Below are 114484 nucleotides of genomic sequence, written 5' to 3'. Positions count from 1 at the left end.
GCCAATCTGCGCTTTCTAACCGTGGAACTGCATCGACGGTTGGGGCGATTTGAGCAGGCGGCGGCCTTGCTGCAACAGCATCGGGACCAGATCGCCACTGTCATTCCACCTGCTTATATGGATCTTGAAGCGCTGTTGATCAGGCAGCAGAAATCAGCGCCCGCCGCCCCAGGAATGCCGGACAGCAAAGTCCCCTGAAACAAAAGGCCCCCCGTCCGCATGGCGAACGGGGGGCCTTTCCTCTGGCCGTTCGGGCCGGAAATGCCGTCAGGCGCGGGCCAGACGGTCCATCTCCTCCTTCACGCGCAATTTCTCCATTTTCAGGCGGGTCAGGGTCGTTGTGTCGGGCATGGGGCGGCGCGATTCCATACGCACCTCCCGGTCCAGGTTCTCGTGCTTCACACGCAGCGATTCAACACGCTCGGGGAACAACATACGGCCTCTCCTTCTTGAACGATGGAACAACGGACCTGTCTGGTTGTTGGTACCTGAAACGCGGCTTGACCTTTCCTGATGGACAAAACGTGGGTCACAATCCTGACATGGAATCGTAACCTGTGGCTCTATGCATATGGATAGGGTGGTTGGGTTTTTCGAGAGGGGGATTGCCCACCCTGGACGAAAACCATCGGGGGCGCTACATCACCTCCATGGCAGATATCCTCCCACAGCCGGCCGGTTCATCCGGTCCTGACCAGCGCCCGACATCGACGCCGCCCCGACGAATGATTGTCGGGATCAGCGGGGCGTCAGGCATCGTTTACGGCATACGCCTGCTTGAAACGTTACGCCGGCTGGGCATCGAATCCCACCTCGTAATGAGCAGGTCTGCCGAGGTGACCTCTGCGCACGAGTCGGGGCTGAAGGTCGCCGAGATCCGGGCCCTGGCCGATGTGACTTATGCGGCTGTTGATATTGGCGCGGCGATTTCGTCGGGCAGTTTCCGCACCATGGGCATGATCGTGGCTCCCTGTTCGGTGCGGTCCCTATCGGAAATCGCCTCGGGTGTGACGAGTTCGCTGCTGACCCGTGCCGCCGATGTGGTGCTGAAGGAACGCCGCCGCCTGGTGCTGATGCTGCGCGAAACGCCGCTGCATCTGGGCCATATCCGCAGCATGGCGGCGGTGACAGAGATGGGGGCGATTGTTTATCCGCCGGTCCCCGCCTTCTATGCCAACCCGCAAAGCCTGGACGATATGGTCGATCACACGATCGGCCGGGTGCTGGATCTGTTCGATATTGAGACGGGTCGTGTCCGGCGCTGGGGGGAGGAGGGGTAACCCTGCTTTCCTTCCGCAGTCAGCCTGCCTACATTGGCATTGTGTTTGCCGAAGGCCTATCCAATGTCCAGCCATAGCCACCACCCTCACGACCATGCTGTTCGCCATGACCATGGGTCTTGCGTCAAGGAGGCGCTGGCGCGTGCCGATGCCATCTGTACCGAACGAGGCGTGCGCCTAACAGCGCAGCGGGCGCGTGTGCTGGAACTGGTCTGGTCTAGCCATAAGCCGCGCGGCGCCTATGCCATCCTGGAAGACCTGTCAGCCGATGGGAAGCGCGTGGCCCCCCTGACCGTCTATCGCGCGCTGGATTTCCTGTTGGAACAGGGGCTGATCCACCGGATCGAAAGCCAGAACGCCTTTGTCGGCTGCCCCGACCCTGGCACCGCCCATACCGGACAGTTCCTGGTCTGCTCCTGCTGCGGCAATGCCACCGAACTGACCGACCGCAGCATTGCGGCAGCCATCGCTGACAGTGCGGCGGCGCAGGGCTTTACCGTGCAGCGGCAGACCGTAGAGGTAACGGGCATCTGCCCCGACTGCCGCGACCATTGACGCGGGTGGCCTTGCGCCCCCATTTGTCCGCCAAACAAACTGCCTTTTCTCTGCCCGAGGAATACTCTCTTGTCCACGCAACAGACCCCGCCCAGCCCGCCGCCCCGCCTGCCCATTTCGGTCCTGACCGGGTTTTTGGGCAGCGGCAAGACCACGTTGCTGTCGCGCCTGATCCGCGATCCGGCCATGGTACGCACCGCCGTCGTCATTAATGAATTTGGTGAGGTCGGGCTGGACCATCTGCTGGTCGAACAGTCGGACGAAAATATGGTGCTGATGGATAGCGGTTGCCTGTGCTGCACGATCCGCTCCGACCTGGCCGAGACCTTGCGCGACCTCTACATGAAGCGCATGCGTGGCGACATTCCCGAATTCGACCGTGTGGTGATCGAGACCACGGGCCTGGCCGATCCGGCCCCCATCCTGCATACGCTGATGACCGATCCGTTGATCGCCTCGCGTTTCCGTCTGGACGGGGTGGTCACCACCATCGACACGGTCCATGGCATGGGCCAGTTGGACGAGCATGAGGAAAGCCTGAAGCAGGCTGCGGTTGCCGACCGCGTGGTCCTGACCAAGACCGATTTGGCCGAACCGGCCAAGGTGGAGGCGCTGCGCCGCCGCCTGCATGACCTGAACCCCGGTGCCGTGCATGTCGATGCGCAGAAGGATCAGGGCCTGCCTGTCCTGCTGTTCGATGCGGGCCTGTACAACCCGGCCACCAAGTCGCTGGACGTTCAGCGCTGGCTGAAGGCCGAGGCCTATGAAGGTGGGGATGATCATCACCATGATCACGACCATGGCCATTGCGACCATGATCATGGGCATTGCACCCATGATCATCATGATCACGGGCATGAGCACCACGCCCATGACCATGGGCATGACCACCATGACCACAGCCATTGCGACCACGATCATGGCCATTGTGACCATGACCATGATCACGTGCATGGCCATGACCATCACCACCATGACGTCAATCGTCACAATGACAAGATCTCGTCCTTCGTTATCCGGTCGGAAAAGCCGCTGCCCTGGGACGGGCTGGTCACTTTCTTCGAGACAGTGGCTAAGGCGCAAGGCGACAACATCCTGCGCGTGAAGGGCCTGCTGAATGTCGAGGAGGCGGAACGGCCCATCGTTATCCACGGCGTCCAGCACCTGTTCCACCCGCCGGTGCAACTGGACACTTGGCCCACGGCGGACCAGAGCACCCGCATCGTCTTCATCGTCAAGGATTTGAAGCGCGAAACGGTGCAGGAACTGTTCGACAGTGTGGTGAACGCCAAGGCAGCGTAACGATCACCACCCCACATGCCCCATCGCCCACAGCCACCCGATGGCCAGGGCGATGGAGGACAGGGTCATCGGTACGCCGCATTTGGCATGTTCCCAAAAACCCAACGTCACGCCGCTGGCCGCTGCGCGTTCCACCACGATCAGGTTGGCAAGGCTACCCAGCAGCAGCAGGTTGCCCGATAGGGTGGACAGGACGGCCAGCGCGTAAAGCGCGCCCTCTGGCGGGCTGGGCCAGACCTGCATCAGCAGCAGCACCGCCGGCACATTGCCGATCGTATTGCTGGCCACCAGGGACAGGGGGGCCAGAACAGACAGACGGTCCGGCGCCCAGCCGCTGTTGGCGAGTGTGGCCACCATCGCCGCCGGCAGGCCGGTGCGGGCCAACGCCGCCGTGACCACAAACAGGGCTGCGAACAGCACCAGCAGGTGCCAGTCCACCAGCCCCAGCATGCGGCGGCTGGCGAACCGGCGGGAGATCAGCATGGCCGCCGCCACGGCCAGCACCCCTTCCTCCTGCGGCAATGGCGTGGCAAAAAACACCAGCAGCACCAGGGTCGCCAGCAGCGCCTTTTTCAGATGCCACAGGTCAAGGTCGGGCGGGGACAGCGGCAGGGGACTGGCATCGGCCAGTTCCAGCCGCCCGCGCCAGATGAAGGCAACGGTGGCAAAGACACACACCATGGCCAGAACGGCTGGCACAGCGCAGGCCGCCAGGAAAGGCCAGAAATCCAGATGGCCCAACTGTCCGATCAGGATGTTCTGCGGATTGCCGATGATGGTGGCGGCCGAACCTGCATTGGCGGCCCCCGCCAGGGCGATCAGATACGGTCGGGCATCCAGCCCCCGCGCCACCAGCCCGGCGCAGAGCAATGGCGTCATGGCGAAGACCACCACATCATTGGCCAGCACCGCCGACAGCCCGCCACCCACCGCCACCACCAGCGCCAGTAGCGCCACCGGACTAAGTGCCGCCTGCGCCAGCCGCACCGCACACCAGCCATAAAAGCCCGCCAGTTCAAACTGTGCCGACAGGATCATCAGGCCCAACAGAATAAAAAGGGTCGGGTAGTCAATGGCGGTGGCCAGGGCTTCGCCCGGGATTGCGCCGGCCAGCGCCAGGATTACGGCGCCCAGCAGCGCGATGCCGGTCCGGTCGATCTGCAAACCGGGAAAGCGGCCGATGGCCATGCCCAGATAGACCAGCACAAAAACGCTCAGGATCAGGACGGTCATGGGTATCGGCAGACAGGGGCGAGACTACAATAGGCCTGCACATTGGCGGGCACCGGGGCCATGGGAAGCGGGCGCGCGATGATCAGCCACTACCGCCCTCCCCGGTTTCATCTGCTGTCCCCTGCTGGCGGGAGAAGCGGATGGAAGCCACCTCGTCGAACATCTGGGTTTCGCGGTAACGCCGGGCCTCTTTGGCGGCTTGATCGCGCTGTTCCTGGACCTGTTCAAATTTCTTCAGTTCGCGGAACGCCTCGGCCACTGCTTCTTCGGCCCGCTCCACCTCCAGCCTGAGGGTGGCCGCGCGCCGTTCATAGTCGTCGCGCATCATCTCCACCCGCTTGGCGAAGGCGGGATACGACTTGGCCAGCATCAGGTCAGTGGCGGCCAGTTCACGTTCCATGACCACCTGATTTTCAAACTGTTCCCGCTCCGCTGCCAGCCGTTCCTGGGCCTCTTGCAACTCCACCAGTACACGACGGCGTTGATCCACCTCGCGCTGGTTCAGGCGGATCAGGGGCTTCAGGTCTTTCATCCGCTGGCCCCGCCCAGGATGGCAGCCAGTTCGGCATAGCCCTGGTCAAGGGTGCTGCGCTCCCCCTTGCCCTGGCGCAGGAAGGCTTCGATCGCCGGGTTGTAATGAATGGCCTCATCCACCTGCGGGTCACTGCCCTTGCGGTAAGCCCCGAGGCGGATCATCTCCTCCATGTCGGAATAGGCCGACATCAGGCGCCGCGCCTTGCCGACCAACGCATTCTGTTCCGGTGTGTTGCAGCCGGGCATGGTGCGGCTGACCGACCGCAGGATGTTGATCGCCGGATAGCGTCCGCGTTCGCCGATACGCCGTTCCATGACGATATGGCCGTCCAGAATACCGCGCACCGCATCGGCGATGGGTTCTTCCATGTCGCCACCTTCGACCAGCACCGTAAACAGGCCGCTGATGGTACCCACCCCCGTACCGGGGCCAGCCCGTTCCAGCAGGCGCGGCAACTCGGCGAAGACCGTGGGTGGATAGCCCTTGGTGGTGGGTGGTTCACCGGCGGACAGGCCGATCTCTCGCTGGGCCATGGCGAAGCGGGTGACGCTGTCCATCAGGCACAGCACGTCCTGTTCCTGATCGCGGAAAAACTCCGACACGGCAAAGGTCAGGTAGGCGGCCTGACGGCGCATCAGGGGTGGTTCGTCGGAGGTGGCGACGATAACAACGGAGCGTGCGATGCCTTCCGGTCCCAGGTCATGCTCCAGGAACTCCTGTACCTCGCGCCCACGCTCACCAATCAGGCCGATGACACTGACATTGGCCTCGGTATATTTGGCCAACATCGACATCAACACCGACTTGCCCACGCCGGAGCCGGCAAAGATGCCCATGCGCTGCCCACGGCAGCAGGACAGGAACGTATTGATGGATTTTACTCCCAGATCCATCTTACCGCCCACCCGCTTGCGGGCATGGGCGGGCGGCGGACCGGCCTTGATCAGATAAGGCACATCACCGGTGGGTAAGGGGCCCTTGCCGTCAATGGGTTGTCCCAGGGCGTTGATGACGCGGCCCAGCCAGGCCTGGGTTGGATAAATCGACGCCTGACCCTCCGCCACCTCCGCCCGACAGCCCAGGCCGATATCGTCCAGCGTGCCGAATGGCATCAGCAAGGCCCGGCCACCCCGGAAACCGACCACTTCACAGGGCACCGGCCTGCCCCCGCGGGTGATCACCCGACAGCGGCCACCGATGGACAGGCGCCGTTCGACACCCCCGACCTCAACCATCATGCCCAGGACGGAGGTCACGCGACCGAAAACAGCATAGCCGGGCAGGGCGTTGATCTCCTGCAGCAACTGGTCGTGATCAAGCATCGATTGCCCCCGATCTGTGGCAGGGATCTGCCGGGTTGTTCACCACATACCAATGAACAGGCTATGACCCCTGGCAATGCCATTGGTCGGATAGCATATCCGTAGAGCGTCTGTTAACCTATCTGCCTTAGATGGGGTGATGCTCATTGAAAGCCCGAGGAACTTGTCATGCGTGTCCTGCTGGTCGAAGACGATGCCGCGATGCAGAAGAGCATCCAGCTGATGTTGTCCGCCGAGGGCGGGTACATCGTGGATGCCACCAGCCTGGGTGAAGACGGGCTGGAGATCGGTAAACTCTATGATTACGATATCATCATTCTTGATCTGATGCTGCCCGACATGGACGGGTATGAGGTGCTGCGTCGTCTGCGCGCCTCACGGGTCAATACGCCAATCCTGATCCTCTCGGGCCTGTCCGACCTGGATCATAAAATCAAGGGTCTGGGGTTCGGCGCCGATGACTATCTGACCAAGCCGTTTGACAAGCGCGAATTGATCGCGCGGGTCCAGGCCATCATCCGCCGGTCCAAGGGTCATTCGGAAAGTGTCATCCGTACCGGCAAGCTGACCGTGAACCTTGATGCCAAGACCGCCAGCGTGGAGGGTGCTCCGCTACACCTGACGGGCAAGGAATATGGCATTCTGGAACTCCTGTCGCTGCGCAAGGGCACGACGCTGACCAAGGAAATGTTCCTGAACCATCTTTATGGCGGCATGGACGAGCCGGAATTGAAGATCATCGACGTTTTTGTGTGCAAATTGCGCAAGAAGCTGACCACCGCGACCGATGGCGACAATTACATCGAAACAGTGTGGGGCCGCGGCTATGTGTTGCGCGACCCGGCTGAAGGGGCGGCCGCGGCGAAGGCTGCCGGGTGACCGGTCCGCTTCGTATCCTGCTTCTGGGCAGTGGTCACGCCCGGCCGCCGCTGCTCAAACAACTGTCCGCATTATCGCGCCGTGGTCACAGCGTCAGCCTGCTGGCGACAGCCCCGCAGATCTGGGCGGAGGCGGTACCGGCCATGCTGGCGGGGCGGATTGATCCCGCCATTGCGCGGCTAGATGTCGGTACCCTGGCACGGCAAGCCGGGATCGGCTTTATTGATGACGGGGTGTTGGGCCTGGATCTGAAAGCCGGTCTGGTACACCGGCATGAGGGGGAGCCGGTTCCTTTCGACCTGTTGTCGATCGCACCAGAGGCGGGCACACGGGCCATTCCGGGGACCGTCGGGCATCATCGCTGCTTTGCCACACGCCCCCTGTCCCGCCTGCTGGACCTGCGCGCCGCGCTGGAAGCCCGGTTTGCACTGCATCCGGGTCGGGTCGTGGCCCTGACCATCGCCGGCGGCGGGATCGAAGCGGTACGGATGGCACTGTCCATCCTTCAGCTTGCCGCCCTGCTGGGCGGACATGTGGCCGTCACGCTGCTGATGCGGGGTCTGATCCTGTCCAGGTTACCGGGGCCGGTGGGGGTCAGGCTGGCAGAGTTTCTGTCGGCCCATGGCGCCATCCTGATCGAAAAGGCCACGGTGGCACGGGTGGACGGCAATGAGGCCGTACTGGCCAACGGAGACCGCATCGCCTTTGACCTGTTTTTGAATGCGACAGGCGGGGTGGGGCCGGGCTGGCTGAAGACCAGCGGGCTGAATGTTGATGTCGATGGGCGACTGGCCTGTGACGCCAGGCTTTTTGTCGGCGGTCTCGACCATGTATTGGCTGGGGGAGAGACTGTCTGCCCTTCAGGCGGTCTGCATCCGGGTTGGCGCACGCTGGGCTTCAATCTGACGGCGCTGGCCAGCAGCCTGGTACCGCGCCGCGCCACCCTCCACACACCGCCCTTGTTCTTCGATCTGGGCAATGGCACCGCGCTGGCGCAATGGGCGGGTTACTGGACCCAGGGACGCAGCGCGCTATGGGTCCTTCGCTGGCTGGAGGGGCGGTGGTTGCTGTGACCGCCCGCGCTCAGGGTATAAAGGGGGGCGGTGGCCCCTGATCCTAGCCCGTCCGCCGGTCCTTCTCCGCTGCCCGTTCGATGGTGCGGGCGATGGGGAAGCGGATATGGACGCTGGTGCCCTTGCCCGGTGCTGTCTGGATCACCAGTGTCCCGTCATGCAGGCGTACCAGTGCATTGACCAGCGACAGGCCCAGGCCTGACCCGCCATGACCTTTGGCCAGCCCGCCCTCAAGCTGGGTAAAGGGTTCCAGCGCCTTGGATACCAGGGCCGGGTCCATACCGATGCCGCTGTCATTCACGGTCAGGCAGAGGCGGCGATCAGGTTCCAGGGTGGCGATCAACTTCACCTTGCCGCCGGCCTGGGTGAACTTGACCGCGTTGCCGACCAGATTGATCAGGATCTGACGGATGGCGCGTTCATCGGCCATCAGGGCTGGCAGATCAGGCGATGCATCCAGGAGTAGGCCCAGGCTGCCACTTTCGGCCAGCGGCAGCATCAATCGATGGACACCGCGCAGGATACGCACCAGATCCAGCGGCTGTTCATTCAACTGGAACTTCCCGGCCTCCAGCCGCGAGAAATCCAACACATCATTGACCAGCGCCAGCAGATGTTTGCCGCCATCATGGATGTCGCGGGCATGTTCGACGTAATGCTCGTCGAGGGGGCCATAGGCCTGATCAGCGATCAATTGTGAAAAGCCGATCACCGCGTTCAACGGTGTGCGCAGTTCATGGCTCATGGTTGCCAGGAACTGTGACTTTGAGAGGTTGGAGTTTTCTGCCTCCACTTTGGCCTTGCTCAATTCCTCCAGCAGCAGAGAATGACGCTGGATCTCCGCCGTGACCCGATCGATCACGCGATTATACTGTGCTGCGATCAACTCCACATCCGACTGCGGTTCCACGTGGACAGGACGGTCAAACTTGCCTTCCTGACGGTGGCGCTCCATCTCGGCAGCCAGATCCAGCATGGGGGACGTGGCGCCATGTTCGGCCACGTTCAGGCCCAACCGCTCCGCCTCCACATCGATGCGCAGCGGAAAAACCCGGTTGATGGCCCACAGCAGGATATAGCCGCTGCCAAAGGTGAAAACCCCGCAAGCAACGATCCCGGTGATCTGCACCCCCAACTGCTGCCAACGTGACAGGCCTGTGCCGAACAGGGCGACATCGCCAAACAGGGCCACGCACAATGTCCCCCAGATGCCGGCGAACAGATGCACGGGCACGGCCCCCACCGCATCGTCAATCTTCAAGCGGTCCAGCAGCACGCCGCCGGCAATGACGATCACCCCGGCCACCGCCCCGATCACCGCCGCCGACCCGGTGCTGACCACCAGCGCGCAAGCCGTGATGCCGACCAGACCACCCAGGATGCCATTCAGGAAATGTTCGACACGCGGTTTCGGTTCCATCAGCATCGACAGGAAATGCCCCGCCAGACCGCCGGCACAGCCCGCAACCACAGTGTTCAGCAAGACGCCTGGTGCCTTGTCCAACTCCCCCAGCACCGAACCGCCATTAAAACCCAGCCAACCGAACCACAGGACCAGCACACCGGATGCCGCCATGGTCAGGTTGTTGCTGCCCAGTGCCCGGACACCGGGATCAAAGCGCCCGGTGCGTGGGCCGATCACCAGAACCGCTGCCAGCGACAGCCATCCGCCTACGGAATGCACGACGGTGGAGCCGGCAAAGTCGATGAACCCCATGGCCGACAGCCAGCCCTGGCTTTCCGTCCCCGCCATGCCGCCCCAGGCCCAATGCCCGAAAACCGGATAGATCAGGGCCGACAGCAGGGCGGAGACGATGATGTAGCTGCCATAGCCCATGCGTTCGGCCACCGCCCCCGACACAATGGTCGTTGCGGTGCCACAAAACATGATCTGAAACAGGATGAACACCAGGGGTGTCGTGGCATCCAGATGGTCGGGCATGAAGCCACCGGTGCCAGCGATGCCCATCCAACTGGGCCCGAACATGATGGCATAGCCGAACAGCCAGAACAGGAAGGCGGCGATGCAAAAATCCATCACATTCTTGATGGCGACATTGATGGAATTCTTGGCCCGGACGAACCCGACTTCCAGCAGGCAGAATCCCAACTGCATCGCGAAGACCAAAGCCGTCGCGGTCAGAACCCAGAGATGAACGACCGGATCACTTGTCATCCATATCCCCGCCGGCACCATGCCTGCAACCTGTCAGGCATGGTGCCGGTAATGTTGGTGAAGCCCTATGCGTGACACCGCTAACATCCATGCCAACACGGATCATGCTGCATTGCAATCGAACTTTCATGGCGACCATGCGGGGTCGCTGGGGGGGGCTATGCATGCCGGGACTGGGATATCGGCTGCTGATGCCCCATGTTAAACCATGCGATGTCTGTCAACCCATGGATAAGAAACAATGAAATATCTGCACACGATGGTCCGTGTGACCGACCTGGAGCAGTCGCTGGATTTTTACTGCAACAAGCTGGGTCTGAAGGAATTGCGCCGCATGGAGAACCCGGCGGGCCGCTTCACCCTGGTCTTTCTGGCGGCCGATGAAACACCGGAGGCGCAGGTCGAACTGACCTATAACTGGGACCCGGAAGTTTACACCGGTGGGCGCAATTTCGGCCATCTGGCGTTCGAGGTGGACGACATCTATGCCACCTGCCAGTCGCTGCTGGACAAGGGCGTGACCATCAATCGTCCGCCGCGCGACGGCCGTATGGCCTTCATCCGTTCGCCTGACAATATCTCGATCGAACTGTTGCAGAAGGGCGGGTCGCTGCCTGCGGCGGAACCCTGGACCAGCATGCCCAACACGGGTGTCTGGTAAGGATAATGCGGGGCGGACCAGTGAGGGTCCGCCCTTTCTTATACCGCCATATTGTCCAACAACCGCACCCCGCCAAGGCGCGCAGTGCAGATCAGGCGACCGGCGCCGGGTGCCGTCAGAGGTTCCAGGGTCAGGGCATCGACCAGAGCCAGATAGTCCACAGCGGTGAAGCCAGCGTCCAGCAGGGCCTGTGTACCCGCCGACAGAGCCGCGTCCACCGTCTCCCCGGCGTGCAACCGGTCGATCACACCGCGCATCACCCGGTTCAGTTGCCCCGCCACCTGCCGCTGTTCAGGTGACAGATACGCGTTGCGCGACGACAGGGCCAGACCATCGCCCTCCCGCACCGTCGGCACACCTTCGATCTGTACCGGAATATCCAGGTCGCGGACCAACTGGCGGATGGTGCAAAGCTGTTGATAGTCCTTCTCCCCGAAGCAGGCGACATCGGCACCCGCCTGCAACAGCAGCTTGGTCACCACCGTCGCCACACCCTGGAAATGGCCAGGACGGAACGCGCCTTCCCAGCGGGTGGTGACGGGACCGACATCAATGCTGGTCGCGAAACCGGCTGGATACATCACATCAACGGTCGGCGCGAACAGCAGGTCGCAGCCGGCACTGGCCAGCTTGGCGGCGTCACCGGCCTCGTCCCGTGGATAACGGCTGAAATCCTCGTTCGGGCCGAACTGGGTCGGGTTCACGAACACTGTGGCAATCACCCGGTCGGCCAGGTCGCGGCCCCGGCGCACCAGGGTCAGGTGCCCCTCATGCAGGGCGCCCATGGTGGGGACAAGGGCCGTGCGCAGTCCCGCCTTGCGCCATGCGTAAACCTGGGTGCGCAGGTCGGCGACAGTGCGGACGATGGACAGGCTCATGGTGATGGCTCAGGTCTGTTTCGCGGGTGCGGCATAGGGAGGTATGCGCTCCCCCTTCCCGCGACAAGCGCTAATGCGCCATATAGGCCTTGATCTTGCGCAGCACCCAGCCCAGCACGGGCAGCTTTTCATAAAACTGCTCGGCCGCATCCCAATGGTCGATATGGCTGGACACCTGACCGGCAAGGTCGAACCGTACCTCTGACATACCCTCAATGGTGCGGGGCCGCGGCTCCCCTTTCCGGCGGAATACAAAGCCCCAGCGCAGATAGGCCGTCTGTTCCGACAGGGCATGGTCGCGCACGATGAAGCGCGGCTGCTCCAGCATGTCGAACATGGAGGTGAATACCGCCTTCATCCGGTCGCGCGACCGGAAATCATTGAACGGATCTTTGAAATGCACATCCGGAACGACCAGCCGGTCCAGCCGGGCGACTGTTTCGGGCCGCAGTTCCTGATAAAAGCGGATATAGGCGGCCAGCGCCTGCTCCACCGGAACCTGTCCATTCAGCGATCCCATGCGCACCTTGATCCAAGCCGTTTCCTGAGGGTCCGATCCCGATGCTTATTTCGGCACGGTTCGACGAACCAACATGAAATACAGTGCATCGGGAAAACGGCGCAACAGCAGAAGCGGCCAGGTAAAGCGACGCGGGAACGTTATCTGGAAACCGTTGCCTTTCAGCCCCGCCACCAGCCGGGCTGCTGCCTTCTCCACCGGCATCAGGAAGGGCATGGGAAAGTCGTTCTTGTCGGTCAGCGGTGTCTTGATGAAGCCGGGGCAGACCAGTTGCACCTTGATGCCGTAACGCTCCACATCCAGCTTCAGGCTTTCCGTCATGTTGTTCAACGCCGCCTTGGAGGCGCCATAGGCCAGCGACCGGGGCAGGCCACGATAACCGGCCACAGAGGAGACGATTGCCACCTGCCCGCGCTGCCGCGCGATCATGCCGGGCAGAATGGCGGCCAGACAATTGACGGTACCGACCAGATTGACATTGATCGTGTGGGCAAAGGTGCCGGGGTCCAGATTTTTGGCCGCATCCGGCAAATAGGTGCCGGCGTTCAGCACGGCCAGCGCGATGGGCCCGTGCGCCGACAGGGCGGTCTTCACCCCATCGGCATCCGTAATATCCAGCGGAACGGGGATGATGCGGCCCGGTCCATGACACCGGTCTGACAGCGCCACGAGTGATTCGGCCCGCCGCGCGCTGGCCAGTACGGTCCAGCCCTCGGCAGCCAGGGCCAGTGCCACATGCTCTCCGATGCCGGAAGAAGCACCAGTGACCCAGGCAACACCATCGGCAGGGGTGGGGGTGGGCAGGTGTGTCATGATGGCTCCGTTCCTGTCGCCCGATAGGCCGGTATCAGGCCCGTGATGAACCGTCCGGCCTGTGCCCTGATCGCCTCGCGCCTGGCTGGTTCCATGGCGTCCAGGCCCTTATAGACCAGCCCCATCCGGGGATTGCCGCGCAGCTTGGCCTCATTCTCCATCAGGAAGTTCCAATAGAGGGCGTTGAAGGGGCAGGCGGTGGGGCCGATGGTTTCTTTCACGTCATAGCGGCACCGGGTGCAGTAGTCCGACATGCGCTGAATATATTTGCCGCTGGCCGCATAGGGCTTGCTGCCCAGATAGCCGCCATCGGCATGCATCACCATGCCGTGGACATTCGGCAGTTCCACCCAATCATAGGCGTCGGCATAGACGGCCAGATACCATTCCTCAATTTGAGCCGGCTCCACCCCCAACAGCAAGGCGAAATTGCCAGTTACCATCAGGCGTTGGATATGGTGGGCATAGGCCAGACGTTCGGTCTGCCCGATGACCTGCGCCATGCAGTTCATGTCGGTGCGCCCGGTCCAATAGAAATCGGGCAGGGGGCGGTGGGCGTTGAGCGCGTTGGTGTCGGCATATCCCGGCATTTTCAGCCAGTAGATGCCGCGTACATATTCCCGCCAGCCCAGGATCTGGCGGATAAACCCTTCCACGGCGTTCAGGGGCGCGTGGCCCTGCCGCCAGGCCTGTTCAGCGGCCTCCACCACCCGGCGAGGGTCCAGAAGGCCGGCATTGATGTAGGGGGACAAGATGGAATGGAACAGGGTTTCCTGGCCCATGGCCATCGCATCCTGGTAATCACCGAACAGGGGCAGGCAGTGGCGGATGAAATGGTCCAGCGCCCGTTCCGCCCCCGCCGCTGTGACGGCATAGAAGAACCCGTCCAGCCGGCCGAAATGCCCTGCGAACCGCGATGCCACCAGGGCCAGCACCTCATTGGTGATGGCATCGGGCGTCTCGCGGTAGGGTTGGGGGATTTTCAGGCCCTTGGGCAGGGATTTACGGTTTTCCGCGTCGAAATTCCACTGCCCGCCTTCCGGCTGCCCGTCGGGGGTCAGCAGGATTTTGTGATCCCGCCGCATCTCCCGGTAAAAGAATTCCATCCTCACCTGCTTGCGCCCGTCGGCCCAGGCGCGGAAGCGGGCAATGGGACAGAAGAAACGGTCGTCCTCCTTCACCGCCACCGGTACGGCAAAATCTTGCTGCCAAGCCCGCATCTGTTGCCAGACGCGCCATTCACCGGGGAAGGTGACGATGGCGCGCGCGGCCTGGTGCCGGTCGATGGCGCGGGACAGCTCCCCACCCAGGGTGCCCGTATTGTCGGGATCATCCAGACGGATATAGTCAACCCGGATGCCATCCGCCCGCAGTTCCTCAGCAAAATGGCGCATGGCGCTGAACAGGAAGGCAATCTTCTGCGGGTGGTGAGGGACATAGGTCGCCTCCGCCATTACCTCCGCCAGCAAGACCACGTCCTGGTGCTTATCCAGCCCGCGCAAACTGGCCAGATTGCGCGACAATTGGTCACCCAGCACCAGACGGATGCAGTCGGTCACAGTCGGGCTGCCGATTGCGGGGCGGGTTCCGGCGGGATGGCGCGGCTGTCCATAACGTAGGTGATCTTTTGGCCCTTTGCCTCAAAGGCCAGTCCCACCCACTGGCTGGTATCGTCATACCAGAGATCAATCTGATTGGTGCGGCCGGGCGGGTTGGTCAGAATATTGATCGTATGCTGGCGTGTGCGCAGGGTACCGGCCTCTGTTTCCAGCATGACCGCACCCTTATCCTCCATCCGCACGTCCATGATCAGACCGCGCTGGGTATCCAGCAATTGTGTGGCACTGGTGATGGCGCTGTTCCAGTAGCTGGTAGGGATGATATCGGCCGGGGCGACATAGCTGCCGCCGCTGCCATCCACCATCAACCCGTCGGGGCCGGCTTTGGCCCGCAGCCAATAATCGTCACCATCATCGTTGGTCCGGGTTTCGATCTCCACCAAACGTCCGCCCTGCCACACCTCCCGGTTGTGATGGCGATAGCTATAGGCGGTCACAAAGGCCAGCGACACTTCCAGATTGATCTCCTTCTCCATGATCAGCCGGTCGCCGTCCCGCAAAAAGCGCAAGCGGTGATAGCCCATGGGGCTGTCATTCTTGCGGAACACGGAAAAGGACAGGGTATCGGTCTCGGGCAGGGTGAAGGCCGCCGACCGGCGTGGCAGGAGAAACCCAAGGCCCATGGCGATTGGGGCTGACAGGATCAGGTGGCGGCGGTGCATCTTCGTCTCCTATCCCTTGGTGCGTAAGGTACTGCGTCCACCATCCACAGCCAGAACCTGGCCGGTGATCCATCCAGCATCGGGCGACAGCAAGAACTCCGCCATCGCGGCCAGGTCATCGGCCTCACCCAGTCGGGGCAGGGGATGCATGGCGGCGATACCCTGTGCCATCTGTTCGGATGCCAGAAGTGGAGCGGCCAGCGGCGTGCGGGTCAGCGACGGGGCGATGACATTCACGCGCACATGGGGCGCCCATTCCGCCGCCAGGGCCCGGCCCAGCCCGGCCACCGCTCCTTTGGCGGCGGCAATGACAGTATGATTGGTAAAGCCCTGTTCGACGGCAACGGTGGAAAACAGAACAACCGCCCCTTTGGCTGCCTTCAACCCCTTTTCTGCTGCGCGCAGGGCCGTAGCGGCACCCAGCAGGTTCAGATTGAAGGCCGACAAGAAATCGGCGCTGCGCGTGGCCTTCAGCGGCTTGATCACGATCGACCCGACACAATAGGCAATACCGGCGATGCCGTCGCCCTGGTCAGCCCGCAGAACAGCGTCGGTCAGCGCGTCCTCTTCTGTGACATCGGCGACGGCGTGGGTGGCGTCCAGGGTCTGCGACAGATCGGCAAGGCGGGTTGAATCGCGCCCGATCAGGTGCAATCTATGACCTCTGTTTGCCAGCCGCCGTGCCAGGGCACGACCGGTCCCACCGGTCGCACCAATGATGATGTAGGGGGATGCCATGGATTGCTTCCATCTTACCTTCGTCAGCCTTTGAACGTAGTGCGTGGCGGTCTGGCGCCAAGGGGTCACACCAGACCCGGAAGCAATGGAGAGAAATGATGGGCCTGAAATTTCTGCGCCATGCCAAGGTGTCGGCTCTGGTCTTGGCCGTTCCCTTGGTGCTGGCCGGCTGCGATAGCCAGGATACCGCTGAACGCGCAGGCGAGAAGATCAATGCCGCTGCTGAAAAGGCAGCCACCACGCTGAATGACGCGGCCAGCAAGTTGGAAGACGCCGCCGGCAAATTGGAGTCGGCGCAGGAAAAAGCCGGCGAGAAACTGGAAGCGGTGACCGACAAGGCGGCCGATCAGTTGGAGCAGGCCAGCGACCGTGCGGCTGCGGAACTTGAAAAGGCTGGTGAAAAGGCGGGTGTCAATCTCGGCGCCACCATCGAGGACCTGCGAGCGAAAGCCGAGGGGGCCATGGACAAGGCACAGGAAGAACAGAAGTGAGGAAAGCGGGGGTCGCCTACACCCCCAGCTTGCGCCGCACGTCGTAATCCCTGCCCTTTGACCAGCGCTCAATAAAGGCGGTCAGTTCGGCGTCGGGCTTCTCCGGCAGCATGACGACCAACTTGACATAGAGGTCGCCGGTGACCTTGCGGTCCGGGTTGGGAATGCCTTTGCCCTTCAGACGCAGTGTGGTGCCGCTGTTGGCGCCCGGGGGCACCCTCACCGCGACCTGGCCATCCAGGGTCGGCACCTTGATGGCCGCTCCCAGAATGGCTTCCTGCAGGGTGACCGGCGCGTCCAGGTGGATGTCATCATCCTTTCGGGTGAACAGGGGGTGGCTATCGACCAGCACCTCGACAATGGCATCCCCGGCCCCTGCGCCGCCCAACCCCGCCAGCCCCTGGCCTTTCAGGCGGAGCTTGGTCTGATCGCGGGTTCCCGGCGGAATATTGACGTCGATGGTCTTGCCTGTCGACAAGGTCAGCCGCCGTTTGGCGCCCAGGCAGGCATCGGCGAAGCTGACATTGACGGAATAATTCACGTCACTGCCCTTTGCCTTCACCCCCGCCCCGGCGCCAGCGGAGTAGCGCCGCTTGGTTGCACCGAAGATATCATTGAAGAAATCATCGGCGAACGGATCATCACCCGTGTCGCCGCCCGGACGGGCGCCGGCGCCCGCCCCGCGCGTACCACCCGCCCCCGGACCGCGACCGGCATTCTGCCACGCACGGCGGAAACTGCGATCCGGCCGCTCGGTGCCGGTTGCGTCGATTTCCCCCTTATCGAAACGGGCCCGTTTCTCAGGATCGGACAACAGGCCGTGGGCGCTGTTGACCTCCTTGAACTTCTGCTCGATATCGGGCCGGCCGGGATTGAGGTCGGGATGATATTGTTTGGCCAGGCGGCGAAAGGCCTGCTTGATGTCGTCGGCCGTGGCACTTCGTGTCAGCCCGAGGACAAGGTAGGGATCGCGCATGGTCACCAACGGCCAGTAAAAAGGGAAAAGCTGCCGCATCCTACGCCCCGGCGGCCCCTGGTCAAGCATGGCCGACAGGGATGGCCCTGCGCATCGGTATAAAAAACCCCGCGTCAGGGGGTGTCCTGACGCGGGGATATTGGGTTGTGCCCGTGTCAGCCAGCCATTAACTGACGATTTTCCAGGAACCGTCCGGCTGCTGACAGGCGCGTCCATAGGCTTGTTCGCTGCGGCCGCCGACGATGATCGTCTGCTGATATTCACGGCAATAGGCGCCGGTGCCCTGCTGGCGGCCCTCCTGCGTCGGGGTTACGATAACCCGGTTGCTGTTGTTGGGGTTGTCCCAGACAATAGGCTGGTTCAGCGGTGCATTGAACGAAGCATAGGTGTTGCGTTCCAGGGCGGCGCGGTCGGCCTTGTCCAGCGAGGCGCCGACTTCAGAACCAATCAGGGCACCCAGCACGGCGCCGGCACCCGTCGCCCATAGTTTACCCGAACCGCCGCCAATCTGGCTGCCGGCCAGACCGCCCATCAGGCCGCCGATCACGGCGCCACCGGTCTGCTTGCTGCCGCCGGTGGTCTGACACCCGGCCAGCAGGGCCACCAGGGCGGTGGCGACAACGATCTTGCGAATCATTTTTCAGAACCTTTCTCGGATCATGCTTTGCCCCCGAACCATTCGCCATCGGGCGTTTCCGCCTGCGGACGGGTGCCATGCGGGGGACGGCATGGACAAACAACCCATGCTGCTTATCTTCACCATCAATTCGGGCGCAACTATGACAAAGATCAAGCTATGACGCTGGAAAACGCCACCGATCCGTTCGTCCAGTTCCGCGACTGGTTCGCCGAGGCTGAGACGGCCGAAATCAACGATCCTAACGCCATGTCGGTGGCGACCGTTGCCGCCGATGGCCGTCCTTCCGTGCGCATTTTGCTACTGAAGGGGCTGGATGACCGCGGCTTTACCTTCTACACCAATACGCAGAGCCGTAAGGGTGATCAGTTGCAGGCCACGCATTTCGCGGCCCTGACCTTCCATTGGAAATCGCTGCGTCGTCAGGTGCGCATCGAAGGGCCGGTGGAACGGGTCACGGATGCCGAGGCGGATGCCTATTTCGCCAGTCGTCCGCGCGGCAGTCAGGTCGGCGCTTGGGCCAGCCAGCAATCCCGTCCCCTGGACAGCCGCGCCACCCTGGAACAGGCCGTCGCCGATGCCGAGGTCCGGTTCGGGAGCGGCATTGTGCCGCGCCCGCCGCACTGGACCGGTTTTCGCGTGGTTCCCGACCGGATCGAATTCTGGCAGGATCGGGAATACAGGCTGCATGACCGCATCCTGTTCACCCGTGAGGGTGAGGGGGCATGGTCGAAGGGCCGCCTTTATCCCTGATCTATATCCCTGATCTAAAGGTGCGTGGTGGCTGACACGGCGGAGGCGAGGGAGCGTTACCGGCGTTGGGCCACCTATGCCAGCGTCACCGTGGCCCTCATCCTGATCGCAACCAAGCTCGCTTCGTATATGGCGACCGGGGCGGTGGCGATCCTGTCCTCGCTGATGGACAGCTCGGTTGACCTGTTGGCCTCGGTCGTGACCCTGCTGGGCGTGGCACAAGCCCTTCAGCCGCCCGACAGCACCCACCGTTTCGGACGCGGCAAGGCAGAGCCATTGGCGGCCCTGGCCCAAGCCGCCTTTGTCGCCGGGTCCGGCGTTTTCCTGGGCTATGAAGGTATCGGCCGCCTGGCCGAACCCCGCCCGGTGCAAAGTCCGGAACTGGGCATCGCCACCATGGTTTTCGCTATTCTCCTGACCGGGTTACTGCTGCTGGTGCAGCGTTGGGTCGTCCGGCGTACGGGGTCGATGGCCATCGCTGCCGACAGCATGCATTACAGCGGCGACCTGCTGATGAACTCTGCCGTCATTGCGGCGCTCGGCCTCACGGCGTGGTCAGGATGGCCCTATTGGGACCCGATCTTCGCCCTCTGTATCGCCGCGTTCCTGGTTTGGGGCGCCAGCCGCCTTGTCCGCGAAGCGTTGGGTGTACTGATGGACCGCGAACTGCCCGCTGCCGACCGGGCGAAGGTCAAGGAGGTGGTGCGGGCCCATGCGCAGACCCGCGGCATCCACGACCTGCGCACCCGGTCCACGGGTATCGGTCAGCATATTGAATTCCACCTGGAACTGGACCCGCACCTGACCTTGGCACAGGCGCATGACATTACCGATGAGATCGAGCGGGAACTGCGCGCGGTGTTTCCCCAGGCAGAGTTCGCCATTCATCAAGAACCGGCCGGCCTGGAAGATGATCGTCTGGATCATCGGATCAGGCGGTGAGACCGCTTGCTCGGCCCTGGAGGGGCGGGGCGATACTGTCGCTGGTTCCACCCTATCCAGATGCACCTCCGCCATGACAGATTCGTGACTGCCCCTGTGTGCCTCATCACAGGAAGACCGGCACGGTCGCCTTTATTTTTGTGGAACCTTCGAGACGTCTGGCAGAATGTGTCTGCCGGTAACCGGGGGCAGCAATCGCCGGGCATCGTCCGGCTCCAGGGGCAGTGTCATGGAGTTCAAGGTTAAGTTCTGGGGCGTGCGGGGGACATTTCCCTGTGCCTATGCCTCGCATCTGACCTATGGCGGCAATACCAGTTGCGTCGAGATCACGGCGGGCGACCGCACGCTGATCCTGGATGCGGGTACGGGCCTGCGCGCGCTGGGTCAACGCTTCCGTCGCGACAAGGTTCAACATGCCACGTTGCTGCTCAGCCATGCCCATTGGGACCATATCAACGGTTTCCCCTTCTTTGAGCCGGGCTATTGTCCGGATTTTCATCTGGACATCTTTGCCCGTGACTTGTCGGGGTGCAGTTGCATCGGCGAGGTGCTGACCACCTGCATGGAAAAGCCCCTTTTCCCGGTGCCGCTGACCACCATGCGGGCGAAAATGGCGTTTCAGAATTTACATGCCGGTGACCAGTTGGATCTGGGGCCGGGCCTGGTGGTCAAGACGGGGGAACTCAACCATCCGGGTGGGGCGGTAGGCTACCGTATCGAGTATGGCGGCAAGGCCTTCTGTTACGTCACCGACACCGAACATGTGGCCGGTCGGCTGGATGAGAACATCCTGCGGCTGATCGAGGGGGCTGACATTGTCTTGTATGACACCACCTACACCGAGGAGGAATATGCCGCCCGTGTTGGCTGGGGTCATTCGACCTGGAATGAAGGCGTGAAGCTGGTGCAGGAGGCTGGTGCCAAGCGCCTGTGCCTGTTCCACCATGATCCCGACCATGATGATAAGGCCATGGCCGCGATTGAACGCGATGCCAAACTGGCATTCCCTGGTGCCTTCGCGGCGCGTGAGGGGGCGGTGCTGGACATGTTGAACCTGCCGTCCGATGCGACGATAGCAGCGGCGTAACCAGCCTCACGCGGCCAGTTCGCGCCAGCCGCGACGGCGGACAGCCGGCAGGAAAGTGGCGCTGACGGGCACCAGCATGCCGCTTTCCAGACGCAGGGCCCATTTGCGTCCGTCGCGCCGTTCCAGACCCTGGACCGCACGACCGGCTACCCAGTAGCCGCGATGCACCTGTTCGCCGTCCAGATGCGACAGTTCTGCCAGGGCGTCGCGCAACCGGTACAGGACCAGCGGCTTGCGCCCATCGGCCAGATACAGGCGCAGGTAATGATCCTCTGCCTCCACCGCCAGAACCTGATCGGCATCACCTACCCCGGCCCGGGCCAGCAGGCCGCCGCTGACGATGTCCGGCCGCTCAACCGGTGTCGTGACAGGCACTCTGTCGGATATTCCCACAGGGGGGGCGAGGTCGGCAGCAGCGGGCGCGGTGGCGGTGGGGTGGCGGCGCAGGATCCAGCGTACCGCTTCCACGCCGGCACAGATCATCAGCCCCAGTGCCACTGAGCTGCCATAGAGCGGCAGATAGGGCGGAGCAGATACGCCCACAGCCCAGTTGGCCAATCGGACTTCAAAGGGCAAGGTCAGTTGCAGGATAAACACCGACAGCACGGCCAGCCAGGCCATATCGCGGTCCCGCCACCGGACCAGCGGGCCGGTGAAGCGGAACCACAGCCACCATTTCAAGCCATTCACCGCCATCAGGCCCAGCCAGTAAGGCAGTCGTTCCGGGAAAGGAATGGCCATGGTGCCGAACGGTCCCATGATGGTGAGGGCGACCGACACGATCACCCAGATCGTCAATAAACCGGCAATGCTGGGCGCACGTTTCATGGCTGGACTTGGATCGTGGCGAAGGGGAACACAGGATAATGGATGCGGCAGAGCGCTTCCACCCCCGTCCAACGGACCTGGCGGCCCGTTACAGAGAGGCCGGGTTGCAGATCGGCCCCCGTCATCCGGGATGCACCATGTCAGCGGGCTTTACCCAGGCGCGGAACTGCGCCTCGCTCAACAGGCCTAAGGCCAGGCCCGCTTCCAGCAGGGTTATACCCTCATGATGCGCCTTCTTGGCGATGCGGGCGGCATTATCATAGCCGATATGGGGGTTCAGGGCGGTGACCAGCATCAGGCTTTCTTCCATCAGCCGGCGGATACGGGCTTCGTTGGCAACGATGCCGACCACACAATTCTCCGCGAAGGACCGGCTGGCATCCGCGATCAGCCTGATGGATTGCAGCAGATTGTAGATCAGCACCGGCTTGAACACATTCAGTTCAAAATGACCGGTGGCACCGGCATGGGTGATGGTGACATGGTTGCCCATCACCTGCGCACAGACCATGGTCATGGCCTCTGATTGCGTCGGGTTCACCTTTCCGGGCATGATCGAGCTGCCGGGTTCATTTTCCGGCAGGCTGATTTCCCCGATGCCACTGCGCGGGCCGGACCCCAATAAGCGGATATCGTTGGCGATTTTCATCAACGAGACGGCAACCGTGTTCAACGCCCCGGATACTTCCACGATGCTGTCATGGGCCGCCAGGGCCTCGAACTTGTTGGCGGCCGTGATGAAAGGCAGGTCGGTGATGGCGGCCACTTCCTGCGCGAACGCCACGTCAAAACCTTTGGCCGTGTTCAGGCCCGTGCCGACCGCCGTGCCGCCTTGAGCAAGGCGCAGTAAGGACGGCATCACTGCCTTTACCCGGTCGATGCCAAAGGCCACCTGCTGGGCGTAGCCGCCAAATTCCTGCCCCAGCGTCATCGGCGTCGCATCTTGAAGATGCGTCCGGCCGATCTTGATGATCGTCATAAAGGCCGCGGCCTTGGCGGCCAGGGCCGCGTGAAGCTGTTCCAAAGCCGGGATCAGATCATGGTAGATGCGTTCGGCCGCAGCGATATGCATGGCGCTGGGAAAACTGTCGTTTGAGCTTTGGCCCCTGTTCACATGGTCATTGGGGTGGACGGGTTTCTTCGACCCGATCTCCCCGCCCATCATCTCGATGGCGCGGTTGGCAATGACCTCATTGACATTCATGTTGGTCTGGGTACCGGACCCGGTCTGCCAGACAACAAGCGGGAAATGGTCGATCAGGGTGCCGTCGATCACCTCATCGGCGGCGCGCATGATGGCGTCGGCCAGAAGGGGGTCGAGCTGTCCCAGCATGGCATTCGCCTTGGCGGCGGCCTTCTTGACAATACCCAGCCCCCGGATCAGGGCTGTCGGCATGCGTTCGCCGCCGATCCGAAAATTTTGTAGCGATCGCTGGGTCTGGGCGCCCCAATAACGATCAGCCGGCACCTCAATGGGGCCGAAACTGTCGGTTTCGATGCGGACAGGGATGGGCATCACCGGCGCCTCTCTCATGCCAGAACAGGCGGGGAGTCTAGCAGATGCCGGCGCGGGCGGAAGTCCCCCGTCAGCGGAACTGTGCGTTCCATTCCCTGAACAGGCGTTCTGCCTCGTCGGACCCGGACAGGATTTCCACCATGCGCAGACCGTTGAACATCTGACGCTGGGCATCCGCCCCCATTGAACCGTCGCGGTTGCGCGGGGTGTTGCGCAGGGCGGCCAGCGTGTTGTCAACCACCTGTTGCCGGGCCTCGTTGATCTTGGCCGTGACTTCCCGCTGAATGCCCAGCGGGCCGGCCAGCTTTGATGAACGGCGCAGGGCCAGCGCAAGCTGTTCAGCCTTCTTCACATCCTCATCGCTGGGCAGAGCGCCATCATGGCCAAACAATGCACTGGTCAGTTCCTTGTCGACATCGGCGCAGATGTTTTTCAGCACAAAATGCCCAATTTCCGCCCGGGCATTTTTCATCTTGGCGGTGATGTCCTTGTCGCGTAGCCCCTGAACCGTGTCGTTGACAGAGTTCAGACCGTCGGTCAGCCGTTCGGCCGCCGCCGCCAGACTGGCCGGGTCGCCTTGCACCTGCAGGTTTTCGCGGTCGAAATCGCTGGTCTGGCGCAGCAGGTTGCCGACCACATAGCCAGACATTTCTCGTGTCAGCGTTTCCTTTTCTGCCACGGTTCCGCCCAGCCGCACCTCGCCCAACATACGCAGTAATTCACCGGGTCGCTGCATGCGGGAGGCCAGCACCAGCAGCAAAGGCTGGGTCAGGGACGCATCTTCCTTGCCCAGGTCAATCAGGGCAGTGCGGATGATCTCGACATGGGATTCGGCCAGATCCAGAATGGGGCGCGGCGGCAGAGCTGCCTTCAGCTTTTCGATCCGAAAGGCAACGGTCAAGATCTGGCGCAGGGTGCCGAGCTGCCGCTGTACGTCGTCATCGCGGCCGAACAGGGAAATCTTGTATTTGAGATTGTTCTGGCACTCGGCCATGACCCGGTCCAGGGCTTCTGCCCCGGCCTGCCATAACGGCTCTACCAGGACGGCGATGGCGGCGCCGTCACGGTAATCCACCAGGGCAACTTCCTGGTTTACCTCCTGCATGAGGGCGGCGGGGATATGTTCCCTCACCGCCTGCCAGCAGGGCGACAGGGTTGTCCGGCAAATCCGGTTCAGGCGGCGGCTGTAATGTCCAACATCATCCAGCATATCCTCTGCCGGTAGAAAAAACAGGCGTGACAAGGCTGGCCGACGGGGTGGGCGCAGAGTCGTCAGGCGCGGGCGCATGGCACCGAACGCATCCGATACTTCCGGTTTGTCCCCCACCTGTTCCAGCAGGCGATAAATCTGCAGCAGCTTGCGATCCGGCAGGCGCATGATATCTGCGCCCAGGGCGGCCCAATCACTGGTTTTGCTGGCAGGGGAGCCTGGGGCGGCTGGCTTCTTGTCGTTCATGCCCGTGCCCTCAGCCCATCGCCGCTTTCAGGGATTCCAGCCGCATCACGGCATCCATGTCCAGGACACCGGTGCGCCAATCCTGATTGACCCGCACCCATTTTTTCTGCAGGCGCTGGATGGCGTCCAGGTCCAGGCTTTCCGTGGCGGCGCTGATCTCTTCCTTCGGGATCATGGGCAGCAGGCGGGAAATATCGCTGATCGCGGTCTGTTTGCTGGCCGATGGCTCGCTTTTCACACTTTCCCACATCGCAATCAGGAATTCCCAGCCATCCAGAAGCCAGGAGATGCGGGCCACAAATTCCTGAATGGATTTGTGCAGCTTTGGCGCATCATTGACAATCTGTCTGGCATCGCGGCAGGCCGCATCCAGTTTGCCGATCCGCTGCCGGGCCAGGGTCAGCGTGTGGTTGGCGACGGTGGAGACATAGGTGCCCAACATCGCCGCGTCCGATGGGTCGGTTTCGGCGAAATGCTGCGTTCCCTGGGCAAAGGCCTGCAAGCGGTCGGCCAGGGTCCGCAGTCGGCCGGATTTCGGTGCCTGCGGCAGGCCGACCGGCGCCACAGCCTCGCCCAACTGGTCAACGCGGCCTGTCATGTCATCGGGCGGGATATCGACCATTGCGGCCACCTTCGCCAGCGCCTGGCGGGCCACACGTTTGCTGTCATCAGCAGTCATGCCGGGTCGCATCAGGTCGGCGGCACTGATATTGACCAGCTTCAGCAGCTCCGTCACCAGAATGAACTGGGTCAACACAAGATACTGGCTGTCCTGGTCCAGCAGGCTCACGGCGCGGGTGGCGGCGTCGGGTCCGCAGACCCCTGTCGCTTGCACCGTCAGGGCGCAGGACCGGATCTGTTCGGGAGAATGGGTCTCCAGCTTTTCGATCTCTTCAAACAGCAGCCGGTCATGCAGTGTCAGTGTCATGACATTGGGCAGCCCCTTCCAGGGCAGGACATAGGTGCCCTTGCCAGCCGTGAAGTTGGGCAACAGGAACTCAAATCGCTCATTCGCATCACGGCGCAGACGTGCCTGGCTGAGCAGCGGTGTGGTGAAGGGGACGGTGACCCCGCGCTCCTCGAATGTCGTGGGCGCGAACTCTTCCATTAATTTGCGGGTACGCCCGCTGTCCCCTTGATCCGTCATGTCCGGCCGGTCCGCTTGCTAATACCTGCCAACGAGGGGCATTGCCCTTGTTATATCTCGTATTTTAAATAGTTGGGCAGTTTTCCGTATCTCAGATAAACGATTTCAAGCCGCACAGGGTGCAGCGCAGGGGTGCTGGTGCCACCGGCTTGACCCAGGGTCGGGCGGGTGCCTACATTTCCTGTCGAGAGGCGGTTCGCGCGTGCGGGCCGTGCCCACGACACGAACCCCCTGAGGGAAAAATGGCTGATATCCTCACTGTAACCGACGCCAGCTTTGAATCCGAGGTGCTAAAGGCCGAAGGTCCGATTCTCCTGGACTTCTGGGCGGAATGGTGCGGCCCCTGCAAGATGCTGGCTCCCAGCCTGCATGAACTGGCGGGGGAACTGGATGGCAAGGTGACCATCGCCAAGCTGAATATTGATGAGAACCCGACGACCCCCAGCCGTTTCGGCGTACGTGGTATCCCGACGCTGATGGTCTTCAAGGATGGCCAGGTGACCGCCACCAAGATTGGCGCCCTGCCGAAATCTCAGTTGAAGTCCTGGATCGAACAGAGCCTCTGATCGGCCCTGTCTGTTTCCGATGCTCCTCCAAAAAGCCCCGTCTGCGATCAGGCGGGGCTTTTTCATTCATGCCCGATGGTGCCGTTCTGCCGCCCAGTCATCGCGCAGGATCGCGTACAGCACGTGGTCGGCCCATTTATCATTGATGCGTAAATAGGCGCGGGCGTAGCCTTCACGCGTGAAACCTACCTTTTCCAGGACACCGCTGCTGGCCTGGTTTGAGGGCAGACACGCTGCTTCTACGCGGTGCAGGCCCAACTGGCCGAAGGCAAAGGACAGCATAAGGCGGGCAGCCTCTGATGTGTAGCCACGGCGGGCAAAGGGCCGGCCCACCCAATAGCCCATGGACCCCATCTGGGCCACACCGCGCCGAACATTGGTCAGGCCGATACCGCCCACCACCTGCTCGCTTCCCTGTTCAAAGGTGAGGAAACTGTAGGTCTCATCATCGCGCCACTCGGCGGCCTGCCGGCGCAGACGACGGTTGAACGCCGTCTGAGTCAAGGCATCGGGCGGCCAGGTCGGCTCCCATGGCACCAGGAATTCACGGCTGATCTCCCGGATTTCCGCCCATTGTTTCCAATCGCGCGGCTGGGCCGGCCGGATGAAGACATGGGGCCCGTCAACACGCAAGGGCGGGGGGCTCAACAGACCGTCAGGGATCAAACGGATCATCCTGCTCCTGCCTCCCCCCGATTGCTGTTGTTTGGTTGCGCGTGCTCTGGGCCCTAAGATCCTAGGCTGCCAGACGGCTTGTCACACTGTCCAGGCTTTCCAGACCGTCCAGCGGACCCAGGGCCGTCAGGGTCGGTTTGCTGCTGAACATGCGTTCCGCACAGGCGGCAACGGCGGCCAGATCGACCGCATCGAGCTTGGCCACCGTTTCGGCGGGCGGGATGACACGGCCATAGGTCAGCAACTGCGAACCGAGCTGTTCGGCGCGGTTGGTGGTGCTTTCCAGGCCCATCAGTTGGCTGGCCTTCAATTGCGCCTTGGCGCGGACCAGTTCCTCTGTTGTCAGGGTGCCGGCCAGTTTGCGCACCTCCTCACAGATCACGGGGATCAGTTCGGCGGTGCTGTCGGGGCCGGTGCCGGCATAGATGCCAAACACGCCGCTGTCGGCCATGGACCAGTTGAAACTGTGGATCGAATAGACCAGCCCGCGCTTTTCCCGCACTTCCTGAAACAGCCTCGACGACATGCCCCCTCCCAGCAGGGTGGACATGACCATCGCCGCATGCAGATCCGGGCTATTGTTCGACACCCCGTCGAAGCCCAGCAGCACATGTACCTGTTCCAGGTCGCGCTCCTCCCGGAACTCACCCCCGTGATAGAGGGCCTGTTCGGCCCCCGTCACCTCACCCGCACCCGGATAGGCGAACAGGCGGGCGGCCAGTTCCACCACCTGCTCATGGGTGATGTTGCCGGCGGCGGCCACGACCATGTTGGCGGGGACGTAACGGCCCGTCACATAATCGACCATTGCCGTGCGCGGCAGGCTTTCCACCACATCGGCGGTGCCCAGGACTGGACGGCCCAGACGTTGCTTCGGGAAGGCGGTGGCCAGGAAATGGTCGTAAACGATGTCGTCGGGCGTATCCTCGGCCTGACCGATTTCCTGCAGGATGACCTGGCGTTCCTTGGCCAGTTCCCCCTCATCGAAGAGCGGATTTTGTACCATGTCGGCCAGAATGCCGAGTGCCAGACCCAGATCCTCCTTCAGGACCTTGGCGTAATAGCAGGTCTGCTCGCGGCTGGTATAGGCGTTCAGATGACCGCCGACATTCTCGATCTCCGCCGAAATGGCGAAGGCGTCGCGCGTCGGCGTTCCCTTGAACAGCATATGTTCGACCAGATGCGCCACCCCGTTGGCGGTCAGCGGTTCGTGCCGGCTGCCGACGCCGAACCAGATACCGACCGATACGGTCTCGACATGGGGCATGCTGTCGGTGGCGACACGCAGGCCGTTGGGAAGGGTGGTGACGCGGGTGCCGGGGGCGGCGGGGAAGCTGTTATTCACGTATTCTCTGATCCGGTGTTTCAAACGGTGGAAGCGGCGACGCGGGCGCGGGTCCGCACATAGTCTTTCAATATCTGGATATCATTGGGAAGGATATCCAGTCGTTCGGGCCGTTCATACAAATCAGCCAGATGGCGGGGCAGGGGCGGGCGCACGCCGGTCGCCTTTTCCACAGCGTCGGGGAACTTGGCCGGATGGGCCGTACCCATGACGATGACGGGGATAGCAGGGTCCAGTCCAGTATGCCGGGCTGCCGCCACGCCCACGGCACTGTGCGGGTCCACCAGATAGCCGGAACCGGCATAGGCCTCGCGCATCACATCCAGCGTCTGTTTGGTGTCGCAGCGATACCCGGCGAACAATTCGCGCACGCGGGCCAACTGCCCCTGGCTGACCTCGAACCGCCCCGTCTGCCGAAAGCCGGCCATACACTGGGCCACGGCGGCCCCGTCGCGGTCCATCAGATCGAACAGCAGCCGTTCAAAATTGCTGGAAACCTGGATGTCCATCGAGGGTGACAGGGTTGGCACCACGCCGTCGGCCTTCATCTCGCCAGACGCAAAGAAGCGGGCCAGAATGTCATTCTCATTGGTGCCGACGATCAGTTTTGCCACCGGCACGCCCATCTGACGCGCGGCATAGGCGGCATAGACATTGCCGAAATTGCCCGTGGGTACAGCAAAGGCCACCTGCCGGTCGGGTGCGCCCAGCGCCACAGCGGCCGCCACATAATAGACAATCTGGGCCATGATACGGGCCCAGTTGATGGAATTGACCGCCGACAGGTTCAACGCATCGCGGAACGGCTGGTCGTTAAACATGGCCTTCACGGCGTCCTGGCAATCGTCGAACGTGCCTTGCAGGGCAACGTTATGGACGTTGGACGACAGGACCGTCGTCATCTGCCGGCGCTGCACCTCCGACGTGCGGTTATGCGGGTGCAGGATAACAATATCCACCCGCTCGCGGTCGCGGCAGGCCTCGATCGCCGCTGAACCAGTGTCGCCGCTGGTGGCGCCGACAATGGTGACGCGGCTGTCTTTGTGGGCCAGGACATGGTCGAACAACTGGCCCAGCAGCTGCAGCGCCACGTCCTTGAAGGCCAGCGTGGGACCGTGGAACAGCTCCATCATCCAGGCATTGCTGTCGATCTGGGTCAGCGGCACCACGGCCTTGTGCTGGAACGTGCCGTAGGCAGCCGTCACCAGCCTGGTAAAATCCGCCCGGTCGATGGTGCCACCGAGAAAGGGCAGCATCACCTCGACCGCCAACTCGGCATAGGACAAGCCCCGGAAACGCCGCAGATCGTCAGGTGTCAGTTGCGGCCATGCCGCCGGCACGTAAAGCCCACCGTCACGGGCGAGACCCGCCAGCAGGACATCGTCGAACGCCAGGGCGGGCGCCTGGCCGCGCGTGCTGATATAGGACACCTTTACCTCGACCCGATGCGGCATAAATCACGGCGCGTACCCTAGCCAGGGTGCGCACGGGCCGCAAGGGGACGGGGCGGGGTGCCGGGGTGCCATTGGCTCATGCCTGCCCCGACCGGTAAGGGCACCACCAAAAGCGGTAGGTCGCCTTACTCATCTTGTCGCAGCCCTGGGCTTAGGTGGTAACGGATCAATGGTTTCCTTTGCTACGGCGAACGTTTATCTTAAATACAAGATAGAGTCCGAACCTAAGGGTTGCATCTTTATTGCGCAGACCAGGCAAGGGAAGGCACGGCGATGGGGTGGGCACAGGCCTTGATGATGGGGATGGTGATGGGCTTAGGTGCCTATCTCTTTACCTATCTCATGGGTCGGTATGCGGAAAGCTCGATCCAGTCCGGCCATGATTTGAAGCGGATCGAAGAGGTTTTGCCCCGCCGCTCGCTGCTGGAGGCGAAATTCGATCTGCGTCGCAGCGACCGGAAAGCCCGGTTGACGGAACTGCAATCCGAGCTGGGTGAATTGCGCCGTCGGCGCTTCTTGCAGGAGAAGGCTCTGGCCGATGCCCGGCGGGAGGCCAATTCACCCGTGCGCATCATTGGGCCCGAAGGCCAAACGGTTGCGAAATTCCGGGCCTGGATGGTTAACCGGCAGGTGCAGCAGGCTCTGACCGACCGCAAGCGCCACCCGACATTGGACATGGAATGGGCCAATCCACAGGTCATTGAGATCTGGGCAGATAATCTGGCTGATGCCAAGCGGGAGGCGGGGCGGATCTACCCGATGCCGTTGGGTTTCTCCCTGCTGAACATCACCCTGGAAAGTGCCGCCCCCGCCAGCGAAGCGGCGGCGGGTTGAGGGCGCGATGACTGGTCCCGTCCTGCTGGTGGTGATGATTGTGGCGGTGGCCTTTGCCCTGGCGCTGGAACAATCCATGCGCCGGGTCCGTGACACACGCCGGCGCGTCACACAATTGCTGACCAAACGACAGCAGCAGGTCGACCGTCTGCGGGTCGCTGGGCGCGAAAGTCTGATTTTGGGCCGTGAGGTGCGCAACCAGCAGCGCACCGTGGATCATCTGATCGAAGAAATCAGCCAGGTGGAGGCTGAATTGCTGCGGCTGGCCCATCCCGCCAACCGCACCTTTGTCCTCGATGAAAAGCGCGGGCCGGCGGATGTCGGGTGGTACGTGACGGTAGAGGCGCCGGGCATTTCCATCGGCCGCAATGGCGCCCCCTGGCAGGGGCAACGGCGGTTCCGTGTCTGGGCGGCGGACGAACACGCCGCCCGCGCCAAGGTGGAGAAACGTTACAGTGCTGAGCAGGGCTATAGCACGGTTTCCGTCTTCCCCGCGCCGCCGCCCGTGGCTAACCGCAATGGCGACCCCGCCGTGGCGTGATCAGCCGGCCGCCTTGGCCTCCAGCACGGCCTGTTTCAGCAAGGGCAGCCGGTCATTGCCGAATACCATCTCCTTCTTATTCACAACAAAGCTGGGTACCCCAAAACAACCAGCGGCCACGGCGGCCTGAACAAAACCGTCCTGAATGCGCGCTGTTTCGGGGTCATCCAGCATGGGTTGGAACAGGTGTGGTTCAATGCCAGCCGTGTCGTTGGCGATCCGGACGCACAGCGCATCGTCGGCGGGGCTGATCCCATCCACAAAAATGGCCTTCATCAGGGCGCGGGCAAAGACCTGGCCGGCATCGAACCGGCGGGCCGCCACACAGGCCAGCGCCAACCGTGGCGGGTTCGGCATCACGACATCCTTATAATCGCGCAGCGGCACGCCATACAGTTTGGCAAAACGCGCCAGATCGGTACGGCGATAGTCGGGCCGGAACTGCCCGGAATGGGGAACCGCCTGTTCCATATCGTAGCCGGCGGCCTTAATGATGGCGCGGGCCGACACAGGATACCAGTCCACCCGGCAGCCGGTTTCGATCTGCAGCTTCATCATCTGGGTGCCGGCCAGATAGGCATAGGGGCTGGCAGGCGAGAAATAGAAATCGACGGTGACGGGACCGGGCATGGCGGTCAGCACTCCGTTGGAACAGGTGGCAGAGAGCGGGGTGCAAGCCTTGCCAGCCTTGGGCCACCGTTGCAAGGGGGATGCAGGCAGGCACCATCGCTTTGACCGGAAAAGGGGAATTGCCCAGCCGTAAATCCCGTATTGCCAGGGCCCGCCCCTTTGGGGCATTGTGCGCCCCCGCACTTGGTGGGGGCCTGTAGCTCAATGGTTAGAGCCGGCCGCTCATAACGGTCTGGTTGGGGGTTCAAGTCCCTCCGGGCCCACCAGATTAGAAGGCCGCCTGCATGTTGATGCCGGCGGCCTTTTGCCTTTCTGGGCCCGCGACCGGCGCTGGATATGGGGTGGCGGGGCTTTTTGTATACAGAGCCATGGCTTCTCGACGCGTCGGGCCCGACGCTGGGAGAGTTACCGGGATAGGCCGACGCCTAACCGGATAGAGCGGGCGAACCAGTGTGTTGTCGGCCTGAAAAACAGCAGACTGGGACACAGATTTCCATTTTCTAACACCTGTTACAAAAAAATTGCCCCGGCAGCCGATTTGGTATTGCCGTCATGCATACGCAGAACGTATAGAATTTATACACAACGGGCGATGCCACCGGATGGATCAGGCGGTAGGCGGATAATTCGACTGCCGCTTCAATGATCAGAAACCGGGCGCCGCACAGGTCAGGGCCGGCCGCAACGGCCCTTCAAGGGGAGGTTCGAGATGTCTATGCGTGCACAATTGTCGTGGCGTCCGTCCCTGCTGGCATTGGGTCTGGCGCTGATTTCGGGAGTGCTGCCGGCGGCCGCGCAGGAGCAGAAGGCCGATACCGGTCCCATGCTGGACGAGATTGTGGTGGTCAGCCAGAAGCGGGCGGGTGCTGTGGATGTGCAGTCCGTGTCGGTTGCCATTACGGCCTTTGATGCCAATGCCATCGAAAAAAGTTTTGCCACCGATCTCGTGGATGTGGGCCGCATGGCACCGAACATCCAATTGAACCAGTCAGGTACCTTTGGCGGTTTCTCCAACTTTTTCATTCGCGGTATCGGTTCATCGAACACCATTCGCACCGTCGATCCCGCCGTGGGCACCTTTGTGGACGGCATCTATATCGGCTTTGGCCCGGCCTCGATGCAGGACACGTTCGATATTGCGTCGGTAGAGGTGTTGCGCGGTCCGCAGGGCACGCTGTTCGGCAAGAATGTGACGGGCGGTGCGGTTTCCGTCCTGTCGACCCGGCCCACGGGCGATCTGGGCGCTGACATTAAAGTCACTTATGGCAACTATGACCGCATGGATGTGTCAGCCTCGGTGCGGTTCCCTATTATCGAGGGACAGTTGGCCGGTAAGATTGCCGCCATGTCGAAAAGCCGCGATGGCTATTTCAAGAACCTGACGACAGGCCGCAACAAGCCGGATGTCGACACCGCCATCTTGCGCCCCACGTTCCGGTGGACACCCAATGAGGTGCTGACCGTTGATCTGATTGGCGAATATTACCGGGACAAGGGGGGATCGTCGGCCTCGCAGAACAAGGATAGCCGCATCAACCCCCGTCTGTTGCTGGTCAATGGCCAACTTGTGGCCTCTCCTGCCACAGTGCAGCGCGTATTCGGCTATACCCCGCCGGCAGACAAATATGACATCAACCACAATGAACAGGGTTATGTCGACACCAAGGCCGGCCATGGCATCGTTGATGCCAGCCTGGATCTGGGCCATGGCATCGTCTCGCTGGTCACCGGCTATCGTGAGGTGAAATTCAATTCCTCCACCGATTTCGACGGCTCACCCCATATCGTGTTTGAGTTCCCGGATAACCGGGAGCGTCAGCACCAGTATTCGGGAGAGCTGCGTTACGCGTCGAATTTCTCCGACACGGTGGAGTTTACGACGGGCCTCTATTACTTCACCCAGGAGATGTATATCGCCGAAAGGCGTGCGGCCTATGCCAGCGGCCCGGCGACCGCGCCCGTCATTTCACGCACCGTCGGCATCGCCAAGACCGATGACAGCTCCTATGCCGTCTTCGGCCAAGGTTCGGTAAAATTCACCGATCAACTGTCTTTGATCCTGGGGGGACGCTATACGGTGGAGAAGAAGGAGATCGAGTTGTGTCCCTTCAACGCCGCCCTCTATAACAGCCTGAATTTCAACGCCTGCCCTGTGGCAAGGCTCCGTAATGATGACAAGTGGAACAGCTTCTCACCCAAGGTCGGCCTGGATTGGAAGGTCGATGAGGATGTGTTGCTCTACGCGTCCTGGACCAAAGGCTTCCGTTCCGGTTCGTTTAATGCCCGTGCCACCAATGCCGCCGTTCTGGGGCCGGTGGACCAAGAAACCGTGTCCTCGTATGAAGCTGGCATGAAGAGTGAGCTCATGGGCCGGCGCCTGCGCCTGAATACCGCCGCCTTCCTGTCGGATTACACCAACATTCAGCGAACCGTTTCTGACACAGTCATCGTCAACGGCCTGCCGACGGTGACCCAGGTGCCGCGAAACGCCGCCTCGGCCACCATCTGGGGTCTGGAACTGGAAGGTTCCTTCCTGGTTACCGACGCCCTGACGCTGGATGCGTCGTTGGGTTACACCAATGCCGGTTATGATAGTTTTGCCAATATCGACACGAACCGGAATGGTGTGTATGAGCCGGCGATCGACGGTCCGATTGCAAAAGATCTGAAGTTCGAGCGTGTGCCAAAATGGCAATATGCCGTTGCGGCCAGTTACGAGGTGCCGGTGACGCAGACCAGTTCGCTGCGCTTCCGTACCTCCTACACCTGGGTCGATGACCAGTTCATCGATACGCTGAACAGCCCGTCGCTGGCCCTGGATTCCTATGGATTGTGGGATGCGTCGGTCAGTTATTCCCTGAATGACAGTTACACCCTGTCCGTGTTCGGGCGAAACCTGAACAACGCCCAATATTATGATTTCGGCTTTGACGGCGGCACCCATCGTGCGGTGTGGGGCGGTGTGCCCCGGACCTATGGTGTAGAACTGTCGGCGAAGTTCTAACTCAACAATGGCCCATAATCGCCGGTGCCGCCTGTGCGGCCCGGCCTGACGCGACCGTCGTCGTTTGAGCGGTTTCCGGTTACCGGAAACCGCTCTCAACGGTGATCAATCGAACGGGTGTACCCATGGCAACGACCCTGACCCTGGAACAGCGCATCGCCCGGCTGGAGGCCCGTGCCGAGATCAATGATCTGGTGGCCCGCTATGGTTTGACGGTTGATGACCGTGACCTGGAGGGGCTGGCCAATCTTTTCACCGAAGATGGTGCTTTCCGGTCCAAGGACGGGGTGTTGGATGCGCGCGGGCGGGCGGCCGTGATCGAGCAATATCGCGGTCGCTTTGCAGCGCTGGGGCCTTGCAATCATTTCACCCATGACAAGATCGTCCAGTTTGACGATGCCGACCCGGACCGGGCCACGGGTATCGTCACCTCGCATGCCGAGGTCTGGCGCAATGGCCAGGCGATGCTGACGGCGTTGCGGTATCTGGATGAATATCGGCGGGGGGCCGATGGCACCTGGCGCTTCGCTGACCGCTTGCTGACCTTTTTCTATTATCTCCCGGTGCGCGAATATGCCGAGGCGTTGGGCGATCCGCTGCGCCAGCGCGCCTATGGTGACCGGCGGCCGGCCGATTTCCCCGAGGCGCTACCAAGCTGGCGGCTTTATCACGCCCAAGATCACGCTCCCGACCACGCCCAGGATGGGAAAGCCGATCAATGAGCAATCGCCCGATATCCGGCATCGATACACCCGCATCCAAGACCGAGCTTCGGCCGGTCCCCCGCGATGGGCTTTATGCCTGGTACGTCACGATCCTGCTGACCATCGCCTATGCCGTGGCTTTTGTGGATCGGCAGATCCTTAATCTGCTGGTGGAGCCGATCAAAGGGCAGTTCAGCCTGTCGGATACGGAGATCAGCCTGTTACAGGGCCTCTCCTTTACCGTTGCCTATGTCGTGATGGGGCCGGTGTTTGGGCGGTGGACGGATATCGGCAATCGCCGGACCATTATCTGGACCGGCGTGACCATCTGGTCGGTGTTCACCATCTTTTGCGGCCTGTCCCAGACCTATTGGCAGTTGTTCGGTGCGCGGATGGGTGTGGGGGGGGCGGAGGCCTGCCTGATGCCGGCGGCCTGGTCACTGCTGTCCGATTATTTCAGCAAGGAAAAACTGCCGCGCGCCATGAGCATCTTTCTCATGGGCCCCTATCTGGGAGGCGGCTTGGCGTTGATCTTCGGTGGACTGGTCATCCAACAGTTGGGTCATGTCGGACCGGTGGATGCGGGGCCCTTCGGGCTGCTGGCGCCCTGGCATCTGGCCTTCATCGTTGTCGGTGCGCCCGGTCTGCTGCTTGCGGCCGTCATGCTGACGGTGCGGGAGCCGCCGCGGGCCAAGGGAACAGGCAGGGCGGAGCAGGAACGGTTCACCTTGGGCCAGATCTGGCAGTTCCTGTCCGAAAAGCGGGCGTTTTACGGCGCATTTTATGGCGGCATGTCGCTGCATGTCATCGCCCTTTACGCCTTTCCGGCCTGGATACCCAGCTTCCTGATCCGGCAGCATGGCGTGTCCATGGCCTCGGTAGGGCTGGAATATGGGGCGTCGGTGCTGATCGCCGGGTCGTTGGGTGTGTGGTGCGGGCCCTATGTCGCCAAGGCTTTGGCTGCCCGCGGCTATCGTGATGCTGCATTCCGCACCCCGGCTCTTACCACACTGGGCGTGGTGCCGTTTGCGGTGATGCTGCCCTTCTGCCCGACTTATGAACTGGCCCTCGCGGCGGCGGTGGGGGTGACCTTCTTTTACACGTTGCCCATGGCCATGGCAGCCTCATCCATCCAGATGGTGACACCCAATCGCATGCGCGGGGTGGTTTCGTCGCTCTATGTATTTACCGTTTCCATTGTTGGGCTGGGCCTGGCTCCCACCTTCATCGCCCTGATTACCGACCGCTTGTTTGGTGATCCGGGTATGGTGGGGTGGTCACTGGCCCTGGTCTGTTCGGTGTCCAGCATCGGGGCGTCGATCCTGATGCTGCGCGGTCTCGGCGCCTTCCGGGCGGCCCTGGCAGAGCGGGAGAGTGAGGCGTGAAAGTTCTGGTTTTTGGTGCCACGGGTGACCAGGGGCAAGCGCAGTTGCGCCGCCTGGTCGCCGCCGGCCACACGCCCGTTGCCGTCGCCCGCGATCCTGCAAAAATAGCCATCGCCGGGGTGGTCAGTGTGGTCGCCGATTACCGTGATCCCGATAGCCTCGTCCGCGCCCTGGATGGGATCGACGCGCTGTTCATCACCATGCCGTCCACCTCGTTCCAGGCTGCGGAACCGCTGATCCGGGCGGTGGAGGCCATTGGCATGGCGGCGCAGCGGCAGGGGCTGCGTATGACGGTCTTTAACAGTTCCATGATCATCAAGGAGGGCAAGCGCGGCTTCGCCGCCCATGATGCCCGCTGGGAGATGCGGGAAAGACTGCGCGACAGTGGAACGCCCATCGTGTCGATCCAGCCGGTGATCTATCTGGACAATCTGCTGCGTGCCTGGGCGCGTAAACATATCCTGGAGGAAGGGCGTCTTTTCTATCCGCATCATCCCGAATTGGATGTCTGTTGGATCTGCCAGGATGATGTATCGGATCTGATGATTGCCGCCCTGGACCGGCCTCATCTCTCGGGCCGTGCGTATAATGTTGGTGGTGCAGAAGCCATCCGGGGGCCTGACCTGGCCCGTCGGCTGGGTGCCGTGCTGGGCCGTTCGCTGCGGTTCGACCCACGCCCAATCCCGGATTTCTGCGCGGCCATGGCCGGCGTGTTCAAGGATGTGACGACGCTTGACCATGACCGTCTGACCAGTGAGTTGCGCCGGATTTATGAATGGTACAATTTTGGGGAGGAGAAACCCTTCTATGTCGATATGGCCCCGGTCCTGGCCGATCTGCCTGTGACGTTGACAGGACTGGAGGATTGGGCGGCGCGGCAGGACTGGCGTCCTTGATCAATGCTCTCCGGGCCCGATGCGGTGATGCACTGGAAACAGTCGCATCGCTTGATGGTTTGTGGGGCAGGCTGGTTTGGGTGTGGGCGCCCTGAGCCGTCCGGCCCCCCGGTCATCCACTGGCTTATGCGCTGATATCTGTGATTGTTTATGGACGTGTCCCGACGGGGAACAGTTCCATGCCAAAACCCATTGGATTTTATATTCTTCTGGATACACGCTCGTCGGTGGTCGGCAGCCCCGGCTTGACTTACACAGGCTGGTGAGGAGGTTTCCTCGGTATCCAAGCCCGTTCAGGGGGTTGGCACCCATTCCTGCCCCTTGACAAGGCCGGCCCGTATGTTCCAGGCGACCATTCCCGTCTCTGTTCATGGTGGCTGCGATACAGTGTCGGGACGGCGATCGCCGGTGCCGTTTCCCCAGCGTTACATGCCGTCGGGCGCCGTTTATCGGCGTCCCGGTGGTGTAGGGATGACGGTTGAACGGTCCGGGGCCTCAGCTCCCAAAATGTCGCTTCAACACCGCTTCTGCGGGCTTACCCTGCACGGTGAAGTCGGTGTCCTGCGGGCCACCGGCATCGGGATCGCTGAACCAGCGCCACAGCAGGACATCGTGCAACCCGTGACGGCTCAGGGCCGTCAGCCAATGGTCCAGGACCCGGGCCTGCAAATCACCATCGGGAAGCGCCGCGCGCTCTTCGGGGCTTTCCCAGGGTTTCAACTGACCGCCCACCGCACTGCGCAGGCCGAGTTCGCCCACCCACAGCGGCCCCTGTCTGGCCAGGGCAGCGGCCAGGGCCTCAATCCGTCCAGCCAAGCCAGCATCATCCTCGCCCAGCGGCGGGTAGAGGCTGATCGATGGGACATCCAGCAAGGTGCGGAAGGGCAGGCGATCCAGTTCGCCATCCCAATGTGCGACATAGGTCAGGATCCCCCGGAACCGGTTGCGCACCTGTGTGATGATGCGGGTCCAGGCAGGATCGCCGCTGACGCCGCGCAGTTCCGTTCCCAATGCCAGGGCTTCTGCTCCCTCTTCCTGTGCCAGGATGGCGAGGTCGAGAAGCAGCGCTTGGTAGCGGGCCAACCATTCTGCCTGATCGGCGGCTTGCGTGAATTCGATCGCGCCGGCCCAGGTCTGTGGTACCCAGACATGGGGTTTGACCAGCACCTTCAGACCCAGGTTCCTGGCCTGACGAATCCCGGCGCGCAGTTGATCTGCGCTGACGGCGTCACCCAGCACAATGCGGGGGTCAGCGGGCGCCGGCTGCCACAGGAACGGGATCAGGGCGACAGCATTGCCGCCTTGATTGCGCAGATGGCGCAGGGAATGCCCGCAGGCGGCGGACCCCAGCGGCGCATCCGGCGTTGCGATCAGGTTCACACCCCGCCAGGGCGACGCGCCAGCACCCGTGCAACCCGCTGGCAGCAGGCCCAGCCCTGCCAGACCCGCCGCCAGTTTCAGAATGCCGCGCCGCGAGGCATATCGTTCCCGCTGCAATCCGCCACCCTCCGCCCTTCAACCGCCGGCTGCCATCGGGAACCGGCCACGGCCCCCTGTCAATGGTAAGCCCCATGCGCCACGCCCTGATCGCCGCCTTCTTCACCACCTTGTACACGGGAACCGCCTTGGTCGCCCCGGTCATGGCCGCCGATCCCGCAGACCCGGCGATCCGCACTGTGACGCTGCGCGACCTGGGCTATCCGAACGGGGTTACCTTGTCGGGCATCTCTGCCCGGCAGGATGTCTTTTTCCCGCTGCCAGCCTGGGTCCCGACCGACAATCTTCAGTTGGAGATGAATCTGGATACGGTCCTGGCCGAAGGGCAGCGGGCGTCAGTGCAATTGCTGTTGGATGACCAACCGCGCTGGACGGGCGCCTTGAAGGCGGGGGCCCATGCGCAATCGGTCGCTACCAGCTTAAAGCGGGTTGACACGCGGCAGGCCTTTACCAAGGCCACCATCGCCTGGGGCGCGCAATGGACCGATAATCGCTGCGTCGATCAACGGCTGCCTGGCGGCTTTGTCACCCTGTCGCCCGACAGCGCCGTAACCTACAGGATTGATCCCGCCAGGATCGACAGCGTGCGCGCCGCCTGGTCGGCGCTGGGACCGCGCGTCAGCATCTTCGTGTCAGCAGAAGGGTTGAGCGCGACGCAGTTCCAGGCTGTGATCCGATTGGCCGCGACGTTGATCCGTGAGGGGCGCCGCGTCCAGATCATCCGCATCCCGTCTGCGGCGACCCCGGCAGCGGATGCCACCGCCGCTCAGGTTGGCCTTCCGCCGCCGCCGCCCCTGCCGACCTTGGCAGAGATGGATACCGGCAGCGTCTTCGTCGCCTCCCGGGCGGAGATCAACGATTTTATCAGTGTGATGCAGGCCAAGGCCGGCCCTGAAAGGAAGTATGAACTGGACACCTCCGGCGGTGCTGATATCGGGCTGCTGAAGGGTATGGGTGCCCCCTCCATCGCACTTCTGGACGGGATTGACGGAGAGAAGGTTCGTTTCCTGACCGATGGCTGGTCCGCCCTGTCCGATATGACGGCCAATGCCATCACCATCGCCAAACCACCGCCGGCCAGCCTGATTGGTGCTGACGGCATCCCCTTCGCGGCCCTGGGCTTGGGCCAGGGCGTACAGGAACTGGTTGACCGTGCAGAGTGGCCGCTGCGCCTGGATTACACGCAGGTGCCGCATGGTCAGCGCCCGGCGGCACTGGAGATTGAGCTGGCGCCCGGCAGCACCATGGGCGACCGGCCGCAGTTGCTGCATGTCTTCGTCAATAACACATTGCTGCGCAGCGTTTCCCTGACCGATGGCGGCAAGGTGCAGCGGATGTCGGTGCCGTTGCCCGATGGTCTGCTGGGCCGGTCCAACGCCATCCGCATCGTGTTGCAGCGTCAGCCGTCCGGTGGCGATTGCCGTGAGGCGCCGTTGGCCAGCCCGGCTCAGATCCTGCCAGGCAGCCGCGTGACCCTGGCACCCGACAACACGAAGCCTGGCGATTTCTATGCCCTGTCACCCGCCATGGCCAAGGGGGCGACCCTTGTTGTTACTGCGGACCAGTTGAGGGATCTGAATGCCATCAACCTTGCAGCCCGTATCGTTGCCGACCTTGTGCCTGTTCAGGCGCCACTGTCGGTGATTATCGGCGATGGCAAGGCCGTGCCCATCACACCCTTCATTCAATTGCCGGGCGCCAGCCTGCCGGGCAAGGCCGACCTGCCCGTGCGCCTGGATCGTGGGGCCGTGTCGGTGCAGGACCGGTCAGGGCAGGTCCTGCTGGATATCACGGGTAGTAGCGGGCTGGTCACGGCCCAGCTTACCAATCTGGATGACACCCCCGGCCTTTCGCTGACCACCCATGACGGTCGGGTGCCGCCGGGCATACCACGTCTGTCGTTTGACAGGGGTAATGTCGCTTTTGCCGACGCGACGGGCATGTTGATGGCCTTTGACACGGTGCGCGACCGCGCGGTGCGGGTGGTGGTGGCTGATGATGCCGGCTGGGCCGATTGGCTGGACCGGTTCCGCATCGTGCTGGTGCTGGGTGCCTGGGGTCTGTTGACCCTGGTCGGTGTCGGGGCCTTGCGCCGCTGGTATCGAAACCGCCCGCCGAAGACGTGATCCGGCATGGTCCCTCTTCCCCCGCCTGCCGCTCCAACCAGTAGCGATACGGTCCCGCCCATTGGCGAGCTTCTGCTGGCCAAGGGCTTGATGACGGTCGCGCAGGTGGAGCGTGCGCTGGAACTGCAACGGCAGTGGAAAGTGCCGTTCGGTGACGTTGTGATCTCCCAGGGTATGGTCAAGGCCCGGGACTTCTACCGCACACTGGCCGACCGCTTCCGTCTGCCCTTCATCGACATGATGGCGCAGCCACCGCAAGAAGGGCTCGCGGACAAAACCCAGATGGAGGATTACAGCCGTCTGTTGCTGTTGCCCTGGAAGAAGGAAGGCGATGTCGTCACGGTCGCGACAGCCGATCCGGGGCCCAAGGCCATGCTGTTCGCCCGCCAGACCTACGGACCCAGGACCCGGATGGTCGTGACGTCGAAGTTCGACATTGTCTGGACCTTACAACGACTGTTCGAGGAGGAGTTTAACCATCTGGCGGTGCATGCCCTGGCCGACATGGACCCTAGCAGTTCCGCCCGCACGGTCGTGACGCCGGGCCAGATGCTGTTTCTGTACGCCTTGCTCTCGGTGTTCTTGCTGGGTCTGGCCTTTGCTCCCATTGGCACCCTGATCGTGACCAATGTCATCATGGCCTTGTTCTATCTTGGTAATTTCTTCCTGAAGACCATCCTGGTCTGGTTCGGGGCTGATGCCAAACAGGTAGATCGCAAGGTGACCGACGCCGAGGTCGCGGCCCTCAATGATGATGATCTGCCGACCTTTACCGTTCTGGTCCCCATGTACAAGGAGCCGGAGGTATTGCCCATCCTGGCGGCAGCGCTGCGCCGGTTGGACTATCCCATCGCCAAGCTGGATATCAAGCTGGTGCTGGAAGCGGGTGACCATGAGACGATCAACGCGGCCAAGTCGCTGGGCCTGGAAGGCATATTTGAGATCATCCGGGTGCCCGCTTCCAAACCGCAGACCAAGCCCAAGGCCTGCAATTATGCCCTGCGCTTTGCCCGTGGCGAGTATCTGGTGATCTTCGACGCAGAGGACCAACCGGAGCCGGACCAACTGAAAAAGGTGGTTGTGGCTTTCCGCAAGGCCTCGCCCAATACCGCCTGCATCCAGTGTCGCCTGAACTATTTCAATGCCAATGAAAATTGGCTGACGCGGATGTTCACACTGGATTATTCGCTATGGTTTGATTTCATGTTGGGCGGGCTGGAACGGTTGAATATTCCGATCCCGCTGGGCGGTACGTCGAACCATTTCCGGATGGATGTGCTGACCAAACTTCACGCCTGGGATCCGTTCAACGTGACGGAGGATGCCGATCTGGGCGTGCGGCTGACACAGAAAGGCTATCGCGTCGGGGTCGTGAATTCGACCACGTTCGAGGAAGCCAATGTCTCCATTCCCAATTGGGTGCGTCAGCGTTCGCGCTGGATCAAGGGCTATATGCAGACCTATCTGGTGCATATGCGGGACCCGATCCACCTCTATAAATCGGTGGGCGCGGGCGGCTTCTGGGGGTTCCAGTTCTTTATCGGTGGCACCATGCTGTCGGGCTTGCTGAACCCGATCTTCTGGGGCTTCTACCTGCTGTGGCTGCTGTTGGGTGGGACCTGGCTGGACCCGCTGTTCCCGACGGCCTTGTTATACCTGTCACTGTTTAACCTTCTGGCCGGCAATGGGTTGTTTACCTACATCTCGATCATCGCGCCGGTGAAACGCGGCTGGACCAATCTGGCGCCCTGGGGCCTGACGGTCATTGGTTACTGGGCGCTGATGTCGGTAGCGGCCTACAAGGCGCTGTGGCAACTGGTGAAGAATCCATTCTACTGGGAAAAGACTCAGCACGGCCTGTCACAGACCACCAAGCAGGAAGTGGCCAAGGCGTTGGCCAGCATGGGGCAATCATCATGACCATGGCCGCCGCCAGCCACGGCAATTTCGTACCAGTTCACATGGATAAACGGGGTGGGCGGTCGGTCCCGCGCTGGCTTTTCCCCGTCGCCCTGGCGCTGCTGCTACCGTTCATCGGGTTTGTCGCGTCCTGGCCGATGCAGGGTGGGTGGCTGGACTCCGCGATGGCCGATCGCTGGACCCGGGCCCTGCTGGCCACTGCTGATGTCGGGGCCTTCCGGGACCTGACGGGTACAGCCTATCCCGTCCTGCCCCTGGCCTTTGACATGATCATCGCCCTGATCCCCGGCTTGGGCGGCATGCCGCCGCCCTTGCTGGTCAATGTGTTGATGCTCGCGATCGCAGCGGCCTTTTGGGTGCGTCTGCTGGTGGCCGGTGGGTATCGGTTTTTACCTTCCCTGGTGACGGCGGCGCTGCTGTCCAGTGCTCCCGCCCTGGCGCCGACCGTTGCCGCCGGTGGTTCAGCACCGCTCGGTGTCCTGGCCTTCACCGTCGCCGTCAGTGCCGCCCAACGGCTGGCCCGGCGGGGGGAGGTCAATGACATGATCGCGCTGGGTGTTTCCCTGGCCTTTCTGGCATTGGCCGATGCGGCCGGAGCCTATCTGGTGCTGGCGTCGGTGCCCTTCATCGCCCTGCTGCTGCCCGCCCGTATGGTGGCGACATCGGCCTCGGGAAGCCTGCTGGTGGTGATGTTTCCATTGATCTTTGCCGCCATCGCCTTGTTCTATGCAAACTGGGTGTTTGGTGGCTCGCCGCTGGCTTTTGCTGCTGGCGTTGATGCCGCCATTCACGGTTCGGCTGCACAGATCGGCGACAGTCCCTGGTTGCTGGGACCGGGCGGCAGCATCGGCACGGCGCTGGTCTTCGGTGTGCTGCTGATCCTGGCCAATGCGCCATTGCTGGCCATGGGGCTGTGGTTTGGGGATCGGGGGGCGCGGCGGGTCCTTCTGCTGCTGACTGGGATGATCCTGACGGCGCTGGTCCTCAGTTCTGCCACCTGGTTCCTTGGGGATCCAGGGCGGTTGCTGGCCTACCTGGCGCCGGTCTGTGTCCTGGCGGCAGCGGTGGCGGGGCGCCACCAGCGACGCGGGGGTCTGCTGATGCTGTTGGTCTTACTGGGGCTGGTGGCTGGCTGGTGGGCGCAGGATCAGACCGGCGATGCCCATGCATCGGCTTGGCGGCTGGCGCTACTGGGGCAGGGGCCGGTCGAGGGTTCCACCAAAGGTGACCTGGCCCTGGGACATTTCCTGCGCGACCTGAATGACGTGGCCATCGACGGCTTGACCGCGGGGGCGGTGCTGCCGGGCCGGGGGCGGGCGGCGGGACTGGTTCTGCCCAGCAATGACCGATTAAAAGCCGATCTGATCGTCGGGCAGTTGCGCACCGCCTATGTGGCGTTGCGGGCGCCTGCCAGGCCGGCAGGTGCCCGTGACCGGATCGCACAGGCCCTGCCCGATCTGTGGCAGGATGCAGGAAGGGGGGCCGTGCTGGTCTATGACAGGGATGACTGGCGTGTCTGGCGGTTGCCGGCCGGCGAAAGGAACGGGGGGGAATGACATGATCCTTATCGTCGAGGATATAGAGGAGGTCCGGGAACTGCTGGCAGCACAACTGAATGCCTGCGGGTATGGTCCGTTCATCATGGCTGCCAGCGCCGAGGAGGCGCTGGCCACTCTGGATGTCGGGCGGATCGAGGGTGAGCAATGCCCGGTCGATATCGTGCTGATGGATATCATGCTGCCAGAAATGGACGGAATCACCGCCACCTGCCTGATCAAGGATAATCCCCGGCTGGCCGATGTTCCCGTGATCATGGTGTCGTCGTTGGAGGATGAGGAGACGCTGAACCAAGCCTTCATTGCCGGCGCGTTTGACTTTGTGGTCAAGCCGGCCTCTGTGATGGCGCTGCGCGCGCGGGTGCAATCGGCCCTGCGCTGGCGGACGGAGGCCCGCCGGCGTCGGGCGCGGGAAGGTGAGCTGGCCGAACTGGCAGCAGATCGTCGACAATTGTCGCTATCGGATGCTGGTTTCGTTGCGGGGCTGGGGTGGCCCGGACCGGCTCAGACGCTTCAGCTTCTGTCCGAACGCGCACAGCGGCGCCATCACGGTGCCGTGCTGATGGCTGCTATTGATGATTTCGGTCGCCTGGAAGAGGTGGATGGCGCTGACCCGGCAGCCGCGCTAACCCGGCGGGTCATGGAACTGGCCGCTGGTTTGCCGGGGCGGATCGGGGATGTGCTGACCATGGCCGGCGATGGCCGGCTGGCCATCCTGTTCCAAAATGCGGATCCCGGACTGGCCCGCGACACTGCCGAACGGCTGGTCGAACTGGTTGGGCGTGCCCGCATCCCGCATCCGCGGTCCAATGCCGGCCCCCATGTCACCCTGTCTGCCGGATATGGCGTCGGGCTGGAGGCTGCGGCTATTGCCCGGCGGGGACTGGACCATGCCCGTGCCCATGGCGGTGGTCGGATTGTGGATGGCGCCATGGTGCCGTCCGAGGAAGGCTGAAGCATGTCCTGTCTTAAGTCTGTTGTCTTTCTGGCCATTGGCCTGCTGTTGCCCGCCGCCCCTGCTATGGCCGGGGCCTGGCCGCAGGCTGCCGGGACCATGGAGGTCATTGCCGGCGCCACCTTTTCACAATCGGACAGCGGCTTTGATGGCCGCGTCGGCGGCCCCGACCCCAAGTTCCGCAAGCTGGAGGTGTCACCGCTGATTTCCTGGGGGGTCGACGGTACGACCACCCTCAGTGTCCAGCCTTCATGGCAGTCGCTGAAAGCCGACGATGCGGACGGCGGCAGCGATAAGGCGGCCGGTCTGGCCGATGCCGAATTTGCCTTGCGCCGGACCGTTTGGCAGGCCGGGGCGGAGATTGTGGCGCTGCAACCCCTGATCCGCGTGCCGCTGGGCTACGATCGCGGTGCCCAGCCACCGCTGGGGTCAGGCAAGGTGGATGCGGAAATGCGTGCGCTTTACGGGTACGGGTTCGACAGCGGGTTCTTCGACGGGCAACTGGCCTACCGCACGCGCGGCGGCCCGGCTGCGGATGAGCTTCGTTTGGACCTGACATGGGGTTGGCGGCCGGATGTCGACTGGCTGCTGCTGGCTCAGAGTTTTAATGCTGTCAGTACCGGGACGCCGGGCCCAGGCTATGGCGATGTGCGCCGATACAAGGTTCAATTGTCAGCCGTGCGGCGACTGTCCAACGATGTAGGGCTTCAGGTTGGGCTGTCCAAAGCCATCGGCGGCCGCAATGCCGGCGGCGAGCGCATGGCCCTGTTGGCACTTTGGTGGCAGTTCGGCCGTTAGCAAGTCGGCTCGCATGAATGATGAGCGTCAGCCTGTATCCTGTCGGGCGTGACCAACGGTACGGTCCTGGCGCGGCTGGTGCTGTTCTATGGGAACCTGACCGCTCAACCGGCGGAGCCTGTGCTGAAGCAGGAGGTTGGAATGCCCTTGTTCGGTAGTGGCGACGGCTGGTCAGCGCGGATGTCGAGCGCCGTGCTTGCCCGTAGCGCCCTTACACCGCCAAACGTCGGGGCAAGAACCGCGTCGCTTTCCATAGGGAGGCGGGTTATACCACAAGGCAGGACAGTTGAACCGTGTCCGTGCCCGTATCCAGAGCGGATGCCTTTTGCAGTGGTACCGCGTGCTTATACGGCAACGGATATTGGCGCCTGTCGTTGGAAAGCGTATGTAGCGGGAAAGGGGCGTTCGCATCCGCTTCCTGCTGATGGCAACAGAATAAGAGGTAGGGACGATGTCCCAGTCGAAGACGCCGTTGTTGGACCAGGTGAGAGTACCCGCCGATCTGCGGCGGTTGCAGCCCACACAGCTGCGCCAACTGGCCGATGAACTGCGTCAGGAAACCATCGATGCCGTATCCGTTACGGGCGGCCATCTGGGTGCCGGCCTGGGCGTGGTGGAACTGACCGTCGCCCTGCATTACTGCTTCGATACGCCAGGTGACCGGCTGATCTGGGATGTCGGCCATCAGGCCTATCCGCACAAGATCCTGACCGGGCGGCGCGACCGGATTCGCACCCTTCGTATGGGGGGCGGTCTGTCCGGTTTTACCAAGCGGTCTGAGAGCGAGTACGACCCTTTCGGCACAGCCCACAGTTCCACCTCCATCTCGGCTGGACTGGGCATGGCCATGGCCCGCGATCTCGCAGGCAAGACCAACAATGTCGTTGCGGTGATTGGGGATGGTGCCCTGTCGGCCGGCATGGCGTATGAGGCCATGAACAATGCCGGCGCGCTGCAATCGCGCCTGGTCGTCATTCTGAACGACAATGATATGTCCATCGCCCCGCCGGTGGGTGCGCTCTCCGGATACCTGTCGCGGTTGATCTCATCCAAATCCTATCGCGGATTCCGTGACTTCTCCAAGCAGGTGGCCGAACATCTGCCGCGCCCGCTGCTGAATGCGGCGCGCCGGGCAGAGGAATATGCCCGCGGCATGGTCACCGGCGGTACGCTGTTCGAGGAGTTGGGCTTCTATTACGTCGGTCCCATCGACGGGCATAATCTGGACCATCTGCTGCCCGTGCTGGAAAATGTCCGCGACGATCCGCAGGGTGGCCCCGTGCTGGTTCATGTGGTCACGCAGAAGGGCAAGGGCTATGCGCCGGCTGAAGCGTCGGCCGACAAGCTGCATGCGGTGGGCAAATTCGACGTGATTACCGGCACCCAGGCCAAGCCCAAGGCCAATGCCCCCAGCTACACCCGCGTCTTTGCCGACAGCCTGATCCGCGAGGCCGAGAAGGACGAGAAGATCGTCGCCATCACGGCGGCCATGCCGTCGGGCACGGGTCTGGACCTGTTCGCGTCCAAGTTCCCCAAGCGCAGCTTCGATGTCGCCATTGCCGAACAGCATGCCGTGACCTTTGCTGCCGGTATGGCGACGGAAGGGTTCAAGCCGTTCTGCGCCATTTATTCCACCTTCCTGCAACGCGGCTATGACCAGTTGGTCCATGACGTGGCCTTGCAGAACCTGCCTGTGCGGTTTGCCATTGACCGGGCCGGTCTGGTGGGGGCGGACGGGGCGACCCATGCCGGCGCGTTTGATGTCGCCTATCTGACCTGCCTGCCCAACATGGTGGTCATGGCCGCGGCGGATGAGGGGGAGCTCGTGCATATGGTGGCCACCTGTGCCGCCTATGATGCCGGCCCCATCGCCGTGCGCTATCCACGCGGGGAAGGGGTGGGTGTGGAAATGCCGGAACAGGGCATTCCCTTGCCCATCGGCAAGGGCCGTATCATGTGCGAAGGGTCAAAGGTCGCTATCCTGTCGCTGGGCACCCGTCTGGCGGAGGCGTCAAAGGCGGCAGAGGATCTGGCGGCCTTGGGCCTGTCCACCACCGTCGCCGACGCCCGCTTCGCCAAGCCCATCGACATGGACCTGGTCGAACGGCTGGTCCGTAGCCACGAAGTGCTGATCACCATTGAGGAAGGCAGCATCGGCGGCTTCGGCAGCCATGTCCTGCACCATCTGGCGACCAGCGGCCTGCTGGAACTGGGCTGCAAGGTCCGGCCCATGGTCCTGCCCGATACCTACCAGGACCATGACAGCCCGGTGAAGCAGTATGAGGAAGCCGGCCTGCAGGCCCGCGACATCGTCAACACGGCGCTGAAGGCGCTGGGCGTGGAGGGGAAGGCGGCGGTGGGGGCGTAACAGGTAACCTGCAAATGCGAGAGTTGAGGTCCTCTCTGCCCACTCGGCGGTCTCGCGGTCGAGGTTCGTCACAGGTGACGCGGTTCTCCATCTTGGTTTCGTCCTGTGGGACGCATTCTTGTTGACGAGGCCGTTTCTATCGGGCATAAAAATCAAAATGCCACTTTGGGCTATCTTTTTTTATTTGTTGGTGTACCAAAAATGAAGCACCATGCCCCTTCTGGTAGAGGAGGCATGTTATGGTTCCGTTAAAGTGCCTGCCTGCGCGCTTCTACACGTTGGCTGCTGGCACAGAGCCGGTGCGCGAGTGGCTGCGTGAACTGGGCAAGCCTGATAGCGAACTGATCGGTGACGATATCAGGACAGTTGAATTCGGCTGGCCGATTGGCATGCCGACATGTCGTCCCATGGGGGATGGCTTGTTTGAAGTTCGCACGCATCTCCGGAACCGTATCGCACGGGTTCTGTTCTGTGTGCATGACGGGCGTATGGTCCTGCTCCACGGGTTCATCAAGAAAACCCAGGAGACGCCCAAGGCCGATCTTGATCTGGCCAGGGACCGGATGAGGACACTCTGACGCGCGGGTTCCAATGCCCCGCGTTGGAAGGCGAGGGGTAGAGTTATGGAAGAGAAACATCCGCATATCGGGTCGTCCTTCGACGACTTTCTGGCCGAAGAAGGCATGCTGGAGCGCGTGAATGCCCGAGCCCTGAAGCGGGTCATCGCCTGGCAATTGTCGCAGGCGATGGAAGCCAAAGAGTTGACCAAGACGGAAATGGCCGAGCGCATGGGCACCAGCCGGACGTCGCTGGACCGTCTGCTCGACTCTTCAAACGCTTCGGTGACGCTCCTGACCCTCGAACGCGCCGCGATTGCAGTTGGCAAGCGGTTGCGTATTGAGTTGGTGGACGGCTGAAGCTGTCACTTATTTCTGCGGTCTTGCATCAATATTCGGCTCTGACGTCGGCGCATTGGTGCTGCTGTCAAACTCGCCAACCCGCTCAATCCAATCCAGCGCAGATTGCTCGTCATCGGCGCTAAGGCTTGCTGTTTGCCGTGCCAGCCTTTCCAGCATCTGATCAGCAGCCTTTGTCATTCCGTCACCCCCAATCGGCGAAAATCTCGTCCACGCTTTGGCTGCCATCGGTGCCGGGCAGGTTGGTCCAGCTTTGGTCGCCGGGGCGGGTTTGCATCATATAGGCCCAGTGGGTCAGGTTATAGACGCCGTTGCCGCCCGTCATTTGCATCAGAAAGGCCCATTCGCCCTGATGCTTGACCATCTTGCCCTGCCCAACAATGAAATTGGCTACCGACACGCTGCCGCGAACGGGGTGCAGGCTGATGCCGCCGACAGGGGTGAAGGACAGGCAGACGGTGCCCTCCGGCGTGACCGACCCGACGATGCTCTGATACTCAAAATCATCACCATCGACACTGGCGGCACATTGGCCAACCAGATAGCCGTTGCTGTATTCGGTGAAGTACCAGAGCGTCTGGTCATTTACCTGGGTGATCTTCGGCTCTGTCACATTCACCTGCTGCATCGCAGGCAGATATTCGGTCGGCACGTACCAATAGGTGCCGACCAGCCAGGACAGATCATCCGCCGATCCCTGCGCCCCATCACCCTCTGCCCGGTCGCGCCATCCCATGATTTTCCTCTCCTTTAGATATAGGTGAAGAAAGTATCATGGGGTGTGTAGCCCATCAATATGATCGCGTCTGGATTGTGGTCTCGGGGGATCAATGTGCCTCGGCCCAGGACAGGCCCACGCCTGCCTCTGCCACCAGCGGGATGCCGATATCGACGGCATTTTCCATGACATAGCGGACCAGGGCGGATGTTGCCTCCACCTCTGCTTCCGGCACCTCGAACAACAGTTCGTCATGCACCTGTAGCAGCATGCGGGCCTTCAGGCCGGCATCGGCAAGCGCGGCGGGTAGCCGGATCATGGCGCGTTTGATGATGTCGGCTGCCGTGCCCTGGATGGGGGCGTTGATGGCCTGACGCTCGGCATAGGCCTTGCGCGCACCCTTTTCCTGAATACCCTGTATCCAGCATTTACGGCCCATCAACGTGCGGACAAAACCATCGCGCGCCGCCTCTGCCTTGGTCTTTTCCATATAGGCCTGAAGCTCGGGGAATCGCTCAAAATAGGCTTTGATGAAGGCCCCGGCCTCTCCGGCTGAAATACCAAGCTGACGCGACAGGCCGAAGCTGGAGATGCCATAGATGATGCCGAAATTGATCGCCTTGGCCCGGCGGCGAATCTCCGAGGTCATTTGGTCCAGCGGCACGTTGAACACCTGACTGGCGGTCATGGCGTGGATGTCGATGCCGTCGCGGAAGGCCTGCTGCAAGGCCGGGATCTTCGCCATCTCTGCCACGATGCGCAGTTCGATCTGGCTGTAATCCACCGACATGATGCGGTTGCCGGGGGCAGCGACAAAGGCGCGACGGATTTTGCGCCCTTCCTCCGTGCGGATCGGGATGTTCTGCAGGTTCGGGTCGGTCGATGACAGACGGCCCGTTGAGGTGGCGGCCAGGGCGAAGCTGGTATGGACGCGGCCCGTTTCCGGATTGATCTGGTCGCCCAACGTGTCCGTGTAGGTGGATTTCAGCTTGGCGAATTGCCGCCAGTCCATGACTTTCTGACAGATGGGGATGCCCAGATCGGCCAGTTCCTCCAGCACCGAACTGTCGGTGGACCAGGCGCCCGTCTTGGCGGATTTCTTGCCGCCCGACAGCTTCATCTCATCAAACAGAATCTCGCCCAGTTGCTTGGGGCTGCCGACATTGAAGTCGCGGCCTGCCAGCTTGTGGATCTCGGCTTCCAGCTCCACCAGACGCTTCGCGAAATCGTTGGACAGTTCCTTCAGAACCTGGCGGTCGACCAGCACACCCGCCATCTCCATCTGCGCCACAACGGGCACCAGGGGACGCTCAATGGTCTCATAGACCGTCACCATCCGGTCGGCCAGCACGTCATGGCGCAGCACATGCCACAGGCGCAGCGTGATATCCGCATCTTCCGCTGCATAGGCGGTCGCCTTGTCCAACGGCACGCGATCAAAGGTGATGCGGTTCTTGCCCGTCCCCGTCACTTCATCAAAAGAGATGGTGGTGACACCCAGATGGCGCTGCGCCAGCTCATCCATGCCATGCCCATGGCGGCCCCCGCCAATGACATAGGATCGAAGCATGGTGTCGTCGATGGGGGCGACCGTAACGCCATGCTTGGCGAACATCTGCCAGTCGAACTTGATATTGTGCCCAACCTTCAGCACGCCCGGATGTTCCAGCAGCGGCTTGAGGATCTCCAGTGCGCGGGCCAGCGATACTTGGCGGGGTGGTGGTGCGCCATCACCGAAATCCAGGCCCCCTGCCGCTTCCTTAGGCGTCGACGGATCGATATGGGCCACAGGGATGTAACAGGCGCGGCCCGGACGGGTGGACAGCGAAATGCCCACCAAACGGGCCCGCATAGGCGTCAACCCATCGGTTTCGGTATCGACGGCGACGACACCGGCCTCCATCGCCTCTGCCACCCAGGCGGCCAGCGCCTCCTCGGTATCGACCAGCACATGCTCGACCTTGTCCGGCCGGGGGATGTGGGCATCGGCCCGTGCCGGTACCGGGACTGTGGGCGGGGCATAGGAGCGGCCATCCAATGCGGCGCGCAGGTCGCGGCGCTGCTGCTCCCCGCCACCGCCGGCGACGGCCTGGATAGCCGCCCCATCGGCCAGGGTACCGTCAGCGGCGATTTCCGCCTTTACCTTGGCAATGATTGACCGGAACCCCTGTACGCCCAGCCAGGAGAGCAGGCGGTTCACATCCGGCTCGCGTACCTTCAACTCTGTCACCGGGACCGGCACCGGCGCATTCTCTTCCAATTTCACCAGACGCTTGGAGATACGGGCCAGGTCGGCATTCTCGATCAGCTTCTGCCGGCGGCCGGCCTGCTTGATCTCGCCCGCCCGCTCCAGCAGCGCTTCCAGCGATCCATACTCGGTGATCAATTGGGCTGCTGTCTTGATCCCGATACCGGGAACACCGGGCACGTTATCAACACTGTCACCGGCCAGGGCCTGGACATCCACCACCTTGCCGGGGGGGACGCCGAACTTCTCAAACACCTCATCCGGGCCGATCATGCGGTTCTTCATCGGGTCCAGCAGGCGGATGCCATCATCCACAAGCTGCATCAGGTCCTTGTCAGACGACACGATGGTGACAGGGCGACCCAGGGCACGGGCCTGCCGGGCGTAGGTTGCGATCAGATCGTCTGCCTCAAACCCTTCCAGCTCAATGGAGGGCAGGTTGAAGGCTTCTACCGCTTCCCGGATGATCGCGAACTGCGGACGCAGGTCCTCTGGTGGTTCGGGGCGGTGGGCCTTATAGTCAGGGTAGAAATCATTACGGAAATTCAGGCGTTTGCTGTCGAAAATGACTGCCACTGCATCGGCCTTCAGTTCCGCCAGCAGCCGCATCAGCATGTTGGTGAAACCCATGACGGCATTCACCGGGGTCCCGTCAGGACGATTCAGCGGCGGCAGTGCGTGATAGGCCCGGAAGATAAAGCCCGACCCGTCCACCAGATACAGCGGAGCGCCGTCGGCCGGCGGAAGGGGGGGGCTGGTGGCGCTGTCGCTCGGCATGGGGCGGCCTGTCGTTCCGGCTGTGTTCCAGGGCTGGGAACATGGCGCAACGGGGCCGGGATGTCGAGAGCCACGGGCCTCAATAGCGTTTGAACCGGTCCAGCAGGCGGTCGATATAGTCGCGTTCAGCTTTCGGACGGTTCTGTTCCGACGCCCGGCGGCGCAGTTCCTCCAGGATTTCGCGGGCGCGTTGCATGTCGGCTTCCGCAGGTATTTTCACTTCTTCCCCGTTCAAGCTGCCAGAGCCGGGCAGGGGACGACCCAGCGGGTCGCGGCCCTGCTGCCGTCCCGATGGGGTGCGTTGGCCGCCAGCCTGCCCAGGGTTGGCGCGGGCCATCTGTTCCTGCATTGATTGCAGGGTCTGCGCCAACTGCTCCAGGGCTTCGCCTTGCGAGGCAACAGCCTGATCCGGGGCGCCGCTACGCAGGGCATCGGCGGCATCCTTCATGGCACGTTCGGCACGGCCGAGAGGGCGGGGGATTTCCCCGCCGATTTCCCCAAGCCGGCGCATCACGTCGCCCAGTTCGGTGCGCAGATCATCTTGCTTGCTGGCCATGGCGCCGGCGGCCGGGTCTGCGGGGCTGCGCTGCTGGGCCCGGCCATCAGGATTGGGTGCACGGCCCTGGCGGTTGGGCATGCCCAGGCCCTGCATCTGATTTTGTGGCAGTTGCTCTGCCTGGTCGAACTGGTCTTGCTGCTGGCTGAAGGTCTCGTCCATCAGTTGCTGTTGCTGTCTTTGTACGTCACGCAGCTTGCGGGCCAGCTCGGACAGGGCTTCCGCCTGTTGATTGGCCTGCGGGTCCTGTGGTGGCGGCGACTGACCATTTTGCAGATTTTCCATCAGTTGCTGAAGCTGTGACAGCATCTGGCGTGCGGCCTCATGGTTGCCTGACTGCGCCAGATCGCGCATCTGGCGCACCATGTCCTCCACCTCCTCCCGCGACATCGACTGGGCATCGGGGTCGCTGGGCCCCTGGTTCTGCGGTTGTCCATTCTGCGGCTGTTGCTGCGCTTCCTGCTGGGCCAGGGCATCCATGAACTCTTGCATGGCCTGTTCCAGGCGCTGCATCGCGCGATCGATCTCTTCGGCCGAGGCGTTATTATCAAGCGCCTCCATCAGCGCCTTCTGTGCATCGCGCAGTTCACGTTCAGCCAGCGACAGGTTGCCATCCTCGATCCGCAGGGCCACATCCCACAGCATGGCGATGGTGCTGGGCACCGTGTCCGGCCCGGCATTGCGCATCAGCCGGCCCACAGCACTGCGCAGCGCCAGGAAGGCCAGGGGGTCGCCGCCATAGCCATCCAGATTGACTGACAGGTCATGCAGGGCGCGGCCAACTATCGGGCGCACGGCGTCGCCCATCAGGATCAGGGTCTTGCGCTGTTCGATGATGGCATGGGCGACAGGATGGTTAAAATGCCGCTCAGGCAAGGTCATTGTCTGCTCGGCACTTTGCGATACCTGGCCGGCGCCATCGGTGGCGCGCAGGCGGACATTGACCGGCATGCCAGCCCAGGGATGGCCGGTCAGGTCGTGAAAGCCGGTGCCGGTGATCTCCCGGCGGTTCTTGGCTGGGACAGGCAGGGTGAGGTCAATGGGGGTGCGGTCGATGGCGCCGGCCAGATCGGTACCCAGGGTTACCGTGGCGGTAACGGTATGGATGCCGTAATCATCGGCACCCGTATAATCGATGCGCAGGGCATTGCGTTCGGTGGCGCTGGGCGGCGTGCGAAAGGCAATACCGGGCGGTTGATCCGGTACCAGCCGGATAGGCCAGGAGGCCACCTCGCGCCCGAATTGCCGGACGGAGACATCCTCGCCGCTGGTCAGGGCCACCTCGATCTGATAGCCGCCGCCGGCAACGGGGGCGAAATCGACACGCTGGTCGTTGGCATCAAGCGAGGGTGTGCCGAACCCCCCATCCAGGCGCACAACCAGCTTCGTGCCGGCCGGGAGGAACAGCAGTTTTTCCTCGTCCGCTTCCGCAGGGCTGTCGGCGGGTTTCTGGCCCGTCAGGAAAACTGGGGGCTGTCCGGTATAGTCCGGTGGTGTGGCCCAGGCATCCAGCCGCGTGGGCGTCAGCAAGTCGCCCAGACCGAGGGAGGGTAGCAGCGCGCCTGCGGTGCGTCCGCCGAGGTCACCCCAACCGACCGTGGCCCCCACCACCATCAGCAGTGCTGCCGCCACGCGCAGGGCCCACGGGTCGCGAGTGGGCAACCGACTGTCCGGAAGATCGACGCGCAGATGCTGCGCCTGCTGCCGCGCCCGTTCCTGTGCAGCACGCCACAGGGCGTGGGCCACCGGATCGCCCGCCCCGCCGGCAATGCCATCTTGCAGTTGTGATAGAGGCCGGTGGGCCAGTTGGCTGTCGCGCTCCAGACGGCGACGGGCATCGACCTCGGTTGGGCGGTTCAGTTCCCGCAGACCCTGCCGGACAAGCCAACCGGTACCGCCCAGGATTGCCAGCAGCAGCGGCACATGCAGCCAGGGCGACATGCGGATGAAAAGGCCCATCCAGGCCAGCGCCAGGAACAGACCCAGAAGGGACAGGGGCCGCCACAGCGCGGGCCACAGCCTCTCCCACCATAGGGCGGCACGGGCCAATTTCAGGGCCGTGCTGTCGGCATCGCCGGGCAGCGGCGCCTTGCCCGGTGGCAACCGACCCTGCCCGCCGGTCCGATACCGGTCCAGCAGCGTCCGCAACCGGGCGGCCAGCGGCCGTACCGGTGCTTCCGGCCGGGGGGTGGGCGTGCTTGACGGGGCAGGGCGGGGCGGCATCTGTCGTTCAAACCTTCACAAGTCGCCCGACAGCCTACCCCGCTTTCACCGCTTAAGGGGAGAGCCAATCGGGATTGGTTTCCAGTGACAGACCGTCCTCGACGCTCGACCGGCAGTGCGCCACCTCGACCTTCGTGCCGGACACCAGCCCGTCGGTTACCAATGACCGAAATATATGTCGAAGACGTGGCAGCGCCATAGGCACCCGCCATCAAAACGGCCAGCAGGTCCCCCGGCACAAAGGGGCGGCAACAGGGGTAGACGGGTCAAATTGCCTTCTGTCTCGCAGACTGGATCGACAAAGTCGGCGCCGGCCGCCGACTTCGCTGCACTGCATCTTATCCTTCTGCATATAGGCCTGGATATTGGGAATTTTAAGTAAAAATGCTTTGATATGTGACGAAATCTCTACCGGGGTGTGGTCAAAATGAAAGCAGTATCTGTGATTATACTGTCACTTGTCTTGGCCGCTGCCGGTTCGGCTGCACGGGCCGAGGTGGGGATATTGCCAGACAGGGTTGTCGTCGGACAGGTCGCAGCGCAGTCCGGCCCGGCCGCCGCTCTTGGTTCCGGTATGCGCACAGGGCTCCTGGCCGCTTTCGCGGAAGTTAACGCCAAGGGTGGCGTGCATGGCCGCAAACTGACCTTGGTCAGTAAGGATGATACGTACGAACCCAATGACAGCGAGGCGCTGACCCGTCGTATCATCCAGGAAGACAATGTTTTTGCCCTGTTGGGTCCTGTTGGCACACCGACGTCAAAGGCGGCACAACCCATAGCGGAAACGGCAGGCGTTCCGTTCATCGGTCCTTTTACGGGGGCTGGTTTCTTGCGCGATGCAAAGTTGACCAATGTCGTTAATCTGCGTGCCTCTTATGACCAGGAAACCGAAGCCTGGATCAGCTATCTGGTCGACACGCGCCGTGTGGAAAAGATCGCTATTCTCTTTCAGGATGACAGCTTTGGCCAGGCGGGGCTGGCCGGGGTGAATAAGGCCATGGAGAAGCGCGGCAAAACCTTGGCGGTAGCGGCCAGCTTCCCCCGCAACACCACCGACATTGCTGCCGCGCTGGCCAAGATCCAGTCTGCCACGCCCGCCGCCGTCGTCATGGTGGGCCCCTATGCGCCCTGCGCGGCCTTCATCAAGGCGGCGCAGACAGCCAAATTGAACGCGATTTTCATGAACATCTCGTTCGTTGGCAGTGAGGCGCTGGTGGATGAACTTCAGGGCAAGACGGAAAATGTGATCATTTCCCAGGTTGTACCCCTGCCCTGGGACGACAGCCTGCCCGTGGTGCGCGACTATCAATCGGCCCTGGGGGGCAAGTCGAAGCCAGGCTTCATCTCGCTGGAAGGATACCTGGTCGGCCGCCTGTTTATTGAAGCCTTGCAAAAGGCCGGGCCAGAGCCGACCCGGGCCAAGCTGATGGAAGCCATCATGGGCACCCGCGACCATGACATTGGTGGCTTCCGCCTCAATTTCGGCCCTGGCGACAATCAGGGTTCCGATAAGGTCTACCTGACGCAAATCACCGACGACAGCCGTTTCGTTATCCTCAAATCCGGGGAGTGAGCGGATTGTAGGGGGCCGGCTGCCGGCCCCCCCCTTATGGTTCCAACCAGTCTGGAACGGTTTCCAGTGCCAGACTGTCCTCGAAGCTCGGTCGGCGGCGCACCACCTGAAATGCCGTGCCGGATACCAGCACCTCAGCCACCAGCGGCCGGGAATTATATGTCGAAGACATAGCGGCGCCATAGGCACCCGCCGTTAAAAAGGCCAACAGGTCCCCCGGTGCCACCGGCGGCATGGGGCGCAGGCGGGCGAAGGTATCGCCCGTCTCACAGATCGGACCCACGATGTCGGCATCAGCCCAGATGGCATCTGCGGCCGGCTGTGCTACGGGGATGACCGTGTGCCACGCCTCATACATGGCCGGACGCACCAGATCATTCATGGCGGCATCGACGATCAGGAAGCGGCGGTGCAGCCCTTCCTTCACAAAGATGGTGCGGGTCAGCAGAAGGCCGGCAGCCGCCACCAGCGACCGCCCCGGCTCCAGCGTGACATGGCAGCCCAGGTCGCCGACCGTTTCGGCAATGGCCTTGGCATAGGCGGGATAATCGGGGGCCTGATCCTCCGGCTTGTACGGCACGCCCAGGCCGCCGCCCAGATCGATGCGCGACAACGGCACGCCCTGTGCCTTCAGTTCGCGGACCAGACCCGCCAGCTTGCCAAACGCCTTGCGGAAGGGCGTGGTCTTTAGAAGCTGGGAACCGATATGGACGGCGATGCCGACCGGATTGATACCGGGCAGCGCCATGGCGCGGGCATAGGCCTCACCCGCATGGGCGAAATCGATGCCGAACTTGTCCTCCTTGCGGCCCGTGGCGATCTTGCCATGGGTTTCGGCGTCGACATCCGGGTTGATACGAATGGCGATGGCGGCTGTGACGCCCAGGTCCACCGCGACCGACGACAGCATCTCCAGCTCGGGCAGGCTTTCGACATTGATCTGGTGGATGCCGGCCTGCAGCGCTGCCACCAATTCGTCCCGCGTCTTGCCTACCCCGGAAAAGACGATCTTGTTGGCAGGGATGCTGGCTGCCAGGGCACGGCGCATCTCTCCCACCGACACCACGTCGCCGCCGGCGCCCAACTGTGCCAGGGTGCGGATGATGGCCAGATTGGAGTTGGCCTTCAGCGCGTAACAGATGGTGACATCCTGGCCGGCAAAGGCATCGGCATAGGCGCGCCAGGCAGCGGCCAAACCTTCCGTCGTGTAGACATAGGTGGGCGTGCCCACCGAGGCGGCGATGGCGGACAGGGCCACACCCTCGGCATGCAGCGCGCCATCGGTGTAATGGAAACCGGGAACGGGGAAGCAGGTCATTGTTGCGGCTTCTCAGACGAAGGGGGGACCGGCTTCGGATCGCTGGCCGGATCGGGATAGGTCTTGGGCGGCGGGCTGCCCGGCGGGGCCTTGGGGAAATGCGGTTTCATCCCGCACCCGGCCAGCGCCAGAAGGGCAACGACAAGGATGGCTTTGCGCATGGGCATGCTCCTTCCGGGGATCTGGATTACAGGAACCGCTGTTTGGCGGCTGCCACAGCCTCACGCACCCGTGCGGGGGCGGTGCCGCCAAAGCTGGTACGGCTGTTGACGGAGGCTTCCAGGGTCAGCACGCCATAAACGGCGTCGGTGATGCCGGGATGTACCGCCTGCATCTTCTCCAGCGGCACTTCAGCCAAGCCGGTGCCTGCCTCTTCCGCCAGCTTCACGATGCGGCCCGTGATGTGGTGCGCGTCGCGGAACGGCACACCCAGGGACCGGACCAGCCAGTCGGCCAGATCGGTGGCCGTGGGGAACCCGGCCTCCACCGCGCGGCGCATGGCGGCGGGATCGGGCGTCAGGTCGCGGATCATGCCGGTGGTGGCGGCCAGACACAAAGCCAGCGTCTCATCCGCCATGAACACCGGCTCCTTGTCTTCCTGCATATCCTTGGAATAGGCCAGCGGCAGGCCCTTCATCACAATCAGCAGGCCGTTCAGGGCGCCAATCACCCGGCCCACCTTGGCCCGGACCAGCTCGGCGGCATCGGGGTTGCGCTTCTGCGGCATGATGGAGCTGCCGGTGGTAAAGGCGTCGGTCAGCCGGATGAAGCGGAACTGGCTGGTACACCAGATCACGATCTCTTCGGCCAGACGCGACAGATGCGTGCCGCAGATGCTGGCGGCGGCCAGATAATCCAGCGCAAAATCGCGGTCGGACACGGCGTCCAGCGAATTGGCCGTGGGCCGGTCAAAGCCCAGCGCCGCCGCCGTCGCCTCGCGGTTGATGGGATAGGGGGTGCCGGCCAGTGCGGCGGAACCCAGCGGGCATTCATTCAGCCGCTTGCGGGCATCGCGCATGCGCGCCCGGTCACGGCCCAGCATTTCCACATAGGCCAGCAGATGGTGGCCGAAGGTCACGGGCTGTGCCGTCTGCAAATGCGTGAAGCCGGGCATAATCAGGTCCGGGAACTGTTCAGCCCGGTCGATCAGGGCTGCCTGCAGCGCCTGAATATCGGTGTCCAGCCGGTCGAACGCGTCGCGCACCCACAGTTTGAAATCGGTCGCCACCTGATCATTGCGCGACCGGGCGGTATGCAGGCGGCCGGCGGGTTCGCCGATAATCTCCTTCAGGCGGGATTCCACATTCATGTGGATATCCTCATTCTCCACCGTGAAGGTGAAGCGGCCCTCGGCAATCTCCCGTGCCACCTGATCCAGGCCGGCCAGAATGGCGTCGCGGTCGGCATCGCTGATGATGCCCTGGGCCGCCAGCATCGTGGCATGCGCCTTCGACCCCGCAATATCCTGCGCCCAGAGTTTCTGGTCAAAGCCGATGGAGGCGTTGATCTGCTGCATGATGGCGGCGGGACCAGAGCCAAATCGCCCGCCCCACAGCGCGTTGGCGTCGGTTCCGGCGGCGGCGGTCTGGGTGGTTTTCTCGGTCATCGTCATTCTGCGTCGGTTTGCGGGGTTGACGGCGGGGCCATCGGGCACGAACTCTGTCGCACAAAGTTCGATAGAGGGCAGAATGGCGATTTTCCGACGCATCGCAACAATCGTGGCCGTGGGTACAGCAATTCTCGTAACGGGGGGCTGCGGCGAAAAGAAGGAAAGTGGCGCGACCAGTGTGCCGTCGGCGGCACCCGCCTCCACCCCAGCCGCCATGCCCGTTTTCCAAGGGGAATCGCGCCCCTTCGTGGCCAGCCCTGACCGCCCCGCGCTGCCGGCCCTGACCATCACCGACAAGGATGGCAACCCGGTCGATATGGCATCGTTCAAGGGCAAGGCGCTGCTGATCAATCTTTGGGCCACCTGGTGTGCGCCCTGTATCCGCGAGATGCCGGCCCTGGACAGGCTTCAGGCAGAGATGGGCGGCGACAAGTTTCAGGTGGTCGCCATCTCGGTTGACCGGGGTGGCCTGAATGAAGTCGGACCCTTCTATGAGAAAGCGGGCATCAAATCCCTGCCCATCTATCTGGATCAGAAGATGACCAGCATGAAGGCCTTCCCCCTGAAGGAAGGCTTGCCCTTATCGATTCTGGTTGATGCGGAAGGGCGGGAAATCGGCCGTCTGGCTGGCGCTGCGCACTGGGATGGTGCGGAAGCCAAGGCGCTGATCGGGTGGGCGATGCGTTGATATGAAAATGAACCGGGGGCGAAAATACCACTTGATCGCCCCCGGTTCATCGCATAGAAAGCGCGCCTCGCACGGCTCTAGTCCCCATCGTCTAGAGGCCTAGGACACCGCCCTCTCACGGCGGTAACAGGGGTTCGAATCCCCTTGGGGACGCCAAGCGATCATCAAAAAGCCCCGCTGGTCGCCAGCGGGGCTTTTTGCATTCTGGTTTTGCCAGCAACCGATGGGGCAACATCCCCCGGCAGCGCAGCCTGCCGGGGGATGCGGCACTTATCTCACGCTTCGCTGGCGCGCTTTTCGCCTTCGATGGCGGCCTGGGCGGCGGCCAGGCGGGCGATGGGGACGCGGTAGGGGGAGCAGGAAACGTAATCCAGCCCCACCTTTTCACAGAAATACACCGACGACGGGTCGCCCCCATGCTCGCCGCAGATGCCCAGCTTGATATCGGGTCTTGTCTTGCGGCCGCGTTCAGCGGCGATCTGTACCAACTCGCCCACACCGTCGGTATCGAGGGTCACGAACGGGTCATGTTCCAGAATGCCGGCCCGCTGATAATCCGGCAGGAAGGCGCCGGCATCGTCGCGGCTGATGCCGAAGGTGGTCTGGGTCAGGTCGTTGGTGCCGAAGCTGAAGAAGCCGGCCGTCTCCGCGATCTTGCCGGCCTGCAGGGCCGCACGCGGCAGTTCGATCATGGTGCCGACCAGATAATCGACCTTGTGGCCGGACGCCGCGATGACTTCCGCGCCGACGCGGTCGATCACCGCCTTCAGGATGTCCAGCTCCTTCTTGGTGCCCACCAGCGGGATCATGATCTCCGGGATCACGGTCTCACCGGTCTCCTTGAACACCTCCACCGCCGCCTCGAAAATGGCGCGGGCCTGCATCTCATAGATTTCAGGATAGGAGATGCCCAGGCGGCAGCCGCGATGGCCCAGCATCGGGTTGGCTTCATGCAGTTGCAGCGACCGGTGCTGCACCTTGCCCAGATCGGTGCCGGCGGCCTTGGCCACCTCCACCATTTCGGCTTCCGTATTCGGCAGGAATTCGTGCAGCGGCGGGTCCAGCAGGCGGATCGTGACGGGCAGGCCCTTCATGATCTTGAACAGTTCGACAAAATCCTTGCGCTGCATGGGCGCAATCTTGGCCAGGGCTGCGCGGCGACCGGCCTCGCTTTCGGCCAGGATCATCTCGCGCACGGCAATGATGCGCTCAGCATCGAAGAACATATGTTCGGTGCGGCACAGGCCAATGCCTTCGGCCCCAAACTTGCGGGCCGTGCGGGCATCCAGCGGGGTTTCGGCGTTGGTGCGCACCTTCATGCGCCGATGGGCATCGGCCCAGCCCATCAGTTCGGCAAAGTCGCCCGACAGTTCTGGCTGGATGGTCGGCACTTCGCCCAGCATCACCTCACCGGTTGAACCATCAATGGTGATGATATCGCCGGCCCGCACCTCAACATTGCGAACCGTAATGATGCCGCGCTTGTAATCGATGCGCAGTTCACCGGCACCGGCCACGCAGGACCGGCCCATGCCACGCGCCACCACCGCCGCGTGGCTGGTCATGCCGCCGCGGGTGGTCAGGATACCCTTGGCCGCGTGCATGCCGTGAATGTCTTCCGGGCTGGTTTCCACGCGGCAGAGGATGACATTGTCCCCCAATCCGGCCTGCTTCTCCGCCTCTTCGGCCGTGAAGACGACCTTGCCGCTGGCGGCACCGGGGCTGGCCGGAAGTCCCTTGGCGATGATCTGTTTCTTGGCCTTGGGGTCCAGCGTGGGGTGCAGGAGCTGATCCAGCGACTTGGGCTCGATCCGCAGGATACCTTCCTTCTCGCTGATCAGGCCCTCGCGCACCATGTCGACCGCGATCTTCAGCGCCGCCGGGGCGGTGCGCTTGCCCGACCGGGTTTGCAGCATATACAGCTTGGACTGCTGGACCGTGAATTCGATGTCCTGCATGTCGCGGTAATGCTTTTCCAGCTTCAGACGCACCGCGTTCAACTGCGCGAACACTTCCGGCATGCTTTCTTCCATGGCCGGCAGGTCAGAGCCATTGGCGATCTTGCCGGCGATGGTCAGGTGCTGCGGCGTGCGAATGCCGGCCACCACATCCTCACCCTGGGCATTGATCAGATACTCACCGTAAAAGGCGTTCTCGCCCGTCGACGGGTTGCGGGTGAAGGCCACACCGGTGGCACAGTCACCGCCCATATTGCCGAACACCATGGCCTGGATGTTGACCGCGGTGCCCCATTCGGCGGGGATGTCGTGCAGCTTACGATAGGTGATGGCCCGTGCATTCATCCAGGACCCGAACACGGCCCCGATGGCGCCCCAGAGCTGTTCCTGCGGGTCCTGCGGGAAGGGGCGGCCCAAGGCCTCCTGCACCACGTCCTTATAACCCTTGATGACTTCCTGCCAGTCTTCGGCGGTCAGTTCAGTGTCCAGGTTCAGATCACGGCCGCGCTTGTGATCTTCCAGCACTTCCTCGAAATGATGGTGATCCACATCCAGCACGACATTTCCGAACATCTGGATGAAGCGGCGATAGCTGTCATAGGCGAAGCGGGCATCGCCCGACCGCCGCGCCAATCCTGCCACCGTCACATCATTCAGGCCCAGATTCAGGACCGTATCCATCATGCCCGGCATCGACGCGCGGGCACCGGAGCGCACGGAAACCAGCAGCGGGTTTTCCGCGTCGCCGAATGTCATGCCCACAATCCGCTCAATTTCCGCCAGGGCGGCGCCGACCTCGGCGCGCAGGCTGTCGGGATATTGGCGGCCATTGGCATAAAAGTAGGTGCAGACCTCTGTCGTGACCGTAAAGCCAGGGGGCACCGGCAGGCCGAGATTGCTCATCTCCGCCAGATTGGCGCCCTTGCCGCCCAGGAGGTTCTTCATCTCCGCGCGACCTTCGGCCTTGCCTTCACCGAAGCTGTAGACCCACTTCGTCATGATCTTGGTCCCGTTTGATTATGGGGTTGGTCTGGTGGTGACGTGGTGAAACACCATGCAACATTGTTTAAGGTGTTGTTGCATGGAATACGGGCCGTGGCCCGAATGGGGGAGTGGCGGCCCTGTAGGGCGGTAACGGTGCGGGCAGCCCCCACCGTCATCCCCGCGAAAGCGGGGACCCAGGGGCCACAGGAAAATGGGTGTGAGGGTGCGACCGCCCCCCCNCCCGCGAAAGCGGGGACCCAGCGAGAGCGGCGATAGCCGCGATATGACTCATATCGGCGCTGACGCGCCTCGACACTGGGTCCCCGCTTTCGCGGGGATGACGGGGGGGAGTGCGGGAGTGCGTGGGCACCATCGGCCCCCACCACTACCAAACTACCGCACTGCAACAAGGATAGCGTAATTCCACTACCTTTACCGCCGCACCGCGCCCGCCGTGGCGGGCGGGGGGTGCGGGGGTGAAGGATCATGGGGTCAGCCTTCGATCTTCGAGAAGTCGGCGATCAGGTTCAGCGTCGCGCGGATCTGGCTCAACAGGCGCAGGCGGTTGGCGCGCACCGGCGCTTCCGGCGCGTTGACCGTCACCTTCTCAAAGAAGGCATCGACGGGCGCGCGGAGCGCCGCGAAGGCCGCCATGGCACCGGTGAAGTCTTCTGCCGCGATAAGGGGGGCCGCTCGGCTATGGGCCGCGACCAGGGCGTCGGCCAGGGCCTTTTCCTCATCCTGGGTCAACAGGCCGGCATCGACGGCACCATCATGCGGGCCGTCCTTCTTTTCCTCGATGCGCAGGATATTGCTGGCGCGCTTGGCAGCGGCCAGCAGGTTCTTGCCGTCATCGGTGGCGATCAGGCCGGACAGCGCCTCGACGCGGGCCAGCAGGCGGACGAAATCATCCTCGCCGCCCAATGCAAGCACAGCGTCAATCAGGTCGTGACGGACACCCTTTTCCTTCAAGCTGACCTTCAGGCGGTCATAGAAGAAGGGCAGCACGTCGGATGCGCCACGCAGACACTTGTTAAAGACGTCAACCAACACGGTCTGTTTCGCGGCGTCCGAAACATAGGGCTGTAAATGCGCGTGCAGTTCTTCAGCCGCAAGAGGATTAGCGTTGCCGACAATCCCGAACACCAACTCTTCAAGGTCCTTGCCGACATCATGGCCGACGGCGGCCCCTGCCGACCGGGCGATCAGCGACAGATGACCTTTGATGACCTCACCCAGCTTCACCCGCAGCCCATTTTCCACGATCAGCCGGATCACACCCAGCGCCGCACGGCGCAGGGCGAACGGATCGCGGGAACCGGTGGGCTTTTCGTCGATGCCGAAGAAGGCGACCAGCGTGTCGATCTTCTCGGCGAGCGCCACCGCCACCGACACCTTGTCGGTCGGCACGCGGTCGGACGGGCCCAGCGGCTTGTAATGGTCGGCAATCGCCTCGGCTACGGCGGCCGGCAGCCCTTCGTGATAGGCGACATAGCGGCCCATGATGCCCTGGACCTCGGGGAATTCACCCACCACGCCCGTGGTCAGGTCGGACTTGGACAGGCGGGCGGCCAATGCTGCCTGTTCAACCGTTGCTTCGTCCCAATTCAGGGCCTTGGCGATGGCAACCGACAGCGCCTCAATCCGCTCCACCCGCTGCGCCAGGGTGCCCAGCTTGGCATGGAAGGTAATGTCCTTCAGGCCGGGCACCCGGTCTTCCAGTTTCACCTTCAAATCCTGGTCCCAGAAGAACTTGGCGTCTGACAGGCGGGCGCGCAGGACGCGTTCATTGCCGGCGATGACGGCCTTGCCACCGTCGATGGTGGTGCGGTTGGCGACCACGACAAAGCGCGGGGCCAGCTTGCCGTCGGCGGTTTCGAGAGCGAAGTAACGCTGATGCGTGCGCATCGACGTGGTCAGCACCTCCGCCGGCACGTCCATGAATTGATTGTCGATGGCACCGGTCAGGACCACGGGCCATTCGACCAGACCCGCCACTTCTTCCAGCAGACCCGGATCATCCTTCAGGACAAAGCCTTCGGCCTTCGCCGCATCTCGCGCGCCGGCCAGGATCAGGCGCTTGCGCTCCTCCCGGTCCAACACGACATGGGCTGCCAGCAGCTTGGACGCATAGTCGGCGAAGCTGCTGACGGCGAAGGCACCGGGCGATAGAAACCGGTGGCCTTCGGTCTGGTTGCCATAGGCAATGCTAGTACCGCCCAGGTCCAGGGTGCCGGGAATGACGGCACCATCAAACAGGGCGATGATGGAATGCAGCGGACGCACCCACAGGAATTCATTGGCACCCCAGCGCATGGACTTGGGCCAGGGCAGTTCGCGGATGGCGGCATCAATGATGCCGGGCAGGGCGTCGATGGTGGCGCCGCCCTTCTTTTCGATCACCGCGAAATAGAACACGCCCTTGCCGGTGTCGCGCTGTTCGGCCTGATCGATGCTGGACAGGCCGGCGGATTTCAGGAACCCGGCCAGCGCCTGTTCGGGCGACCCGACGCGCGGCCCTTTCTTTTCTTCCCGCACGTCGGCTTGCGCGGTCGGCAGACCGTCGACCAGCAGGGCCAGTCGGCGGGGGGTGGAATGAACCTCGGCCTGGGTGAAACCAATACCCGCCGCCGACAGCTTCTCCGTCACCAGACGCTTGAAATCCTCAGCCGCGCGCACCTGCATGCGGGCCGGGATTTCTTCCATGAACAGTTCGATCAGCAGTTCGGCCATTTTGGTCACAAGCGTCCGGAGATTATTGTTCTGGTCTCGTAATGATCAGGGTCAGGCGGCTTTACCCTTGCGGTAGCCATCGGCCAGCCACGCCTCGCAACAGGCCTTGGCCAGCGCGCGCACCCGCAGGATATAGCTCTGTCGTTCCACCACCGAAATGACCCCGCGCGCATCCAGCAGATTGAACAGATGGCTGGCCTTGATGCACTGGTCATAGGCGGGCAGGGCCAAACCATGGGACAGCAGGGCCGCGCATTCCTTCTCCGCGTTCTGGAAATGCTGCAACAGCATCTCCGTATTGGCGTATTCAAAGTTATGCGCGGAATATTCCTGTTCGGCGCGGTGGAACACCTCGCCATATTTCACGGCCGGGCGGTCACCCACGGGATCGTTGAAGCGCAGGTCGTAGACGTTTTCCACGCCCTGGATATACATGGCGAGGCGCTCCAGACCATAGGTCAGTTCGGCCGCCACCTTCTCCACGCCGATGCCGCCCACCTGCTGGAAATAGGTGAACTGCGACACTTCCATACCGTCGCACCAGACCTCCCAGCCCAGGCCCCAGGCGCCGAGTGTCGGGCTTTCCCAGTCATCCTCAACAAAGCGGATATCGTGCAGGGCCGGATCAACGCCCAGCGCCACCAGCGACTGTAGATACAGGTCCTGGATGTTGGCCGGCGACGGCTTCATGATCACCTGGAACTGGTAATAATGCTGCAGGCGGTTGGGGTTTTCGCCATAGCGCCCATCCTTGGGACGGCGCGAGGGCTGAACATAAGCGGCATTCCAGTTGTCAGGACCCAGTGCGCGCAAGGTGGTGGCCGGGTGGAACGTGCCCGCACCCACTTCCATGTCGTAGGGCTGCAAAACCAGGCAGCCCTGGGCCGCCCAGAAATTCTGCAGGGTCAGGATAACGCCCTGGAAGGAGAGGGGTTCTTTCGCCGCCATGGTCCCGATACTTCACACGCTTGTTACACTGCATCGCACCTTAGAGGGCGCCAAGGGTCAAATCAAGGCAACGACCTGACTATGTTCTGTGCGGGGAACGCAGGGCTGATGATGCGTTTATTGCGCGGATGCCGCCCTGACCACACTGCCGGGCTTGGCCTTTGTGTGGGAAAAGCCTATTGCTTTACGTGAGATCACCCTGGAACGACCATGGCCGCCGACGCCCTGCCCCGTACCCGCCTGTTCATTGACCAGCCCCTGGCCGCGGAGGGCATGGTGGCGCTGGATGGTGACCGGGCGCATTATCTGCGCGCCGTGTTGCGCCAGGGGCCGGGGGACAAGGTCCTGGCCTTCAATGGCAGGGATGGGGAATATCTGGCCAGTATCGAAACGCTGGCCAAATCCGCCGGCATGCTGCGGCTGGACCGCCAAACCCGCACCCCCGTGACCGATGCGCCGCCCTCACCCTGGCTGGTCTTTGCGCCGTTGAAGGGCGGGCGCAGCGAATATGTGGTGGAAAAGGCGGTGGAATTGGGCGTGGGGCGGCTGGTGCCGGTCTATACCCGGCGCAGCGATGTCGGACGGATCAATCTGGACCGGCTGCGCGCCAATGCATTGGAGGCCGCCGAACAGTGCGAGCGGCTGGACGCGCCGGACGTTGTGGACGGGATCGACCTGCAAAAGCTGCTGACCACCTGGGAACCCGGCCGCACCCTGTTCGTTGCCGCGGAGAGCGGGGACGCGCAACCGCTGGTGACCGCCGTCACAGCGGCCGCGGGCAAGCCCGTCGCATTCCTTGTGGGTCCGGAGGGGGGATTTGACAGACAAGAACTTGATGCCCTGCGCCGCCTGCCCTTTGTGGTAAGCGTTGGCCTGGGGCCGCGCGTGCTGCGCGCCGACACGGCCGCCTTTTCCGCCCTTGCCGTCTGGCAGGCGGCGGCAGGCGACTGGCGATGCGGCGATGGTGATGCGCGACCGCCCAATCGTGTCTGATGTTTCCGCCCTGCCGTCCCTGCAACATCCTTAGTCGTTAAGGAAATCTGAGCATGTCCGCACCTCCGACGTCGCGCGGCGAACCGATCACCGACCGCCGGCAATTGGTCGAGTATCTGGAGAAGGGCAATAAGCCGGCTGCCGATTGGCGCATCGGTACCGAGCATGAGAAGTTCGTCTTCCGCGGCCCCGACCACGCGCCCGTCCCTTATGCCGGCCCTGGCGGGATCGGAGAGATTCTGGGGGAGTTCCAGAAGCGATTCGGTTGGCAACCAGTCTATGAGGGCGACAATGTCATTGCCCTGACGCAAGGGCTGGCCAATATCAGCCTGGAACCGGGCGGGCAGTTTGAACTGTCGGGCGCACCGCTGACCAGCATCCACCAGACTTGTGGTGAGGTGGGCGAGCATCTGTCCCAGGTACGTGCCATCGGCCAGGATCTGGGTTTCGGCATGCTGGGCCTGGGCTTCAATCCGAAATGGAAGCGGTCTGACATCCCCTGGATGCCCAAGGGCCGCTACAAGATCATGGGCGACTATATGCCCAAGGTCGGGACGCTGGGCCTGGACATGATGACCCGCACCTGCACGGTGCAGGTCAATCTGGACTTCGCGTCGGAAGCCGACATGGTCAAGAAGTTCCGGGTGTCGCTGGCGCTGCAACCGATCGCTACGGCGCTTTTCGCGGCCAGCCCCTTCACAGAGGGCAAGCCCAACGGCTTCCAGAGCTTCCGGTCGCATATCTGGACCGATACCGACAAGGATCGGACGGGCGATCTGCCCTTTGTGTTCGAGGATGGGTTCGGGTTCGAGCGGTATGTCGATTATGCGCTCGATGTACCCATGTATTTTGTCTATCGCGACGGCAAATACCTGGATGCCTCGGGCCTGTCGTTCCGCGACTATCTGGACGGCAAGCTGCCGATCCTGCCGGGTGAACTGCCGTTGATGACCGACTGGTCGGATCATATGACGACGATGTTCCCGGAAGTACGCCTGAAAAAGTACCTGGAAATGCGCGGCGCCGATGCCGGCCCCTGGGGCCGCCTCTGTGCCCTGCCAGCGCTTTGGGTCGGGCTGCTGTATGACGGGGCGGCACTGGATGCCGCTTGGGATCTGGTCAAGGGCTGGTCGCGTGAAGACCGCGCCAGCCTGCGCCGCGATGTGCCCCGCCTGGGCCTGTCCACCCCGTTTCAGGGGGGGACTGTGCAGGATGTCGCCCGCCACGTGGTTGATATTGCGCGCGAAGGGTTGCGCAGCCGCGCGCGTACCGCCGGTATGGGGGATGATGAAACCCATTTCATCGAACCGCTGGTGGCCATTGCGGAGTCGGGCCGGTCCTTGTCGACCGAGATGCTGGAAAAGTATGAAACGGTTTGGGCTGGCAGTGTTGATCCCGCCTACCGGGACTATGCCTATTGAAATGTTTCGCGAGGCGGCAACAACATTGCCGCCTCGTACTTCAGGTGGCAATTTTGTTGTCGTTCACGACTCATTTAACTACAATGCCGTCCGTTTCGGCATGCAAGATGCGGCCAGGGTAAAGGGCGCGCCATTTTGAACATCAGGTTCGGGGAATTCACCGACAAGGCGCTGGAACGGGAGTTCCGTCTGGCCGTCATGACGCGGGAGGTGCGGCAGCTACGCATCGGGCTGCTGACCTTGATGCTGTTCCGCCTCTTCCCGATTGCGTTCGATTTTTACACGCTGCCCCTGGCCCAGGTGACCAACCTGCTGCTGCCATTGCGCATGTCGATGCTGGCGCTGTCGGTGGCGATCCTGCTGCTGCCAGCCGATCCGCGTTTCTATACGGTGCGGCATGCCGGTATCATGGTGCTGCTGACCGGGTTGTTTGCGGTCAATGCTGTTGGACCGTTCTGGTTTGGGGAAGCACCCAGCCCGTTGGGCATCAGTTTCCCGGTCGCCATCATCGTGATCATGAATTATGTGCTGCTGCCAACCCGCTGGTCCTGGATGGTGGCCTGGGGGGTGGTGGCCAGCCTGCTGCATCTATTGGTGCTGCTGCCCATCACCGGACCGACGCCTACGCAGACCAAGATGGTCCTGGCCATGTTGTTTGTGGTCAATGCCGCCGGGGCTTTCATCAGTGCCCAGTTGGCCAGCCTTTCGCGTCGGGATTATCTGCATCTGCGGCAATTGCAGCAGGCGAACCGGGAATTGCGCGAACGCGAAACCGTGATCGCAGAGCAGCGCGACCGGCTCAGTGAAAAGGTCGTTGCGCTGGAAGAAGTACGCCAGCGCCTGATCGACACCCAGGATGACCTGGTCCGGGCGGAAAAGATGGCGGCCTTGGGTGGCATGGTGGCTGGGGTTGCCCATGAACTGAACACACCAATTGGGATTGCCCTGACCGCCATCACCCATATCGAGGATGGGGTTGCCGATCTCAACCAGGCTGTTGCCGATGGCAAACTGACCCGGACCCGTTTAGCGGAATATCAGACGATGCTGCAGGAAAGCGCGCAGCTTGTTCATGTCAACATCGCGCGGGCCGCCGAACTGGTGCAGAGCTTCAAACGTGTCTCGGTCGACCAGGCCAGCGAGGAACGCCGGCCCTTTCTGCTGCGTCATTATATCGAAGAGGTCTTGTCCAGTCTGGGACCACGTCTGCGCCGTGAACCGCATAGAATCAGCGTCGATTGCCCGGCTGATCTCGATATGGACAGCTATCCGGGTGCGTTGTTTCAGGTTCTGACCAATCTGGTGATGAATGCGGTGATCCATGCCTTTGACCCTGGCAAGGTGGGCACCATTACCATCACTGGCCGCGCGCTGCCGGAAGACCGGGTGGAACTGGTGTTCCAGGACAATGGCCGGGGCGTCCACCCTGACCACCTGTCCCGGCTGTTTGAACCCTTTTTCACCACCAATCGGTCGCGCGGGGGCTCGGGTCTGGGCCTGCACATTGTCTTCAATCTGGTGACCCAGACATTGAAGGGCAGCATTGCGGTCAACTCAGCCGACGGGGAAGGGACATGCTTCATCCTGACACTGCCCCGTCATCTGCCGGCCGCAGAGGTAAGTCTGGTCGAACTTCTTCCCGATTAGGCGGAGCCGGGGCACCGTTGGATGGAGTCGCCCGCGTTGGGTGCGCTGGCACCTGCGGCCGCCTGTTTCGTTGGGTGCAGAACCCGTTACGGCCCCCCCCTCGACAGCATCTACATGGGTAAATATCCACCTGTGCTTGCAGGCCTGTTGCTGTCAGCCACCTGATTTCATAGGATGCGCGGCAGGTTGCGCACCTGCGTAGCCCGCAGGGGAGAAGGCGCGCACCACCCGAATGTTAAGGTTTGGGGAATTCGCCGACAGGGCGACGGAACAGGATTTCCGGCAGCATGTGCTGGATGCGGATGCGCGCGGGTTGCGGCGCAATCTGACGGCCCTGGCCGTGTTTTACCTGTTGGCCGCCTCTCTCGACTTTGTTTATTTCAGCCGCGAGACCGTGTTCGGTCTGATGATGCCCCTGCGCGGCGTGGTCTATATTCTGATTATCGCCACCATGCTGGTGCCGGTGCGGGCTGCGCTGGTCGGGGTGCGCCATGCCATGGTGATGCTGACGCTCACCTATATCTGGGCGCTCACCTCATACGGTGCCCTGGTGATCGAGGGGTTCCAGGTCGGGCTGACGGTCGGTTTCTTTGTGATGATCGTCGTGTTGATGAACTACCTTTTCCTGCCGACCCGGGTGATTTTCCAGATCCCCTGGGGGGTGGCGGCCAGCGGTCTCTACATCAGTATTTTTATGCCGGCGTCGGGGTCGACCTCGTCGCAGATCAGCACCACCATCGTGATGCATTCGCTGGCCAATATCTTCGGTGGCTTTACCGCTTATCAGTTGTCGACTCTGCGCCGAAAGGAGTTCCAGCGGCTACGGGCATTGCAGGCCGAACAGGCGCGGCTGGTTGATGCCAATGACGAACTGTCGCGGCGTGAAGCCATCATTGCCAGTCAGCGCGACCAGTTGGCGCAGCAGGTGGTGGATCTGGAAATAGCGCAGCATCAACTGGTGGAGACCCGCGACAGTCTGGCCCAGGCGGAGAAGCTGGCCAGCCTGGGCAGTCTGGTGGCCGGTGTGGCGCATGAACTGAATACGCCGATCGGTATTGCCCTGACCGCCATCACCCATCTGGAGGATGGGGTGGTGGCATTGGATCGCCTGGTGGCGAATGGCAAACTGACCCGCGCACAATTGACGGATTATCAGGAGATGCTGCGCGACAGTGCGCGGCTGGTCCATTCCAATATCGGCCGGGCAGCCGAACTGGTGCAAAGTTTCAAGCGGGTGGCCGTCGATCAGGCCAGTGCCGAACGACGGGATTTCCTGTTGGGGTCCTACATTGACGAGGTGCTGCAAAGCCTGGCGCCGCGGTTGCGTGGGGAGCCGCACCGGGTGACGGTGGAATGCCCCTACGGCATCCATATGGACAGTTTCCCCGGAGCCCTGTCGCAGGTGCTGACCAACCTGCTGATCAACGCCCTAATTCATGCCTTTGAACCGGGGCAGCAGGGAACCATCACGATCCAGGCGCGCGAACTGCCCGGCGATCAGGTGGAACTGCGGTTCCGCGATGATGGGCGCGGGGTGCCACCAGAACATCTGAACCGGTTGTTTGAACCCTTTTTCACCACCAACCGGTCGCGCGGCGGGTCGGGTCTTGGGCTTCACATCGTCTATAACTTGGTGACACAGTCCTTGCACGGGACCATCGCCGTCACCTCGGTGCTGGGCGAGGGCACGTGCTTCACCATGGTGCTGCCCCGCCATCTGCCGATGATCGCGGGGCCAGCACTGGAGGCGATGGGTTAGGCTAGCTGCTGCTGAATCGCTGCCGACTTGATGGCTTTTTGCAGCTTTTCAAAGGCCCGCACCTCGATCTGGCGCACGCGCTCACGGCTGATGCCGTAATGCTGTGACAGATCCTCCAGGGTCGTCGGCTCCTCGCGCAGGCGGCGTTCGACCAGGATGTGACGCTCCCGCTCGTTCAGGCCTTTCATGGCGCCGGCCAACAGGGCCTTGCGCTTACGCAATTCCTGTTCGTCGCCCAGGCGGATTTCCTGGCTTTCGCGCTCATCAACCAGCCAGTCCTGCCACTCGCCCTCGCCATCCACACGCAGCGGCGCGTTCAATGAATGGTCGGACGCGGCCAGACGCTGGTTCATGGAGACGACGTCGGCCTCGGGCACATCCAGCGTTGTGGCGATCTTCGTCACCACCTCTGCCGGCAGGTCCCCATCATCGATGGCCTGCATCTGCCCCTTCAGCTTGCGCAGATTGAAGAACAGCTTCTTCTGCGCCGCTGTGGTGCCCATTTTCACCAGCGACCAGGAGTGCAGGATATATTCCTGGATGGCGGCCCTGATCCACCACATGGCATAGGTGGCCAGGCGGAAGCCACGATCAGGTTCAAACCGTTTGACGGCCTGCATCATGCCGACATTGCCTTCGGAGATCAGTTCGGAGACGGGCAGGCCGTAACCGCGATACCCCATGGCGATCTTTGCGACGAGGCGCAGATGGCTGGTGACCAGACGATGGGCGGCCTTGGTATCCTCATGCTCGCGCCAGCTTTTGGCCAGCATGTATTCTTCATCCGGTTCCAGCATCGGGAACTTACGGATTTCCTGAAGATAGCGACTGAGGCTGCTTTCCGAGCTGACGACCGGAATGGCGGGAACGGAAGCGGACATGTTAACCCCCTTGCATAAGGCTGGTTGACACCATCGGCCCAACTGGCACCGACAGCGATGAATGGGTCCTGAACGGACACGCCTGGTGCCCGTCCAGAAGAGGCCCGGTCATCATGCGCGGCGGCATTATAACACCTCCAACGCATGAATTAAGCCCTTGAAATCATCCGGCAACACAGTTTCAAAGCGCACCTTGACGCCCGTGGCCGGATGGATGAACTCAATAGCGGCGGCGTGCAGGGCCTGCCGCGGAAAGCTTTCCAGCGCCTGCTTGGCGCCATCGGTGAGGCCCCGGCTGCGGCCCGTCCGGACACGGCCATAGACGGGATCGCCAACCAGCGGATAGCCCGCATGGGTCATGTGAACCCGGATCTGATGGGTGCGTCCGGTCAGAAGCTTGCATTCAATCAGTGCCGCTGCCGGCCCCAGCGGGCGCAGCGTGTTGTAGCGGGTGATTGCCACCTTGCCGCCGCGGTCCAGGACGGCCATGCGCTTACGGTCGGTCGGATGGCGGCCGATATTGGCGTTGATCTCACCGCTGCGCGGGTTGGGCACGGCCCAGACCACGGCCTGATAGGTGCGTGACAGCGACCGGTCGGCGAACTGCGCCGACAGGGCCTGGTGGGCGCGGTCATTCTTGGCCACCACCATCAGGCCGCTAGTGTCCTTGTCCAGGCGATGGACGATGCCAGGGCGCCGCACGCCGCCGATGCCCGACAGCCGGTCGCCGCAATGGTGCAGCAAGGCATTGACCAGGGTGCCGTCCGGATTGCCGGCGGCGGGATGCACCACCATGCCCGCCGGCTTGTCGATGACCAGCAGATCCTCATCCTCATAAAGGATTGAGAGCGGGATATCCTGGGCCACCGGCAGGGCGGGTGCGCTGGCTGGAACATGCACGCGGTAGGTCTGGCCGGCTTTGACCCGGCGGGACGCGTCGTCTATGGTCTGCTCACCTGTGGAGACATGCCCCTGATCGATCAGGGCGCGCATGCGGGAACGCGACAGGCCGGTAGCGGCCAGCAGATCCGCCAGCGCCTTGTCCAGACGGTCCCCGTCCCGTTCGCCATCAATGATGGCGTCATGGTCGGCGGGGCCGGTCCCCTGGACAGGGGTACCATCAGCGGCGGGCAGGAATTCCTCGTCGCACAGATCGTCATCCAGGTCGAATTCCAGGCCGGCGGGCGGGATATCCGTCCGGCCGGTGGCCTTCAACAAGGGATTTGCCGAACGTGCAGGCACTGAAAAACATCCTTATTATCGGGGCCGTGATCATCGCGGCCGGGTTCGCGTTCCTGGGCTATGAAGTCTATAAACGCGCCACGGACCCCAATCATCCGCGCACGTTTTCGGCTCGCTTCGGCATGCAGGGGGAACCCCCTGCCGCTGTTCCGCCAGCCTCGCCCGTTCCGTCGTCAGCCGCGCCGGTGAAGGCGCCCCTGCCAGGGCAGAGTGTGACCTTGCCGCCGGGGGCGGTCCTGTTGCCCGGCATTGTGGCGGTGGAAGGCCGCATCGCCGTGCAGGTGAAACTGACCGACGGCCGCACCCAGGTGCTTCTCGTCGATCCGGCCACGGGCGAACATGCGGTGCTGGTGACGTCCGCGCCGTGATCCTGGTCACAATAAAACCGATTCCCAGCGGAAATGGATGTTAAATGAATTTCATGTCCGACAATGTGACGGGGGCCGCGCCGGAAATCCTGGATGCCATTGTCAAAGCCAATGCTGGCACAGCCCCATCCTACGGCAATGATGACTGGACCAAGCGCCTCACACAGCGCCTGTCAGAGCTGTTTGAACGCGATGTTGCTGTCTTCCCGGTTGCGACGGGAACAGCGGCCAACGCCTTATCATTGGCCGCCCTGACCCCTGCCTGGGGTAGCGTTTACTGCCATGCAGAGGCGCATATCCATTGCGACGAGTGCGGTGCCCCGGAAATGTTCACGGGCGGAGCCAAGCTGGTCACCCTGCCCGGTGACCATGGCAAGCTGACGGCTGACACCCTGTCGGCGGCCCTGGAGCGTGTGCATAAGGGATTCGTGCATGCGGTCCAGCCGGCGGCCCTGTCGCTGAGCCAGTTGACCGAATGTGGCACGGTCTACAGCCCGGCAGAAGTGGCCGCCCTGACCGGTGTGGCGCGGCACCATGGATTGCGCGTGCATATGGATGGTGCCCGCTTTGCCAATGCCGTTGCCTCGCTGGGTTGCTCGCCCGCCGACATCACCTGGCGGGCCGGCGTGGACGTCCTGTCCTTCGGCGCCACCAAGAATGGGGCGTTGAGCGCGGAGGCTGTGGTGTTCTTTGACCGCGAACTGTCGGCGAATTTTGGCTATCGGCGCAAGCGCGCGGCCCATCTGTTCTCCAAGATGCGATTCCTGTCAGCACAGCTTGAGGCCTATCTTGAGAATGGGCTGTGGCTGCGTCTGGCGGGCCATGCCAACCGTATGGCGATGCGGCTGGCCGACGGGCTGGGCAGCCTGCCCGGCGCGCATCTGGCCCACCCCGTCGATGGCAACGAGCTGTTCGTGGCCCTGCCGGAACCGGTGATCGCGGGGCTGGAGGCGGCAGGGTTTGGCTTCTACCGCTGGGACGGCAATGTTGTGCGGCTGGTCGCCGCCTGGAACAGCGACGAAGCGTCGGTAGATGCGCTGCTGACGGCTGCACGGCGGCTGGCGGCCTGAGCTACACCCCCCATCCCCCCAGCGGATATTCCTGGAGGATATGGTAAGTCGCTCCCGACCGGCCCAGCACGCTTTCATACAGGCAATAGCGATCCACAACAAAGGGCCCCGCCTGGAACAGGCCGTTGGCGCCCAGGTAGGTGGCCAGTTTGGCGGGCGGCGTGTCGGTGAGATAGGCCAGGGTCACATGCGGGCTGTATTTGCGCTGTTCGGGCGGCTGTCCGGACCGGACCAGGGCGGATTCGACCTTGGCCTGGAGATGCAGCAACGGGTTGCTGTCCACCATACCGGCCCATAGCGCATGCTGCTTATGGCCGCTGCCGAAGCTGCCCAGGCCCGACAAGGTGAGAGGGAAGGCGGGGCCGGTGACCAGATCGAGGGCTTCATCCACATCATGGGCCGTGCCCTCGTCAATCTCACCCAGGAAGCGCAGGGTCAGGTGATAATTCTCCGGCGGCACCCAGCGGGCACCGGGCAGGCCATGGGCAAGACTGGAGAGCCGCTCCACCACCGTTTCCGGCATCGGTATCCCAACGAACAGGCGCAGCATGGCCCGCGCCTCAGGGGCAGGGGTTGGGGTTGGCGGCATGAACCGCATCCAGGGCTGCCAGCACGTCTGCCGACAGGGTCAGGGACCCGGCCTCAATGGCAACCTTCAGATGCTCCATGGTCGTGGCCCCGATGATGGTGCTGGTCACGAAGGAGCGGGAGACGACAAAGGCGATGGCCATGGCCGCCGGGTCCAGCCCATGGGCCTGGGCGATGGACAGGTAGTCGCGGGTGGCCGCGTCGCCGCGTGGCTGGGCGTAGCGCGAGACGCGGTGGTCAACCGCACGACGCGACCCCGCCGGCATGGCCCCATCCAGATACTTGCCCGTAAGCGTGCCGGCCGCCAGGGGTGAATAGGCCAGCATCGAGACATCCTCGCGCAGCGCCACCTCCGACAGGCCCATTTCGAACGTGCGGTTCAGCAGGGAATAGGGGTTCTGAATGCTGGCGATGCGGGGCAAACCCAGATGGTCGGCCGCCGCGACATAGCGCATGGTGCCCCACGGCGTTTCGTTCGACACGCCGACATGCCGCACCTTACCCGCCTTGATCAGGTCGGCGAAGACGGACAGTGTCTCTTCGATCGGCACTTCGCCCGGCTGGGCCGCCGGATGGGCGACGGTGCGTCCGAACCGGTCGGCCTGCCGGTCGGGCCAATGAAGCTGATACAGGTCGATATGGTCGGTGCGCAGGCGGCGAAGACTGGCTTCCACCGCTTCCACGATGTTCTTTCGATCCGCCCGCGCCTTGCCGCCGCGCAGGTAATCCATGCCCGACCCATCCCCGACCACCTTGCTGGCCAGCAGCACCTCATGGCGGCGGCCCGTCTGGGCGAACCAGTCGCCAATGATCTCTTCCGTGCGGCCATAAGTGGCGGGGGTAGGCGGGGCCGCATACATCTCGGCGGTGTCCCAAAAGAACAGACCATGGTCCAAGGCCATGCTCATCTGGGCAAAGCCCTCTTCCGGACTGTTTTGTCGACCCCAGGTCATGGTGCCCAGGCAAAGGGCAGGCACCATCAACTCGGTACGGCCAAGGCGGCGCAATGTCATGTCATGATCCCGATTACGGTATGTTGGCGCCAAGATGGGCGCTGTCGGCCGTCCCGCCAAGCCCGAATCGTGTTGCGGTGCATCATCCGAAGAAGTGCTGATAGGCGAGGTCGGTCCTTACCTCATACTCATTCTCGAAGCCGAGGACGCGCCGTGCCCAATCCTTCTGGCTGTCCAGGACCTTCTTGAAGAATGGATCGGTGGATTTGGCGGCAATCACCTTATCCCAGGCGGCCAACTGGGCGGATAGCACGCTGTCCGGGGTTTTCACCACCGTCACGCCCGCTTCCCTCAGCGCCGCAAGGTCGCGGGAATAACGGTCCATGACTTTCCAAGACATGTCGGCCGAACAGCTCTCGGCGGCAACACGCAAGATTGTGCGCAACTCTGGCGCCAGACTGTCATATCTGGTGCGGTTGAAAATGATCTCAAACATCTCTGCCGACTGGTGATAGCTGCCGACCATGTAGGTCTTGGTGACATCTTGAAAACCCAGTGCCTTGTCAGAGGTGGGGTTGTTGAACTCCGCCCCGTCCAACAGGCCCCGATCGAGCGCTGGCACAATATCACCGGCCCCCATGATGGTGACCGCCACCCCCATTTCCCGGTAAAGGTCGGCAGCAAGGCCGACAGTGCGGTAACGCAGACCCTGCAGGTCATCCGGTCCGGTGATCTCCCGATTGAACCAGCCCAGCGGCTGGCTGGGCATGGGCCCGGAAAGAAAACCGACCAGGTTGAGCCGCAGGACCTGTTGCACCAGTTCGTCATATAGCGCCTGCCCGCCGCCATATTTGATCCAGCCCAGCATATGGCTGGCCTTCCAGCCCAAGGATGGCGGTGTGCCGAACAGCGAAAAGGCAGGGTGTTTGTTGTACCAGTAGGCCGTGACCCCATGTCCGCCATCCAGGGCGCCCGACGCCACGGCATCTTGCAATTGCAGCGGCCCCACCACCGCGCCGGAGGGCAGCATGTCCAGCCGCAGCCGCCCGCCCGCCAGATCGTTCACCGTCCGGGCATAGTCACCGGCGAATTCATGGAAGATGTCGCGGGCGGGCCAGGTCGATTGAAACCGCATCGTCACCGTCTGCGCGCGGGAAATATTCGGCATGGTCACCGCACCGGCCGCCGTACCGGCGACGGCCCCACCAACCCCGGCCAGGAACCGCCGGCGTGATGCCCGCCCCTTCTGTTCAACCGGGGTGGGCGCAGGGGGCTGACTGTTTTGAGGCATACGATGGAAACTCCCGGCTGAATACCTGCGTCATTGCCACCATACGGGACAATAGCGGGCCGGATGGTAAACGCAGAATTAAAACCATTCAAATTCCGGTGCGTTGCGGAAGAGAATCTCGCGGCCGCACAAATAGTTCATCTGCTGATCCGGCCTGATTTCATGCAACCTGACCCGATGAACCTGCCGCTGGCATCAGCGCGGACCCCACCCCGCGCGAATTTGCCCATCATCCCACCGTGGGTTTTGTGATAGTCTGCTCCTATTGCTTTCGTATGGAGCCTGCTGCCAGTGACCTCGCCCACCGAAACCGGACGCGATACGCCGCGTTCTGCTGCTTCCGCTGCCCAGACGGCAGACGACAAGATCCAATATTCCACCATGATCCCGTTCATCCTGGTCCATATTGCCTGTCTGGGGGCTATTTGGACTGGCGTTGCCTGGGAGCATGTGGTTCTCGCCCTTGTCCTGTATGGTGCCCGTATGTTCGGCATCACCGGTGGTTACCACCGGTATTTCTCGCACCGGTCCTACAAGACCGGTCGCATCATGCAGTTTCTGCTGGCGTTCCTGGCGCAAAGTTCGGCGCAGCGTGGGGCGTTGTGGTGGGCCGCAACGCATCGCCATCACCACAAATATTCCGACACGGAACATGACGTACACTCGCCCCGGCATAAGGGCTTTTTCTATTCGCACATGGGCTGGATCTTCACCGAAAAGCACAATGGTGCGGATTACAAGACCATCGGCGATCTGACCAAGTTCCCGGAACTGGTCTGGCTGGACAAATATTACTATCTCCCGCCGGTTGCCCTGGGTTTCGCCACCTGGGCCGTGTTCGGCTGGGGTGGTTTGGTTGTCGGCTTCCTGTGGAGTACGGTGGCCCTCTATCATGCCACTTTCTGCATCAACTCGCTGGCCCATGTCCTGGGTCGTCCGCGGTACCTGACTGGGGATGACAGCCGCAACAACTGGGCACTGGCCATCGCAACGATGGGCGAGGGGTGGCATAACAACCACCATCACTATCAGTCGGCTGCCCGCCAGGGTTTCCGCTGGTGGGAAATCGACACCTCTTACTACATTATCAAGGCCCTGCAGGCCGTGGGGCTGGTCTGGGATGTCCATGAGCCGCCGGCATCGGTGGTGCGTAACGAACAGCGTCTGGGCACCAAGGTGATCGAGGCGGCAGCGGCGCAACTGGCGGCCAGCTTCCAGGTCGACAAACTGACCCAGCAGGTACGCGAAGCGCTGGCCCATACGCCGACCTTGGCCGAGATTGAGGAACGGGTGCGCCTGGCCCGCGATCAGGCCAAGGTTCGTGTCGAAGCGCTGGTCGCCAATATCCAGTTGCCGCATCTGCCGACCACCGAGGAACTGCGGCAGCGGGCGTCCAACATGTTTGTCCGCACCCCCAGCATGGATGAGATTGTGGAGCGGGCGCGCCAGATCCTGGTGGCCAATATCTGCACGCGTCTGGCGGGTGTTCCGGCCTGACCCTGCGACACCAGGGGCCTCAATCGGGGCTCCTGGTGTCTGCTTTGCGGCTTGTGCCCTACGGCCCTGTACTTCCATAACCGTCGGGCGTCTTGGTTCCCCTGGTTGCACCGCATATCCGACCCGTTGAATTGCCACGGGCTTTCCACTTCCCCTTGTCGGGGCAGGACGCTAAGTTACGCGGCAGGGGCGCCTTTAGACGATATGGAATTATGAGCATGATGCGTTTCACCACCAGCCTGTTGCTGTCCGCGGCGCTGATCGCCGCACCGGCAACCGCCTTTGCCCAGCAGGCTCCCGCCGCGCCGGCTGCCCCGGCTGCGGATGCTCCGCGTGTCACCGGCGCCGCTGCCGGTGCCAACAAGGCCTCCTTTTTCGCTTCCGGCAATCTGATCCCGCTGGCCGGTGTTGCTGCCGTTGCGGCGGCCGGGGTGCTTGCCGCCACGCTTGGCGGTGGTGATGACGAAACCGGCCCGCCGACCAGCACGGCCACAACCACGGCGACGACAACGGCGACCAGCACCCGCTGAACCTCTGTCTTGTCACGATTTGTGGAAAACCCCGTCATCCCTGGATGGCGGGGTTTTCTTCTTTTGAAGCGCCCGGAGGAAACGGCACCATGGACCCGTCCGTCGAACTTGAGATTTTCGTGGTGACCACCCCGGGGCTGGAACCGGCTTTGTGCGCCGAGATGCAGGAAAGGGGCTTTGCCAACCCGGTCCTGGCCAAAGGGGGTGTCACCACGCGTGGCCCATGGCGCGAAGTATGGCGTGCCAATCTGGAACTGCGCGGAGCCGCGCGGGTGCTGGCCCGTATCGGGTCGTTCCGCGCCATGCATCTGGCACAACTGGACAAGCGTGCCCGGAAATTCCCCTGGGCGCAGGTGCTGCGGCCCGATGTGCCGGTGCGGGTGGAAGCCAGTTGCAACAAGTCGCGCATCTATCACGCCGGTGCCGCCGCCCAGCGTATAGCCAAAGCCATCGCCGAGGAACTGGGAGCCCCCATCACCAAGGAAGCCGAGCTGGTGGTCAAGGCGCGGATCGATGACGACCTTTGCACGTTCTCCATCGACACATCGGGAGAGGGGTTGCACAAGCGTGGTTATAAGGAAGCCGTCAACAAGGCGCCAATGCGAGAGAATCTGGCCGCCCTGTTCCTGCGCCAGTGCGGTTATGGTGGCACCGAACCGGTGGTCGATCCCATGTGCGGGTCGGGCACCTTTGTGATCGAGGCTGCCTGCATCGCCGCCGGTTTGGCCCCCGGTCGCGGCCGGTCCTTCGCCTTTGAGCAGTTGGCCAGTTTTGATTCTGCCGCCTGGGCGGGTCTGTGCGGGGCCGCCCCCCCTGTTGAGACCCCCTTGCGTTTTTATGGCAGCGACCGCGACGCCGGTGCGGTCAAGATGAGCCAGGCCAATGCTGATCGGGCGGGCGTGGCAGGCATCACCAATTTCCGTGCCCATGCGATTAGCGATCTGGAACCGCCGGAAGGCCCGCCAGGACTGGTCATCGTCAATCCACCCTATGGCGGTCGCATCGGCGACACACGACAGCTTTATGGTCTCTATGGTGCCTTCGGTAAGGTGATGCTCAACCGGTTCCGGGGGTGGCGCGTCGGCGTGATCACCAATGAGGCCGCGCTGGCCAAGGTCACCGAATTGCCGTTCCTGCCGACCCAACCGGCAGTTTCCCATGGTGGTTTGCCGGTGACACTGTACCGAACGGCGGTCCTGGGCGGCGGCTGATCGCGACACTCGGCCGCGATGTGTCAGCCACTGGTTGATACATCGCTTGCAAAGACATAAAGATATCTTTATATATTGATCCGAACAGATCGCAGGTCGGATCAGATGGAATTCCTGTTGAATGCGCTGAAGGCGGCGGCAGAACCGACGCGGTTGCGGCTCTTGTCGCTCTGCGCCCATGGGGAACTGACCGTGACCGAACTGACCCAGATTCTGGGGCAAAGTCAGCCGCGTGTCTCCCGCCATCTGAAACTGTTGTGCGAGGCGGGGTTGCTGGAGCGGTTCCGGGAAGGCATCTGGGCCTATTATCGGCTGGCCCAGCGCGGGCCGGTGGCCGAACTGGCCCGTACCTTGGTGGATGCCATTCCCGCAGATGATCAGGGCCTGGGTTTGGACCTGGAGCGCCTTGACCTGATCAAGCAGGGGCGGCGGGAAGCCGCCGACAAGTATTTCAGTGAGAACGCCGCCCGCTGGCATGAGATTCGCGGTCTGCATGTGCCTGAACAGGATGTGGAGGCGGCCTTGCTGTCACTGCTGCCGGCTACGGGGGTGGAGGACCTGCTGGATGTAGGCACCGGCACGGGCCGTATCCTGGAACTGTTTGGCAACCGGATTTCGCGGGGACTCGGTATTGATGCCTCGCGGGAGATGCTGGCCGTGGCGCGGGTTAATCTGGAGCAGGCGGGGCTGCGCCATTGTCAGGTGCGGCTGGGTGACATGTACCAATTGGCCCTGGCCGGCCATAGCCAGGATGCCGTGATTTTCCATCAGGTCCTGCATTATGCCGAGGAACCGGCCGACGCCATTGCCGAGGCGGCGCGTGTCCTGCGCCCCGGTGGTACCATGCTGGTGGTCGATTTCGCCCGCCATGACCTTGAATATCTGCGCGAACAGCATGCCCATCGCCGTCTGGGTTTCACGGATGAGGAAGTGACCGGCTGGCTGCGCCGCGCCGGGATGAAGCCCGAACCTGCATTCACCCTTCCGGGTGACCCGTTGACCGTCTGCATCTGGCGGGCCGCCCGCACCGATGCCCCTGCCACGCGGACCCGTCCGCTGGCCGCCGCCTGAAGGAACAGTTTCGATGAGCCTGAGCGACCTGATGGATGCCGCCGCCAACCCGGCCCCGCTGATCACCGCCCCCGGCGACCTGACCGTCAGTTTTGAATTCTTCCCGCCGAAGACGGAGAAGATGCATGAGAATCTATGGACGGCCATCCGCCGGCTGGCGCCTCTGAACCCGGCCTTCATGTCGGTGACCTATGGCGCTGGCGGCTCCACGCGGGAGCGCACCCACGCCACGGTTACGGCGATCCAGGCCGAAACCGGTATTCCCGCGGCTGCCCATCTGACCTGTGTGGCGGCGACCAAGGAAGAGATCGACGAGATCGCCCGCAGTTACTGGGATGCTGGCATCCGCCATATCGTCGCTTTGCGGGGTGACCCGCCGCCGCGCGCCGACGGTACCGGCGGCCTTGGGGGGCGCGGCTATGAACCGCATCCGGGCGGTTATGCCTATGCTGCCGATCTGGTGGCTGGTCTGAAGCGTATCGGCGATTTCGACATTTCGGTCGCTTGCTTCCCGGAAGTACATCCCGAGGCGCCCAGCGCCCAGATCGACCTGGACAATCTGAAACGCAAGGTTGATGCCGGCGCCAACCGCGCCATCAGCCAGTTTTTCTTTGATGTCGACGCCTTTCTGCGTTTCCGCGACAAGGCGGCGGATGCGGGCATCCATGTGCCCATGGTGCCGGGTATCCTGCCGATCCTGAATTTCACCAAGGCGGCAGAGATGGGGGAGAAGTGCAACACCGCCATCCCCGTTTGGATGCGTGACCTGTTTGACGGGCTGGATGAGGCGCCGGAGACCCGGCACCTTGTGGCGGCGACGGTGGCCATCGAACAGTGCCGCTACCTGGAAAAGCATGGGGTGAAGCAGTTCCACTTCTACACCATGAACCGCGCCGACCTGACGGTCGCCATCTGCCATATGCTGGGTGTAAGGGCGGCCAAGGGGTAAGCGCTTGTGGCGCGCACCCCTTGTCTTTATCCCGGCGGGACGGGTTTGTTCCGTCCCCTGCGGTCACTTGATGACGAAGGACAGGATTGATCGGGCCTGGCTTGCCTTGTTGATCACCATGACCGCCACCTTGGCCCCGCGCGTCAACCGAACGCCCGGCGCATCAAAACGGTTGCCGGCGGCGGGTGTCAGGTCGACCTGTCGCTTTCCCGCCGCCTCCATAATGGTCATGGTGGCGGTAAACTCAGCGCTGACGATGGGCTCGTCATCCTCGCGGACATAGAGACTGGCGAGATCGGCACCCGCCACCAGCTCAATCAACGTCTCGCCTGTCATCTGAACGATGCCACCATGTTTGGGCGTGGTGTCGCCATGGGCCAGCACGGTCAGCGGCGACAGGGTGAGGGCGGCGACCAACGCCAACCGGAACATCGGGTGCTTCATCACCATCTCCGATCCAGAAATCAGGGCAGGGTAACGCGCCTTACTCCGGCGCGTGCGGCAGCACGAACGACAAGGTGGCCAGATATTCGACATGGTCCACCTGGCTGGGATTGTCGGCCGGACCGACATAGGTGGCGGCCAACACATTCAGGCCCTGGTTGCGCACCTTGATGGTGGCGATACCGTCCTTGTCGGTCTTTACCGGCGGCTGGTCGGGATCGTTGACATAGTCATGTTTGACTTCGGCATCCGCGACCGGCTTGCCCTTGTAAAGGACCTTGATGGTCAACGGCTTGCCCATGTCTACCGGCAATGTCTTGTCGACCGGGATGATCTGCAGCACTTGTTCTGGCAGGCTGGGGATCGGGGTGTTGGGTGTGCCGGTCAGATGCACCGCAAACTTCATGGTGCGTTCCGCCCGAACGGCATTCGGCACAGTATCACGCCCGCCCTTCACCCATTTACCATCGGCCAGACGGGACCAGAGGCCATTATCCATGGCGGCGGCCACGGCAACGGTTGGCGCGGCGCTGTCCACCAGGACGATGGGTCCGGCAACCCGCAGGCTGGCGGTCACCGGCGTCCAGTCGGCATCATACCCATAGGTGCCGGTGATCAGCCCCAGGCGCTTCACCATGTCCAGATCATCGGCACCGACGCCATAGATCAGGGCGGTTTGTTTGGCACGCTGGGCGAACCAGATGCCATGGGCCTGCGCGGCGACGCCGCCCCCCAACGCAGCGATGGCAAGGATGGTGGCCAGAAAATGCTGCAAGCGTTTCATGTTCCCGTTTCCCCGTCCTTTGTGGCGCTTATGGGAACAGCGTGACAGCAGGGGTGCGGATTCCGGCGTCGTTGCACGGGCCCGGAACGAAAGCATCCCCCGTATTCCCGGTGCGCACAGCATAATAGACCGCTTCAAATCGCTGCCGGACCGCGCCCGCCTCGTGCAGCCTGGCTTTACCCGCCAGCGGCACCGCGCAGTTGATCGGCGATCTGCGCCAGCCGGGCGCCCAGGTCGCGCGCGGCATTGGCGCTGGCATTCTCGTTCTGGCGTGAGGAGGAGCGGAGCATGTCGATCGCGCGTGACAGGTCCACCGACAGCCCATCCAGACGCAGCACCCGCTCGCGCAGATTCTGCGTCAATTCCGATACGATGGACAGGTCCGTCCGTTCCCGCCCCCGTGTTTCCTCCAGCACCGCCCGCACATTATCGGTGGTGCTGTCCAGACGGTCGCCCAACCGGTCGATCCCGTCCAGACGGGCCTTCAACGCATTGGCGATGGCCAGAAGGTCGGCATTCTCCCGTTCCCGTCCGGCATTGTCGGCGGCGGCAAGCGCGTGCAGGGCCTCCGTCGCGGCAGCAAGGCCGCCGGCCATGCCCTCGATATTCTGGATACGCTGCTGAAGCTTATCGACCAGACCCAGGGCCTGATCCACCGCCACCTTTTCCCGGTTGTCGGTGCTGGCGACCAGGGCATGCACCGCGTCAATCGCGGCGCGCAGGCCGCCGGTCAGGTCGATCAGGGCTTGCGGCGTGTTATCCCGGTCGCGCTGGGCATCCAGTTCGGCAGCCACATCCTTCATGTCGGCCAGCAACCGTTCCTGCTGGCTGACCGTGCGCGACAGGGTGGTGGTGGCGATATGGGCCTCTGACGACAGGGCCTTTGTTTCCTGCCGAAGGTCGGAGGTCAGATCGCGCAGGCGGGCTGTGGCGTCGTCCACACCGCCGGTCAAGCTCTGGGCCAAGCGCCCGGCCGTCTCCCCGATTTCCTTGACCCGGTCACCGATCTGTGTGGCGCTGCCGCGCAGACGGGTCAACAGGTCGGCGATGGCCTCATGCTGCCCCGGCTCCACCCGCCGACGTTCAAATTCCTGCCGCAGGCCGTCGCTGGTCAGGCGCAGGGCATCAACGGCGTCGGCCATGCTGTCGGCGCGGTCGGAGACATCGGCCATCAGGCTGGAGAACCGGAACTGGATTTCCTGGAACTGTTCGGCCAGCGGTTCCAGCTTGCCGCGTGTCATGTCCTCGGCGATTTCTGCCGATTGCTGCATGGTGTTGCGCGCATGGTTCATGCTGTCCAGTGCGGTTTCCAGCTTGTAGGTGATTTCCGACGAGCGGTCATCCAACAGATCGGCAGCGCGCGACACCTGCATTCCGGCATCTTCCAGGCGGGCGGCAGCTTTTTCCGTCGCCTCGTCGAACCGGCTGCTGACCCCGCCCAGGGTCGCGAAGAGGGCCTTTTCCCCTTCCTCCAGCGCATCGGCGGCCCGCGTGATGCGTGATCCGGTCTGGTCCACGGTGCTGGACAGCATGTCACCCGACGCGCGCAGCAGCTTCACCGCCGATAGCAGGCCCTGCTGGGCTTCCGCCATGGAATTGGACAGGGCCTTGGCCGCATCGCGGGCTTCGACGGTGGCCAGACGGATATCGCTGTCGCTTTCCGACAGGCTGCCCAGGGTTTCAATGACCTTGATCTCTGTCCGGGCGGCGGTCTCTGCCAAATGGTCGGCATGGGCGCGCAGCGCGTCGATAATCTGGTCCAGGCCGACCTGATCCTCGCTGCCGTCAAAGGCCCGGACCTGGGCCACCGCGTGACCCAACATTTCAGTCGCCTGTCGGATCTCGCGGTTGCTTTCGGTCACGGTGCGCACGGCGGCGGAACAGAGCTGGTTCACCTGTCCCAGTGTCTCATTCAGTTGCTGCTTGGTATCGCCGACGATGCGGCTGACATCATTGCCCAACATCGCCAGCGACCCGCCAGCCCCGCGCAGACGGGCGGTCAGCGCCTCAAACAGGTCAGCATACTCGCCTTCGAATTTCAGGCGCAGGCGGCCATCTTCTGTTGCGACGGAGATGTCGGGGATTTCGGCGGCCTGTTTACGGAACCCATCAATGGCGCGGGCCAGATCGCCGAATTCATCCGGCCGGTCTGCGCCCCACACAGGCGCGCGCCAGTCACCGCGTGCGACACCATTCACCGCCCCCGTCAGTTCGCGCAGCGGTCGCAGCACACGGGTACCGACCAGGGCCAGGAAGGCAAACAAGGTGGCAACCAGCGCCAGCACCGCCGCCCCGCCCAACCACAGGCCGCGCGTGGCCACATCCTCTAGCCTGGCCAGTTCCACGGCATGCAGGCCACGAGAGCGGGCATCAATCCGGTCCGATAGCGCCGTGTAGCGGGTCAGCAGCATCAGCGGTGTTGTCTGACCCAGGGCGGCGGGACCACTATTGGCCGATTCCAGGGCTCGCCGCGCCCCTTCCAGCAGCCTTTTCAGGTCTGTGGCCAGTTCCAGTTCCTGCGGGGACAGACGCTTACCCTGCAAACCGCGCAGGGCCTGATCGGCGGCTTCCAGGCTGGTGCGCATCTCCGCCCGTGCCTCAGCATTGCCGGTTTCTGCAAACTGCGCCAAAGCGGACAGAAAACCGCCATGGCCCATGCGGTCCTGGAAATCAATCAGCAGACGGGTTTTGGCCAACTGCTCTCCCGGCGCTTCCATGCTGCCGGACTGGACCTGGAACTGCGCCATCTGGAAGGTGGCGCCAGCGGCCAAGCCGCCCACGATCAAGGTGGCGCCCAGGGCGACGGCGGTGCTGAGATTGCGCAGCGACGACAGCCGCGACCCCGTGCCCCGCTCCATGTTGCCTCCCGCCCTTGTCTGCATATTGGGTCAATCGGCGCAGAGACTAACCAATTCTTGTGCCAACTTCATCCATTCGTTGGCGTATCCCCTTCCGAACGGGGCAGATTGATCCAGGAAGGCGGTTTCGGGCTCAAAATGGCGTCGCCACAGGCCAGCAGACAGGGCGTTGACAGGGCATCCAGGCGGATCAGGGCCAGGGCCAGATCACCCCGCCCGCTGCGGATTTCACCCACATCGACGCCATCGCGGGTCACAATGGTCCCCGCTTCGGGCAGCGGTCCATCCACCTGAACCGGCACCAGCCGCTTTTTCACCAGACCGCGATATTTGGTGCGGGCGGTCAGTTCCTGGCCGACGTAACAGCCCTTGTTCCAGGCAACGCCGCCCAATTCATCGAATCCATTGTCCAGCAGGATGGATTTCTCCGGGATCAGGTCGCGGCTGCTGTCTGGAATGCCTAAACGCAGGCGGACGCGGTCCCAGTCGGCATGGTCACCCGACGCGGGTGTTCCCTCTGCCAGGATCAGCCGCCGGCCCAGACCGGCATGGCGCGGGTCGATCAGTGACCAGCCGCCCGGTACGGCTGTGATCGTCCCCCGTTCCCCGGTCTGGCTGTCCAGTTGCGCAAAGATGCCAAGCTGTCCCGTCAGATCGGTCAACTCCACCTTGGCCCGCAGCCTGAACAGGCGCAACCGTTTCACCAGATCTTCACGGCGGGCGGCCTCCACATCCAGCAGCAGCCGGTCGCCATCGGCCAGGATGATGAAGTCATGCAGATATTTGCCCTGTGCCGTCAGCAGTGCCGACCAGACGGCACGGCCGTTCAGATGGTTGACATCATTGGTGACCAATCCTTGCAGGAACGTCACCCGGTCATCACCGGAAACGGCGATCACGGTGCGGTCGGAAAGGCGGATCAGGGGCAGGTCGGCCATAATCGTGGTTCGTTCCGGGAACGGTTGGGTTCGGCACCCATCATATAGGCAGGTCCACAGCATTGCGTAGTACGGATTACGCTTCAGGATTGCAGCCCGTCGGTTTATGCAGAGGGCAGGGGGCGCTGATATCTTGGGACAGGGACGGCGCAGATGGCGGTGTCGGGCGGCGCGGGTCGCGCCTTTACAGGTATTTTCGGGTTTTTCGGGATGCTCATCCTGGCGGTGCTGGTGCCGCTGGTTCCGCTTGGCTTGGCACCCGGCATGGCTGTGCTGTCAGTCCTGTGCGTGGCTGCCTTTTTCTGGCATCGTCGGTTCCTGCCGATCCCGGACCGGGTCTTGCTGCTGGCGTTGGGCCTGTTTCTAGGCTGGGCGGGGTTCAGCCTGACCTGGACGATCGGGGGCGGCAAGGCGACGACAGGGTTCTTCAGCTTCCTTTACCTCTGGCTACCCTCCCTGCTGCTGTTGTCGCTGTTGACCGAACTGTCGGACATCGCGGCCCGGCGACTGACCGGCTGGCTGCTGCCAGCAGCGGTGCTGGGGGCTACCCTGTTTGCGGTGGAACTGTTGGCCGGGCAACCGATACAGCATTGGGCCGCGGGTCCGGACAAGGGGTTGCTGGATTTTGAGCGTGACCTGAACCGGGCAGCCTTGCTGCTTTCCCTGCTGGCGGGGCCGGTGGCGTTGCTGCTGTGGCGTCTGGGCTGGCGCCGGGTGGCGGGCTTGGCCCTGTTCGTGCCGCTGCTGATGGCGGCGGACAGCAGCAGCCAGTCCGCCGTGGCGGCCTTGGCGGGCGTGATCATCCTGCTGTCAGTTGCGGTTCTGTCCTGGCGCCTGGCGGCCGGCTTGGTGGCGGTCGGCATCGTGGCAGGCTTCACCCTGTGCGGCCCTGTGGCGCAATGGATGATGACGGCCGGCCTGTCGGATGCCGCCTGGATGCCTGACAGTTTTCGCCACCGCATCATGACGTGGCACTTTGTGGCGGGGCGTCTGGGTGATCATCCCTGGATCGGTTGGGGGCTGGAGGCGTCGCGCGCCATCCCCGGCGGAGGGGAGGTGTTCCCCAACACCGGCCCGCCCGGCTGGCCAGTATTGCCTATCCATCCGCACAACCTGTTTTTGCAGGTACGCCTTGAACTGGGCTGGGTGGGGGCGGCAGCGGCAGGGCTGCTGTTGCTGGTGATTCTGCACCGCTTGACCCGGCTGGACGCGGCCATCCGGCCGATGGCCATTGCCGTGTTGGGCGGCGCCATCTTCACCCAATGTTTCGCCTATGGTGCCTGGCAGGGCTGGCTGATCTGCGGCATGTTGTTCTGTGCAGCCCTGGTCGCGCTGGCGGGCCGGATCACGTCGCCTTCCTGACCAGACAATCCGATCCGGCCGCCTTCAGCCGGGCACACAGGGCGGCGGCCCCGGTCTGATCCGCGAAGCCGGTCAGCAGCACGCGGGTGTAAAGGCCCTTGGCCCCCAGATCGACCTCCACCAATGTCGGTTGGCGTCCACCAAGCAGGTCCGCTTGTTTGGCTGCCAGGGCTTTCCAGTGTTTCTCCGCCTCCATCCGTGTCGGCAGCGATCCGACCTGGATCACCCAGCCGCCGGTCACCGGGACGGCGGCCGTTGCCGGACTGGCCGGCGGCGGTGGGGCCGGGACCGGTGCTGCAACAACCGCCGGGGCCGGCCGAGCGACAGCCACGATGTTGGGCGCCGTCTGGATGGCCGGTGCCGTCGCTGCCGGCACCGGTGCGGCGGCGGTGGTGACGGGCGGCGGCGGTGGGGTGGTTGCGGGGACCGGTGCCGATACGGGCGGTGCTGATGCGGGCGGTGCCGATACGACCGGTGCCTTTGCCACGGTGACGGGTGCGGCGGGCTTGGGGGTGACCTTGGGGTCCGGCTTCGGTCCCGCCGCCGTTTTCGGGCTGGCGATGGCGGCTGGCGGGTCCAGCGGTCGCAGTGCGCGCGCCTGTGCCTCCTTGATCTGGTCGGGCGTGGCCCGGGACTGGATCTCCTGTTCCAGCTTGATCGCGGCGACCAGCCGCTTGGCCGAGGCGCGTTTGGCCCAATGCAGGCCATCAACCAGATCCTGCGGGGTGCCCAACCCGAAATACAGCAAGGCTGCCAGATTGTTCTGGGCATTCATGTCGCCGGCCTGGGCCGCCGGGCGCAGATAGGCCAACGCCTTGGTATAGTCAGCCGGCATATCCTGCCCGAAGGCGTAGAGCGCGCCCGTCAGGCTCTGTGCGCCCACATGCCCGCCGGCCGCCGCTGCTTCCAGAAGCCGCATTCCCTGCCGTACATCCTTGGGGATGCCGCGCCCCTGCACCAGCATTTCGCCGGCCAGATACTGGCCAGAACTGTCCCCGGTATCTGCCGCCTTGCTGAATTCCTTGAATGCCGTTGCATAATCGCCGGCGAAAAAGGCCAGGCGTCCGGCCTGCAGGTCCGCCAGCGCCGGTTGGGCTGTCAGCAGGGCAAGGGATAGCAGCAGGGCGGCGGGGCCGGTCGGGCGAAAAGGCTGCGGCATGCGGGTCGACCATCCGTCTTAAGGCGTGTGGCTCCTTCATAGCTGACACGGGCGCGCTTGACGATGCCTGTCAAACGGGCTTCAACCTGCGTTCAGTAACCTGTTGATGGAGGGCGCCGGATGGCTGCCAAGAAGAACCCGCTGAACCTGAACCCGTTGCAGCTCAAGACCCTGACCCTGTTCCAGGCGCTGGCCGAGTTCGAGGACATCACCCGGCCCGTCGGTGACGGCGCGGTGGAGGTGATGGAATTGCCGTTCACCTCGCATGGCAATCATTTTCATCTGGGTCCGTGGCTGGTCTATGCCCAGGATGCGACCGGCCTGCGGAACATCGCGCCTTGGACCGCCCTGGAACGCAAGGGACTGATTGTCGGCAACTTCCCCTTGTCAGTAACCCTGACACGCGAAGGGCTGGAATATGAAACCGGCATGCGCCGTCAAATTCTGCAAGGCTCAGATCATTGATTTTCAGGAAGGCCCTGCTGGGGCCAATTCCGTCCTGCCGCAGGTGGCCCGGCCTTGCGACCCTGACCACCCCCTGCCATCCTGGGGCAATGGGCAAGGGTTAAGGGGGGCTCGATGATCCTGTCGACGTTGGAGAATCCGGTCGGTTACCGTGTTATCCGCCATCTGGGTCTGGTGCAGGGCAGCACCGTCCGCGCCAAACATCTGGGCCGTGATATCATGGCCGGTTTGAAGGAAATCGTGGGTGGAGAGCTTCGCGGCTATACCGAGCTTCTGAATGAGGCGCGGGAAGAGGCCACAGCCCGCATGCGGTCGGCGGCGAGCGACCTGGGGGCCAATGCCATTGTTTCCATCCGTTACGGTACGGCCAATATTGGCAGCGGGGCGGCAGAGGTCCTGGCCTATGGCACAGCCGTGGAGGTCGTCCCGGACCCGGCGACATCATGAGCGCGGGCTCCTCCGACCTGCCCGCCGGTCTGGAATGGCTGGGATTTCTTGAGAAAATAGGCGACCAGGATGATGCCACGGGCTGGAGCCTGTGGATCGGTGGCGTGGTCGTGGCGCTGCTGTTTAACGCCACCATCTTGTGGATAGGGGCCTGGCTGGAACGTCGATACGATCGGGAGTTGGCCGCGATGGAGGCGGCGACTGCCGCTGTCCGGGTTTTCACCGGACGGCCGCCGGCTGGATCAGTTGGTCTACCGCATCTGGTGCAGGCCAGCATCGTGATGGCCCCGGCCCCGCTCGGCCGGTTGATGTTGCTGATCCGACGGATCATCGGCGGGCGTGTCGTTACCCGCCAGCGTGATCTGCAGCGCACACGCCGGCTGGCGCTTTTGCGCCTGCGCCAACAGGCGTGCGATCTGGGGGCGGGGATCGTGGCGGGCGTCGAGTTTTGTCAGATCGGTCTGGGGCGGGGGCGCTTTGCCTTTCTGGTCTCCGGCACGGCTCTCATCGGCGCACAGCCGGCCCCGGCGCCAGAGGTGACGGAGGCGGTTGGTGCCGAACCCCCCCGTCGCCGGCGCGAGTTGGTGATCGCGTTGGCAATGCTGATCCTTGTGGCGGCGGCAACGGTGGAACTGGACTATCTGGTGGACACTTATCTTGGGAATTTCTGGAAGCGCTGGATCTTGCGCATCAAGGATTGACCGTGCCGGTGATGGGGGCTGGCTTTTTCGGGCGCCGGAACCAAAAGGTCCAGACGGCTAACGTGCCCAACATCGCCATGCCCAGTCCGGCGATGGTCATGACCAGACGGTAGGGCAGCCCGCCCACCTTGGCCGCGTGCAGCGGATAGACCTTCATGAAGGCCTGTTGTCCGGCTGGCATGGTCAGGGCATCACGGGCTTCGATCAGACGGCCATCGGTCGGGTCGAACCAGACCAGGGTGCGCCCGTTCGGCAGCCATTCCCCCGGTTGCTTCAGCCGGAGGGAGATCAAGCCGCCCGGTTGGCGCGGTATCGACAAGACCCGGAAATCTGCGTCAGGAAACTGCGCCCGCGCCGCCGAGAACAGGCCCTGCCAGTCCGGACGGTCGGGCAGCGGCCCACCTTTCAGCAGGGGGGGCGCCGTGGCAGCGCGCCATTCGCTGGCTGGGCCCAGCGGGCGCAGCACCAGATCTGCAACAGGTCGCAGCGTCAGCATGGCCCCGGTCAGACAGGACAGGAACAGGACCGGGGCCAGGACCACGCCGATATCACGATGATGCCGGATGATGGAGGGGCGCGTCAGGCGCGCCGGCCAGAGCTTGAACTGAAACGTCCGGCGCAGCTTCCACCACATGATCAAGCCGGAGGTGATGAAAAACAGCCCGACCAGCGCCACAATGCCGATGAAGGTCTCCCCGACATCGCCGGCCAGCAGGTAATGGTGCAGGTCGAACAACCACAGTTCCGGCCGGTCCCAGATGCTCTGCCATTGTGCCACAATGGCACCCGTCTGGTCGGTATAGGCGCCGGTACCGTCGCCGGTGCGCAGCCGGTGCAGGCCGAAACTGTCGCTGGCGAAGATGATGCTGTCAGGCCGTTGCGGATCACTCACGATCCGTTCCACCGCATCGGCGAGAGCGTCTGGATCGCGGACCAGGGCGTCGCCGGCGCCTGGGGCCCAGACCCAGGCATCCTTATGGACCAGCAGCGCCCCCGTCAGGCCCAGTATGGCCAGAACCAGTCCAAGAACACCGCCTGCCCACCGGTGGAGAAGATCGAGTATCTTCATCAGAAGCTGTGATCCCAGCCGACCGTCAGGGCACGCCCCCGGCCGGCATAGAAGCGCTGATTGTCAGCCAGGCGTTGGGTCTGGCTGTTATAATCAATAAATTGCCGGTCCAGCAGGTTCTGCACCGACAGCGTGACACCGCCGACAGGCAGTTCATAGCGAATAGAGCTGTCAACCACCGTGTAGCCGCTGAAGCGGGCAAAGGTGCTGCCGCCTCCGACATCGCCTGACAAGTAGGTCTGGGCCTGCACCCGCGCCGTGATCTTGTCCATCTGATAGCTGGCGGCCAGATTGAGGCGGTCTGGCGAGATGTTGGCGCCATCCAGCCGAACATCGACCTTGCCGTCATTGTTGCTGTCGGCATGGCCCCTCAGATGGGCATAACCACCCGACAGGGTCAGGCCGGGCAGGGGTGTTTCATAGGACAGGTTCAGTTCCAGCCCTTCGATCTCCACCCTCTGGCGCTGAACTTCGTAGACACCGTTCAGCAGGACCAGAAGCTGTCCTTGCTTGGAACTCGACCAGAAATAGGTGGCGCTGCCTTTGAACGGGCCGTAATCGCCGTCGATCCCGATCTCCTTGTTGTTGGAGATGATGGGGTTGATGTTCAAATAAGTGTCGAGATCAATGCCTATCTGGGTGATGGCGCGGGTGATACGACCGACATCAGGGACCGTGTAGCCTTCGGCGTAGGAAGCATAGGCTCGCAGGCCCGCCACCGGCTCGACAATCACACCGCCATTCCAAAGTGTGTCGCTGAAGGTCGGGTTGCCGCCTGAAACAAAGCGGGAGCCGTAGGAGGCCAGCGTCGTGTAATCGTCAATGGTGATGCGGGCATTTTCCGACCGTACACCGCCGGCCAGCCGCAGCTTCTCTTCCAGCAGCGCCAGATTGAGCTGGGCGAACGGGGCCAGGCTGCGGAAATCGGTGGGCGGCACCCATTTGCGGCCCGTGGCGATCAGGCGCTGCTCGGTCGTATCCCAGATGGCGTCAAAACCGACGGTGCCGGTCAGATCCTCATATCCCGGCAGGGCCCGTTCATAGGCGATCTTGCCCCCCAGCTTACGCGATCGGTTCTGTGACTGGTCGAACAGGGTGCCAAGGGGGGCCAGGCGTACATCCTGAAAGGTGGCGATTGGTGCCGGATCGCCACCGAACGTATCGCGGGATCGGTTGAAGAAAAGCTGGGAGGTCAATGTACCCGCTGCCAGATCATCATCGGTCAGCGACAGGGCCACGCTCTCGGTTCGGTTGGCGGCAGGGGTGCCAGGTGGTGTGCCCTTGACCGACGTTCCCGGCAGGTTACGGGCGCGGTTGCCGCTGACAGCCACATAGTCGCCCTCCCCCTTCAGTTCAAAACGGCTGGCAATCAGGTCCAGGCGGGCACCCTCCCAGACCTCATAGCCAAACCGGGCAAAAAGGTTGGTGCTGGCACTGTCCTGGGTTTCGCCCTGGGTACTGTCGATGCCGATGCGGCGGTCATTGGCATCGTAGAAGGCGCCGCGCGTTTCATAGGCGGCCCCCACGGTGGCGTCGAAACGTCCGTTGCGGTGGCTGAGTAAGGCTGCCGCCTTGCCGCCCAGACTGTCAGCCTCGAACCCGTCATTGGCCGAGCCCTGGACCAGGACACGGCCACTGTTGCCGTCGGCTTTAGGGGCGTCGACTGTTACCTGGTTGACAATGCCGCCGGTGCCGCCGATGCCCTGTAACGCATTGGAGCCGAAAATCACCTCCACCCGATCAACAAAGAAAGGATCAATGGTGAAGCCGTCGCGTGACCCGTCACGCAGGGGGGTTGATTGCGGGATGCCGTTGATGGCGTAAAGCGGGGAACGGCCACGCAGCGTTTCGCCGGCTCCGGAAAGTTTCTGTCGCGTGGGCGAGAATGAGGGAACCAGGGTCGCCACGGCATCCACGACGGACCCGCCAATCGCCGCCTGTTGCGCCAGATCGGCGCTGCTGATCACATCCACGGTCAAGGGCAGGGCGCTGGCCGGCAGCGTGGTGCGCGCGGCGGTGACCACCACTTCCTCGATATCGTCGTCTGCGGTTGGCGTCCGTTGGGCCAGAGCCGGCAGGGTAACCAAGCTGGTCCCGATCATCAGCAAAGACAGGGCCTTGCGCATCTTTATCCCCTCATTGAAGTCGCGGCGACCCTAGAGCGCCAGACATACAAATGCAACTCATTATTAATACGATCCACCATCGACGGCAGAGTGGCGTTGGGTGGTCTGGTCAGAGTTCGTGGCGTTCATTGCAAAAATGAAACTAAATAAATATAGCAACAATAGAAGTAAAATTAGTCGCAGAGCCAAAATAATCATGTCGTAAATGCCACAGGCCTTAATATTGAATAAGGTTTGTTACAATTCTCTATTGCGACTGAGCAGACCCTATACGAGTGTTCCGCCGGTGCTACCGAGCACACGTAGCTAAGTGCGCGCCCGCCATTTCGTTGAAAGAGGCGCAGCCTGTTGGAACAAGGGGATACAGCAACCATGACACGTGACAAGAACACCCGTGGGTCCGTCCGCTCCCGCCTGCTGCTGGGGGCGGCCCTGGCGGCCGTGGTGGCACCGATGGGCCCGGCGCTGGCCCAGGATACGATTGAAGAAATCGTGGTGACCGGTTCGCGTATTGCGCGCCCGAATGACACCTCCACCAGCCCGGTCTATTCGGTCGGTGCGGCCGAGATTGACGCAATGCAGCAGCCGGAAATCGAGAAGATTTTCCGCATGCTGCCGGTCACGGTGCCGGGCGATGGCCAGAATACCAATAACGGTACGGCCGGCGCTTCCACCGTCGATCTGCGCGGCCTGGGTGCCCAGCGCAATCTGGTAATGATGGATGGCAAGCGTGTCACCCCGTATAATTTCAACGGCTTGGTGGATGTCTCCACAATCCCCACCGCTCTGATCCAGCGGGTTGATATCGTGACCGGCGGTGCATCCGCCGTCTACGGGTCGGACGCGATGTCCGGTGCCATCAACTTCATCATGAAGGATGATTTTGAAGGGGTGGATGCCAACTACGACTATTCCGTCACTGGCGAAGGCGACGGGCATATCCATTCCGCCGATGTCACGGTCGGCTCCAACCTGGCGGACGGTCGCGGTAATGTCGTGCTGGGCATCAATTATTCCGAGCGCAAGGGCGTGCAATTGGGTGCCCGTCCCCTGGGTCAGTTGGGTATTGCCACCGCCAGCGGTGCCAATTACCAGAATTTCCTGGATGGCCGCGTGCCTGATCCCGCCCCGGCGGGCTGCGGTGGTCCGAATTCGGTGGCAGCGGGCGGTTCTCCCACCACCTTGCCGACCCGCGTGACCATTGCTGGCGGTCCTGCCCTTGGCCAGTTCCGCGATGATGGTACGCTTGGCGCCAACTGCTCGGTCTTCAATTTCAACCCCTACAATTACTATCAGACCCCGCTGGAGCGCTTTGGCGGCTTTGCCTCGGGCAATTACGAGATCAATGAGCATGTTGAGGCCTATGGCCGCTTCTCCTACTCCAGCACCAAGAACACCCAGCAGGTGGCGCCATCTGGTATTTTCGGCACCACCTTCTTTGTGCCGCTGGCCAACCCGTTCTTGAATGCATCGGCCCGCCAGACCATCATCAATACCGCCAATGCCGGTGTGGCTGCCGGGACCGTGCTGACCGCCGGGGCGTTCCCGAACTGGCGCGACGTCAATGGCAATGGCGTGGTTGATCAGGCCGATGATATCCGCTTGTCCATCAGTCGGCGCACGGTGGAACTGGGGCCCCGTTCGACCTCCTACGACAACAGCGCCTTCCAGTTCCTGACGGGTCTGCGGGGCGAAATCCTGGAAGGCTGGTCCTACGATGTGTCGGTGCAGCATGGCGAAAGCCATCGCACCAACCTCAGCCAGGGCTATACCAACGTGACCAATGTCGGTAATGCCCTGAACGCCGTCAGCACCACCACCTGTCGCGGGGGCCAGGGCGGTTGCGTCCCGATCAACCTGTTCGGCGGTTTCGGGTCGATCACGCCGGAAATGGCGGCCTATGCGTCGGCTTCGGCCATCGACAAGCAGGACTATGCCCAAACCATCGTCACCGGCTCCGTCAGCGGCCCGATCGAAGGGCTGCAGAGCCCCTGGGCCAATGACAGTGTTGCTGTCAGCTTCGGTGCGGAATACCGCAAAGAGACGGGTAAGCGGACGCCCGACGAATGCTGGAAACTGGCACCCGCCTCCTGCCTTGGCGGTGCCGGTGGCAACCTGCGGCCGATCTCCGGTGGTTTTGACGTGCAGGAAGTGTTCGGCGAAGTGCTCGTGCCGTTGGTCGCCGGCAAGGAAATGCTCGAGTCGCTGGATCTGGAAGCCGCCTATCGTTACGCCGACTATGATCCGACCGGTGTCAACAAGACCTGGAAGCTGGGCCTGAACTGGACCCCGGTTGACAGTGTCCGCCTGCGCGGCTCGCAGCAGCGCGCGGCCCGCGCCCCCAATGTCGGAGAGTTGGCCGCACCGCAGGTCGCCGCCTTGCAGAACGCCAATGTCGATCCGTGTTCGGTCGGCAATCCGGCAGCGCGGACGGATGCCACGCTGCGGGCCCGCTGCATTTCCACCGGCATGACCGCCGCGCAGGTGGGCAATGTGGTTGACTTGGCTGCCGGTCAGATCAACGTCTTCGCCGGTACCGACCTTGACCGCCTGCCGACCCCGGAAGTGGCCGATACCAGCACGCTGGGTATCGTCCTGACCCCGGATCTGGGCGCGATCAAGAATGCCTTCATCTCGCTGGACTATTACAACATCAAGATCAAGGACGTGATCGGCACCTTCGCACCCCAGGAAATCCTGGACGGTTGCTATGTGGCCGGTGAGGCTGCCCAGTGCGCCAAGGTCATCCGTGTCGGTGGCACGCTGACCCTTCCGGGTGCCGGTCTGCAGGCCTTTACCACCAACCTGAACTATCTGAAGGCAGAGGGTCTGGAACTGGGCGTCAACTTCAATGTCGACCTGGAAGATCTGGGTGTTGGCGGCGATATGGGCACCCTGGTCTTTGCCCTGAATGCCAACTACTACCTGACCCAGGAATCGCAGTCGTCCGATCAGACACCGGTGCTGGACTGCGTGGGCCGCTTCGGCACAAGCTGCCCCGGTGCTGTCGGGGCCGGTGGTGTCGGCAGCCCGCTGCCGGAAGTCCGCTGGGTCCAGCGGATGAACTGGAACATCGGCGATGTCACTGTCGGCTATACTTGGCGTCACCTGGGTGGGGTGGAGATCGAGGAGCGCCAGAAGCCCACGACCTTCGACCGGTTTGAGAAGATCAAGGCCTACAACTACATCGACATCCAGGGTTCTTATCAGTTGTTCGAGCAGGTGCGTCTCAGCGCCGGTGTGACCAACCTGTTTGAAAAGGACCCGCCGGTTGTCGGCAACGAGGCTGGCGCGACCTCCGCCAATTCGGGCAACACCTTCCCCAGCATGTATGACCCGCTGGGCCGGGTGTTCTCGGTCGGGGTGAATGTCCGCTTCTGATCCTGACGTTGCGTTTTAGCGCCCTGTTTCCCGGCGGGTGTCCGAATGGATACCTGCCCGGTTATGGGCACATTCAACGGGTTCGTGGCCCGGTCGGTCCCATTGCGGGGCTGGCCGGGCTGCGGATTTTTCGGCTAGTATGGTTCACAGGTGGCCGATGGGGCGGCTGAAACGGTTGATCGTGACGACGGGTCTTGGCTACCAAGGCCAGCGTACGGTGCTGTCTTGGCCTGAGTGTGGGATACGGAATGAACCATTTGGCCTCTGGGTTTGACTTCAATCCCGACCAGGACATGGTTGTGGGCGACATCATGGTCAGCCCGTCGTTGAACCGTATTGCCATCGGCGATCATCAACGCCGTGTTGAGCCACGGATCATGCAGGTCCTGGTCCTGCTCGTCCGCCATCAGGGCCAATCCGTTTCTCGCGACACCCTGCTGCACCATTGCTGGGGCGGGGTCTTCGTGGCCGAAGACAGTCTCAACCGCTGCATTTTTCAATTGCGCCGGGCTCTGCGCGATGTGGGCAGCACCCGCTTGCGCGTGGAAACCATTCCGAAATTCGGCTACGCCCTGTTCGTGGACGAGGCCAATACCGGTTCCCCGCCGCTAGAGGGAGGGGAGGGGCCGCCGCCGGCGGCGGCGACCACGACGATAACCGCCGACATGCCCCTTCCGGCGGCCCCCCCGTTGCCATCGCCCTCACCTCTGGGAGCGGATGTGAAGCATCTGCGTGCCCTGTTGGCAGCGGCGCTGGTCTTACTGCTGGTGGTGCTGGGTGGTGGTGCCTTTTGGTGGGGCACCCGGCCGGGACCGGTGCCGGCCCTGCCGGTCTTCGATGTGCTGCCTTTGACCCTGGAACCGGGCATGGACCTGTTTCCGGCGCTGTCTCCGGATGGGGAGATGGCGGCTTATGCTGCCCGCAACTCCTTTGATGATTTCGACATCATCCTGCGCGGCACCGGACCCAATGGCCGGTCGGTATCACTGACCAATACGGATGACCATGATCGTGTCCCTGTCTGGTCGCCCAGGGGCGACAGCATCGCCTTTGTGCGCAGTGACCGTGACTGGAACTGCGCCATCTATGTCATCGCCGTCCCGGTGGGCAAGGAACGGCGTGTCGGCCCCTGTTTGGGCGACATGCTGCCTGATCTGGCCTGGCAACCCGATGGCAAGGCCCTGGTGGTTACGGCCCTTCCCGATACCACGGTGAAGATGTCGCGCCTGATGCTGCTGCCGCTGGACGGAACGGCGACGGCCTTGTTGCCTGTGCCGCCTGGGGGTAATGCCGATGATTGGCTACCCGCCTATTCACCCGACGGCACGCGGCTGGCCTTTGCCCGCGCCTGGCCGGAGGGGCGTCTGTCGATCATGGTGATGGATGTGCGCAGCGGGCGCGAACTGACCCAGTTGCCGGTGGACAGCAGCACGGTCAATTTCGACTGGTCTGTCGATGGTCGTGGCCTTTACCTGACCAATGCCAGCCGGCAACGCCGGGGTCTCTGGTATGTGGACATTGCGACGGGGCGCTGGCAGCAGGTGATGCCCGGCATCGGCCAGATGGGCCGCCTGTCGGTGGCACGGGCCCAGGGCAACATGGCGATGGAAATCTATCGCGGCCATGCCGACATTGTAGAGATCATGGCTGACAGCCAACGGCGCACGCTGCAGGGCTCCGGTGCCAACGAGTCGGAGCCGCACTTATCCCCTGATGGCAATGCGATGGCCTTTGTCAGCGACCGGACCGGGGAACCGCAGGTCTGGCTGGCCGAAAAGGACCGGCCGCCCCGGCCGCTGACCACGCTGCCGGGCGCCAGAATGTTCGCCCTGCGTTGGTCTCCCGACGGCCGCAGCCTTCTGTTCGTTGCCGAGGTCGGCATGCTCAGCGATCTTTACCGCGTCACCATTGCGGATGAGGCGCTGACACGCCTGACCCATGATGGTCATTTCAAGACAGCCCCCGTTTGGATGCCTGATGGTGCCATCCGGCTGGCGATCCGGGGGGAGAAGACCTGGGACATCTGGTCCGTCGATCCCACTGCGGTCACACCGCCCATCAAGATCGAAGAAAACCGTAATTTTCTGGATATCTCAGCCGACCGTACTCTGCTGCTTGTTGGCAATACCGGCACCCGGCACCTGACATGGACAGCCCTGGACGGGACGGGGGGGAGCGGAACCCTGGAGTTGCCGGCAGCCCTGCGACAGGGCAATATCGTGGTCTGCCCCACCATGATCTACGCCGCCCGCATGAACCTGCCCTCCGCAGAGGTGGTGGCCGTTGACCGGCGCACAGGTGCGGAACGGCAATTGGGTGTGGTCCAGCGCACGGAAGCGCGTGGCCAGATTTCCGCCGACTGCGAAACCGGGTCGGTCTTCATGACCGAACTGGTCGGGCAGGAGGCCGATCTGGTGCTGCTGAACCCTGTCAAACCCGAATAGACGGGGCCTTCATCCGGGGCGCGCTGGCGTCCCATCATTTTTCCATCATCTGTCCGGCCCTCCTGATGTATCGGCCGTCATGTGACTGAATTTCAAAGGGTTGGTCTCATTTTGTCCGCCGGTTCACAAATGATCGGCTTTCAATCATGCAATGATCATCTTTCCATCATGGTCAGATCGATGCAGTCCGGCAACGGTGTGCTGGCACCGCGAAACATCCTTGCATCCCTTGCCGCTGGTATCGGATGCCGACCCATGGTGAACGTGATGAAGGACGGGAAACTCCGCCTCAAGGCATGCATCAATATTGAGTTTCAGACAGAGAATTTTGTCGAAGCGGGTGAGCACCAGAAGCGTCTGATGACACTGCTGGAAGAAGTGCAGCGGCTTTACCCCGACAGCACCCTGGATCTGCGCGAACTGCGCAGCCGGGGGGGGATGACCGGAACCAGTGCCGCCCACCGCCCACCGGTCACCCGCACGGGTCGCCTGCGTCCCTATGCCGACGTGGCATGACCGCCATCTGTGACTGATCAACCCGATTCAGGACAAACCCGATGCAGCGTTACCCCAGTACGGCGCTGGCCATCACCCAGGCGCTGTTGAAAATCAACCCCCGCATGTCACTGCGCACCGCAGCGGCTTTGCTGACCATCTGCGAGAATGAGGGTATCAGCCAAGCGGAGCTGTCCTATCTGATGGGCGAGGCGCCTTGCACCATCAGCCGGGCGGTGGATGAACTGTCCCGCGATCTGGATGAGGCGGAGGGCGAGACCGGGCCTTTGGTGGAGCGTCGCGCCTGGACCCAGGATGCCCGCCTGCGTGTTGTGCAGTTGACGCCCCGTGGGCGGGCCATTCGCGATCTGCTGAACAGTCAGATCGAAGCCGCCCGCCCCATCGTGGCGGCCTGACATGGAAGGCTGGCATGGTGGGGCCAGCCCAGGGTTCCCTGGAATACCGGACTGACGCCAAGCTTTGTTCTGCCCGGCAGGCTGGCGTGCCGATCACGGCTGTGGATTGACCTTGATCTCAGGCCGCGCTCGCCCCCCGCAGGCGACGCAGGAACCGCGCGGGGGAGGGCAGATGGGCCAGCAGACCGGCGGCCTTGTCCGCCCGCCCGGTGACCTGGCCGATAGCCTTGCCCACACTCATCACATTGGCGATGCGGCGATCCAGGAAGGCCCAGCTATCGGACAACTCATCCGACCGGTCATCCAGCCAGTACAGCGTGGTGGCGGTTACCACACCGGCCAGCAGCAATCGCTTGGTATAGAAGTTGTAGTCCACGGATTTGTCACCCACCGCGCGCCAGGCGGCATCGACCGTGGCATAGACCAATTGCGGCCCACGCGCCGCGTTCTGCGGCAGGGCCAGCAGGCTACTGGCGCGGCGCACCGCCTCGCGATGTGGGGTCAGGATTTCCAGACGTTTGCGCACTGCCAATGTCACCCGCTCCCGCACCTTCAGGGCCGTCAGATCGGTGTCGGCCAGCGCCGCTTGCATCTGCCGGTCAGCCCAGGTGCTGAACCAGCAGACCGCTTCCACAGGGCCGCCTGGGAAACTGGCCAGCGCTTCTTGCGGATGGAAGCCCGCTGCTTCCGCCCCCCGCCGCAGGGTCGTGGATGTCCAGCCATCGAAGGCAACGTCGGGCAGCATTGCCACCAATATCGCATCTTTGCGGGCGGTCAGGGCCGCCTGTGCTTCGGCCAGGGGGTCCTGTCGGGCGGCCTCGGCTGCCGGGGATTGCGGTCCGGGTTCCTGTTCCGGGGTCGGCGTGTCGCTCATCACCTGTTTCCCTCTCTGCGGCGGCGCCGTGTCCGTCAACGTCCGGAGGACAGCACATCGGGACCGAAAAACCTTTGCTCTTCCATATAGGTCAGCGTGGCCAGGTTTTCCATGCGGTCCAGGTACAAGACGGCGTCCAAATGATCCAGTTCATGTTGGATCACTCGGGCATGGGTGTTGGCGGCCTCGCGTTCCACCAGGATACCGTCGAGATCATAGCCCCGGTAGCGGATACGACGATAGCGCGGCACGACGCCGCGCAGGCCGGGGATGGACAGGCATCCTTCCCAGCCCAGCACGGTTTCACTGCCGACCGGCACGAATTCCGGGTTGATCAGCACCTGCGGCCCCATAGGTGTGTCGCCCTGGTCGCCCGATGCCCGTTCAGGCGGAACACGAAAGACAATGATGCGTTTGCCAATATCGACCTGTGGCGCGGCCAGACCGATGCCGGGCGCGTCCAACATCGTATCCACCATATCGGCAGCCAGTTGCCGCAGATCGTCATCGAACCCGCCGCTCGCCGGCACCGGGATCGCCGCCGCGACCCGGCGAAGCACAGGATTGCCCATGCGGACAATGGGAAGCACGGCCATGGCAAAAACGCTCCACAAAAGGCGATGATTCGGCTTATTGGCTAATGTGGCGGTCGCGAGGGCGGGATGCAAGGCAAGGAAAACCGTCCCACCCATGCCCGCATGCCCGCCATTCCGCATGAATCTTCACAAAGCGCCGCTGCGGGTCTTCACAATGCCATCGGTGATGTGTATAAGCCCGGTGACTGGATCGGGCGACGGCGCGACCTGCGTGGTCTCGCGTTGCCTCTTCTTTGTTTTCAACCCTACCCGCAAGTGCCGGCCAAGGCTGGTGTGAGCGCACGATTGGAGTGGATGTCCCGTGCAAGTTCTGGTTCGTGATAACAACGTCGATCAGGCACTGCGCGCGCTGAAGAAGAAGATGCAGCGTGAGGGCATCTTCCGCGAAATGAAGCTGCGCCGCAATTATGAGAAGCCGTCGGAAAAGCGCGCCCGCGAAAAGGCTGAAGCCGTTCGCCGCGCCCGCAAGCTGCTGCGCAAGCGTCTGGAGCGTGAGGGCTACTAATAGCCCTCCCTGTCCATCAGACAGATTGCCAGTTGGCCCCTGAAGGCCACGGGATTGAATGCCGTCCCTGGGGAGACCCGCGGGCGGCTTTTGGTCTTTATGGGGGTGCGGTATGGTGGGTCATTCGCTTTGCCGCAAGGGATCTTTCGATGCCCCGCCGCCCCGCCGATGACCATATCTTTTGGCGCGACCCGGCTCTTCCGCACTTGGAAGCGCGGGAGGTCATGGATGGCCGCACGGTCTGCTATGTACCCCATTCCCATGCTACCTTCTCCATCGGTGCCATCACGGGTGGGCACAGCGAATATCTGACCGGCACTGACCGGTATCAGGCGTTTGCGGGCACCGTGGTCCTGATGAACCCCGAAATCGTGCATTCCTGTAACCCGGTGAATGATCAGCCCTGGTCGTACCGCATGCTTTATGTCGATACGGGCTGGCTGGCCACGGTGCAGGGGCAACGGGAGTTCCGGCCGCTCGCGGCGGTGATCAGCCGGGATGCCGGGCTTCATGCCGACCTGATGGCGCTGTTCGACCTGCTGTTCGACATGGCGGTCGATGCGGGGGAGAAGGATGCCGGTGCGCGCGCCTTCTTCGCGGGCCTGGCCGGTCGGGTGGAGGGGGCTGAGCTGCCGCCCGCCGCCGATCATGGCGCCTTGGTGCGGGCCGCCGACTATATCACCCGTTATTGCACCCGCGACCTGCGGGTGGAGGAGGTGGCGGCGGCCTGTGGCCTGTCGCCTTCCTACCTGATCCGGGCCTTCAAGGCCCGCTATGGTCTGACCCCGCATGCCTATCTCACCAACCAGCGGGTCCGGGCGGGGCAGGCGGGGTTGCGGCAGGGACAGCCCATTGCGGAGGTCGCGCTGGACACCGGATTCGCTGATCAGGCGCATTTCCAGCGCGTGTTCAAGGCGCATGTTGCCGCCACACCAGGCCAGTATGCGGTATCTACCAGTCCGCCGAAGGCTTGACCTTTGGCGGACAGGAGGCTGGCGACTGCCAGCCCGGCGCTTGAGGGAGGTTGGTATCAGTATCCGGCCAGCATGGCGACGGCGCCTAAGGCCAGTAATCCCGCCATGGCCCGGTTAAAGGCCGGCATCCGCCGACCCAGAACCTGTGACAGCCGCTCCCCCAGGAAGGCCCAGAGCGCGATGGAGGCGAAGCAGATGATGAAATACAGCCCGGCAAAGACCAGCACGCTGACCAGGCCATCGCGCAGACCATAGGCCCCCATCCCGGCAATGGCGGCGATCCAAGCCTTGGGGTTCAGCCATTGCAGACTGGCGCCGGCCCACAGGCCGGGTGGCGCCCCACGGTTCCCCGCCTGCACCCCGCCCCGCGCCTGCCAAAGCCGGTAGGCCAGATGGAACAGGAACGCCGTGCCCGCCACCCGCATCGCCGTGTCGAGCAGCGGCCATCTGGCCACGGCCTCGGCCATGCCAACCCCGGCCAGCAACAACAGGGCCGTGAATCCCAGCGTGGCGCCCGTGACAAACCCCAGGCTGCGCCGGAACCCATAATGCACCCCGCTGGTCAGGGCCAGGCTGTTGACGGGGCCGGGCGTGATGGAGGCGACAAGGGCAAAGCTGGCCATGGCCAGCAGCAGGGTGCCGTTCATTGCCGCCTCACTTCATCAGCGGCAGGTGGCCGGTCAGCGACCGTACCAGCCCCACCGGTCCGTGCAAGCCGAGACCCAAGTATCTGATATCATTGCCGTACAGGCTGGACAGCCGGTCGGCATAGTCCTGATAGGCTTTGGCCCGCTGCGCCGTCTCCGTCACATCCACCAGCAGCAAGTCATCCGCCCGGTGCAGGGCGGCCTTGGCGCGCAGGGAACGCAGGGTGTCAGCATCGGCGGCCAGGATGGGCAGGACGACCTGGGTGATGCCCTCATGCCGGTCACCATCCCCGTCGGTGACGGCAGGCCCGATCAGTTCCGGATGTGCCGCCCCCAACGACAGGGACAGGATGGCCGCCGTATTGGCGATCAGGCCCAGGGGAAGCGAGGGATCGATAATGAAACAGGATCGGGTCACGGGTGGCATCTCCGGGATGTTTTCCCGGTTATCGCCACCCGGCCCAATCCTGTATTGAAGAAAACTGACCTAATGAGGGGGCATACTGACGGTCAAATATTTTGACCGTCAGTATCGGCGGCGACCGCCGCCGCGCCGCACGTGCGGCGTAGCCAAGTTGCCGGATGGCGACGCCGGCGAGTGAGGCGCGTGACAGGGCGACCATTGGTCATTCTTTCAAGCCGATGACATCAGAACTTTGCCCCCAGCGTCACGCCCCATTCACGCGGCCGTCCATAAGAGACCTCGGCCAGACCGAAAGCGCCGCTCGCATTGCCCGACACGAAATAGCGCCGGTCCGTCACGTTGGTGGCAAACAGGGCCAGGGTCCAGCTTTCATCCGGCGACGTGTAGGTCAACCGGCTGTTGACGATGCCATAGCCGGACTGGGCCACCAGTTCGGTGTTGGCCACGTCATTATAGAATTTTGAATAGGCCGACAGGTCACCACGCAGGCTGAGCGTACTGCCATCACCCAGGTCATGGGTATATTGCAGACCCGTGCTGGCGGTCCATTTCGGGGTTTTCACGAACTTTGCCGCCTTGGTGATCGGCAGGACCTGGGTGGGGCCCAGGCCCGTGCCGACCTCATCATACTTTGCATCCGTGTAGCCGACGGCCAGATCGAAATCGAGGCCCTTGGCCGGTTTGGCCCGCACTTCCAGTTCTGCACCCTTGATGGTTCCCTGGGCCGCATTGGCCACGAAGTTGCGCGGCGTCTGGTTTACGGTCAGCTGGATATTGTCATATTTGCTGAGATATCCCGCAACATTGACGATCAGACGATTGTCCAGCCAACCGGTCTTGGCCCCAACTTCATAGGTCCAGATGGTTTCTGGCTCATACTGCGTTACCTCAGAGGCGTCGACCAGCGGGCGGGCATTGTAACCGCCGCTCTTGAAGCCTTTGCCAGCGGACGCATAAAGCATCGCGTCGGCACCGGCCTTGTACTCCACCCCCAGTTTGGGCGTGAAGGCGTTCCAGTCGCTCGATCGCTGCACATCGGTGAAGACCACCTGATCGCGCTGGCGGCGGTTGAAGACAGAAATCCATTTTTTGTCGCGGTTCCAACGGGCCCCGGCGGTGAACGACAGATCGTCTGTCAACTTGAAGTTGCCCTGGCCGAACACGGCATAGGACGTGTTGTCGATACGGTTCAAGATCAAGGTGGCAGGCGACAGCGGCGGCCCCAGTGGCGGCCACAGGCCCATGGCCAGATCTGCGCGTGCAACGTCACTGCCTTCCTCGGTGAAGTAATAGACGCCACCAATCCAGGTGAACCGCCCGTCTATGGCGTCGCCGCTCAACTGCACTTCCTGGCTGACCTGCCACTGGTCATCATCATTAAAAGTTTCGCGATAGGTGAAAGGCGTATTGTCGCCGTCACGGGCAAAGGTGGCCTGAAGCTCGCGATAGGCGGTGATGCTCTTGATCTCCACGGTACCCAGGTTCCAGGTCAGGGTGCCGGCCAGACCCCACAGGTCCAGATCATTGACATTGGGACCGGTACCCCAGGTGGTGAACGGGCTGTCGGTGACGAAGGAACTGTTCAGCGTACGCTGACCGTTTGGCGCTATCACGCCGCGCGTCGGGGCGACAAGGTTGTTGTAATTCACCAGGAATGGCACACCCGTCAGACCGGGCGCCGGTGCTACGGCCAGCAGCTTGTTGGGGGCGGAATGTTCACGCGCCCGAGTCACATCGCCAACCAGATGGAAATCGATATCTTCTGTAACATTTGTGGTGATCTGTAAACGCGCACTGTCGGCGTTGCGATCACCCATATCCTGGCCATCGGACAGGCGCTTGGCATATCCATCACGGTTCAGCGATGACACCGACAGGCGGGTCAGCACCTTGCCATCGGCCAAGGGGACATTGATCGTGCCCTTCACATCCAGTCGGTCGAAGCGGCCTGTGGTCAGTTCCACCCGGCCTGACAACGTGTCTGTGGGGCGCTGGGTGTTGATCAGGACAGCGCCGCCGATGGTGTTCTTGCCGAACAGCGTGCCTTGCGGGCCACGTAGCACCTCGACGCTGGCCAGATCGACCGCATCCATGATGCCGCCGATAGAGCGGGCATAATAGACACCATCAACATAGAAACCAACGCCAGGATCGCTGAAAATGGCAAAATCATTCTGGCCGATGCCGCGGATGAACACAGTAGCGTTATAATTACCACCCGACAGGGCAGCGGCCCCGTCAAAGCGGATGTTGGGTGTGAAACGGGCAATATTGTCCAGCGTCTCGACACTGCGTGCTTCAAGGGCTTCCGCGGTGAAGGCGGAGACAGCCACGGGTGTATCCTGCAGCGCTTCCGACCGTCGGCGTGCCGTCACCACAATCTCCTCCAGTGTCAGGGTTTCTGTCTGCACCGGTGCGGTTTGGGCGGTGGCGGTGGGAACCGCCATGACCGGCATCAGTCCGGTGGTCAGCAGCAGACCTGGCAGAGTGTGGGCGTAGATAGTCGCCTTCGCCGGGCGCGCCCGGCGTTGCATGTAAGACATGAAGGTCCTCCCTTGAGCGTTTTTATGCTTGTTTGTGCGGGGCTGTTGGCAGTGGGATCAGCCATCGTATTCTCACATAATGATTATGCGGCATTACATTGAGCCTCGCAAGTGATTAATGACGCCCCGATATAGTCCCGTGCTGATGCTGGTTCCGGTCGATACCATTGGTTGAGTATATGGAAAATATTAATAATCAAAAGTTTGTGCAGCCTGTCTTACGCGCTGCCCCGATCCGGTCGTCGCGGAGTGTGGCGTGGTTGCTGGCTTTGCAGTTTAATCCCAGTATTTACGGCCGGCTTTGACATGGTCTTTGGCGCGGAAGGTCACGGCAGTGAATTCCGGGGGTTTGCGGGCAACCCAGTCGATGAAGGCGGCGATATCGGGATGGGCGCGCAGTGCCTCCAGCGTCGTGTACCCGCGCGCCAACTCCTTCTCCGACAGTTCGGCATGGATTTTCCGATGACAGACCCGGTGCAGCGGCACGGTTTGCTTGCCGCCCTGGCTTCGCGGCAGTAGATGATGATCTTCGACACTGGGACCGGCGATCATGGGCCGCCCGCACAGGCCGCAAGCCCCCAACATCCGGCCTGTTGGCGTGGATCGTGGCGACGCAGGCAGGTCGGGCGGCAATGGTTTCAGCCGGGTCATGATGATCACCAGATTGACCGATGGCCCTGCACGGTCAAGTCCCAACCCACCGGTCCAGGTCTGCCATGCCCCGCATCCTCCTGCTGAATAAACCCTATGATGTCCTGTGTCAGTTCACCGACGAAGGCACGGGAGCCCGGACCTTGGCCGAATGCGTCGATATACCCGGTGTCTATCCTGCGGGCCGGCTGGACCGCGACAGCGAGGGGCTGGTGGTGCTGACCGATGATGGCGGTCTGATCGCCCGTGTCAGCCAGCCGCGCCATAAATGGCCCAAGACCTATTGCGTGCAGGTGGAAGGGGTGCCGACCGATGCGGCGCTGGCGGCGTTGCGTCAGGGTATCAGTTTGAAGGATGGTCTGACCCTGCCGGCTGAGGTGGCCCGGATCGATGAGCCATCCTGGCTTTGGCCCCGCCATCCGCCGGTGCGGTTCCGGCAGTCGATACCGACCAGTTGGATCGAGATCGTGTTACGTGAGGGCAAGAACCGTCAGGTACGGCGCATGACGGCGGCGGTGGGTTTCCCGACCCTGCGCCTGATCCGCCGGGCTGTGGGCGACTGGACCCTGGACGGTCTGGAACCGGGTCGGTGGCGGGAGATCAGCGCCGGCCCAGCAGGCGCAACACCGCGTCCAGCGTTGCGGCGGCCGCCCGTAGCATCGCACCGCCGACCCGGTTGATCATGGCGATTTCGCCCCGGTAAACCTGTTTCAGGGCGCCACGCATGCTGCCGATGCCGCCTTCGGCCAGCACATGAAAGCGCCGGGCGCTGACCAGCCAGATGGGGCTGAACAGCCAGGAGAGCGCGATCACCGTTACCGCCATCTGCTGCGCATTGCGGTCGATGGCGCCGATGGACAGGCCGGCGGCGGCCAGCACAAAGCTGAACTCGCCCAGGCTGCCCATGATCACGCCGGCGGGAAAGGCCCGTTCCCACGGTTCGCCCAGCAGGTGCAGGGTGCCAACATTGATGGCCGATTTTAAGGCGGTGACCGCGAACAGCAGCAGCAGCACCTCGCCCAGATGTGACCAGACAAAGGACAGATCGATCATCAGGCCGATGGACAGGAAAAACACCACGATCAGCACCGACTGGATCGGATGTGTGGCGCGCAGGGCCAGGGCCCGCCCGTCGGAATTGCCCAGCATGAAGCCGGCGGCAAAGGCGCCAAACGCCGCTGACAGGCCGATGACGCCGGTTGCCGCCGCCATCGTGAAACAAAAGGCCATGGCGGCCAGCGGAATGACCTCGTGGTTGCGTTTGAACCAGTCGCCATAGGGGACGATCAGCCGGTCCCGTCGCGACAGGAACCAGACCAGCCCGCCCAGGGCCGCCATCGCCGCAACCAACTTCGCGAACACAGCCGCCGACAGGCCCGCCCCGCTGCCCATGCCCTGGGTGATCAGCAGCAGCGGCACAAAGGCCAGATCCTGCGCGATCAGCACACCGACCGTGACGCGGCCTGTCTCGGTCTTCAACTCCCCCATATCGTCCAGCATCTTGATGGCCACTGCCGTGCCGGACAGGGCCATGACGAAGCCCATGACAATGGCGCGCGGCCAGGGCCAGCCCAGCAGCAGACCCGCCAGGCCCGTGACCAGCAACGACAGGCCGACCTGACAGACGACCGCCGCCAGCGCCACCTTCCACACTGCCTGGAACGCCTTGACCGACAGTTCCATGCCCACCAGGAACAGCAGCATCAACACCCCAAGCTCCGCCAGGGCGCTGATACTGTCCGACGGGGACACAAGGCCAAAGCCGCCCGGCCCCAGCACGATACCCGCCACGATATAGCCGACAATCGCGGGCTGTTTCAGCCGCGACAAAGCCAGCCCGCACAGCAGCGCGACGGATGTGACGATGGCAATGCCGGTCAGGTCAAAATGATGTTGCAACGATCTGGTCCTGGTCTCCGGTCCGTGAGGGCCAGGACAGTGTCCCAACCCTGGTACCGCGCGGCAACCATCAATCGCCGCAGGGCAGGTCCAATCATCACCGCCGCACCACCCCCTGTCTTCGCGGCCAGCCCTCTATCCTGGCGCTGCTGAGTCCATGACCGACCTGTCGAAGATCCGTAACTTCTCCATCATCGCCCATATCGACCATGGCAAGTCGACGCTGGC

At 62.9% G+C, this 114484-nt stretch carries 102 protein-coding genes and 2 tRNA genes (1 of these 104 cut by a window edge); 53 read left to right on the top strand and 51 right to left on the bottom strand.

Annotation, left to right across the window (positions count from 1 at the left end; translation table 11 throughout):
* Positions 1–198 carry the end of a hypothetical protein gene (locus tag CHU95_RS09670; protein WP_094456130.1) on the top strand. The gene continues 528 nt to the left of window position 1, outside the view, so the window shows 198 of its 726 coding nt (coding positions 529–726); its start codon lies beyond the left edge, outside the window; its stop codon occupies positions 196–198.
* A gap of 69 nt (positions 199–267) precedes the next feature.
* On the opposite strand, the gene CHU95_RS09665 is transcribed toward CHU95_RS09670, so the two are convergent.
* Entirely contained in the window at positions 268–435 is a 168-nt protein-coding gene (locus CHU95_RS09665; protein ID WP_094456128.1) for a YdcH family protein, read from the bottom strand.
* A gap of 290 nt (positions 436–725) precedes the next feature.
* Here CHU95_RS09665 and CHU95_RS09660 point away from each other — a divergent pair, with 290 nt between their 5' ends.
* The 3 genes from CHU95_RS09660 (at position 726) to CHU95_RS09650 (ending at position 3137) form a co-directional block, all read left to right on the top strand.
* The gene (locus CHU95_RS09660) at positions 726–1280 is read left to right on the top strand and encodes a UbiX family flavin prenyltransferase (RefSeq protein ID WP_245838124.1); all 555 of its coding nucleotides are present in this window, start codon (positions 726–728) and stop codon (positions 1278–1280) included.
* Positions 1281–1343: 63 nt separating this feature from the next.
* Positions 1344–1835: a Fur family transcriptional regulator gene (locus CHU95_RS09655; protein WP_094456126.1), complete on the top strand. Its 492-nt coding sequence runs from the start codon at positions 1344–1346 to the stop codon at positions 1833–1835.
* Between the two features lie 69 nt (positions 1836–1904).
* Entirely contained in the window at positions 1905–3137 is a 1233-nt protein-coding gene (locus CHU95_RS09650; RefSeq protein ID WP_094456124.1) for a CobW family GTP-binding protein, read from the top strand.
* Between the two features lie 3 nt (positions 3138–3140).
* On the opposite strand, the gene CHU95_RS09645 is transcribed toward CHU95_RS09650, so the two are convergent.
* From CHU95_RS09645 to fliI, 3 genes are all read right to left on the bottom strand, one after another.
* Positions 3141–4370, bottom strand: a complete 1230-nt coding sequence (locus CHU95_RS09645; protein ID WP_094456122.1) for an SLC13 family permease — start codon at positions 4368–4370, stop codon at positions 3141–3143.
* An 82-nt stretch (positions 4371–4452) separates the two neighbouring features.
* Positions 4453–4902 (bottom strand): flagellar FliJ family protein, encoded by a 450-nt coding sequence (locus tag CHU95_RS09640; protein ID WP_094456120.1) that lies wholly within the window; start codon positions 4900–4902, stop codon positions 4453–4455.
* Positions 4899–6227 (bottom strand): flagellar protein export ATPase FliI, encoded by a 1329-nt coding sequence (gene fliI / locus CHU95_RS09635; RefSeq protein WP_094456118.1) that lies wholly within the window; start codon positions 6225–6227, stop codon positions 4899–4901. The genes CHU95_RS09640 and fliI overlap by 4 nt, the downstream gene beginning before the upstream one ends.
* Before the next feature lie 168 nt (positions 6228–6395).
* Between fliI and ctrA the strand changes: the two genes are divergently transcribed.
* Complete coding sequence (ctrA, locus tag CHU95_RS09630; RefSeq protein WP_094456117.1) at positions 6396–7106, top strand: response regulator transcription factor CtrA; 711 nt, start codon at positions 6396–6398, stop codon at positions 7104–7106.
* Entirely contained in the window at positions 7103–8179 is a 1077-nt protein-coding gene (locus tag CHU95_RS09625) for an NAD(P)/FAD-dependent oxidoreductase (protein ID WP_094456115.1), read from the top strand. Before ctrA ends, CHU95_RS09625 begins: the two co-directional genes overlap by 4 nt.
* A 43-nt stretch (positions 8180–8222) precedes the next feature.
* On the opposite strand, the gene amt is transcribed toward CHU95_RS09625, so the two are convergent.
* A complete protein-coding gene (gene amt / locus CHU95_RS09620) occupies positions 8223–10355 on the bottom strand; it encodes an ammonium transporter (protein WP_165772110.1) in 2133 nt (710 codons plus the stop codon).
* Positions 10356–10596: 241 nt separating this feature from the next.
* Here amt and CHU95_RS09615 point away from each other — a divergent pair, with 241 nt between their 5' ends.
* Positions 10597–11016 (top strand): VOC family protein, encoded by a 420-nt coding sequence (locus CHU95_RS09615; RefSeq protein WP_094456112.1) that lies wholly within the window; start codon positions 10597–10599, stop codon positions 11014–11016.
* Between the two features lie 38 nt (positions 11017–11054).
* On the opposite strand, the gene panC is transcribed toward CHU95_RS09615, so the two are convergent.
* From panC to CHU95_RS09585, 6 genes are all read right to left on the bottom strand, one after another.
* Positions 11055–11894, bottom strand: coding sequence for a pantoate--beta-alanine ligase (panC, locus tag CHU95_RS09610; RefSeq protein ID WP_094456110.1), 840 nt, complete (start codon positions 11892–11894; stop codon positions 11055–11057).
* A gap of 70 nt (positions 11895–11964) precedes the next feature.
* On the bottom strand, positions 11965–12414 hold the full coding sequence (locus CHU95_RS09605; protein WP_245838092.1) for a nuclear transport factor 2 family protein: 450 nt from the start codon (positions 12412–12414) through the stop codon (positions 11965–11967).
* 45 nt (positions 12415–12459) lie between these two features.
* Positions 12460–13227: an SDR family NAD(P)-dependent oxidoreductase gene (locus tag CHU95_RS09600; RefSeq protein WP_094456109.1), complete on the bottom strand. Its 768-nt coding sequence runs from the start codon at positions 13225–13227 to the stop codon at positions 12460–12462.
* Complete coding sequence (locus CHU95_RS09595) at positions 13224–14786, bottom strand: cryptochrome/photolyase family protein (protein ID WP_094456107.1); 1563 nt, start codon at positions 14784–14786, stop codon at positions 13224–13226. Before CHU95_RS09595 ends, CHU95_RS09600 begins: the two co-directional genes overlap by 4 nt.
* Positions 14783–15508, bottom strand: coding sequence for a DUF6134 family protein (locus CHU95_RS09590; protein ID WP_094456105.1), 726 nt, complete (start codon positions 15506–15508; stop codon positions 14783–14785). The genes CHU95_RS09595 and CHU95_RS09590 overlap by 4 nt, the downstream gene beginning before the upstream one ends.
* 9 nt (positions 15509–15517) lie before the next feature.
* Positions 15518–16246, bottom strand: coding sequence for an SDR family NAD(P)-dependent oxidoreductase (locus CHU95_RS09585; RefSeq protein ID WP_094456103.1), 729 nt, complete (start codon positions 16244–16246; stop codon positions 15518–15520).
* Positions 16247–16341: 95 nt separating this feature from the next.
* Here CHU95_RS09585 and CHU95_RS09580 point away from each other — a divergent pair, with 95 nt between their 5' ends.
* Positions 16342–16737 carry a hypothetical protein gene (locus CHU95_RS09580; protein ID WP_094456101.1) on the top strand — a complete coding sequence of 132 codons (396 nt, stop codon included), beginning with the start codon at positions 16342–16344 and terminating at the stop codon, positions 16735–16737.
* Between the two features lie 16 nt (positions 16738–16753).
* Here CHU95_RS09580 and CHU95_RS09575 read toward each other — a convergent pair whose 3' ends face one another.
* Complete coding sequence (locus tag CHU95_RS09575) at positions 16754–17752, bottom strand: J domain-containing protein (protein WP_245838090.1); 999 nt, start codon at positions 17750–17752, stop codon at positions 16754–16756.
* A gap of 127 nt (positions 17753–17879) precedes the next feature.
* Positions 17880–18350: an RT0821/Lpp0805 family surface protein gene (locus CHU95_RS09570; RefSeq protein ID WP_094456099.1), complete on the bottom strand. Its 471-nt coding sequence runs from the start codon at positions 18348–18350 to the stop codon at positions 17880–17882.
* A gap of 159 nt (positions 18351–18509) precedes the next feature.
* Between CHU95_RS09570 and pdxH the strand changes: the two genes are divergently transcribed.
* From pdxH to CHU95_RS09555, 3 genes are all read left to right on the top strand, one after another.
* Positions 18510–19103 (top strand): pyridoxamine 5'-phosphate oxidase, encoded by a 594-nt coding sequence (gene pdxH / locus CHU95_RS09565; RefSeq protein ID WP_094456097.1) that lies wholly within the window; start codon positions 18510–18512, stop codon positions 19101–19103.
* A gap of 27 nt (positions 19104–19130) precedes the next feature.
* Positions 19131–20045: a cation diffusion facilitator family transporter gene (locus tag CHU95_RS09560; RefSeq protein ID WP_207762433.1), complete on the top strand. Its 915-nt coding sequence runs from the start codon at positions 19131–19133 to the stop codon at positions 20043–20045.
* Between the two features lie 229 nt (positions 20046–20274).
* The gene (locus CHU95_RS09555) at positions 20275–21132 is read left to right on the top strand and encodes an MBL fold metallo-hydrolase (protein WP_094456093.1); all 858 of its coding nucleotides are present in this window, start codon (positions 20275–20277) and stop codon (positions 21130–21132) included.
* 6 nt (positions 21133–21138) lie between these two features.
* Here CHU95_RS09555 and CHU95_RS09550 read toward each other — a convergent pair whose 3' ends face one another.
* The 4 genes from CHU95_RS09550 to CHU95_RS09535 all read right to left on the bottom strand — a co-directional run bounded on the left by CHU95_RS09550 (position 21139) and on the right by CHU95_RS09535 (position 26079).
* Positions 21139–21960, bottom strand: coding sequence for a LytTR family DNA-binding domain-containing protein (locus CHU95_RS09550; RefSeq protein WP_094456091.1), 822 nt, complete (start codon positions 21958–21960; stop codon positions 21139–21141).
* Between the two features lie 121 nt (positions 21961–22081).
* Positions 22082–23476, bottom strand: a complete 1395-nt coding sequence (gene fumC / locus CHU95_RS09545) for a class II fumarate hydratase (RefSeq protein WP_094456089.1) — start codon at positions 23474–23476, stop codon at positions 22082–22084.
* A 70-nt stretch (positions 23477–23546) separates the two neighbouring features.
* Entirely contained in the window at positions 23547–24932 is a 1386-nt protein-coding gene (locus CHU95_RS09540; protein WP_094456088.1) for a hypothetical protein, read from the bottom strand.
* Positions 24933–24942: 10 nt separating this feature from the next.
* Complete coding sequence (locus CHU95_RS09535) at positions 24943–26079, bottom strand: hypothetical protein (protein ID WP_133065493.1); 1137 nt, start codon at positions 26077–26079, stop codon at positions 24943–24945.
* A 242-nt stretch (positions 26080–26321) separates the two neighbouring features.
* Here CHU95_RS09535 and trxA point away from each other — a divergent pair, with 242 nt between their 5' ends.
* Positions 26322–26645 (top strand): thioredoxin TrxA, encoded by a 324-nt coding sequence (trxA, locus tag CHU95_RS09530; RefSeq protein WP_094456084.1) that lies wholly within the window; start codon positions 26322–26324, stop codon positions 26643–26645.
* 66 nt (positions 26646–26711) lie between these two features.
* Here the strand turns inward: trxA and CHU95_RS09525 are convergent, their stop codons facing one another.
* From CHU95_RS09525 to thrC, 3 genes are all read right to left on the bottom strand, one after another.
* The gene (locus CHU95_RS09525) at positions 26712–27320 is read right to left on the bottom strand and encodes a GNAT family N-acetyltransferase (protein ID WP_094456082.1); all 609 of its coding nucleotides are present in this window, start codon (positions 27318–27320) and stop codon (positions 26712–26714) included.
* Positions 27321–27381: 61 nt separating this feature from the next.
* On the bottom strand, positions 27382–28665 hold the full coding sequence (locus tag CHU95_RS09520) for a M16 family metallopeptidase (protein ID WP_281255157.1): 1284 nt from the start codon (positions 28663–28665) through the stop codon (positions 27382–27384).
* Between the two features lie 20 nt (positions 28666–28685).
* Positions 28686–30095, bottom strand: a complete 1410-nt coding sequence (gene thrC / locus CHU95_RS09515; RefSeq protein ID WP_094456292.1) for a threonine synthase — start codon at positions 30093–30095, stop codon at positions 28686–28688.
* 297 nt (positions 30096–30392) lie between these two features.
* Between thrC and CHU95_RS09510 the strand changes: the two genes are divergently transcribed.
* Both CHU95_RS09510 and CHU95_RS09505 read left to right on the top strand, forming a co-directional pair.
* Positions 30393–30953 carry a hypothetical protein gene (locus CHU95_RS09510; RefSeq protein ID WP_094456080.1) on the top strand — a complete coding sequence of 187 codons (561 nt, stop codon included), beginning with the start codon at positions 30393–30395 and terminating at the stop codon, positions 30951–30953.
* 7 nt (positions 30954–30960) lie between these two features.
* Positions 30961–31494, top strand: coding sequence for a hypothetical protein (locus tag CHU95_RS09505; RefSeq protein ID WP_094456078.1), 534 nt, complete (start codon positions 30961–30963; stop codon positions 31492–31494).
* Here the strand turns inward: CHU95_RS09505 and CHU95_RS09500 are convergent, their stop codons facing one another.
* Positions 31495–32124, bottom strand: a complete 630-nt coding sequence (locus CHU95_RS09500) for a 2-hydroxychromene-2-carboxylate isomerase (RefSeq protein WP_165772109.1) — start codon at positions 32122–32124, stop codon at positions 31495–31497. It abuts the gene before it with no gap.
* 190 nt (positions 32125–32314) lie between these two features.
* On the opposite strand from CHU95_RS09500, the gene CHU95_RS09495 reads away from it, so the two are divergent.
* The 5 genes from CHU95_RS09495 to CHU95_RS09475 all read left to right on the top strand — a co-directional run bounded on the left by CHU95_RS09495 (position 32315) and on the right by CHU95_RS09475 (position 38113).
* Positions 32315–32390 (top strand) — tRNA-Ile (locus CHU95_RS09495).
* Between the two features lie 443 nt (positions 32391–32833).
* Positions 32834–35128: a TonB-dependent receptor gene (locus tag CHU95_RS09490; protein WP_094456074.1), complete on the top strand. Its 2295-nt coding sequence runs from the start codon at positions 32834–32836 to the stop codon at positions 35126–35128.
* Positions 35129–35253: 125 nt separating this feature from the next.
* Entirely contained in the window at positions 35254–35850 is a 597-nt protein-coding gene (locus tag CHU95_RS09485; RefSeq protein ID WP_094456072.1) for a nuclear transport factor 2 family protein, read from the top strand.
* Positions 35847–37217, top strand: a complete 1371-nt coding sequence (locus tag CHU95_RS09480; protein WP_094456070.1) for a spinster family MFS transporter — start codon at positions 35847–35849, stop codon at positions 37215–37217. Before CHU95_RS09485 ends, CHU95_RS09480 begins: the two co-directional genes overlap by 4 nt.
* Entirely contained in the window at positions 37214–38113 is a 900-nt protein-coding gene (locus CHU95_RS09475) for an SDR family oxidoreductase (RefSeq protein WP_094456068.1), read from the top strand. Before CHU95_RS09480 ends, CHU95_RS09475 begins: the two co-directional genes overlap by 4 nt.
* A gap of 495 nt (positions 38114–38608) precedes the next feature.
* On the opposite strand, the gene CHU95_RS09470 is transcribed toward CHU95_RS09475, so the two are convergent.
* Complete coding sequence (locus CHU95_RS09470) at positions 38609–39610, bottom strand: glycoside hydrolase family 113 (protein WP_094456066.1); 1002 nt, start codon at positions 39608–39610, stop codon at positions 38609–38611.
* Positions 39611–39684: 74 nt separating this feature from the next.
* On the opposite strand from CHU95_RS09470, the gene CHU95_RS09465 reads away from it, so the two are divergent.
* The 8 genes from CHU95_RS09465 (at position 39685) to CHU95_RS09435 (ending at position 50250) form a co-directional block, all read left to right on the top strand.
* Complete coding sequence (locus tag CHU95_RS09465; RefSeq protein WP_094456064.1) at positions 39685–41736, top strand: cellulose biosynthesis cyclic di-GMP-binding regulatory protein BcsB; 2052 nt, start codon at positions 39685–39687, stop codon at positions 41734–41736.
* A gap of 6 nt (positions 41737–41742) precedes the next feature.
* Positions 41743–43656, top strand: coding sequence for a glycosyltransferase family 2 protein (locus tag CHU95_RS09460; RefSeq protein WP_094456062.1), 1914 nt, complete (start codon positions 41743–41745; stop codon positions 43654–43656).
* On the top strand, positions 43653–45212 hold the full coding sequence (locus tag CHU95_RS22425; RefSeq protein ID WP_165772108.1) for a hypothetical protein: 1560 nt from the start codon (positions 43653–43655) through the stop codon (positions 45210–45212). Before CHU95_RS09460 ends, CHU95_RS22425 begins: the two co-directional genes overlap by 4 nt.
* A gap of 1 nt (position 45213) precedes the next feature.
* On the top strand, positions 45214–46167 hold the full coding sequence (locus CHU95_RS09455) for a response regulator (protein WP_165772107.1): 954 nt from the start codon (positions 45214–45216) through the stop codon (positions 46165–46167).
* Between the two features lie 3 nt (positions 46168–46170).
* Positions 46171–46965: a hypothetical protein gene (locus tag CHU95_RS09450; RefSeq protein ID WP_094456058.1), complete on the top strand. Its 795-nt coding sequence runs from the start codon at positions 46171–46173 to the stop codon at positions 46963–46965.
* Positions 46966–47416: 451 nt separating this feature from the next.
* Complete coding sequence (gene dxs / locus CHU95_RS09445; RefSeq protein ID WP_094456056.1) at positions 47417–49333, top strand: 1-deoxy-D-xylulose-5-phosphate synthase; 1917 nt, start codon at positions 47417–47419, stop codon at positions 49331–49333.
* Positions 49334–49572: 239 nt separating this feature from the next.
* Positions 49573–49911, top strand: coding sequence for a type II toxin-antitoxin system RelE/ParE family toxin (locus CHU95_RS09440; protein ID WP_094456054.1), 339 nt, complete (start codon positions 49573–49575; stop codon positions 49909–49911).
* Between the two features lie 45 nt (positions 49912–49956).
* A complete protein-coding gene (locus CHU95_RS09435; RefSeq protein WP_094456052.1) occupies positions 49957–50250 on the top strand; it encodes a helix-turn-helix domain-containing protein in 294 nt (97 codons plus the stop codon).
* Positions 50251–50259: 9 nt separating this feature from the next.
* On the opposite strand, the gene CHU95_RS22420 is transcribed toward CHU95_RS09435, so the two are convergent.
* The 4 genes from CHU95_RS22420 to CHU95_RS09420 form a co-directional block, all read right to left on the bottom strand.
* Complete coding sequence (locus CHU95_RS22420) at positions 50260–50430, bottom strand: hypothetical protein (RefSeq protein ID WP_165772106.1); 171 nt, start codon at positions 50428–50430, stop codon at positions 50260–50262.
* Between the two features lie 4 nt (positions 50431–50434).
* A complete protein-coding gene (locus CHU95_RS09430) occupies positions 50435–50986 on the bottom strand; it encodes a hypothetical protein (protein WP_094456050.1) in 552 nt (183 codons plus the stop codon).
* A 91-nt stretch (positions 50987–51077) separates the two neighbouring features.
* Positions 51078–53993, bottom strand: coding sequence for a DNA polymerase I (gene polA, locus CHU95_RS09425; RefSeq protein ID WP_094456048.1), 2916 nt, complete (start codon positions 53991–53993; stop codon positions 51078–51080).
* A gap of 79 nt (positions 53994–54072) precedes the next feature.
* The gene (locus CHU95_RS09420; protein WP_094456046.1) at positions 54073–56772 is read right to left on the bottom strand and encodes a TIGR02302 family protein; all 2700 of its coding nucleotides are present in this window, start codon (positions 56770–56772) and stop codon (positions 54073–54075) included.
* Positions 56773–57199: 427 nt separating this feature from the next.
* Here CHU95_RS09420 and CHU95_RS09415 point away from each other — a divergent pair, with 427 nt between their 5' ends.
* Positions 57200–58345: an ABC transporter substrate-binding protein gene (locus CHU95_RS09415; protein WP_094456044.1), complete on the top strand. Its 1146-nt coding sequence runs from the start codon at positions 57200–57202 to the stop codon at positions 58343–58345.
* 34 nt (positions 58346–58379) lie between these two features.
* Here CHU95_RS09415 and lysA read toward each other — a convergent pair whose 3' ends face one another.
* Genes lysA through argH form a run of 3 tightly spaced genes read right to left on the bottom strand, consistent with a single transcriptional unit; the run spans position 58380 to position 61275 of the window.
* The gene (gene lysA / locus CHU95_RS09410) at positions 58380–59663 is read right to left on the bottom strand and encodes a diaminopimelate decarboxylase (protein WP_094456042.1); all 1284 of its coding nucleotides are present in this window, start codon (positions 59661–59663) and stop codon (positions 58380–58382) included.
* The gene (locus CHU95_RS22415) at positions 59660–59824 is read right to left on the bottom strand and encodes a hypothetical protein (protein ID WP_165772105.1); all 165 of its coding nucleotides are present in this window, start codon (positions 59822–59824) and stop codon (positions 59660–59662) included. Before CHU95_RS22415 ends, lysA begins: the two co-directional genes overlap by 4 nt.
* A 26-nt stretch (positions 59825–59850) precedes the next feature.
* Positions 59851–61275, bottom strand: coding sequence for an argininosuccinate lyase (gene argH, locus CHU95_RS09405; RefSeq protein ID WP_425435962.1), 1425 nt, complete (start codon positions 61273–61275; stop codon positions 59851–59853).
* 76 nt (positions 61276–61351) lie between these two features.
* Here argH and CHU95_RS09400 point away from each other — a divergent pair, with 76 nt between their 5' ends.
* Positions 61352–61960 carry a TlpA family protein disulfide reductase gene (locus CHU95_RS09400; protein WP_245838088.1) on the top strand — a complete coding sequence of 203 codons (609 nt, stop codon included), beginning with the start codon at positions 61352–61354 and terminating at the stop codon, positions 61958–61960.
* A gap of 80 nt (positions 61961–62040) precedes the next feature.
* Positions 62041–62116 (top strand) — tRNA-Glu (locus tag CHU95_RS09395).
* Positions 62117–62235: 119 nt separating this feature from the next.
* Here the strand turns inward: CHU95_RS09395 and ppdK are convergent.
* The 3 genes from ppdK to CHU95_RS09380 form a co-directional block, all read right to left on the bottom strand.
* Entirely contained in the window at positions 62236–64917 is a 2682-nt protein-coding gene (gene ppdK / locus CHU95_RS09390; protein WP_094456040.1) for a pyruvate, phosphate dikinase, read from the bottom strand.
* 477 nt (positions 64918–65394) lie between these two features.
* Positions 65395–67635: a glycine--tRNA ligase subunit beta gene (gene glyS, locus CHU95_RS09385; RefSeq protein ID WP_094456289.1), complete on the bottom strand. Its 2241-nt coding sequence runs from the start codon at positions 67633–67635 to the stop codon at positions 65395–65397.
* A gap of 51 nt (positions 67636–67686) precedes the next feature.
* Positions 67687–68583 (bottom strand): glycine--tRNA ligase subunit alpha, encoded by an 897-nt coding sequence (locus CHU95_RS09380; RefSeq protein ID WP_094456038.1) that lies wholly within the window; start codon positions 68581–68583, stop codon positions 67687–67689.
* A 210-nt stretch (positions 68584–68793) separates the two neighbouring features.
* Here CHU95_RS09380 and CHU95_RS09375 point away from each other — a divergent pair, with 210 nt between their 5' ends.
* The 4 genes from CHU95_RS09375 (at position 68794) to CHU95_RS09360 (ending at position 74403) form a co-directional block, all read left to right on the top strand.
* Positions 68794–69576, top strand: coding sequence for a 16S rRNA (uracil(1498)-N(3))-methyltransferase (locus CHU95_RS09375; RefSeq protein WP_094456036.1), 783 nt, complete (start codon positions 68794–68796; stop codon positions 69574–69576).
* Between the two features lie 53 nt (positions 69577–69629).
* A complete protein-coding gene (locus tag CHU95_RS09370) occupies positions 69630–70997 on the top strand; it encodes a glutamate--cysteine ligase (protein WP_094456034.1) in 1368 nt (455 codons plus the stop codon).
* Positions 70998–71132: 135 nt separating this feature from the next.
* Entirely contained in the window at positions 71133–72644 is a 1512-nt protein-coding gene (locus CHU95_RS09365) for a sensor histidine kinase (RefSeq protein WP_094456032.1), read from the top strand.
* A 232-nt stretch (positions 72645–72876) separates the two neighbouring features.
* Positions 72877–74403 carry a sensor histidine kinase gene (locus CHU95_RS09360; protein WP_094456030.1) on the top strand — a complete coding sequence of 509 codons (1527 nt, stop codon included), beginning with the start codon at positions 72877–72879 and terminating at the stop codon, positions 74401–74403.
* Here CHU95_RS09360 and rpoH read toward each other — a convergent pair.
* Both rpoH and CHU95_RS09350 read right to left on the bottom strand, forming a co-directional pair.
* Positions 74400–75284: an RNA polymerase sigma factor RpoH gene (rpoH, locus tag CHU95_RS09355; protein WP_094456028.1), complete on the bottom strand. Its 885-nt coding sequence runs from the start codon at positions 75282–75284 to the stop codon at positions 74400–74402. The two genes, CHU95_RS09360 and rpoH, sit on opposite strands and share 4 nt — an antisense overlap.
* A gap of 126 nt (positions 75285–75410) precedes the next feature.
* Positions 75411–76526 (bottom strand): RluA family pseudouridine synthase, encoded by a 1116-nt coding sequence (locus tag CHU95_RS09350; protein WP_425435961.1) that lies wholly within the window; start codon positions 76524–76526, stop codon positions 75411–75413.
* Here CHU95_RS09350 and CHU95_RS09345 point away from each other — a divergent pair.
* Both CHU95_RS09345 and CHU95_RS09340 read left to right on the top strand, forming a co-directional pair.
* On the top strand, positions 76517–76894 hold the full coding sequence (locus CHU95_RS09345; RefSeq protein ID WP_133065491.1) for a hypothetical protein: 378 nt from the start codon (positions 76517–76519) through the stop codon (positions 76892–76894). The genes CHU95_RS09350 and CHU95_RS09345 overlap by 10 nt on opposite strands.
* Positions 76895–76938: 44 nt before the next feature.
* Positions 76939–77964 carry a threonine aldolase family protein gene (locus tag CHU95_RS09340; protein WP_094456024.1) on the top strand — a complete coding sequence of 342 codons (1026 nt, stop codon included), beginning with the start codon at positions 76939–76941 and terminating at the stop codon, positions 77962–77964.
* Position 77965: 1 nt separating this feature from the next.
* Here CHU95_RS09340 and thpR read toward each other — a convergent pair whose 3' ends face one another.
* The 3 genes from thpR to CHU95_RS09325 all read right to left on the bottom strand — a co-directional run bounded on the left by thpR (position 77966) and on the right by CHU95_RS09325 (position 80796).
* Entirely contained in the window at positions 77966–78514 is a 549-nt protein-coding gene (gene thpR / locus CHU95_RS09335; protein ID WP_094456022.1) for an RNA 2',3'-cyclic phosphodiesterase, read from the bottom strand.
* A 10-nt stretch (positions 78515–78524) separates the two neighbouring features.
* Complete coding sequence (locus tag CHU95_RS09330; RefSeq protein ID WP_094456020.1) at positions 78525–79565, bottom strand: aldo/keto reductase; 1041 nt, start codon at positions 79563–79565, stop codon at positions 78525–78527.
* 82 nt (positions 79566–79647) lie between these two features.
* Complete coding sequence (locus CHU95_RS09325) at positions 79648–80796, bottom strand: TRAP transporter substrate-binding protein (RefSeq protein WP_094456018.1); 1149 nt, start codon at positions 80794–80796, stop codon at positions 79648–79650.
* Between the two features lie 291 nt (positions 80797–81087).
* On the opposite strand from CHU95_RS09325, the gene CHU95_RS09320 reads away from it, so the two are divergent.
* The 5 genes from CHU95_RS09320 (at position 81088) to metF (ending at position 86054) form a co-directional block, all read left to right on the top strand.
* Complete coding sequence (locus CHU95_RS09320; protein WP_245838087.1) at positions 81088–82293, top strand: acyl-CoA desaturase; 1206 nt, start codon at positions 81088–81090, stop codon at positions 82291–82293.
* Between the two features lie 218 nt (positions 82294–82511).
* Positions 82512–82823: a hypothetical protein gene (locus CHU95_RS09315; RefSeq protein WP_133065490.1), complete on the top strand. Its 312-nt coding sequence runs from the start codon at positions 82512–82514 to the stop codon at positions 82821–82823.
* An 89-nt stretch (positions 82824–82912) separates the two neighbouring features.
* Entirely contained in the window at positions 82913–84034 is a 1122-nt protein-coding gene (locus CHU95_RS09310) for a THUMP domain-containing class I SAM-dependent RNA methyltransferase (protein WP_094456014.1), read from the top strand.
* Between the two features lie 105 nt (positions 84035–84139).
* Entirely contained in the window at positions 84140–85105 is a 966-nt protein-coding gene (locus CHU95_RS09305; protein ID WP_094456012.1) for an ArsR/SmtB family transcription factor, read from the top strand.
* Between the two features lie 13 nt (positions 85106–85118).
* Positions 85119–86054 carry a methylenetetrahydrofolate reductase gene (gene metF, locus CHU95_RS09300; protein WP_094456010.1) on the top strand — a complete coding sequence of 312 codons (936 nt, stop codon included), beginning with the start codon at positions 85119–85121 and terminating at the stop codon, positions 86052–86054.
* A gap of 63 nt (positions 86055–86117) precedes the next feature.
* On the opposite strand, the gene CHU95_RS09295 is transcribed toward metF, so the two are convergent.
* From CHU95_RS09295 to ygfZ, 4 genes are all read right to left on the bottom strand, one after another.
* Complete coding sequence (locus CHU95_RS09295) at positions 86118–86504, bottom strand: hypothetical protein (protein WP_094456008.1); 387 nt, start codon at positions 86502–86504, stop codon at positions 86118–86120.
* Positions 86505–86538: 34 nt separating this feature from the next.
* Complete coding sequence (locus tag CHU95_RS09290) at positions 86539–87282, bottom strand: DUF4198 domain-containing protein (RefSeq protein ID WP_094456006.1); 744 nt, start codon at positions 87280–87282, stop codon at positions 86539–86541.
* 176 nt (positions 87283–87458) lie between these two features.
* Positions 87459–90140 carry a HAMP domain-containing protein gene (locus tag CHU95_RS09285; protein WP_165772104.1) on the bottom strand — a complete coding sequence of 894 codons (2682 nt, stop codon included), beginning with the start codon at positions 90138–90140 and terminating at the stop codon, positions 87459–87461.
* A 68-nt stretch (positions 90141–90208) separates the two neighbouring features.
* The gene (ygfZ, locus tag CHU95_RS09280; RefSeq protein WP_094456002.1) at positions 90209–91078 is read right to left on the bottom strand and encodes a CAF17-like 4Fe-4S cluster assembly/insertion protein YgfZ; all 870 of its coding nucleotides are present in this window, start codon (positions 91076–91078) and stop codon (positions 90209–90211) included.
* Between the two features lie 153 nt (positions 91079–91231).
* Here ygfZ and CHU95_RS09275 point away from each other — a divergent pair, with 153 nt between their 5' ends.
* Entirely contained in the window at positions 91232–92440 is a 1209-nt protein-coding gene (locus CHU95_RS09275; RefSeq protein WP_094456000.1) for an O-antigen ligase family protein, read from the top strand.
* On the opposite strand, the gene CHU95_RS09270 is transcribed toward CHU95_RS09275, so the two are convergent.
* Entirely contained in the window at positions 92424–93599 is a 1176-nt protein-coding gene (locus CHU95_RS09270) for an SPOR domain-containing protein (protein ID WP_094455998.1), read from the bottom strand. The genes CHU95_RS09275 and CHU95_RS09270 overlap by 17 nt on opposite strands.
* A 120-nt stretch (positions 93600–93719) precedes the next feature.
* On the opposite strand from CHU95_RS09270, the gene CHU95_RS09265 reads away from it, so the two are divergent.
* The 3 genes from CHU95_RS09265 (at position 93720) to CHU95_RS09255 (ending at position 95212) form a co-directional block, all read left to right on the top strand.
* On the top strand, positions 93720–94064 hold the full coding sequence (locus CHU95_RS09265; protein ID WP_094455996.1) for a hypothetical protein: 345 nt from the start codon (positions 93720–93722) through the stop codon (positions 94062–94064).
* Between the two features lie 114 nt (positions 94065–94178).
* Positions 94179–94511, top strand: a complete 333-nt coding sequence (locus CHU95_RS09260) for a YbjQ family protein (RefSeq protein ID WP_094455994.1) — start codon at positions 94179–94181, stop codon at positions 94509–94511.
* Positions 94508–95212: a heavy metal-binding domain-containing protein gene (locus tag CHU95_RS09255; RefSeq protein ID WP_094455993.1), complete on the top strand. Its 705-nt coding sequence runs from the start codon at positions 94508–94510 to the stop codon at positions 95210–95212. The genes CHU95_RS09260 and CHU95_RS09255 overlap by 4 nt, the downstream gene beginning before the upstream one ends.
* Here the strand turns inward: CHU95_RS09255 and CHU95_RS09250 are convergent.
* Both CHU95_RS09250 and CHU95_RS09245 read right to left on the bottom strand, forming a co-directional pair.
* A complete protein-coding gene (locus tag CHU95_RS09250; protein WP_094455991.1) occupies positions 95202–96281 on the bottom strand; it encodes a PepSY-associated TM helix domain-containing protein in 1080 nt (359 codons plus the stop codon). The two genes, CHU95_RS09255 and CHU95_RS09250, sit on opposite strands and share 11 nt — an antisense overlap.
* Entirely contained in the window at positions 96281–98407 is a 2127-nt protein-coding gene (locus CHU95_RS09245; protein ID WP_094455989.1) for a TonB-dependent receptor, read from the bottom strand. The genes CHU95_RS09250 and CHU95_RS09245 overlap by 1 nt, the downstream gene beginning before the upstream one ends.
* A 372-nt stretch (positions 98408–98779) precedes the next feature.
* Between CHU95_RS09245 and CHU95_RS09240 the strand changes: the two genes are divergently transcribed.
* The 4 genes from CHU95_RS09240 to CHU95_RS09225 all read left to right on the top strand — a co-directional run bounded on the left by CHU95_RS09240 (position 98780) and on the right by CHU95_RS09225 (position 105143).
* Positions 98780–101788 (top strand): TonB-dependent receptor domain-containing protein, encoded by a 3009-nt coding sequence (locus CHU95_RS09240; protein ID WP_094455987.1) that lies wholly within the window; start codon positions 98780–98782, stop codon positions 101786–101788.
* A 248-nt stretch (positions 101789–102036) separates the two neighbouring features.
* A complete protein-coding gene (locus CHU95_RS09235; protein ID WP_094455985.1) occupies positions 102037–104232 on the top strand; it encodes a winged helix-turn-helix domain-containing protein in 2196 nt (731 codons plus the stop codon).
* Positions 104233–104487: 255 nt separating this feature from the next.
* Positions 104488–104748, top strand: coding sequence for a hypothetical protein (locus tag CHU95_RS09230; RefSeq protein WP_133065489.1), 261 nt, complete (start codon positions 104488–104490; stop codon positions 104746–104748).
* Between the two features lie 41 nt (positions 104749–104789).
* Positions 104790–105143, top strand: a complete 354-nt coding sequence (locus CHU95_RS09225; RefSeq protein ID WP_094455982.1) for a helix-turn-helix domain-containing protein — start codon at positions 104790–104792, stop codon at positions 105141–105143.
* Between the two features lie 118 nt (positions 105144–105261).
* Here the strand turns inward: CHU95_RS09225 and CHU95_RS09220 are convergent, their stop codons facing one another.
* Both CHU95_RS09220 and def read right to left on the bottom strand, forming a co-directional pair.
* The gene (locus CHU95_RS09220) at positions 105262–106017 is read right to left on the bottom strand and encodes a COQ9 family protein (protein ID WP_094455980.1); all 756 of its coding nucleotides are present in this window, start codon (positions 106015–106017) and stop codon (positions 105262–105264) included.
* A 35-nt stretch (positions 106018–106052) separates the two neighbouring features.
* Positions 106053–106613 (bottom strand): peptide deformylase, encoded by a 561-nt coding sequence (def, locus tag CHU95_RS09215; protein ID WP_094456286.1) that lies wholly within the window; start codon positions 106611–106613, stop codon positions 106053–106055.
* A 301-nt stretch (positions 106614–106914) separates the two neighbouring features.
* Here def and rpsU point away from each other — a divergent pair, with 301 nt between their 5' ends.
* A complete protein-coding gene (gene rpsU / locus CHU95_RS09210) occupies positions 106915–107118 on the top strand; it encodes a 30S ribosomal protein S21 (RefSeq protein WP_054168849.1) in 204 nt (67 codons plus the stop codon).
* A 149-nt stretch (positions 107119–107267) separates the two neighbouring features.
* On the top strand, positions 107268–108092 hold the full coding sequence (locus tag CHU95_RS09205; RefSeq protein WP_094455978.1) for an AraC family transcriptional regulator: 825 nt from the start codon (positions 107268–107270) through the stop codon (positions 108090–108092).
* A gap of 56 nt (positions 108093–108148) precedes the next feature.
* Here CHU95_RS09205 and CHU95_RS09200 read toward each other — a convergent pair whose 3' ends face one another.
* The 4 genes from CHU95_RS09200 to CHU95_RS09185 form a co-directional block, all read right to left on the bottom strand.
* Complete coding sequence (locus CHU95_RS09200; protein ID WP_094455976.1) at positions 108149–108739, bottom strand: LysE family translocator; 591 nt, start codon at positions 108737–108739, stop codon at positions 108149–108151.
* A 7-nt stretch (positions 108740–108746) separates the two neighbouring features.
* Entirely contained in the window at positions 108747–109157 is a 411-nt protein-coding gene (locus CHU95_RS09195; protein WP_094456285.1) for a DUF2000 domain-containing protein, read from the bottom strand.
* A 230-nt stretch (positions 109158–109387) separates the two neighbouring features.
* A complete protein-coding gene (locus tag CHU95_RS09190; protein WP_207762432.1) occupies positions 109388–111706 on the bottom strand; it encodes a TonB-dependent receptor in 2319 nt (772 codons plus the stop codon).
* A 276-nt stretch (positions 111707–111982) separates the two neighbouring features.
* Complete coding sequence (locus tag CHU95_RS09185) at positions 111983–112402, bottom strand: HNH endonuclease signature motif containing protein (RefSeq protein WP_245838086.1); 420 nt, start codon at positions 112400–112402, stop codon at positions 111983–111985.
* A 20-nt stretch (positions 112403–112422) separates the two neighbouring features.
* Between CHU95_RS09185 and CHU95_RS09180 the strand changes: the two genes are divergently transcribed.
* Positions 112423–113037 carry a pseudouridine synthase gene (locus CHU95_RS09180; RefSeq protein ID WP_094455974.1) on the top strand — a complete coding sequence of 205 codons (615 nt, stop codon included), beginning with the start codon at positions 112423–112425 and terminating at the stop codon, positions 113035–113037.
* Here the strand turns inward: CHU95_RS09180 and CHU95_RS09175 are convergent.
* Positions 112958–114256 carry a cation:proton antiporter gene (locus tag CHU95_RS09175; RefSeq protein WP_165772103.1) on the bottom strand — a complete coding sequence of 433 codons (1299 nt, stop codon included), beginning with the start codon at positions 114254–114256 and terminating at the stop codon, positions 112958–112960. The two genes, CHU95_RS09180 and CHU95_RS09175, sit on opposite strands and share 80 nt — an antisense overlap.
* A 157-nt stretch (positions 114257–114413) precedes the next feature.
* On the opposite strand from CHU95_RS09175, the gene CHU95_RS23195 reads away from it, so the two are divergent.
* The coding region (locus tag CHU95_RS23195; protein WP_425435965.1) for a GTP-binding protein at positions 114414–114484 on the top strand (71 nt) is incomplete at its 3' end.

Source organism: Niveispirillum lacus (genome assembly GCF_002251795.1).
GTDB classification, from domain to species: Bacteria; Pseudomonadota; Alphaproteobacteria; order Azospirillales; family Azospirillaceae; genus Niveispirillum; species Niveispirillum lacus.
The sequence above is the reverse complement of the archived record's forward strand: the minus strand, read 5'-3'. Positions and strand labels throughout refer to the sequence as shown.

What these genes read in the sequence shown, in the direction of transcription:
- CHU95_RS09265 (WP_094455996.1), top strand. Translation starts at nt 93,720, where the DNA reads ATGGCTGCCAAGAAGAACCCGCTGAACCTGAACCCGTTGCAGCTCAAG.
- CHU95_RS09275 (WP_094456000.1), top strand. Translation starts at nt 91,232, where the DNA reads ATGGCGGTGTCGGGCGGCGCGGGTCGCGCCTTTACAGGTATTTTCGGG.
- fumC (WP_094456089.1), bottom strand. Translation starts at nt 23,476, where the DNA reads ATGCCCATCCCTGTCCGCATCGAAACCGACAGTTTCGGCCCCATTGAG.
- CHU95_RS09370 (WP_094456034.1), top strand. Translation starts at nt 69,630, where the DNA reads ATGTCCGCACCTCCGACGTCGCGCGGCGAACCGATCACCGACCGCCGG.
- CHU95_RS09250 (WP_094455991.1), bottom strand. Translation starts at nt 96,281, where the DNA reads ATGAAGATACTCGATCTTCTCCACCGGTGGGCAGGCGGTGTTCTTGGA.
- CHU95_RS09420 (WP_094456046.1), bottom strand. Translation starts at nt 56,772, where the DNA reads ATGCCGCCCCGCCCTGCCCCGTCAAGCACGCCCACCCCCCGGCCGGAA.
- CHU95_RS09330 (WP_094456020.1), bottom strand. Translation starts at nt 79,565, where the DNA reads ATGACATTGCGCCGCCTTGGCCGTACCGAGTTGATGGTGCCTGCCCTT.
- CHU95_RS09270 (WP_094455998.1), bottom strand. Translation starts at nt 93,599, where the DNA reads ATGCCGCAGCCTTTTCGCCCGACCGGCCCCGCCGCCCTGCTGCTATCC.
- fliI (WP_094456118.1), bottom strand. Translation starts at nt 6,227, where the DNA reads ATGCTTGATCACGACCAGTTGCTGCAGGAGATCAACGCCCTGCCCGGC.
- CHU95_RS09550 (WP_094456091.1), bottom strand. Translation starts at nt 21,960, where the DNA reads ATGAAACGTGCGCCCAGCATTGCCGGTTTATTGACGATCTGGGTGATC.
- ctrA (WP_094456117.1), top strand. Translation starts at nt 6,396, where the DNA reads ATGCGTGTCCTGCTGGTCGAAGACGATGCCGCGATGCAGAAGAGCATC.
- argH (WP_425435962.1), bottom strand. Translation starts at nt 61,275, where the DNA reads ATGACGATGACCGAGAAAACCACCCAGACCGCCGCCGCCGGAACCGAC.
- CHU95_RS09290 (WP_094456006.1), bottom strand. Translation starts at nt 87,282, where the DNA reads ATGAAACGCTTGCAGCATTTTCTGGCCACCATCCTTGCCATCGCTGCG.
- CHU95_RS09220 (WP_094455980.1), bottom strand. Translation starts at nt 106,017, where the DNA reads ATGAGCGACACGCCGACCCCGGAACAGGAACCCGGACCGCAATCCCCG.
- def (WP_094456286.1), bottom strand. Translation starts at nt 106,613, where the DNA reads ATGGCCGTGCTTCCCATTGTCCGCATGGGCAATCCTGTGCTTCGCCGG.
- thpR (WP_094456022.1), bottom strand. Translation starts at nt 78,514, where the DNA reads ATGCTGCGCCTGTTCGTTGGGATACCGATGCCGGAAACGGTGGTGGAG.
- polA (WP_094456048.1), bottom strand. Translation starts at nt 53,993, where the DNA reads ATGCCGAGCGACAGCGCCACCAGCCCCCCCCTTCCGCCGGCCGACGGC.
- CHU95_RS09660 (WP_245838124.1), top strand. Translation starts at nt 726, where the DNA reads ATGATTGTCGGGATCAGCGGGGCGTCAGGCATCGTTTACGGCATACGC.
- CHU95_RS09285 (WP_165772104.1), bottom strand. Translation starts at nt 90,140, where the DNA reads ATGGAGCGGGGCACGGGGTCGCGGCTGTCGTCGCTGCGCAATCTCAGC.
- CHU95_RS09525 (WP_094456082.1), bottom strand. Translation starts at nt 27,320, where the DNA reads ATGATCCGTTTGATCCCTGACGGTCTGTTGAGCCCCCCGCCCTTGCGT.
- CHU95_RS09450 (WP_094456058.1), top strand. Translation starts at nt 46,171, where the DNA reads ATGTCCTGTCTTAAGTCTGTTGTCTTTCTGGCCATTGGCCTGCTGTTG.
- CHU95_RS09665 (WP_094456128.1), bottom strand. Translation starts at nt 435, where the DNA reads ATGTTGTTCCCCGAGCGTGTTGAATCGCTGCGTGTGAAGCACGAGAAC.
- CHU95_RS09540 (WP_094456088.1), bottom strand. Translation starts at nt 24,932, where the DNA reads ATGAACGACAAGAAGCCAGCCGCCCCAGGCTCCCCTGCCAGCAAAACC.
- CHU95_RS09505 (WP_094456078.1), top strand. Translation starts at nt 30,961, where the DNA reads ATGACTGGTCCCGTCCTGCTGGTGGTGATGATTGTGGCGGTGGCCTTT.
- CHU95_RS09440 (WP_094456054.1), top strand. Translation starts at nt 49,573, where the DNA reads ATGGTTCCGTTAAAGTGCCTGCCTGCGCGCTTCTACACGTTGGCTGCT.
- CHU95_RS09200 (WP_094455976.1), bottom strand. Translation starts at nt 108,739, where the DNA reads ATGAACGGCACCCTGCTGCTGGCCATGGCCAGCTTTGCCCTTGTCGCC.
- pdxH (WP_094456097.1), top strand. Translation starts at nt 18,510, where the DNA reads ATGACGCTGGAAAACGCCACCGATCCGTTCGTCCAGTTCCGCGACTGG.
- CHU95_RS09375 (WP_094456036.1), top strand. Translation starts at nt 68,794, where the DNA reads ATGGCCGCCGACGCCCTGCCCCGTACCCGCCTGTTCATTGACCAGCCC.
- CHU95_RS09585 (WP_094456103.1), bottom strand. Translation starts at nt 16,246, where the DNA reads ATGGCATCCCCCTACATCATCATTGGTGCGACCGGTGGGACCGGTCGT.
- CHU95_RS09430 (WP_094456050.1), bottom strand. Translation starts at nt 50,986, where the DNA reads ATGGGATGGCGCGACCGGGCAGAGGGTGATGGGGCGCAGGGATCGGCG.
- CHU95_RS09570 (WP_094456099.1), bottom strand. Translation starts at nt 18,350, where the DNA reads ATGATTCGCAAGATCGTTGTCGCCACCGCCCTGGTGGCCCTGCTGGCC.
- CHU95_RS09600 (WP_094456109.1), bottom strand. Translation starts at nt 13,227, where the DNA reads ATGACACACCTGCCCACCCCCACCCCTGCCGATGGTGTTGCCTGGGTC.
- CHU95_RS09580 (WP_094456101.1), top strand. Translation starts at nt 16,342, where the DNA reads ATGATGGGCCTGAAATTTCTGCGCCATGCCAAGGTGTCGGCTCTGGTC.
- CHU95_RS09325 (WP_094456018.1), bottom strand. Translation starts at nt 80,796, where the DNA reads ATGCCTCAAAACAGTCAGCCCCCTGCGCCCACCCCGGTTGAACAGAAG.
- CHU95_RS09500 (WP_165772109.1), bottom strand. Translation starts at nt 32,124, where the DNA reads ATGCCCGGTCCCGTCACCGTCGATTTCTATTTCTCGCCTGCCAGCCCC.
- CHU95_RS09490 (WP_094456074.1), top strand. Translation starts at nt 32,834, where the DNA reads ATGTCTATGCGTGCACAATTGTCGTGGCGTCCGTCCCTGCTGGCATTG.
- CHU95_RS09615 (WP_094456112.1), top strand. Translation starts at nt 10,597, where the DNA reads ATGAAATATCTGCACACGATGGTCCGTGTGACCGACCTGGAGCAGTCG.
- amt (WP_165772110.1), bottom strand. Translation starts at nt 10,355, where the DNA reads ATGACAAGTGATCCGGTCGTTCATCTCTGGGTTCTGACCGCGACGGCT.
- CHU95_RS09240 (WP_094455987.1), top strand. Translation starts at nt 98,780, where the DNA reads ATGACACGTGACAAGAACACCCGTGGGTCCGTCCGCTCCCGCCTGCTG.
- CHU95_RS09460 (WP_094456062.1), top strand. Translation starts at nt 41,743, where the DNA reads ATGGTCCCTCTTCCCCCGCCTGCCGCTCCAACCAGTAGCGATACGGTC.
- CHU95_RS09190 (WP_207762432.1), bottom strand. Translation starts at nt 111,706, where the DNA reads ATGTCTTACATGCAACGCCGGGCGCGCCCGGCGAAGGCGACTATCTAC.
- ppdK (WP_094456040.1), bottom strand. Translation starts at nt 64,917, where the DNA reads ATGACGAAGTGGGTCTACAGCTTCGGTGAAGGCAAGGCCGAAGGTCGC.
- CHU95_RS09640 (WP_094456120.1), bottom strand. Translation starts at nt 4,902, where the DNA reads ATGAAAGACCTGAAGCCCCTGATCCGCCTGAACCAGCGCGAGGTGGAT.
- CHU95_RS09315 (WP_133065490.1), top strand. Translation starts at nt 82,512, where the DNA reads ATGATGCGTTTCACCACCAGCCTGTTGCTGTCCGCGGCGCTGATCGCC.
- CHU95_RS09230 (WP_133065489.1), top strand. Translation starts at nt 104,488, where the DNA reads ATGGTGAACGTGATGAAGGACGGGAAACTCCGCCTCAAGGCATGCATC.
- CHU95_RS22425 (WP_165772108.1), top strand. Translation starts at nt 43,653, where the DNA reads ATGACCATGGCCGCCGCCAGCCACGGCAATTTCGTACCAGTTCACATG.
- CHU95_RS09655 (WP_094456126.1), top strand. Translation starts at nt 1,344, where the DNA reads ATGTCCAGCCATAGCCACCACCCTCACGACCATGCTGTTCGCCATGAC.
- CHU95_RS09205 (WP_094455978.1), top strand. Translation starts at nt 107,268, where the DNA reads ATGCCCCGCCGCCCCGCCGATGACCATATCTTTTGGCGCGACCCGGCT.
- glyS (WP_094456289.1), bottom strand. Translation starts at nt 67,635, where the DNA reads ATGGCCGAACTGCTGATCGAACTGTTCATGGAAGAAATCCCGGCCCGC.
- CHU95_RS09485 (WP_094456072.1), top strand. Translation starts at nt 35,254, where the DNA reads ATGGCAACGACCCTGACCCTGGAACAGCGCATCGCCCGGCTGGAGGCC.
- trxA (WP_094456084.1), top strand. Translation starts at nt 26,322, where the DNA reads ATGGCTGATATCCTCACTGTAACCGACGCCAGCTTTGAATCCGAGGTG.
- CHU95_RS09310 (WP_094456014.1), top strand. Translation starts at nt 82,913, where the DNA reads ATGGACCCGTCCGTCGAACTTGAGATTTTCGTGGTGACCACCCCGGGG.
- CHU95_RS09245 (WP_094455989.1), bottom strand. Translation starts at nt 98,407, where the DNA reads ATGCGCAAGGCCCTGTCTTTGCTGATGATCGGGACCAGCTTGGTTACC.
- CHU95_RS09340 (WP_094456024.1), top strand. Translation starts at nt 76,939, where the DNA reads ATGAATTTCATGTCCGACAATGTGACGGGGGCCGCGCCGGAAATCCTG.
- CHU95_RS09400 (WP_245838088.1), top strand. Translation starts at nt 61,352, where the DNA reads ATGGCGATTTTCCGACGCATCGCAACAATCGTGGCCGTGGGTACAGCA.
- CHU95_RS09535 (WP_133065493.1), bottom strand. Translation starts at nt 26,079, where the DNA reads ATGACGGATCAAGGGGACAGCGGGCGTACCCGCAAATTAATGGAAGAG.
- CHU95_RS09480 (WP_094456070.1), top strand. Translation starts at nt 35,847, where the DNA reads ATGAGCAATCGCCCGATATCCGGCATCGATACACCCGCATCCAAGACC.
- CHU95_RS09605 (WP_245838092.1), bottom strand. Translation starts at nt 12,414, where the DNA reads ATGGGATCGCTGAATGGACAGGTTCCGGTGGAGCAGGCGCTGGCCGCC.
- ygfZ (WP_094456002.1), bottom strand. Translation starts at nt 91,078, where the DNA reads ATGGCCGACCTGCCCCTGATCCGCCTTTCCGACCGCACCGTGATCGCC.
- CHU95_RS09435 (WP_094456052.1), top strand. Translation starts at nt 49,957, where the DNA reads ATGGAAGAGAAACATCCGCATATCGGGTCGTCCTTCGACGACTTTCTG.
- CHU95_RS22420 (WP_165772106.1), bottom strand. Translation starts at nt 50,430, where the DNA reads ATGACAAAGGCTGCTGATCAGATGCTGGAAAGGCTGGCACGGCAAACA.
- lysA (WP_094456042.1), bottom strand. Translation starts at nt 59,663, where the DNA reads ATGACCTGCTTCCCCGTTCCCGGTTTCCATTACACCGATGGCGCGCTG.
- panC (WP_094456110.1), bottom strand. Translation starts at nt 11,894, where the DNA reads ATGAGCCTGTCCATCGTCCGCACTGTCGCCGACCTGCGCACCCAGGTT.
- CHU95_RS09260 (WP_094455994.1), top strand. Translation starts at nt 94,179, where the DNA reads ATGATCCTGTCGACGTTGGAGAATCCGGTCGGTTACCGTGTTATCCGC.
- metF (WP_094456010.1), top strand. Translation starts at nt 85,119, where the DNA reads ATGAGCCTGAGCGACCTGATGGATGCCGCCGCCAACCCGGCCCCGCTG.
- CHU95_RS09180 (WP_094455974.1), top strand. Translation starts at nt 112,423, where the DNA reads ATGCCCCGCATCCTCCTGCTGAATAAACCCTATGATGTCCTGTGTCAG.
- CHU95_RS09305 (WP_094456012.1), top strand. Translation starts at nt 84,140, where the DNA reads ATGGAATTCCTGTTGAATGCGCTGAAGGCGGCGGCAGAACCGACGCGG.
- CHU95_RS22415 (WP_165772105.1), bottom strand. Translation starts at nt 59,824, where the DNA reads ATGCGCAAAGCCATCCTTGTCGTTGCCCTTCTGGCGCTGGCCGGGTGC.
- CHU95_RS09235 (WP_094455985.1), top strand. Translation starts at nt 102,037, where the DNA reads ATGAACCATTTGGCCTCTGGGTTTGACTTCAATCCCGACCAGGACATG.
- CHU95_RS09225 (WP_094455982.1), top strand. Translation starts at nt 104,790, where the DNA reads ATGCAGCGTTACCCCAGTACGGCGCTGGCCATCACCCAGGCGCTGTTG.
- CHU95_RS09380 (WP_094456038.1), bottom strand. Translation starts at nt 68,583, where the DNA reads ATGGCGGCGAAAGAACCCCTCTCCTTCCAGGGCGTTATCCTGACCCTG.
- CHU95_RS09455 (WP_165772107.1), top strand. Translation starts at nt 45,214, where the DNA reads ATGATCCTTATCGTCGAGGATATAGAGGAGGTCCGGGAACTGCTGGCA.
- CHU95_RS09645 (WP_094456122.1), bottom strand. Translation starts at nt 4,370, where the DNA reads ATGACCGTCCTGATCCTGAGCGTTTTTGTGCTGGTCTATCTGGGCATG.
- CHU95_RS09360 (WP_094456030.1), top strand. Translation starts at nt 72,877, where the DNA reads ATGTTAAGGTTTGGGGAATTCGCCGACAGGGCGACGGAACAGGATTTC.
- CHU95_RS09575 (WP_245838090.1), bottom strand. Translation starts at nt 17,752, where the DNA reads ATGCGGCAGCTTTTCCCTTTTTACTGGCCGTTGGTGACCATGCGCGAT.
- CHU95_RS09555 (WP_094456093.1), top strand. Translation starts at nt 20,275, where the DNA reads ATGGAGTTCAAGGTTAAGTTCTGGGGCGTGCGGGGGACATTTCCCTGT.
- dxs (WP_094456056.1), top strand. Translation starts at nt 47,417, where the DNA reads ATGTCCCAGTCGAAGACGCCGTTGTTGGACCAGGTGAGAGTACCCGCC.
- CHU95_RS09255 (WP_094455993.1), top strand. Translation starts at nt 94,508, where the DNA reads ATGAGCGCGGGCTCCTCCGACCTGCCCGCCGGTCTGGAATGGCTGGGA.
- rpoH (WP_094456028.1), bottom strand. Translation starts at nt 75,284, where the DNA reads ATGTCCGCTTCCGTTCCCGCCATTCCGGTCGTCAGCTCGGAAAGCAGC.
- CHU95_RS09510 (WP_094456080.1), top strand. Translation starts at nt 30,393, where the DNA reads ATGGGGTGGGCACAGGCCTTGATGATGGGGATGGTGATGGGCTTAGGT.
- CHU95_RS09465 (WP_094456064.1), top strand. Translation starts at nt 39,685, where the DNA reads ATGCGCCACGCCCTGATCGCCGCCTTCTTCACCACCTTGTACACGGGA.
- CHU95_RS09415 (WP_094456044.1), top strand. Translation starts at nt 57,200, where the DNA reads ATGAAAGCAGTATCTGTGATTATACTGTCACTTGTCTTGGCCGCTGCC.
- CHU95_RS09590 (WP_094456105.1), bottom strand. Translation starts at nt 15,508, where the DNA reads ATGCACCGCCGCCACCTGATCCTGTCAGCCCCAATCGCCATGGGCCTT.
- CHU95_RS09295 (WP_094456008.1), bottom strand. Translation starts at nt 86,504, where the DNA reads ATGGTGATGAAGCACCCGATGTTCCGGTTGGCGTTGGTCGCCGCCCTC.